The sequence below is a fragment of the Arthrobacter sp. FW306-1B-F12A genome, assembly GCF_058781865.1.
The window spans coordinates 1-95812 of the sequence record NZ_JBYSXD010000013.1 but is presented as its reverse complement, the minus strand read 5'-3'; the positions used below and the strand labels follow the sequence as shown (position 1 = coordinate 95812).

75 protein-coding genes and 1 tRNA gene are annotated in these 95812 nt (G+C 64.3%); 37 read left to right on the top strand and 39 right to left on the bottom strand.

Features of this window, described 5'->3' with window-relative positions:
• A partial coding sequence (locus tag AC3WJU_RS09080; RefSeq protein WP_492259700.1) for a TetR/AcrR family transcriptional regulator occupies positions 1-340 on the bottom strand: 340 nt, incomplete at its 3' end.
• A gap of 276 nt (positions 341-616) precedes the next feature.
• Here AC3WJU_RS09080 and AC3WJU_RS09075 point away from each other — a divergent pair.
• The 7 genes from AC3WJU_RS09075 to AC3WJU_RS09045 all read left to right on the top strand — a co-directional run bounded on the left by AC3WJU_RS09075 (position 617) and on the right by AC3WJU_RS09045 (position 10656).
• Positions 617-688: transfer RNA gene (locus AC3WJU_RS09075), tRNA-Gln, on the top strand.
• A gap of 154 nt (positions 689-842) precedes the next feature.
• Positions 843-2351: a bifunctional UDP-N-acetylglucosamine diphosphorylase/glucosamine-1-phosphate N-acetyltransferase GlmU gene (glmU, locus tag AC3WJU_RS09070; RefSeq protein ID WP_284989829.1), complete on the top strand. Its 1509-nt coding sequence runs from the start codon at positions 843-845 to the stop codon at positions 2349-2351.
• A complete protein-coding gene (locus AC3WJU_RS09065) occupies positions 2348-3328 on the top strand; it encodes a ribose-phosphate diphosphokinase (RefSeq protein ID WP_028266439.1) in 981 nt (326 codons plus the stop codon). The genes glmU and AC3WJU_RS09065 overlap by 4 nt, the downstream gene beginning before the upstream one ends.
• A 402-nt stretch (positions 3329-3730) precedes the next feature.
• Positions 3731-4303, top strand: a complete 573-nt coding sequence (locus AC3WJU_RS09060; protein ID WP_284752518.1) for a 50S ribosomal protein L25/general stress protein Ctc — start codon at positions 3731-3733, stop codon at positions 4301-4303.
• A gap of 121 nt (positions 4304-4424) precedes the next feature.
• Complete coding sequence (gene pth, locus AC3WJU_RS09055; protein WP_059387937.1) at positions 4425-5009, top strand: aminoacyl-tRNA hydrolase; 585 nt, start codon at positions 4425-4427, stop codon at positions 5007-5009.
• A gap of 189 nt (positions 5010-5198) precedes the next feature.
• Entirely contained in the window at positions 5199-7919 is a 2721-nt protein-coding gene (locus tag AC3WJU_RS09050) for a helix-turn-helix transcriptional regulator (protein WP_492259698.1), read from the top strand.
• A complete protein-coding gene (locus tag AC3WJU_RS09045) occupies positions 7897-10656 on the top strand; it encodes a LuxR C-terminal-related transcriptional regulator (protein ID WP_492259697.1) in 2760 nt (919 codons plus the stop codon). Before AC3WJU_RS09050 ends, AC3WJU_RS09045 begins: the two co-directional genes overlap by 23 nt.
• A gap of 169 nt (positions 10657-10825) precedes the next feature.
• Here AC3WJU_RS09045 and AC3WJU_RS09040 read toward each other — a convergent pair whose 3' ends face one another.
• Positions 10826-11065, bottom strand: coding sequence for a hypothetical protein (locus tag AC3WJU_RS09040; protein WP_172465510.1), 240 nt, complete (start codon positions 11063-11065; stop codon positions 10826-10828).
• A gap of 46 nt (positions 11066-11111) precedes the next feature.
• Between AC3WJU_RS09040 and AC3WJU_RS09035 the strand changes: the two genes are divergently transcribed.
• From AC3WJU_RS09035 to AC3WJU_RS09015, 5 genes are all read left to right on the top strand, one after another.
• Entirely contained in the window at positions 11112-13646 is a 2535-nt protein-coding gene (locus AC3WJU_RS09035) for a helix-turn-helix transcriptional regulator (RefSeq protein WP_284989826.1), read from the top strand.
• On the top strand, positions 13643-16324 hold the full coding sequence (locus AC3WJU_RS09030; RefSeq protein ID WP_492259696.1) for a helix-turn-helix transcriptional regulator: 2682 nt from the start codon (positions 13643-13645) through the stop codon (positions 16322-16324). Before AC3WJU_RS09035 ends, AC3WJU_RS09030 begins: the two co-directional genes overlap by 4 nt.
• A 494-nt stretch (positions 16325-16818) precedes the next feature.
• Positions 16819-18201 (top strand): nucleotide sugar dehydrogenase, encoded by a 1383-nt coding sequence (locus AC3WJU_RS09025; protein ID WP_492259695.1) that lies wholly within the window; start codon positions 16819-16821, stop codon positions 18199-18201.
• A 31-nt stretch (positions 18202-18232) separates the two neighbouring features.
• Positions 18233-19237 carry a dTDP-glucose 4,6-dehydratase gene (locus tag AC3WJU_RS09020; RefSeq protein ID WP_059387927.1) on the top strand — a complete coding sequence of 335 codons (1005 nt, stop codon included), beginning with the start codon at positions 18233-18235 and terminating at the stop codon, positions 19235-19237.
• A 121-nt stretch (positions 19238-19358) separates the two neighbouring features.
• On the top strand, positions 19359-20132 hold the full coding sequence (locus tag AC3WJU_RS09015) for a hypothetical protein (protein WP_492259694.1): 774 nt from the start codon (positions 19359-19361) through the stop codon (positions 20130-20132).
• 204 nt (positions 20133-20336) lie between these two features.
• Here the strand turns inward: AC3WJU_RS09015 and AC3WJU_RS09010 are convergent, their stop codons facing one another.
• Together AC3WJU_RS09010 and AC3WJU_RS09005 are read right to left on the bottom strand one after the other, a co-directional pair.
• Positions 20337-21500 (bottom strand): chitinase, encoded by a 1164-nt coding sequence (locus tag AC3WJU_RS09010; protein ID WP_492259693.1) that lies wholly within the window; start codon positions 21498-21500, stop codon positions 20337-20339.
• 488 nt (positions 21501-21988) lie between these two features.
• On the bottom strand, positions 21989-22303 hold the full coding sequence (locus tag AC3WJU_RS09005; RefSeq protein ID WP_307052687.1) for a hypothetical protein: 315 nt from the start codon (positions 22301-22303) through the stop codon (positions 21989-21991).
• Between AC3WJU_RS09005 and AC3WJU_RS09000 the strand changes: the two genes are divergently transcribed.
• Both AC3WJU_RS09000 and AC3WJU_RS08995 read left to right on the top strand, forming a co-directional pair.
• Positions 22251-23432 (top strand): polysaccharide deacetylase family protein, encoded by a 1182-nt coding sequence (locus tag AC3WJU_RS09000; protein WP_492259699.1) that lies wholly within the window; start codon positions 22251-22253, stop codon positions 23430-23432. The genes AC3WJU_RS09005 and AC3WJU_RS09000 overlap by 53 nt on opposite strands.
• Entirely contained in the window at positions 23429-24811 is a 1383-nt protein-coding gene (locus tag AC3WJU_RS08995; RefSeq protein ID WP_492259692.1) for a glycosyltransferase family 2 protein, read from the top strand. Before AC3WJU_RS09000 ends, AC3WJU_RS08995 begins: the two co-directional genes overlap by 4 nt.
• 125 nt (positions 24812-24936) lie before the next feature.
• Here AC3WJU_RS08995 and AC3WJU_RS08990 read toward each other — a convergent pair whose 3' ends face one another.
• Complete coding sequence (locus tag AC3WJU_RS08990) at positions 24937-25674, bottom strand: hypothetical protein (protein ID WP_284989820.1); 738 nt, start codon at positions 25672-25674, stop codon at positions 24937-24939.
• Between the two features lie 28 nt (positions 25675-25702).
• On the opposite strand from AC3WJU_RS08990, the gene AC3WJU_RS08985 reads away from it, so the two are divergent.
• The 5 genes from AC3WJU_RS08985 to AC3WJU_RS08965 all read left to right on the top strand — a co-directional run bounded on the left by AC3WJU_RS08985 (position 25703) and on the right by AC3WJU_RS08965 (position 31264).
• The gene (locus AC3WJU_RS08985; RefSeq protein ID WP_284989819.1) at positions 25703-25918 is read left to right on the top strand and encodes a hypothetical protein; all 216 of its coding nucleotides are present in this window, start codon (positions 25703-25705) and stop codon (positions 25916-25918) included.
• Positions 25919-26458: 540 nt separating this feature from the next.
• The gene (locus AC3WJU_RS08980) at positions 26459-29113 is read left to right on the top strand and encodes a LuxR C-terminal-related transcriptional regulator (protein ID WP_492259691.1); all 2655 of its coding nucleotides are present in this window, start codon (positions 26459-26461) and stop codon (positions 29111-29113) included.
• 101 nt (positions 29114-29214) lie between these two features.
• Complete coding sequence (locus AC3WJU_RS08975) at positions 29215-30549, top strand: aminotransferase class V-fold PLP-dependent enzyme (RefSeq protein WP_492259690.1); 1335 nt, start codon at positions 29215-29217, stop codon at positions 30547-30549.
• Complete coding sequence (gene sufU, locus AC3WJU_RS08970) at positions 30546-31058, top strand: Fe-S cluster assembly sulfur transfer protein SufU (RefSeq protein WP_059387921.1); 513 nt, start codon at positions 30546-30548, stop codon at positions 31056-31058. The genes AC3WJU_RS08975 and sufU overlap by 4 nt, the downstream gene beginning before the upstream one ends.
• A gap of 68 nt (positions 31059-31126) precedes the next feature.
• A complete protein-coding gene (locus AC3WJU_RS08965) occupies positions 31127-31264 on the top strand; it encodes a hypothetical protein (protein ID WP_492259689.1) in 138 nt (45 codons plus the stop codon).
• Positions 31265-31651: 387 nt separating this feature from the next.
• On the opposite strand, the gene nhaA is transcribed toward AC3WJU_RS08965, so the two are convergent.
• The 3 genes from nhaA to AC3WJU_RS08950 form a co-directional block, all read right to left on the bottom strand.
• Positions 31652-32959 carry a Na+/H+ antiporter NhaA gene (nhaA, locus tag AC3WJU_RS08960; RefSeq protein ID WP_492259688.1) on the bottom strand — a complete coding sequence of 436 codons (1308 nt, stop codon included), beginning with the start codon at positions 32957-32959 and terminating at the stop codon, positions 31652-31654.
• A 182-nt stretch (positions 32960-33141) separates the two neighbouring features.
• On the bottom strand, positions 33142-33363 hold the full coding sequence (locus AC3WJU_RS08955) for an SCO4848 family membrane protein (RefSeq protein WP_059387919.1): 222 nt from the start codon (positions 33361-33363) through the stop codon (positions 33142-33144).
• 1 nt (position 33364) lies between these two features.
• A complete protein-coding gene (locus tag AC3WJU_RS08950) occupies positions 33365-33862 on the bottom strand; it encodes a DUF2505 domain-containing protein (protein ID WP_306961243.1) in 498 nt (165 codons plus the stop codon).
• 144 nt (positions 33863-34006) lie between these two features.
• On the opposite strand from AC3WJU_RS08950, the gene mfd reads away from it, so the two are divergent.
• Positions 34007-37723 (top strand): transcription-repair coupling factor, encoded by a 3717-nt coding sequence (mfd, locus tag AC3WJU_RS08945; RefSeq protein ID WP_492259687.1) that lies wholly within the window; start codon positions 34007-34009, stop codon positions 37721-37723.
• A gap of 6 nt (positions 37724-37729) precedes the next feature.
• Complete coding sequence (locus AC3WJU_RS08940) at positions 37730-38533, top strand: metal-dependent hydrolase (protein ID WP_492259686.1); 804 nt, start codon at positions 37730-37732, stop codon at positions 38531-38533.
• A 9-nt stretch (positions 38534-38542) separates the two neighbouring features.
• On the opposite strand, the gene AC3WJU_RS08935 is transcribed toward AC3WJU_RS08940, so the two are convergent.
• The 8 genes from AC3WJU_RS08935 to AC3WJU_RS08900 form a co-directional block, all read right to left on the bottom strand.
• Positions 38543-40060 (bottom strand): OmpL47-type beta-barrel domain-containing protein, encoded by a 1518-nt coding sequence (locus tag AC3WJU_RS08935; protein ID WP_492259685.1) that lies wholly within the window; start codon positions 40058-40060, stop codon positions 38543-38545.
• Positions 40057-40566: a hypothetical protein gene (locus AC3WJU_RS08930; RefSeq protein WP_476910289.1), complete on the bottom strand. Its 510-nt coding sequence runs from the start codon at positions 40564-40566 to the stop codon at positions 40057-40059. Before AC3WJU_RS08930 ends, AC3WJU_RS08935 begins: the two co-directional genes overlap by 4 nt.
• A 16-nt stretch (positions 40567-40582) precedes the next feature.
• Positions 40583-41428 (bottom strand): COG1470 family protein, encoded by an 846-nt coding sequence (locus AC3WJU_RS08925; protein WP_492259684.1) that lies wholly within the window; start codon positions 41426-41428, stop codon positions 40583-40585.
• A 93-nt stretch (positions 41429-41521) separates the two neighbouring features.
• On the bottom strand, positions 41522-41977 hold the full coding sequence (locus tag AC3WJU_RS08920; protein WP_332601501.1) for a hypothetical protein: 456 nt from the start codon (positions 41975-41977) through the stop codon (positions 41522-41524).
• Between the two features lie 255 nt (positions 41978-42232).
• Entirely contained in the window at positions 42233-42457 is a 225-nt protein-coding gene (locus tag AC3WJU_RS08915) for a hypothetical protein (RefSeq protein ID WP_284989806.1), read from the bottom strand.
• Between the two features lie 53 nt (positions 42458-42510).
• Positions 42511-43215, bottom strand: coding sequence for a deoxyribose-phosphate aldolase (gene deoC, locus AC3WJU_RS08910; protein ID WP_492259683.1), 705 nt, complete (start codon positions 43213-43215; stop codon positions 42511-42513).
• Positions 43216-43309: 94 nt separating this feature from the next.
• On the bottom strand, positions 43310-44215 hold the full coding sequence (locus AC3WJU_RS08905; RefSeq protein ID WP_332601500.1) for an FAD-dependent oxidoreductase: 906 nt from the start codon (positions 44213-44215) through the stop codon (positions 43310-43312).
• Positions 44216-44355: 140 nt separating this feature from the next.
• Positions 44356-45366 carry a LacI family DNA-binding transcriptional regulator gene (locus AC3WJU_RS08900; RefSeq protein WP_332601499.1) on the bottom strand — a complete coding sequence of 337 codons (1011 nt, stop codon included), beginning with the start codon at positions 45364-45366 and terminating at the stop codon, positions 44356-44358.
• Positions 45367-45500: 134 nt separating this feature from the next.
• On the opposite strand from AC3WJU_RS08900, the gene AC3WJU_RS08895 reads away from it, so the two are divergent.
• Positions 45501-46958, top strand: coding sequence for a sugar porter family MFS transporter (locus AC3WJU_RS08895; RefSeq protein WP_492259682.1), 1458 nt, complete (start codon positions 45501-45503; stop codon positions 46956-46958).
• Here the strand turns inward: AC3WJU_RS08895 and AC3WJU_RS08890 are convergent.
• From AC3WJU_RS08890 to nirB, 3 genes are read right to left on the bottom strand one after another with little or no spacing between them, the layout of a single operon-like run.
• Complete coding sequence (locus AC3WJU_RS08890; RefSeq protein ID WP_306961261.1) at positions 46955-48115, bottom strand: uroporphyrinogen-III synthase; 1161 nt, start codon at positions 48113-48115, stop codon at positions 46955-46957. The genes AC3WJU_RS08895 and AC3WJU_RS08890 overlap by 4 nt on opposite strands.
• A gap of 10 nt (positions 48116-48125) precedes the next feature.
• Entirely contained in the window at positions 48126-49160 is a 1035-nt protein-coding gene (gene cobA / locus AC3WJU_RS08885) for a uroporphyrinogen-III C-methyltransferase (RefSeq protein WP_492259681.1), read from the bottom strand.
• Between the two features lie 12 nt (positions 49161-49172).
• Entirely contained in the window at positions 49173-51803 is a 2631-nt protein-coding gene (gene nirB / locus AC3WJU_RS08880; RefSeq protein WP_492259680.1) for a nitrite reductase large subunit NirB, read from the bottom strand.
• A 279-nt stretch (positions 51804-52082) separates the two neighbouring features.
• Between nirB and nirD the strand changes: the two genes are divergently transcribed.
• A complete protein-coding gene (gene nirD / locus AC3WJU_RS08875) occupies positions 52083-52454 on the top strand; it encodes a nitrite reductase small subunit NirD (RefSeq protein ID WP_284989798.1) in 372 nt (123 codons plus the stop codon).
• Between the two features lie 51 nt (positions 52455-52505).
• Here the strand turns inward: nirD and AC3WJU_RS08870 are convergent, their stop codons facing one another.
• The 6 genes from AC3WJU_RS08870 to AC3WJU_RS08845 all read right to left on the bottom strand — a co-directional run bounded on the left by AC3WJU_RS08870 (position 52506) and on the right by AC3WJU_RS08845 (position 60638).
• A complete protein-coding gene (locus tag AC3WJU_RS08870; protein WP_492259679.1) occupies positions 52506-54254 on the bottom strand; it encodes a phospho-sugar mutase in 1749 nt (582 codons plus the stop codon).
• Between the two features lie 152 nt (positions 54255-54406).
• Positions 54407-56062: a glycoside hydrolase family 32 protein gene (locus tag AC3WJU_RS08865; RefSeq protein WP_492259678.1), complete on the bottom strand. Its 1656-nt coding sequence runs from the start codon at positions 56060-56062 to the stop codon at positions 54407-54409.
• A gap of 105 nt (positions 56063-56167) precedes the next feature.
• Positions 56168-57772, bottom strand: coding sequence for a glycoside hydrolase family 68 protein (locus AC3WJU_RS08860; protein WP_059387908.1), 1605 nt, complete (start codon positions 57770-57772; stop codon positions 56168-56170).
• 505 nt (positions 57773-58277) lie between these two features.
• Positions 58278-59012 carry a YcnI family copper-binding membrane protein gene (locus tag AC3WJU_RS08855; RefSeq protein ID WP_441438000.1) on the bottom strand — a complete coding sequence of 245 codons (735 nt, stop codon included), beginning with the start codon at positions 59010-59012 and terminating at the stop codon, positions 58278-58280.
• 117 nt (positions 59013-59129) lie between these two features.
• Entirely contained in the window at positions 59130-59732 is a 603-nt protein-coding gene (locus AC3WJU_RS08850) for a hypothetical protein (RefSeq protein ID WP_492259677.1), read from the bottom strand.
• Positions 59733-59837: 105 nt separating this feature from the next.
• Entirely contained in the window at positions 59838-60638 is an 801-nt protein-coding gene (locus AC3WJU_RS08845) for a purine-nucleoside phosphorylase (protein WP_306961275.1), read from the bottom strand.
• Positions 60639-60783: 145 nt separating this feature from the next.
• Here AC3WJU_RS08845 and AC3WJU_RS08840 point away from each other — a divergent pair, with 145 nt between their 5' ends.
• Positions 60784-62199: an NAD(P)H-quinone dehydrogenase gene (locus tag AC3WJU_RS08840; protein ID WP_059387905.1), complete on the top strand. Its 1416-nt coding sequence runs from the start codon at positions 60784-60786 to the stop codon at positions 62197-62199.
• A 100-nt stretch (positions 62200-62299) separates the two neighbouring features.
• Here the strand turns inward: AC3WJU_RS08840 and AC3WJU_RS08835 are convergent, their stop codons facing one another.
• Positions 62300-62548 (bottom strand): type II toxin-antitoxin system RelE family toxin, encoded by a 249-nt coding sequence (locus AC3WJU_RS08835; RefSeq protein WP_492259676.1) that lies wholly within the window; start codon positions 62546-62548, stop codon positions 62300-62302.
• Between the two features lie 58 nt (positions 62549-62606).
• Between AC3WJU_RS08835 and AC3WJU_RS08830 the strand changes: the two genes are divergently transcribed.
• On the top strand, positions 62607-64433 hold the full coding sequence (locus tag AC3WJU_RS08830) for an HNH endonuclease signature motif containing protein (RefSeq protein ID WP_492259675.1): 1827 nt from the start codon (positions 62607-62609) through the stop codon (positions 64431-64433).
• A gap of 156 nt (positions 64434-64589) precedes the next feature.
• Positions 64590-65363 (top strand): tyrosine-protein phosphatase, encoded by a 774-nt coding sequence (locus AC3WJU_RS08825; RefSeq protein WP_492259674.1) that lies wholly within the window; start codon positions 64590-64592, stop codon positions 65361-65363.
• Here the strand turns inward: AC3WJU_RS08825 and AC3WJU_RS08820 are convergent.
• The 3 genes from AC3WJU_RS08820 to AC3WJU_RS08810 are packed head-to-tail and all read right to left on the bottom strand — an operon-like array spanning position 65329 to position 70524.
• The gene (locus AC3WJU_RS08820) at positions 65329-66891 is read right to left on the bottom strand and encodes an FAD-dependent oxidoreductase (protein ID WP_332601487.1); all 1563 of its coding nucleotides are present in this window, start codon (positions 66889-66891) and stop codon (positions 65329-65331) included. The two genes, AC3WJU_RS08825 and AC3WJU_RS08820, sit on opposite strands and share 35 nt — an antisense overlap.
• Entirely contained in the window at positions 66888-69116 is a 2229-nt protein-coding gene (locus AC3WJU_RS08815; RefSeq protein ID WP_332601486.1) for a molybdopterin oxidoreductase family protein, read from the bottom strand. The genes AC3WJU_RS08820 and AC3WJU_RS08815 overlap by 4 nt, the downstream gene beginning before the upstream one ends.
• A gap of 1 nt (position 69117) precedes the next feature.
• A complete protein-coding gene (locus tag AC3WJU_RS08810; RefSeq protein WP_370872196.1) occupies positions 69118-70524 on the bottom strand; it encodes an MFS transporter in 1407 nt (468 codons plus the stop codon).
• Between the two features lie 290 nt (positions 70525-70814).
• Between AC3WJU_RS08810 and AC3WJU_RS08805 the strand changes: the two genes are divergently transcribed.
• Positions 70815-72224 (top strand): MFS transporter, encoded by a 1410-nt coding sequence (locus tag AC3WJU_RS08805; RefSeq protein WP_441433497.1) that lies wholly within the window; start codon positions 70815-70817, stop codon positions 72222-72224.
• 189 nt (positions 72225-72413) lie between these two features.
• On the opposite strand, the gene AC3WJU_RS08800 is transcribed toward AC3WJU_RS08805, so the two are convergent.
• From AC3WJU_RS08800 to AC3WJU_RS08760, 9 genes are all read right to left on the bottom strand, one after another.
• Entirely contained in the window at positions 72414-74222 is a 1809-nt protein-coding gene (locus AC3WJU_RS08800) for an acetyl/propionyl/methylcrotonyl-CoA carboxylase subunit alpha (RefSeq protein ID WP_284989788.1), read from the bottom strand.
• Between the two features lie 149 nt (positions 74223-74371).
• Complete coding sequence (locus AC3WJU_RS08795; protein ID WP_059387898.1) at positions 74372-75046, bottom strand: Maf family protein; 675 nt, start codon at positions 75044-75046, stop codon at positions 74372-74374.
• Positions 75047-75216: 170 nt separating this feature from the next.
• Positions 75217-77739 carry an MMPL family transporter gene (locus AC3WJU_RS08790; RefSeq protein ID WP_492259673.1) on the bottom strand — a complete coding sequence of 841 codons (2523 nt, stop codon included), beginning with the start codon at positions 77737-77739 and terminating at the stop codon, positions 75217-75219.
• A gap of 26 nt (positions 77740-77765) precedes the next feature.
• Positions 77766-78452, bottom strand: coding sequence for a TetR/AcrR family transcriptional regulator (locus AC3WJU_RS08785; RefSeq protein WP_059390275.1), 687 nt, complete (start codon positions 78450-78452; stop codon positions 77766-77768).
• Between the two features lie 37 nt (positions 78453-78489).
• Positions 78490-78942 (bottom strand): YbjQ family protein, encoded by a 453-nt coding sequence (locus AC3WJU_RS08780; protein ID WP_306961289.1) that lies wholly within the window; start codon positions 78940-78942, stop codon positions 78490-78492.
• 101 nt (positions 78943-79043) lie between these two features.
• Positions 79044-80456 carry a dicarboxylate/amino acid:cation symporter gene (locus tag AC3WJU_RS08775; RefSeq protein WP_492259672.1) on the bottom strand — a complete coding sequence of 471 codons (1413 nt, stop codon included), beginning with the start codon at positions 80454-80456 and terminating at the stop codon, positions 79044-79046.
• Between the two features lie 231 nt (positions 80457-80687).
• Positions 80688-82373, bottom strand: a complete 1686-nt coding sequence (locus AC3WJU_RS08770) for a DUF885 domain-containing protein (protein WP_492259671.1) — start codon at positions 82371-82373, stop codon at positions 80688-80690.
• A gap of 142 nt (positions 82374-82515) precedes the next feature.
• Positions 82516-82767, bottom strand: coding sequence for an acyl-CoA carboxylase subunit epsilon (locus AC3WJU_RS08765; protein WP_059387894.1), 252 nt, complete (start codon positions 82765-82767; stop codon positions 82516-82518).
• The gene (locus AC3WJU_RS08760) at positions 82764-84347 is read right to left on the bottom strand and encodes an acyl-CoA carboxylase subunit beta (RefSeq protein ID WP_284989782.1); all 1584 of its coding nucleotides are present in this window, start codon (positions 84345-84347) and stop codon (positions 82764-82766) included. Before AC3WJU_RS08760 ends, AC3WJU_RS08765 begins: the two co-directional genes overlap by 4 nt.
• A gap of 211 nt (positions 84348-84558) precedes the next feature.
• On the opposite strand from AC3WJU_RS08760, the gene AC3WJU_RS08755 reads away from it, so the two are divergent.
• The 8 genes from AC3WJU_RS08755 (at position 84559) to AC3WJU_RS08720 (ending at position 92873) form a co-directional block, all read left to right on the top strand.
• The gene (locus AC3WJU_RS08755) at positions 84559-85458 is read left to right on the top strand and encodes an SDR family oxidoreductase (protein WP_284989781.1); all 900 of its coding nucleotides are present in this window, start codon (positions 84559-84561) and stop codon (positions 85456-85458) included.
• Positions 85459-85505: 47 nt separating this feature from the next.
• Positions 85506-86414, top strand: coding sequence for a biotin--[acetyl-CoA-carboxylase] ligase (locus AC3WJU_RS08750; protein ID WP_059387892.1), 909 nt, complete (start codon positions 85506-85508; stop codon positions 86412-86414).
• On the top strand, positions 86407-87042 hold the full coding sequence (locus AC3WJU_RS08745) for a PH domain-containing protein (protein WP_059387891.1): 636 nt from the start codon (positions 86407-86409) through the stop codon (positions 87040-87042). The genes AC3WJU_RS08750 and AC3WJU_RS08745 overlap by 8 nt, the downstream gene beginning before the upstream one ends.
• Positions 87032-88195 (top strand): adenylate/guanylate cyclase domain-containing protein, encoded by a 1164-nt coding sequence (locus AC3WJU_RS08740; protein WP_284989780.1) that lies wholly within the window; start codon positions 87032-87034, stop codon positions 88193-88195. The genes AC3WJU_RS08745 and AC3WJU_RS08740 overlap by 11 nt, the downstream gene beginning before the upstream one ends.
• Positions 88195-88989, top strand: coding sequence for a PP2C family protein-serine/threonine phosphatase (locus tag AC3WJU_RS08735; protein WP_492259670.1), 795 nt, complete (start codon positions 88195-88197; stop codon positions 88987-88989). The genes AC3WJU_RS08740 and AC3WJU_RS08735 overlap by 1 nt, the downstream gene beginning before the upstream one ends.
• Before the next feature lie 107 nt (positions 88990-89096).
• Positions 89097-89720 (top strand): hypothetical protein, encoded by a 624-nt coding sequence (locus AC3WJU_RS08730; protein ID WP_441433488.1) that lies wholly within the window; start codon positions 89097-89099, stop codon positions 89718-89720.
• 52 nt (positions 89721-89772) lie between these two features.
• Positions 89773-92049, top strand: coding sequence for an NAD-dependent DNA ligase LigA (ligA, locus tag AC3WJU_RS08725; protein ID WP_492259669.1), 2277 nt, complete (start codon positions 89773-89775; stop codon positions 92047-92049).
• Positions 92046-92873 carry an inositol monophosphatase family protein gene (locus AC3WJU_RS08720; protein ID WP_492259668.1) on the top strand — a complete coding sequence of 276 codons (828 nt, stop codon included), beginning with the start codon at positions 92046-92048 and terminating at the stop codon, positions 92871-92873. The genes ligA and AC3WJU_RS08720 overlap by 4 nt, the downstream gene beginning before the upstream one ends.
• Before the next feature lie 84 nt (positions 92874-92957).
• Here AC3WJU_RS08720 and AC3WJU_RS08715 read toward each other — a convergent pair whose 3' ends face one another.
• Complete coding sequence (locus AC3WJU_RS08715; protein ID WP_306961308.1) at positions 92958-94313, bottom strand: LLM class flavin-dependent oxidoreductase; 1356 nt, start codon at positions 94311-94313, stop codon at positions 92958-92960.
• Between the two features lie 475 nt (positions 94314-94788).
• On the opposite strand from AC3WJU_RS08715, the gene AC3WJU_RS08710 reads away from it, so the two are divergent.
• Positions 94789-95301: a GNAT family N-acetyltransferase gene (locus AC3WJU_RS08710; protein WP_492259667.1), complete on the top strand. Its 513-nt coding sequence runs from the start codon at positions 94789-94791 to the stop codon at positions 95299-95301.
• A 57-nt stretch (positions 95302-95358) separates the two neighbouring features.
• The gene (locus AC3WJU_RS08705; protein WP_492259666.1) at positions 95359-95739 is read left to right on the top strand and encodes a RidA family protein; all 381 of its coding nucleotides are present in this window, start codon (positions 95359-95361) and stop codon (positions 95737-95739) included.
• Positions 95740-95812: the final 73 nt, after the last annotated feature.

Here is a 95812-nt window from a genome sequence, read left to right as displayed (position 1 = left end):
GTGGGGGGGGGGGGGCGGGCGCGTCGCGCATGAGGATCCGGAAGCCGTCGCTCCGCTCCTCGATGTAGCCGAGCAAGGCAAGGGCCGCCTGTTCAACGAGGACGCGTGGTTTGGCTTCGGCGGCGAGGGACTCGTTGATGGCGTCGAGGAGGATCCGGAATTCGAACTCCACAACCTGGGTGTAGAGGCCTTCCTTCGAGCCGAAGTGCTCGTAAATCACCGGCTTGGACACGCCCGCGGCGGCTGCGATTTCGTCAATGGTCGTGGCGTCCAGGCCGCGGGCGGCAAAGAGGCCCCGGCCAATTTCGATGAGCTGGGAGCGGCGCTGGGAGCCTGTCATCCGGGCACGGACAACCTGGGCTGCGGGTGGGTGGTTGATCACCCTGGAACCCGTCGACTGCCGGGGAAGTCCTGTGCTGTTGCTCACGCATCCATCATGCCTTATGGCAAGCGTGAAGCGGCCTCTGGAGTGCCCGCCAATACCGCTGGAAAGGACTCGGGGTTGCGCCAAGTCGCGAACACCGCGATGGTCATGGCAAACTAGATTCTTGTGTGTGCGACCCGGTCAATCGGGAACCCCGCGGACCCTGCGTCCGCAAGGGCTAAGTGCGCACGGTCCGCTCTGGTGTAATGGCAGCACCCCGGCCTTTGGAGCCGTGGAGTATAGGTTCGAATCCTATGGGCGGAACTTGTCGGTGGTCTGCCGACGCCGCCTCTGAAGGCACCGTCTCTCCCGAAGCTGTCCACTGGCTGCACGGAAGGCTGTGAATCGGCAAGAGTAGGATAGAGCAGATGCCGCAGCCGGGTTCGCCCGGACGTAACCGAGCAAGGAGAGCGACTTCGTGAGCCCCGATACTACTGGCCCCGCCGCTGTAATTGTCCTAGCTGCCGGAGCCGGTACGCGGATGAAGTCACGGACTCCCAAAATCCTCCACGAAATCGGCGGACGCTCCATGGTGGCGCACGCCATCCTCGCAGCGCGCTCCATCGATCCCCGGCAGCTGGCCCTCGTGGTCCGCCATGAGCGGGACCTCGTCGCCGCGCACATTGAACTGATCGATCCCGACGCCGTCATCGTGGACCAGGACGATGTTCCGGGGACCGGGCGCGCGGTGGAAGTAGCCCTTGACGCCTTGGACGCGAAGGCAGAACTCACTGGCACGGTAGTGGTCACCTACGGTGATGTGCCTTTGCTGACCGGTTCCCTTCTGTCCGAGCTGGTCGCCACGCACGAATCCGAAGGCAACGCCGTGACGGTCCTGACCGCGGTGCTCGATGACGCCAATGGCTATGGCCGCATCCTTCGTGCCGAGGACGGCACCGTGCTGGGCATCCGCGAACACAAAGACGCGAGCGACGCCGAACGTTCCATCCGCGAAGTCAACTCCGGCATCTACGCTTTTGACGCAAAAGTGCTTCGCGAGCAGTTGCGCAAAGTGACCACCGAGAACATCCAGCAAGAAAAATACCTCACTGACGTTCTCGAATTGGCGCGCGACGCCGGAGGCCGGGTTTCCGCCGTCGTCACCGCCGACCGTTGGCAGGTCGAGGGCGCCAACGACCGTATCCAGCTCGCCGCGCTCGGCGCAGAGCACAACCGCCGCATCATCGAGGCGTGGATGCGTGCAGGCGTCACGGTCGTCGACCCGGCCACCACCTGGATCGATTCCACCGTCACACTGGACGAAGACGTCCGCCTCCTGCCCAACACGCAGCTCCACGGCACCACCACCGTGGCGCGCGACGCCGTCGTCGGCCCCGACACGACCCTCACCGACGTTTCGGTGGGCGAAGGCGCGAAGGTGACCCGCACCCACGGCTCAGGATCGACCATCGGTGCGGGAGCCAGCGTTGGTCCGTTCACCTACCTGCGTCCCGGCACTGTCCTTGGGGAGACCGGCAAGATCGGCGCCTTCTACGAAACCAAGAACGTGACGATCGGCCGCGGTTCCAAGCTGTCCCACCTCGGCTACGCCGGCGACGCCGAGATCGGCGAGGACACCAACATCGGCTGCGGCAACATCACGGCCAACTACGACGGCGAGAAGAAGCACCGCACGGTGATCGGCTCCGGTGTACGGACCGGTTCCAACACTGTCTTCGTGGCCCCCGTAACGATCGGCGACGGCGCATACAGCGGCGCCGGTGCCATCATCCGCAAGGACGTTCCCGCCGGAGCCCTCACCCTGAGTGTCGCTCCCCAGCGCAACGCGGAAGGCTGGGTCATCGCCAACCGGCAGGGCAGCAACTCGGCCCAACGGGCGCAGGCTGCGCAAGCCGCGCTTGGCTCCACTGCCACCCCCGATTCCTCAAGTACTCCGGCAACCACAGAAGAGGGCACACAGGCATGAGCGAAATTACCGCACACGGCGAGAAGAAACTAGTTCTCGCCGCCGGACGGGCGCACCCCGAGCTGGCGCAGGAAATCGCCAAGGAGTTGGAGACCGAACTCCTGCCTATCGACGCCTACGACTTCGCGAACGGCGAGATCTATGTGCGCTCAGCGGAGAGCGTCCGTGGCACCGATGCCTTCGTCATCCAGGCGCACCCGGCCCCGCTGAACAACTGGCTCATGGAGCAGTTGATCATGATCGATTCCCTGAAGCGCGCGTCCGCGAAGCGGATCACGGTTGTGTCGCCGTTCTACCCGTACGCCCGGCAGGACAAGAAGGGCCGCGGCCGCGAGCCGATCTCCGCCCGCTTGGTGGCAGACCTTTACAAGACCGCCGGCGCGGACCGCATCATGTCGGTGGACCTGCACACGTCCCAGATCCAGGGGTTCTTTGACGGCCCGGTGGACCACCTCATGGCCATTCCGCTGCTTGCCGACTACATCCGCACCAGGGTCGAAGCGGACAACATCACCGTTGTCTCGCCGGACACCGGCCGTGTCCGCGTTGCGGAACAGTGGGCCGAGCGCCTGGGCGGTGCGCCTTTGGCGTTCGTCCACAAGAGCCGCGACCTCACGGTGCCGAACCAGGCCGTCTCGAAGACCGTCGTCGGACAGATCGAAGGCCGCACCTGCGTCCTGATCGACGACATGATCGACACCGGTGGAACGATCTCCGGCGCCGTCCAGGTCCTCAAGAACGCCGGCGCCAAGGACGTCATCATCGCGTGCACCCACGCCGTCTTCTCCGAGCCGGCGGCACAGCGCCTGGCCGATTCCGGTGCCCGCGAGGTGGTCGTCACCAACACCTTGCCGATTCCGGCCGACAAGCGCTTCCCGCAGCTCACGGTCCTGTCGATCGCACCGTTGATTGCGCGCGCCATCCGCGAAGTGTTCGACGACGGTTCCGTCACCAGCCTCTTCGACGGCAACGCCTGATCCCCACCGGCTCCCAGCCTTCGCAAGCTCAGGCCGGGGCCCTCGCCGGCGTGGGCCCACTCATCGCTGGTCCAACCCAACTGGCTCGCATTAGTTGTCGTTATGAGCCCTCAAAACGACAACTAATGCGAGCCAGTTGGGCAGGGCGGGGCCGTTTTCCCTTTGGCGGGACGCGGCTGCTAAACTCTTGGGGATACCTTGGCGAGGGAGAGCACATCCGGGTTAAAACCGGATTGCGGGTCTCCGTTATCGACTGGGTCTGAATCTCCTTCAACGAAGGCGGACCGAGCCTGCTGCTCAGCGGCTGGCATTCCGCCGGGCGTGGAAGGTCACCACAGACCTCCGCCCTTGCTGATCGACTTGCCGGCAATTCGCCGGCGCCACAGTAATCAAGGAGTACACATGTCTGAGCAGAAGCTCGCAGCAGAACTGCGCACTGAATTCGGCAAGGGTTTCGCCCGCCGCGCCCGTGCAGCCGGCCAGATCCCCGCCGTCATCTACGGTCACGGCGCTGAGCCCATCCACATCAACCTCCCGGGCCGCGCCACCACCCTGGCCGTCCGCGTTTCCAACGCCCTGCTGGCCCTGGACGTCAACGGCGAAGAGCACCTTGCCCTCGTGAAGGACATCCAGCGCGACCCGATCAAGCAGATCATCGAGCACATCGACCTCCTGACCGTCCGCAAGGGCGAAAAGGTTACCGTTGACGTTGCCGTCCACGTTATCGGTGAAGCTGCCATTGGCGCTGTCGCCAACCAGGAAGCCACCACGGTTTCCCTCGAAGCCGAGGCTACGCACCTGCCGACCTTCGTCGAAATCAGCATTGAAGGCCGCAAGGCCGGCGAGCACGTCCACGCTTCGGACATCGTCCTCCCGAGCGGTTCGGAACTGCTCACCGATCCCGAGACCCTCATCATCAACATCTCGGAGGCCACTTCGGAGGCCGAAGAAGAGGCAGCTCCTGCCGCTGAGTAGTCGTTCGGTTTATTAGTCTTTCCGACTAATTGCGGCATTAGCCTTAGCGGGTGGCCGGGTCCCTGAGGGGTCCCGGCCACTTCTTTTTCATTCCACACTCTTGATTCCCTAGGATGACTCCATGACAGACACCTGGCTGATCGTAGGCCTTGGCAATCCCGGCGCTGAATACAGCCACAACCGCCACAACGTCGGCCAAATGGTCCTGGACGAACTGGCCTCGCGGATGGGCGGAAGCTTCAAAGCCCACAAGGCCCGGGCGCAAGTGGTCGAGGGCAGGCTGGGGATCGGCGGACCGCGCGTAGTGCTGGCGAAACCGATGAGCTACATGAACGTTTCCGGGGGACCCGTATCCGGCCTGGCCAGGTTCTTCGACATCGCCCCTGATCACGTTATTGCCGTCCACGACGAAATTGATATTCCCTTCAATACGGTCAAGCTGAAGATCGGCGGCGGAGAGGGCGGGCATAACGGCCTGCGGGATATTTCCAAGGCCTTGGCTACAAAGGACTACTTGCGGGTTCGCGTGGGGGTGGGCAGGCCGCCCGGAAGAATGGACACCGCGGATTATGTCCTCAGGGATTTTGGAGCTTCCGAGAAAAAGGAGCTGCCATTCCTCCTGGATGAAGCTGCGGATGCCGTCGAGGTATTGATGACTCAAGGTTTGCTTGCCGCCCAGCAGAAGTTCCACCCCGTCAAGGCCTAGCAGCGTGGGCCTACGTGCACTCATTTCGGTGGTTAACAAGTACCCTGATCGTTAGTCGGCTGGCTAATTGATTCACGCCGATCGCTATGATACTTTGCAAATCACTGCTGGGGGTGAAGAGGAAATACAAAAGCAAACGACCCGCTGAACGTCACGTCCGCCAGAGCTGCGAAGGTAGCGTGATCTAAATTGCGAGCAACACCGGAGTCTGAAGCAGAGCGACCCGCAACGGAGCGGCAAGCACTGGGCGCTGCAGAGCGTCGAAAATGGTCGTCCCTGGTCCGGCAGGATCTTCAGAACACGGTTATTGACGCGCTCGGCGACCCGTCTTTGTACGGAGTGGTGGTGGTTGGCGCGCCGGGCGTCGGCAAAGCGATTTTCGCCCGTTCGGTTGAGGCCCGGCTTACTCCAAAGACTCACGTCCTGCACCTCCACGGCTCCACGGACGTCAGCACTCCTTTTGGGGCGCTGGCCCACCTGGTGGCGAGGCTTCCCGTCGATGCCGCAGATTCCCCTGGCGCGATCATCCACGGCATATCGCATTTGATAAGTTCGGACGCCGCGGGGCGCGAAGTGCTCTTGGTCCTTTCGGAACTGCCCGCTTTGGACAGCATGAGCACGGCCCTTCTGGTGCACTTGTTAATCAGTGGGACAGCGAAAGTCCTCGTCACTGTCCGCCAAGCCACAGACATGCCAGAAGACCTGATCAGGCTGTTGAAAGACGGCCTCCTGGACGAAGTTGAACTTCAGGTTTTTTCACGGGCGGAAGTTGCTAAATTACTGAGCGGCGTCCTTGGAAAACGGGTGACCGCTACTGCTGCAAGCGCTTTGCACGCGTCCAGCGGTGGAAATCCCTTGGTGCTCCAGGCCATCGTCACCGAACAGCTCCGCTCAGGCAACCTGCACCTGGCCGGACAGGTTTGGGCGATGAAGGGCGAAATCCACCTTTCTTCCGCTGAAGTCCTGACCGACCTGGTCCGCTCGCGCCTGGCCCGGGAGACCCCCGCGGTCCAGGAAGCCCTGGAGCTGCTTGCCCTCATTCGAACGGCCCCGCTCGCCGTGCTCTTGGACGTCCTGGAACCTGAAGTGGTTGCCGAGATGGAGTGGTCCGGCTACCTGCGCGTCGAACCGTCAGGCGCCCGCCGGGTGGCGCTGCGAGACGAGTACATGGGTGAGGTTATTCGGGGCTGGATGGATCTGCCACGGCGGAATGAACTGCGGCGGCTCGCCGCCGGGGTGATCGGCAGCATCACCCGGGACCTTGATGCCGAGGCGCTCCTGGGCTTTGCCTCTTCGACACTGAACGTCCGCGAAACCCTTGAACCAGGAGTGGCACTGGCAGCTGCGACGGCAGCGAACAGGCAATTCGATCCCTGGTTCGCCTTGGAATGCGCCCGGCAGATCGGCCGCGAGGACAAGGAATGGGTGGCTGCCGCCCAGCAGCGCTGCGTTTCCCACGTTATTCTGGCCGAGCACGAGGCCGCGGTGGCCGCTTTGAAGGATGTGACGCCCGAGCAGCTTCGGCGCCTCCCGGCGTATGACTACGCGGACTATGTCCAGGAACTCTGCAGCGCGCTGCTGTGGGTTCCAGGTGGGCACCTCCAAATACCCGGCCTCATCGCCGAGGCCCGGGAGGATCTTTCCCGCCGATCGCAGGAAACCGGAGCGGATGCCACGGAAATCGAACGGGCAAGCGGGATGCTCAGGCTCGCGAGTTTCGAGCTCCACGTCCATCAGGGCGAGTATGCCGAAGTTGCCGAAGCCTTGGAGCAGGAGTACCGGGACGGCATCGATCTTCAACAAAGGCTGAGCTGCGGGAGCCTGCTGATCATGGCCTGGGCGGTGTTGGGCAGGGAAATGGAAGCGATCGAGCTGGCGCGCGAGCTGAGGCACAAGATACAGCGTGCAAAGGCGCGGCCGCGGTTGCACAACTGGTTGTCCGAAGGCTTGTTTGCCGCACTCCTGTGCAGCGGACAGTGGGAAGAACTAGCCCGGATGCTGACTGCGACCCTCGATCAGCAACCAAAGAACATCCACTATCTTGGCGGTGCCGCCGAACTGGCGCTGGGCGTTTCCTACACCTACGCAGGACGGGCTTCAGTCGCGATCGACACCCTGCTGGGCGCCCAGGCGCAGTTGGAAATCAGGCGCAACTACTACGGACCAGCACTGGCCTACTCCGCGCTCGCTTTTGCGTACGCCCAGGCCGGAGACGTGAAGGAATCCCGGACTTTTCTCGAATTGGCCGAAAAGGGACAAGGGGAAACGGCCTGGTTCCCCGCCTGGATGGCCGAATTCTGCGTCAAGATGGCCAGGCGTTGGCTGAAGGATCCCGGGGCGAAGCAAAGCCTCATCGAGTCGGCCAACCGGGATTTGGCGAAAGGACGGATCACCACGGCGTCCATCAGCCTCTTCGGCGCCACCGTCCACGGCACCGAGGAGGAACTGTTGCTCCTGGAGCAGGTTTCGTCCCGCCGCCAGGGCAAGATGGCCGCAGTCAACCGGATGGTGGCGGAGGGAACCCGCAAGAAGGACCCGAAGACGTTACTACTTGCAGCTTCGGTTGCCCAGGAACTGAAATTGGATGCGGTGGAGTCCCGCTGTGCCGTCCTGGCCTTGGACATCGCCCGGGAAGCCGGCGATTCAGCGTCCGCAAGGCTGGCCCAGCAACGGCTGGACCGCTTGGTCGGGACCGTGCCGGTACTTCCCCTGACACCTCACACTTTTGGACCCGAACTGACGGAAAGGGAGCGTCAGGTTGCAAAGATGGCCAGTCAAGGGTTGAGTAACAAAGAGGTAGCCAACCAGTTGCAAGTTTCCGTGCGCACAGTGGAAGGCCACCTTTACCAAATCTTCACGAAAATGGGAATCTCATCGAGGAGCGAGCTTGAAGGAACCGCGCAGTCATGACAACGCTGCGGCGGTTCATGCTCATGCCGGAGAACGCGCTACAAGGCCGCCCGAACCGTGGCTCGACTATGGGCATTTGCTCCCCGGAATTACGGCCGCCATCCGCGCGGATGATTGTTCGGCCGTCTTCATCGTGGGCGATTCCGGCCTCGGCGCGTCGTCCCTTCTGGCCCAGCTGGGCAGCGTTTTTGGCGGGGAAGTTGCGGTAGTCCCGATACACGGAAGTCCGTCACTGACCGCTGTCCCGTATGGGGTACTGGCTCCTTTCCTTGCCCATCTTTCACTCGCCGACATATCTTCCCGGGTTGCCGTGCTTCGCTCACTGTGGGATCACCTCGAGGGCATCCGCGTAGGTACAGGACCGGCTTTGCTGCTGGTCGATGACGCGCACTACCTGGACGATGCCACGTGCGCGATGCTGACCGAGCTTGTCCAGGCAGGATGGGCCAAAGTCGTGGCCGCATGCGTTCCACGGCCGGGAGTTCCAGCACCCCTCTTGCGCATGTGGCACGAGGGGACCGCCGAATGGTTCGACCTGGAGCCTTTGACCGCTGAGCAAGGCCACGAACTGTGCGAGGCATTGCTCGGGGGAATCGTCTTGAACAGCACGAGCCATGGTTTCTGGACGGAGGCGGGCGGCAACACCCTCCTCCTGAAGACCCTTGTCCGCGAAGCTGAGAGCTCGGGAACCCTCGTCCAACGGCACGGCGTTTGGCTCAAGACGGCCGCGACTCCGGTCCACACGGTAAAGCTGGAGGCCGTCGTCAAACTTCAGCTGATGCGCATTTCGGCCGCGGGCCGGGAAGCCTTGAACTTGATCGCATTGGCAGAACCGGTGGACGAGACGTTGATTAACGTTGTGGCCGGTGAAGCGGCCGTCCAGGAGCTGGTTGACCAGCATTTGATCAAGCCCGGAGGCAATGGGTTGCCAAATCTCCGGCTCGTCAATCCGGTCTACGGAGAGGTGCTGAGAAGCATCGTCCCGGCCGCGCAGAGCCTCCAACTGCATCGGCAGCTGATCTCCCGGATGGATGTGTTGGAGGATAACCCGGATTCCTTGTTGCGGATGGTGACATGGTCACTTGATTGCGGGGCGGACGTGCCCGATCGTCTTTTGATCCGGGCCGCGGTCCTTTCGGCGAGGCTACTGCAGAGCGAGACCGCATTGCGTATGGCGTCCGCGGTCCGGGACGTGCAATGGCAATCGATTGCTCAAGCCGTTTTGGCCCGCTCATACTTCAATCTCGGCCGCCGGGACGAGGCCGCGGCAGCCTTGGCCCAGGAAACTGTGGATGGCGACGCCGGACCCTCCCAGGTCGTATCCAGCAGCGTCCTTCGCGCGGCCACGCGTGCAGCCGTCGGGCAGTCGGCTTCCTTGATCCGGGCGGAGGCCGAGATCCTCCGCGAATGGGGCGAACAGCAGCCCGCCCTCGACGGCCAGCGGACGCCGGCCGCGCAAGCCGCGGTGACGCTCGCCGCCACCGTGATCGGGCTGCTCGCCGGCTCCGTCGATGGCGATTACAAGAGGATGGGCCCGGAACTGGAGCGGGTGCTCCTCCAGTCGGGAACCGTGGAAGGCTCCTTGGCCCCACTGTTCAGGGGCCTGGCACTCGCACTTAAGGCAGAAATGATGTGCGCCCTCGGCCGCGGGCGCCAGGCGAGGCTATTGGTTCTCGAAGCTGCCGCCTTGGCGCAGCCCCAGGAGAACGATGTCTTCTTCATCCCCGAGTTCATCTCCGCCCGCCTCGTCATCTGCGCGTTGGCCGTAGGTGACTGGGCCGACGCACAAAATCTCCTCGACAGGTACTACGAATCGTCGGGCGTCTCGATGGCGACCTATGGCGGCGCGGCATACGTGGTGGCCGGATACATTGCCATCAGGCAGGGAAAAACCGGCGACGCCCTGCCCTTGCTGACGGCGGGACTCGAAGCCTTGAGGGACAGCGATCCGCAGAATCTCTTCGGACTGTGTGCCGCCATGGCTTTCTATGCCGCAGCCGGCGCCGGGCTGCCTGAAGCCGAACGGTTCCGGGCGGACTTCAAAGCCTGGGGACAACACAGCACCCACCTTCTCGCGGCACAGGCAAACAGTTTTTTCGACGCCGGACTTGAACTCCTCAACGCCGACGGTTCGGGAGTGGAAGCGTTGCACCAAAACGCTGACGACGCGGCGAAGGAAAACGCGACGTACCTTGAACTTCATGCCCTTGAGCTTGCGCTCGCCCTGGGAGACACCAGCAGGTTGGACCGGTTTTGTGAAACCGCGGCTGCAACGGAGGGCGAGTGGGCACAAGCGCTCGCCGAGTACGGACGGGCACTCAAGTTCGGGGGAGCTGCCCGGTACCTGTCCGCAGGGGAGAAGCTACAGGCCGCCACTGCCTACCATCTGGCCGCGAAGGCATATGGATTGGCGTTGGCAGCACCGGATCGCGGCCAGACCAAGGAGCTCAGCGCCGTAGCGCGGGCGGGGCTGGCGCACTGCAACGAAGAACTCGGCCAGGGCAGCGAGGAAACGCAGAACGAGTCCGTGGTTCCGAAGCTGACCAAGAGGGAATGGGACATCGTCAATCTGGCGGTCCAGGGACTCAGCGACCGGCAGATTGCGGACACGCTGCTTATCTCGGTCCGGACGGTCGAAGGGCACCTGTACCGCTGCTATTCGAAATTGGGGATCACCGGCAGGGACGAACTTGCAGGAGCCGCGGCCGTCGCGCAGGGAGCGTCGAGTACAGGCTGAAGCCGGGAATGGCCGCGGGGGAGTAGTAGTGCACTCTCGATTCGAACGGACGCCACTGCCAGCGACGAGTACCCGCCACCCGGGGGAAAGGTACTCACACCCGCATACGAGTATCCGGCACCATGAAAGTCGAGTACTCACTACTGGTGTGGGCCTGACGGCCAGCTGGTTAATTGGGGGGTGTCACCACTCGATCACTGGGGGTCTCGCTCATGTTGACAGCAGGCAGTGCATCTACGGTCCATGCCGTTCGGTCCGGGAACGCGTCCCGGTACCAGGCGTTCGACGCATCTTCGGCGACGTCTTCGTCGGATGGAACCGGAGGCAAATCGGTAATTTCGACGGCCTGGCCGCCGATTGGACCCAGAGCCGCTGTTGAGGACATCGCCGTCGCGCTGGCAGCTTCCAAGGGTGGCGTCCTTGTTACTGGGCCGTCGGGGAGCGGCAAGAGCTACTTGACTACTCGCGCGGTGAACGAACTACGCGGGCGCTCATTCGTCGTCGTCATCCGCGGCAGCGCGGCGTTGGCGAGATCACCGTACGGCGCCCTCAATATCCTTCTGAGCGATCTTGACCCGGGATACCTGGCACATCCAGTCCTGGTGTTGTCGGCACTCACCAATTTGCTCCGTGAGCGCTCCGAGGGAAAGCCGGTGTACCTGGTCATAGAAAACGCGACCGAGCTTGATGAGTTGGCGGCCATGACAGTGGCCCAACTTGCGAGGAACGGCACAGCGCAACTTGTCCTCACCTGCACCGACCCGCAGCGGCTCTGCGGCGAGATCACGCGGCTGTGCGGGGATGGCTTCCTGCACCGGATCGACCTCAAGCCCCTGACTTTCCAGGAATCGCACGCCTGGCTCGAAGCCGGGCTCGGAGCACAGGTCTCCCCGTCCGGCGCCCATGCCCTGTGGACGGCCAGCGGGGGCAACCCGCACTACCTCAAGATGCTCGCAGCGGAGCTCGCCGAATCGGGTTCGCTCCTGAAAAGCGACGGCGTCTGGGTCCTGACGTCCCGGAGCGAACAGCATGGCAGGGCAATCACCGATCTGATCACCACGCGGCTTGGGCGAATGGGCGACGGTGAGCGCAAAGTCCTGGAGATCCTTTCACTGGCCAGGGCCGTGCCCCTGGAATCCCTGCTGGCACTCGCCTCGGCGGACGATGTGGACTCCCTTGAGAAAAGGGGCGTCCTCGTCGTCGACGACTCGTTGCCCAGGATGGCCCGGCTCCAAAGCCAGCTGGTCGGTGACGTGGTCCGGGCGAACGTACCCCCTGGCCGTAGCAACGAACTCCGGGGCCTGCTCCTTAAATCGATGGATCCGGCCCTTGGCCAACGCTCGATGTTGCTATCCATGGCCGCTTGGGCATTGGACTGCGGAGCCAAGCTGGGAAGGGAAGAAGCGCTTGAAGCTGCCGCGATGGCGAACCGGCAACTTGATGCGCGGCTGGCCCTGCGCTTGGTCCGGTCCATTCCGGGCCACTCCACGGTGCCCGGGGCAGTAGCCGAGGAAGCCCGCGCGATGATGACACTGGGTGACGTCGCTGCGGCCCGGGAGCTGCTGGGTCTTCACTTGGATGAACCCGGGGATGAAGCCACCCTGGCCGAATGGGTCCGGCTCAAGCTGGCCGAGGCCGCAGTCCTTCTGGCCCTTCCCGAAACCACGGCGCAAGCCTGCGAAACGCTGGCCCGCGTTAGGCAGCGGCTCGAAGCCGAAACCGGCGAAGGGCAGGACATCGCAACACTTCGGGAGGAACTTGTCCTTGCCGAATCGCAGGCAGCCAGCTATTCGGGTTCCTACGCTGAGATGGCGGCAAGACTGGAAGAAGTTCTTCAAGACTTTGAATCGCACGGCACCGAGTTCCGCCTCCTTGCCGGAAGCTGGCTGTGCGAGGCGTGGGCCCTGACGGGACGGCAATCCGAGGCGGCGGACATGGCGGAACAGCTGACGGCTGACTGCCATGATCCCGCTGTTTCGGTCGCGGCGGCCCGACGCGCCACATCGCGGCTACGGTTCGCCTTCGTACTTGCAGGACGGTGGGATAAAGAGGCGGAAATGGTCCAACCCGGCGACGACCTCTTGGTTTCCGTCGCCGAGGCACTGCCCACAGCGATCGATCTTCCCAAAGCGATCTTCCGGTGCCTCCAGGGACGGGGCCAGGACGGTTTGGACGCGCTCATTCCGGTCATAAGCCAATTGCGCGTCCAGGACAACGAAGGCATGTTGGATGTCGCCTGCACTGCGGCGGCCTACGCCTCGGCTTTGCAGGGCGAGCAGGAGCAGGCCCTGCGCTACCTGAAGGAAGCCTCCACCCAGCTGCGCCGGCCGACGTGGCGGAAGGAACGGACGAAGAGGTACCTCGCGGCGTTGGCCCGTGATCGGGTCGACGGCCCGGATGCCGCCGTCGAGGAGCTCCTCCGCTTGGCCGACGCCGACCGGGACGAGGGCGCCCCCGGTCACGAGATCTTTTGCCTCAGTTCAGCCGTTCGGCTTGGCGCGGTGGCAGCCGCTCCACGGCTGTTGGACTCGGCACTCCGCTGCCAGGGACGATTCGCGGAACTGTGCGTTGCGTACGCACGGGCGACGATGTCCGGAAGCGCAGAGCTTCTTCTTGAGGCTGCACGGTTGGCCGAAGACATGCAGAACGACAGGTTTGCCTTCGATATCGCGGAGACGGTGTTGCAGCTGGACCAGGTTCAGTTGGACAAGACGGCCCTCAGGAAGGCGCGGCAGCTCGCGGAGACGTGCCGGCAGCGCCTGCGCACCCCGCAAAGCGGAAACCAAGAGGGATTGAAGCTGACCGCTCGCGAGATGGAGATCGCCAAGCTGGCGGCGAACCGGGAGAGCAACAAGGGTATCGCCGCTAAGCTCCATGTTTCAGTTCGCACGGTGGAAGGGCATCTCTACCAGATCTTCGGCAAGCTGAAAATCGTTGAACGCTCTGAGCTGAGCTTCGCGCTTGGCAACGTCGAAGGTGGTGCGAAATGACTGAAGTGGTTGCGGCCGATGCGCTTGTCGGACGATTCAATGTGATGGCCGCCGTCGTCGACTGCCTTCTCGACGCCAATGGGCCCGGAGTCCTGCTTTTCGGTGACGCGGGCATCGGCAAGACGGCACTGATTAACGAAGTGGTCTATGAATTAGGGCAACGTGTCCGCCCCTTCAGGGTCTTTGCCGGTCCAACCCTGGCCTCGGTACCGTTCGCTGCCTTGGCGCCCCTTTTGACGGCCTTGACCCCGAGCCAGATCAACGAGCCATTGTCGGTCCTGAGGGCCGTGGTCGCGGCGTTGAACCCGGCAGGCCAGCCACATCCGGCACCGGCGGTCCTGATCGTGGAGGACGCACATCACATCGATGACAGCAGTGTGGCTGTCCTGGCCCAGTTGGCAGCCGCGGAAGCCGCCAAGGTCGTGTTCCTTTGCCGTCCGTATCCGGCGCCGCCCGCAGAGGTCTTCTCGATGTGGTCCGAGGGACTCGTGGACCGATTCGACTTGCAGCCGCTCAACGAGCAGGAAGTCAACCAACTTTGCGCCCAGGCCTTGGATGCGCCCGTCGTCCAGAGCACCAGCGCCGTCCTTTGCAAGTACTCGGGTGGAAACCCGATGTTCCTGCTGGAACTCATCGAACACGCCAAGTCGTTGGGCCAACTGGTCTGCCGCAACGACGCCTGGATGCTTTCGGGTGAGCTTCGGGGAACCAGCGTGCGTTTGATGGACCTTGTCCGGAACCAGATCCTGATGCTGGGCGCCGCGCAGCGCGACACCCTGGAGACGGTGGCCCTCGCCGAGCCTGTCCCGCTGAACGTCGTGCAACGGGCCGGCGACTCCAGCGCCGTGGACGAACTGCAGGAACTGCACTTCATCGAGATTGCGTCCGACCCCGAGCGGCATGTCCGGCTGGCCCAGCCGCTGGTTGGCGAAGTCATCCGCCAGCTGGTCCCGACCGCCCACAGCATGACCATCCGGCGGCGCATCGTGAACCTCATGGAGTCCAAGCCGCAGACCATGGACGGGCTGCTGCGCTACGTCTCCTGGGGATTGGAATCGGGCACCGAGGTTCCGGACTCCGACATCCTGGAGGCGGCCCAGCTGGCAAACCGGTTGTTCATCCCCAGCTACGTGGAGCGGGTTACCGGCGCGATCAAGGATCCGTCCCTGAGGCTTGCCGCCCAAGTAGAGGTGGCGCGGGCCAAATGGTACCGGGGCGACATCAGGGGATCGGTGTCCTCGCTTGCGGGGGTCGTGGATCGGACCAATGATCCGCGGACGGTCCGGCAGGCATCGATGTTGGCGGCCCAGCTCGCCGGGCGGCAAGGCGTCGGGCCGAACGCCATCAAACAGGCTGCGTACGAATGGGAGGCAGCCTTGGCCAGGCTTGCCGAATCCCGTCAGGGCATCGACCCCGATGAGCTGGAACGCGGGAAACTGGGAAGCAGGCTCCTTTCGCTGGAAGGCCTCCAAACCGAAGGCCACTACGTCGAGACAGAGCGGGAACTCCGCCAGATCTGGAAAGAAGCGGACGACGACGAGTCCCGCCTCGTGGCGGGCACCCTCCTCGCAGAGGCCATGGCGGTCACGGGACGGCCGGTGTCCGCCATCCAGATTCTGATGGAGATACAGGAAATGGTCGCCGCGAGCGGCGACTGGAGCCTCCAGTACGCAGGAATGGTGATGCGCCGATACATCCTGGCTTTGCAGCAGGCAGGCGAATTCGGCGTTCTTGAAACGTTCCTCAAGAACCATGTTTCCCAAGCACCGAACTCCCTGATCTATTCGGGCGGGATGCTCCACCTGGCTGCCGGAATGGTGGACCTGCGCCGGGGAGACCTGGGAGTGGCCCTGCCCCGGCTTCGCCAGGCTGTCAGCATGCTGCGCGTCTCCGACATGGGGAGCGACTTGCCCGACGCCGTTGCTGCCGCCGCCTACGCGGCGTCGATCCTGAAACGCCGGGAAACCGCGATGACGTACTCGAACGAATACGACACATTGGTCCGGGAAGGCGTGCATCCGTCGCTGCTGGCACAAGGTCATGCGGCAGTTGCGCGAGCCGAGCACACCGGAACGCAAACGGCGATCTCGAGACTCATGTCCCTTGCGGATTCCGCGGCCGCGGACGGGGCTATCGGCGCCGAGATCGACATCCTGATGTTGGTCCTGAGGCTGGGAGACCCCAGTGTGGCGCGTCGGCTGGTAGCGGTAGCCCAGGGCAGCGAAGGCCGCACTGCGGAGTTCGCCTTGAGCGTCGGGCTTGCCCTCGCGCACAAGGACGCGGATCGCCTCATTGAGCTGAGTGATTCGGCAGCCAAGGATGGACTGGAGCTTGCCGCCGCTGACTGCGCCAGCCACGCCCTACGGATCCTGGAAAGCAGGGGGGACAAGGCGCGCCAGCTCGAAGGACAGCGACTCCTCAAGCGTCGCACCGCCGCTCTCGACAAGGCCGGCCCTGCCGTTGAAGGGGCCTCCCCGGATCTCCAGAAGCTGACCCGGCGCGAACAGGAAATCGCGACGCTCGTGCAGTCGGGATCGAGCAACAAGGACATTGCGCTGAGCTTGGGCCTGTCATTGCGCACGGTTGAAGGCCACTTGTACCGAATGTTCGCCAAGCTTGGCATCAGCCACCGCGAAGACTTGATGAACGGTGCCCACGGCACGCAGGGACTGGGCTAGCCGCAGGCGCGACTGGGTTCACCACTGGGATCGGGTGACCGCTTCCCCGAAGCCGCGTTCCGCCGTCGTGCGCTTGAACAGACGGCACGCAAAGGGCGAAAGGCCTAAAAGCGAGTACTGAATCGAGTGGTTAAAAGCGCTCGGACGGGTAGTCAATCGCCGCGGGAGGGACCGCGCATCCAAAGACGGGTAGAGCCCACTCGCGCCCGCCTTGGGGGTTCGTTAATACGCTTTTCCTGATGGCAACCGCCACTCATTTGGGGATAAGTGGGTCTCGAGATGAAACGCAGGAAGAATTCTTTGCTACAGGAAAACCACCCGGTGATCCAGCGAGAAGTCAACTCCAATGCGACCGGTTTCCCGCATTCCGCGGGCACCCCCACAATCGAGCCGGCGGCGGGCGGTCATGTGCCCTCTGAGACCAGGGCACGTCCCGTTCCGCCGCCGGCTTTCTTTCACACTGGAGACAACAGGCACCGGGAGGTCGACTGACCATGGCACCGAACACGAAGGTAAAGACCCTCAAGGCAGAGCCCAACGGGAGCTCGCAGTCCTTGCACACGCAGGCACCAGCTTGGCCGGAGGGCGCGGGAACACGGACAACCACACAAGATCAGGCGTTTACTTTCGACGTGGCGATCGTGGGCATGGGCTATGTGGGCCTGCCCACGGCGCTCGCCATCAACGCTTCCGGTCGGCGTGTCCTCGGCCTTGACGTGTCCGACGCCCGCCTGGCCGTGATCCGGGAGCAACGGGCAGATCTTCTGGACTCCGACAGGGAGCGGCTCAGCAACGCGCTGCTGGACCCGACCTTCATGCTGAGCAGCGATTTGTCATTGCTTGCCCGCGCGGCGGCAGTGGTTGTGTGCGTTCCCACTCCCGTGGACGAGTACCTGGTTCCGGACCTCTCCATTCTCCGGGCGGCCTGTGCCTCGGTGGTCGATTTCGCCACCACTGGCCAGTTGCTGATGCTGACCTCCACAACGTACGTCGGATCCACGCGCGACCTCCTGGCTTTGCCCCTGGCTGCGCGGGGACTTATCCCGGGCCATGACGTCTTCGTGTCCTTTTCGCCCGAGCGCATCAACCCCGGCGTGGATTCGTTCTCCCACGAAGACGTCCCCCGGGTAGTCGGCGGCGTGACCCCGGCGTGCGGCGAAGTTGCCGAACGGCTCCTGAGCGCTAGCACCAAGTTGGTTCACGTCGTGCCGTCGGCGGATGTCGCCGAGATGACCAAGCTCGTGGAGAACACGTTCAGGGCCGTCAATATCGCCCTGGCTAACGAATTCGCCGATATCTGCCACGAACTCAACATGGAAGTCATGGACGTCATCGATGCCGCGTCCACCAAGCCGTATGGATTCATGGCCTTCACACCTGGTCCCGGAGTCGGCGGACACTGCATACCGTGCGACCCCCACTACTTGCTGTGGCAATTGCGCAAGGCCCGCTTGACTGCCCCGGTGATCGAGCAAGCGATGGCCGGGATTGCGGGCAGGCCGCACCAGGTGGTGGAGAAGGCCAGGCGTATCCTGTCGGACCGCAACCACGGTGTTTCCGGTGCACGCGTCATGGTCCTCGGGGTTGCGTACAAGCCCGACGTCGAAGATCTCCGGGAATCCCCGGCGTTGGAAATCATTGCCGCCTTGATCGCCGACGGAGCGGAAGTGGCATTCTCGGATCCTTGGTGCCAGACGGCTCCCGACGGCCATGGCGGGACCCTTCAATCCGAGCAATCGCCTGCTGACTGGGGTGCGGACCTGGTGATCCTGCACACGAGGCACAGCCAGATGGAACTTGACTGGCTGGCCGGAGCCCCGGCAGTCCTGGACACGACATACCGCTTACCCAAGGCCGGCAACGTAACCCGGCTCTAGATCCACCAGGTTTTCGACGGAAGCAGGAGTAATGAAAACAGCAATAACCGGCGGTGCCGGGTTCATAGGAAGCCATCTTGTTGAGTACTTGTTGGCGGCCGGGGACGAAGTCGCCGTGCTGGACAACTTGTCGACCGGACGCCTGGAGAATCTCAAAGGCGTCATCGGCCACAGGAACTTCCACTTCGTCGAGGGCACCATTCTCGACCGTGACGCAGTGGACAAGGTGGTGGCGGGTGCCGACAGGGTCTTCCACCTGGCCGCCGCGGTTGGCGTGAATTTGATCGTCGACCACCCGTTGGAGAGCCTCCGCACGAATATCCATGGCACCGAAGTGGTCCTGGACTCGGTCCTCGAATCAGGTGCCTCGCTGTTGCTGGCATCCACAAGCGAGATTTACGGGAAGAACACCTCGGACAGCCTCTCGGAAGAAGCGGACCGCATCCTGGGATCCGCGCTCAAGTCCCGGTGGACCTACGCAGCCGCCAAGGGTATTGACGAGGCATTTGCCCACGCGTACTGGCGCCAATTCGGGTTGCCGGTTGCCATCGTGCGGCTCTTCAACACGGTCGGTCCGCGGCAGACAGGCCGCTATGGAATGGTTGTTCCGCGGCTTGTGCGGCAGGCGCTCGTCGGTGAACCCCTGACGGTTTACGGAGACGGCCATCAAACCAGGTGCTTCTCCTACGTCGGCGACATCGTTCCGGCCATCGTCCGCATTTCCGAGGAACCGCTTGCCTACGGAAATGCGTACAACCTCGGCGGCAGCTACGAGATTTCCATCCTGACGTTGGCCGAGAGGATTGTCGAACTCCTTGGGAGCGGCAGCGCGATCACTCTGGTGCCTTATGAGCAGGCCTACTCAGAGGGCTACGAGGACATGCGCCGGCGGGTTCCGGACAACAGCAAGTCCTTCGGGCTTGTTGGCTTCGAGCCGAAGACCACCTTGGATGAGATCATCCTCAACGTCGCGGCCGACTACAAACCCGCAAAAGTCCTGGATCCGGCAGGTTGGAAGATTACCCTCGCGTCGTGAACGAAGGGACGGCATAGCCTACAGCGTAAGGACGGGCGGCTGGGTGAGTGGAGTACGCGCTGACCGGTCGCCCGTCCTTGTCCAAGGAAAGATCCGACGAACCCTTTTCCAGGAGCACGATGTGAATCGCCCAGCATCCGGATCCAAGCGTCACGGCCGGGGTGGAGCGGCTGTGCTTGCGGTCCTGACCCTGCTGACGGCAGCGTGCGGTGGACCGAGCCCGAGCCCGAGTCCGACGCAATCAGCCGGCCGGTATCCCTGGCACACGGGGATCGTATCCACCACCTTTTGGGTCGGCGAGATCTTTGATCCCAAGGCGGCAGACGGGAGCCAAGTGGTGTCGACCTACGACTCCCAGTGGATGCAGAGCTATGGAGGCTGTGACGGCGTCGTGACGAACGGCTGCAAGACCGAGGCGAGAACGCAGGCCAAAGGCTATGCACCGACCAGCATGACTCCAAAGGAGAACCCGTTCTACCTCGATCTTCCTTACGACGACGTCAACGATCCCACCGCCTTCGCGGAACGGGCCAGTGTCATCCCGTGGGCCAACGATCCGGGTTTCGCGGGCAATGCCCAGAACCGTTCCTTCAGTTACATGAAGAACCAATGGGTCAGGATCCGGATGGGCAACCGGGAATGCTACGGACAGATTGAAGATGCGGGTCCGGGCCAGTATCACGACAAGGACTACGTTTTCGGCTCCAATGACGCCCGTCCGGCCAACAAGAAGTTCAACGGTGCCGGAATGGACGTCTCGCCTGCGCTCAACGGGTGCCTTGGTTTCTCCGATCTTGATGGCGAGTCGGACAAAGTCGACTGGCAGTTCGTGCCACGGGACCAGGTTCCCGCGGGACCGTGGCTGAACATCGTCACGGTCAGCCAAGTGAAGTAGCACCGGCCGCCGGAGCCGTCCAGGCAATCCGGTAGAGACAGTCCCAAGAAAACCGGAGGTATCCATGCAGTGGCTTAAGAAGCTGTTTCGGCACGGTAACGGAAGGCACCTCGCGCGCCCGGCCGAAGCCAAGAACCAGAACAGGGCGGACCGTCCAGGCCAGGCATGATCCTCTGCCAATCGGCGGGATCGTTGATCGGCGGGTCAGGGCAGTTTGGCGTGGAATCCCGCGCTCAATACATCGGAGAAGCGTTGGGTTCCTTGTTCGATCCCGCTACACACATGGCTGGCCGGATCCTCGGGGGTGTCCTGGGTGCACGACGTGTCCCGGTTCAAGGACCACATGGACACCCGTTGAACCCCCTTGCTGATGGCGAATGAGTTCAATCCGCGGGCCGCGTCCAGGTCGAATATCTCGCCCGGGAGGTCGTTCCGGCCGATCATAGGGGTCAGGCCCATCTTTCCCCAGATCTGTTCGCTGTTGAGGGTGATTCCCGCACGCTGGTAGATGATGCTTAGCTGGTCGTTGGTGGACTGGGCCGCTGAGGTTCCGGCATCGAGCATGCTTTGCGATTCGCTCCGGCTTGAACCGTAGTTCATGGTCATGATGTTGACCCCGGAGAGTTCGACGCCGGCGGCGAGCATCTGGTCGACGGCGGAGGTTCCGGCGTCGGTCAGCCCTTGCGGGGTGACCGGGAGGGTAAGCCAAATTGAGAGGGCGTGCCCTTCCTTGATCCTCTCCTTCTGGAGGGCAGCGACGGCTGCGGCGCGGCGCTGCCAGGCCGCGCTGTCCGCCAGGTTGTCGCCCTCAACGTCAAAGTCGATTGTTCCGGGGTTGTAGCGTTCCAGGACCGCACGATAGGCCCTTTCCAGATCTGTTGCATTCGAGCAGGAGTTGGCGAGCTCACTGTTGACTGAGCCGCCGAAGGACACAGCGAAGGCGCCGCCGTTTGACCGAAGCTTGGCGATACGTTCTTCGAGCTTGAGCGAGGTCTTCGCGGCATCGAGGCTGTATGTGCTACCCCAACTCGGTGTGCAGGGCTGTCCAGCCATTGCCACCACGAACGCCAGCGTGACATTCTTGGTGCCCTCGCCCACGGGTGTCTCGAAAGCGTATTGAGGGACCACAGTCACGTCGACGTAGCCGGAAAACCACGGGGGCTCGAGGGAACCGTTTGCGTCCGTGGTAAAACGCCACACGAGGATGCCTCCCATCCCCACCGCCACAAGGATTGCGGCAATGCAGGCCCGGGCGAAAGCTGACAGCTGGCGGCGAGGTCCCTTGGCCGGGGACGACGAGCGACGGACGTCCCGCGCGCCGTCCGACTCAGCCGAAACGGACGCGCCGCTTCCCCGGTTCCTGGACACTCTCTTCCGCCATCCTTAAATTCCGACTGCCTGATTGCACCATTTGACCACGAACGGATCGGATTCGCCCCTGCCCGCGCCCCGACGTTTGAGCCCGGTGTTGCGCGCGCAGCGCACGAGTAGTGGCACCGTCCGGACGTCAAGGTTGAGTGTAAAGACGGGTAGAGCGTACTCGTGTCCGTCGTCGCCCTGGTTCTTACGCTGATGGTGTCAGTTGGTTGAGGGCAACGGGGGAAAGACAGGTCTCACAATGGAAATGGACGCTCTGGTCCGAGCGGCATTAGGACGCGGCGGATTAAACCGAGAAGGCGTTTGCCTGGAGTTCGAACCTGCTCTTGGGGGATCCGGCACGGTCCCTCCCATGGACCCTGCGCTAATTGACGGCGCTGCCGGACGGCAGCGCGCCCTCATCGAGAGGGCCCCTGAGCGGGGGCCGGTGGTGAATAAGCCTTTGAGACCGAGGCTTCCCCCAGTCGCCACCGGCCCCTTCAGGAACCACGGCAGTGCGGGTTGGCGATGAGTCCGCGGGGGAAGGGCATCGCATCCGGACCGATCCGCATGTCGAGGAAGCGGGCAGGTCTTTGGGCTGCCTCGTGGGTGTCGGTGCTGCTCCTGTTGACGGGCGCAACATCGCTGATCAACGGAAGCCAGGCTCCCTCCGGATCCGGATCCGGAACCACCAGCCCCACGCCGTCTGCCGCTCCGCTCTCATCCGTTAGCTTGACGTTTGATGCGGGCCGGTCAAGCCAGATGGAGGCGGCCCGGATCTTGAAGGACCATGGCCTCCGGGGCACGTTTTTCATCGATTCGGGCTTTGTTGGAGCGCCTGGCTACATGACAACGGACAATCTCCACACCCTGGCCGCGGACCAGAATGAAATCGGTGGCCATACGGTCACCCTTGCCGATGTGACGTCCGTAGAGCCTGACGAAGCATCGAGGCAGATCTGCAACGATCGCGTGAACCTTACGGACTGGGGCTTCAAGGTCACCTCCTTTGCCTATCCGTTTGCGGCTTCGACGCCGAAGTCGGAAGAGCAGGTCGCTGGATGTGGCTACAACAGCGCGCGTGGCCTCGGCGAGATAACCACTCCCATCGACTGCGCGGGCTGCGCTGCAGCGGAAACCGTCCGTCCGGCGGACCTGTTCCGGACGCGGGCAACATCCGAGGTCGGCAGCAAGTGGACGTTGGCCGACCTTCAGGCGACAGTAACGCAGGCCGAAAAGGCCGGGGGCTGGTTGCAATTGACCTTCTACGACGTCGACAACAGCGGCAGCCCCCGCTCCATCAGCCCCGCGTTGTTCGAACAGTTCGCCACTTGGCTGGCGGCCAGGACACAACAAGGGACCATGGCCGTGCGCACGGTACATGACGTGATCGGCGGCGTGGCGAAACCCGTGGTGAACGGTCCCATGGCGGCGCCGGCTGCACCAGGAACGAATGCCCTTCGGAATCCGGGGCTGGAAACGGCTGGAAAGTATGGCTTGCCGCAATGCTGGCAGGTGTCGTCCTATGGCAAGAATGCTGTGGTCCTGAGCACCTTGACCCCTGGACACTCCGGCGCTGTGGCCCGACGCCTGGACGTGAGCGAATACTCGTCCGGTGATGCCAAGCTGCTTCCCGTCCTCGATCTGGGAGCATGCGCTCCGAGCGTGAGTACCGGCCACAGCTATTCGCTCAGGGCGTGGTACCAGTCCAACGCGAAGACCCAATTCGAAGTGTATTACCGCAACAAGCTGGGCACGTGGACCTACTGGACGGCCAGTCCGTGGTTCGCGGCCAACACCAGTTACGAGCAGGCGATCTGGGATACGCCGCCCGTTCCGGCAGGAGCCGAGGCCATCAGCTTTGGACTGAACCTCTTCAGTGATGGCCAGCTTGCTACCGATGATTACGAAATGTACGACACAGTGGGAGCTCCGTCGCCGTGATAGTTCTGCTTTCGATCTTCTTGGTTCTGGGGGTCAGTACGATCTTTTGGTCGGTTGCCGGGCTGGTCCGCCTGGCGGGTGAGGAATCGTGGCGGGTCAAGGGGTTGTCTTCCCGGATCCGGGGGTGGATCGCGCTGCTGCGCGGCGGCACGGTACCGATCCCTCGGCGCCCGCGGGCCCGCCATCGTGCGAAGGGGGTGCGGCTCTACCCGGCGAATGTCGCGGTCCTCGTGGCCGCCCACAACGAGGCCCTGGTCATCAGGGAGACAATCCTCGCCGCGTCCGCTTTGGTACCTCGCCGCAACATCCACGTCGTTTCGGACATGTCCACTGATGACACCGCAGCTATTGCTCGGGCCGCGGGGGTGAAGGTCCTTGACCTTGAACCGAACCGTGGCAAGGCAGGCGCACTCGCGGCGGGCATCGCCCACTTCGACCTGTGCAAGCGGTTCAAGGTGGTCATGCTCCTGGACGCGGACACACGCCCGACGCCGGATTACCTCGAAACGGGGTTGCCGCTGTTTGACGATCCGACGGTGGTTGCCGTCGCGGGACGGGCCAAATCGATCATGAGCCCGGCACCTCCGACGGCGATCGGCCGATTCCTCGTGGCCTACCGGGAGCGCTTGTACATCGTGGTCCAATTGCTCCTCAAATACGGCCAAGCGGCGCAAGGGGCAAATGTCGTCTCCATCGTGCCCGGATTCGCCAGCATGTACAGAACCAGTGCACTCGCAAAAATAGAGGTCCTGGCGCCGGGACTGGTGATCGAAGACTTCAACATGACGTTTGAAATCCATGCGAAGAAACTGGGAAGGATCGCATTCCATCCCTCTGCGGCTGTTGCGTACACCCAGGATCCGGACAACCTGAAGGACTATATCAAGCAGGTGCGGCGGTGGATTCTTGGTTTCTGGCAAACCGTCAGGCGGCACGGCCTGCAATTCAGCAGATTTTGGTTTGTCCTGGGGCTGTACATTGTTGAACTCGTAGCCAGCTGCCTTTTCTTCGTCCTTCTGGTGCCGGCATTCCTGCTATCGTCCCTCGCTGCCGTCGAGGTGTGGATTTTCGGCAATCGCTCAGAGGTTTTTATCTTTCTGTCAGGCGTCCTGCGGCCCCAGGACGTTCTCATTGGGGTCTTCCTGCCGGACCTCTTCTTGACAGTCCTTGCCGCAGTTTCGATGCGCAACCCGCGCTTTTTGTTGATGGCGCCCTTCTTTCCGTTGATGCGGATATTGGACGCAGTGATTTGCCTCCAGGTCTTGCCCAAGGCGTACTCGGCGAGTTCGTCGGGAGTGTGGGTCAGCCCGGTTCGGAGGATCCAACGCCAACCTCAGGAAATCGCGACGCCGGGGCCGTCCGTGGTGCGGACCGGCTAGGGACAGCCCTGGAAAAGTGGCGGACACGCGGACGCCCATGCCAGGCAGCCATTGCGGCTGGGTGGCGTGGGCGTCCGACACTCCCGGAGTGGGTAATGTCCTGCTGACCCGTGGGTCCCGGGATATTAGTTGGTGACTCCCGAAGTGGTGACAACGTTGAGCCACGGACCGGCCGGCACGCTGGCACGGTCAACGAAACGCCACGATACGTGGTCATTGTCGCCGTTCAGCTCAGCGAAGCCCAGGCAGCCGTTCAATGCAGGGGAGACATCCATGCCTGCACCCTGGCTCGGGTCGCCGGAGAAGGACTTGTTGGCCGGACGGGCGTTGTTCGCGCCGAAGACGTAGGCCGAATCGTGGTAGAGCGAACCGCTCGAGGGCCCGGCGTCTTCAACTTGTCCGTAGCAAACGGCGCCATTGGGGCCGGTGATCTGGACCCATGCGTTCTTCATGTAGCTGTAGCTTGAGTCCGCACAGTGGTTGACGCCCGTTTTGGCGTTGTCCGCGGCGGCCCACGGAATAACATTGCAACGCTCGGCGAAAGCGACGCTGTCATTGACGTCGTCGTAAGGCAGGTCCAAGTAGAACGGGTTCTGCAAAGGCTTGGGCTGGTGCAGGGGGAAGTACCCATTGCTGGCTACGCGCTGTTCCGTGGCGCACTGGAAGCTCGTGCCGGTGCCGGAGCTGACTCCGTCGCAACCGCCGTAAGTGCTGCCGGGACAACCGCTCGCGCTGGACGGAGTGGTTCCCATGTTGACCCCCGTGTGCTGCAAGGCCCACTGGCCGTTGTAGGTGGAGCAGACCTGGGAGCCGTCCGAGAGGCTGGCATTGAAGATCTCGCCCACCCAGAAGGTGGTGCTCACGATGTTGGTGTGGAGGGGGTAGGTTCCCGTGACGGGCAGGGGCGCTGCCGTTGGTGCGGGTGCGCCGGCGGCTGTTGCGGCCGGAGCGGGGGCGGCGGCAGCGGGCGTGCTCGACGGCGCCGCGGCCGGAACATTGCTGGGTGTGGGCGTCGGCGTCGGTGCCGGCGTGGCGGTGCGCGTTTGCGCGGATGAAGGCGAAGGCGATGAGCTTGGCCGCGAATATGAACCGCGGTCGCCGGCCTGATAGGAGGATTTGTGTGATGACTGGACAGCTGAGATGGTGGCGAACCCACCAAAGGCAAGTACAGCCACGGCGATGAGTGCTGTGAACAGGTGTTTCATATTTTGGGTGACATATCTGTTGGGGACATAGACATACGAGACCTGGGCAATGGATAAGGCGAGCTGCAGCTGAACGTGCGGCAGCGTCGTACACGGCCAAACGGTGTGTCACGACAGAGTTGTTGCGGAAATCGGCTGCGCTTCAACTCCCCAGAAGTAGCCAGCCGGAACTTACTCTTGCGGCACCAGCTTACACAGTCAGATCACAGAGCGGTAACAGAGGATGCAAATCCGGCGGGAAAACCGGGGTGGAAACGGCGCCGTGGTGCGTCGCCCGGAGGCTCCGTGGAGCGGGGATGTTTCGTGCAAGTAGCCCCGGAAAACCAAGTAGTTACCACTCAATCCAGGGACTGAAACCCGAAGGTAACGTTTGGAAATGACACCGGTCCGTGCCACAGCCGTCAGGAACGTGTGTCCGGCGGCCCGAAGATGAGACAGGACCATGGACGATACCGAAGGGACCAACACCCCGCCCCCGATTATTCGGGCCGCGGAGCTCCAGGAGATTGTTATTGCCTTGTCCGGGCCGGAACCGGCCGGGATAGTCATCTCGGGACCGGGAGGCTCAGGAATGACCACCCTCTTGGACGCAGCGGCTTCAGTGCTGGGCGGTTCCTTCAGGGTGATCGCCCACAACGTCTCGGAGTCGTTCGCGGACATTCCGTTTGGAATCGCCATGGCACTTGTTCCGGACCTGCCGGCGAGGGCCAAAGTGTGGCCGGGTTCCATCGTGGCGGCTTGCCGCAAAGCGGTGCGTGGCGCAGCGACCTCCGGATCCGCCGCACTGCTGGTACTGGACAACATAGATTTCCTGGATGACATGTCTCTTTGGCTCCTGAGCCAACTGCTTGTTGAACCGGACATCCGCCTGATTGCCACCCACCGCTCGGACCGGCCCTTGAGAATGGAACTCATGGAATCCGTGGTGTCGCGGCAGCTGTCGGTGGTGACCCTGGACGATCTCACGCAGGAGCAGCTTCGCGAATTCCTTGATGATCGCCTCGGCGGGCGCGCAGCCCGCAGCCTGGTCCGGGACATCCATACCCTCACCGGTGGAAACCTGCAGACCGCGAAGTTGTTGGTGGACGAAGCCGCAGCGCGTGGCGAGATCGTGGAACAGGCCGATTCCTGGATGTTGTCCGGACCAATCCGCTTGGACGGTTCGCAAGCGCTCGAGCTGACCCGCCACCGGCTTGAGGGCTATTCCGTGCCACAGCGGCAGGTAGTGGACATTCTGGCGGTGGGGGAGCCGATACCGCTGGCCGTCCTTGAACAACTCGGCCCAAAGCGGGCGATCGACGCGCTGCGGTCCGACGGAACCATCCGGGTCCTGAAAGGCAGCCAGGAGACGGCAACGCTCAGCCATGCCATCGAAGCGAGGCTGGCCCGGCAGCACTTGGGACCTGAACGGATCCTCGAACTTCGGAGGAGCATCTACGCGACGTCCTCACCCGTTGGCGATGATTCGCTGTGGACGCTGTTCCGCCGCGTGGACCTAGAACAGGCAAGCGGTTTACCGGTGCCGGACGCCGATCTTTTGGCCGTGGCCATCGCCGCGAACGACATTCACGACAACCGGAGGGCCCGGCGGGCCGCGGAAGCGGTGCGGGCGCCGGAACTCGGACTGGTTGCCGGCGTGGAACTGGCGAGGGCGCTCTATCAGACGAGGGACTTTCCCGGGGCTGTGACGGTCTTGAAGGGTCTGGTGGCGAACACCCCCGACGTCCTGACGCTCGACTTCGCCCACGCTGTGTGGCTTCTGCTGCATGCGCTTCTGCCGACATCGCCGGGAGCCAATGTGCTGAAGGCGGTCCTCCAGGATGCCCGACGGCGGCTGGAGGCTGCCGCCGTCGGCATCCAGCCCGGCGAGCCAGCCCATCTTGGCGAGTCCGCCGTCCGGGACGAACTGGACGTCCTCCAGCTGTATCTGGACGCCCAAAACGGTAGCTGGCCTTCAGCCAACACCGAGCTGTTCCAAAGGCTTTGCCATAGCCAATTGGTCGATCCTGGATTGAGATCGGAGGGCCATCCACCCCCGCCCACCCAGGCCGGCGTGCTGTTGATGGCGCTCGTCTCCCAGGGGCTGGCTGTCAGCGGACGGTTCGCGGACGCCGTCGCACTTTCGACCCTGGCGCTCGAAGCGGTGGGGCGGCTGCCGCGCTGCCCCGTGGACTTCCACTCCACTGTGCTGACCATCCACGGGTCCAACCTGATCTGGCGCGGGCAATGGGGCGGGCCCGAAATGTTCTGCGCCGGAAGTTCCAGCTTCAGCAACCGGATGAGCTATTTCGGTGGCTCAGCGCATCTGTACAGGGCACTCGTACTTGCCAGGCAGGGGAGCCTGGAACTGGCATGTGAACAGTTCCGCCAGGCCAAGGCCCGGCTGGATGAAGCCGACCCTGACGGGCTCCTCCCGCCGGCGCTCGGCGGACTTGCCGCGGCTGCGTGGTTGCTGGGGGACGTCAACCAGGTCCGTCGCGCCCTGGCTGCCTACGATTCGCGGGCCAGCGGAGGGAACTACCTGGCCTCGCAGCTCGCCGAAAGCTATTCGTCCGCCGCCCGGTCAGTGCTGATTGGCGCTGAGCACTCGCACCGGAAGCTGCTCCAACTCGCCGGGTCTGCCGCCAAAAAGGGGCACCGGGCGCTTGAGATGTTGAATCTCGGCCTTGCGGCCCGTACCGGCACCCGGGGAGACCGGCAGCTGGGGGCCGGAGTGTCCGAGCTGGTGTGGAGTGTCGAGTCCGGCATGCCGTCGGGACAGGAAGCAGGACAGGAAATGGGAACTGGGCAAGTAGGCATCGGAGAACCTCAGCAAGCGTTGGACCAGGAGGAGGCTTTCGTTTTTGACGAACCCCACCCGGCCAGTCCGGAGGCCGGATCCTCGGTCCTTCCCGGCGTCGTCAAGCTTTCCCAGCGTGAACGCGAAGTGACTGCCCTGGTGGCCTCCGGTTTGAGCAGCGCGGAGGTGGCTGCCCGCCTGGGTATCGCCGTGAACACGGTCAACGCCCACCTGCAGCGGGTCTACGGCAAGCTCGGAGTGTCCCGCAGGCAGAAGCTTTCCGAACTGTGGGACGAGCTCGCGAAGCCGGAGGAGTAGGGCCAACGCTCCTATTGGTGGGACAATTACAAGGTGACGCCGCCAGTCCTGGCGGTCCGCCGCTGGCGATTGCCACGTAGTCCTGACAAGGAGCACCGGTTTTGACAATGGTTTCCACCCCCGCGTGGGGAGATGCCCAGGTTTCCGCACTCGATGACGATGAAGTCCGTCGCATCCGCAACGACTTCCCCGTTCTTGGGCAGGAAATCAACGGCAAACCGCTGGTCTACCTGGATTCGGGGGCCACCTCGCAGAATCCCCGGAGCGTGCTCGAGGCTGAGCAGGAATTCTATGAACAGCGGAACTCGGCCGTCCATCGCGGAGCGCACCACCTTGCGGTAGAGGCAACCGACGCCTTCGAAGACGCGCGTTCCACCGTGGCACGTTTTGTGGGTGTGGAGGACGACGAGCTGATCTGGACCGCCAACGCCACCGCCGGGCTGAACCTCCTGGCCTATTCGTTTTCGAACGCCAGCGTAGGCAGTGCGGGCGGGGAAGCCGGACGCTTCGCCCTCAAGCCGGGGGACGAAGTCCTTGTCACCGAAATGGAACACCACGCCAACCTGATTCCGTGGCAGGAGCTGTGCCGGCGGACCGGGGCAAGCCTCAAGTACATTCCCCTCGACGACGCCGGTGCGCTGCGTCTCGAGGAGGCAGCACGCCTCATCACCCCGCGCACCCGGATCCTGGCCTTCACCCACACGTCAAACGTCCTCGGCAATATCAACCCCGTTGGCGTGTTGGTCGGAATGGCGCGGGAAGTAGGCGCCTTGGTGGTCCTGGACGCATGCCAGTCCGCGCCGCACCTCCCCTTGGACTTCAAGGCGCTGGACGTGGATTTCGCCGTGTTCTCCGGCCACAAAATGCTGGGGCCCACGGGAATCGGTGCGGTCTATGGCCGCAGCGAACTGCTCAATGCCATGCCACCGTTCCTGACCGGCGGTTCCATGATCACCACAGTGACCATGGAGGAAGCCCAATACTTGCCTGCTCCCCAGCGTTTCGAGGCTGGAACCCAGCCTATTTCGCAGGCTGTGGCCCTCGCTGCCGCAGCAAACTACCTCAGCGAAACAGGAATGCAGCGGATCGCCCGTCGTGAGGCGGAGCTCGGCCAAAGGTTTGTCACCGGCCTCAGCGCCATCGACGGCGTGCGTGTGCTGGGCCCCGGGCCGGGAGAAGAACGGACCGGTCTTGCCGCGTTCGACGTCGCCGGAGTGCACGCGCACGACGTCGGGCAGTACCTCGACGAGCTGGGCATCGCCGTCCGGGTGGGCCATCATTGTGCCCAGCCCTTGCACCGCAGGCTGGGCCTGAGCGCCTCCACGCGGGCCAGCACCTACCTCTACACCACATCCGATGAAGTCGATCTGTTGGTGGATGCGGTTGCCCGGATCAGGCCGTACTTTGGGGTAGCGGCTCCTGGAGCCACATCATGAGCGGCCTGGACTCGCTCTACCAGCAGTTGATCCTGGAGCATTCCAAGGCGCGCAGCGGCGGAGACCTTGCCAAGCTTCCGGCCCCGGGAACCGGCACCCCCGGCACGGAACAGAGCTACACGGGCCAGAGCCACCAGCTCAATCCCATTTGCGGGGACGAAATCACCCTCCGGCTGAGTCTTGGCACCGCCGGTGACGGACAGGCCGTCACGGAAATCCATTGGGACGGCGACGGATGTGCCATTTCGATGGCGTCGGCGTCCATACTCAGTGAAATGGCACCGGGCATGTCCCCGGTGTCTCTTCGCCACACGATCGACCACTTCCGCGAATTGATGCGTTCGCGCGGCAAGCTGGAAGCGGATGAGGAACTTCTCCAAGACGCTGCCGCCCTGGCCGGCGTTGCCAAGTATCCTGCCCGGGTGAAGTGCGCCATGCTCGCGTGGGTTGCCGCGGAGGACGCGCTGCGCCAGGCCGAGGCGGGCCAAGGGTTGGCCCAGGCTCTCTAGTGCGGGTGGGCCGAGGTCGAGTACCCTCCACTCTATTTCGGCCCGTGGTCCGGACTTAGCCTCGAAGCATGATTACCTTGGAGAGCAGGCGCGAATGGCGCCAGAGCCAGCATAGGGTCCGCCGGGCGGAATTCGTGGTTGTGGGATTGTTGCTCGTCCTCGTCGCCGCGACAATTCTTGCCGCCGTCGCGGGATTCGTGCAGTAAGGCCGAATGGTTCACCGCAGCTGTGCTGCGGCCTTCACGGCTGACTATATAAAGGTTGGAAAACCGCACGAGGCAAAGAAAAGCTCGGACCCGAAAAACCGGTCCGAGCTTTTTTGTACCATTGGCCTAGTCATCGCATCATTTGGGTACCCGCTGCGATGAGCACCGAAATCGACATGAGACCGAGAATTACCCAAACAAAGATCAATGACCAGTTCTTCTCTTGGGCTTTCCTGTGGGCCCCATGCCACACTCGTTCCATACTATTCGCGTCCATAGCAGCAAGGTATTCCTGCAGATACCGCCCAAACAGCGTGCCGACCACCCCAATTGAAAAGGGCATTACTCGCATTAAAATGCGGGCTACTCGTATGCGGTCCCGGCACGTCAGGCGCGGGTAAAAACGTCAGGCACGCCGTCGCCGTCGTCGTCCCTTAGCTCCTCCCGCGCCACGTGGCGGTAGTGCCGGTTACGGGCTTTGAGTACGACGGCGGCAAGCACCGCCGCGGCGAGGGAACCGGCGAGGATGGCCACTTTCGCGTGGTCGTCGTGCGGAGAACCGCTACCGAAGCCCAGCTCGGCGATCAGGAGGGAGACGGTGAAACCGACGCCCGCCAGCATGGCCAGCCCTGCGACGTCGATCCATGCCAGGCCGTCATCCAGCCGTGCGCGGGTGGTCTTGGTGATGAGGAACGTGGTGCCGAGCACTCCAGCCGTCTTGCCGGCCACGAGGGCGAGGACGATGCCGACTGCCACGGGATCGCGCAGGGCCGCTCCCAGTCCTTCGGCCCCGCCCAAAGCCACGCCGGCGGAGAAGAAAGCGAAAACAGGCACCGCAAAGCCGGCGGAGAAGGGACGCAAGCGGTGTTCGAAGCTTTCGGCGAGCCCGGCGGCAGGTTCGCCGTTCTTGCCTGAGGCTACGACCGGCACCGCGAAACCAAGCAGGACCCCGGCCACGGTGGCGTGGATGCCCGAGGCATGGATGAAGGCCCACGTGGCTGCGGCCAAAGGGAGCAGCAGGTACCAGCTGCGGACGCGTTTCTGGACCAGGAACGTAAAGAGGGCCAAGGGCACCGCGGCGGCCAGCAGCATGAAGGGCTGTAGGCCGCCCGAGTAGAAGAAGGCGATGATGCCGATGGCAATCAAGTCGTCCACCACGGCCAGTGTCAGCAGGAAGGTCCGCAATGCCGCGGGCAAATGCGTGTTGATGACCGCCAGGACGGCCAACGCGAAAGCGATGTCAGTGGCAGTGGGGATGGCCCAGCCCTTGAGTGTTTCCGCGCCCGAGCCGAGGTTGATCACCACGTAGATGAGCGCGGGAAGAACCACGCCGCCCACCGCTGCCGCCACCGGAACGATCGCTTTTGCCGGCTTCCGCAGTTCCCCGGCCACGAATTCACGCTTGAGTTCCAGTCCGGCGATAAAGAAGAAAACGGCCAAGAGCCCGTCGGAGGCCCAGTGGCCCAGGCTCAATTCCAGGTGCCAGGGAGCGTAGCCGATCTTCACTTCGCGCAGCGCGAAGTAGCCGTTGGCAAGGGGCGAGTTTGCCCAGGCGAGTGCGGCCACAGTAGCGGCGAGCAAAAGCGCGCCACCAACGGTTTCAGTGCGGAGAATAGCCAGGATCCGTTGATATTCCGGGAAACTGGATCTGCTGAATACCCTTGAGGGGGCAGCGTCGTGGGGGCGGTTCGCCATGTGGCTCCTTGGGGAGTGCGGGGTCGACAAAACTATTGCCGACCAGACTTCCCGGCGCACCTGTGTTCTATTTTAGCGGAAGGGTCACCTACCCCGCCGAGGCCCCAACTAGCTCGCAGTTAATGTCGTTATGAGGCGTCATAACGACAACAAATGCGAGTCAGTTGGGGCCGGAAGGGGCGTTACGTGAGCAGCGCCGTGATCCCGATGACCGCCGTCGCGAGTCCGAGCACCATGGAGATCGCGACCAGCACGACGTGGACGGTGAGGAACTTCGTGGCCTTCCCGTTGGCGTCGCGGGCACGGGGGTCCGACATGACCCGGCGCAGGAACTGTGGCCACACGATGAGGGACCACGCACCCGCGACGATCAGCACGATCGACAGCCCGGCTGCCAACTGCACGCTAGTGGCTTTCGAGCCAGGCCTGGGCCTGCTGGGACTGGATGTTCAAGGCCTTGCCCACCATCGGTTCGGCTGCGTCGGCGATCTTGCCGCCGAGGAATGGAACCGACGACGTGACGGCACCTTCGAGCTCGACGCGGGTGTTGCCGCCGTCGGCCACCAGGCGCTGCACTGCGGTGACATCCAGCGGTGCGCCGGAAATCTTCAGGGAGATGTTGCTGGTCCGTGAGCCGTCGGCCGTCGGGGCGTCCCACTTCTCGGTCTGGGTGACGGTGAGTTTCTCGCCCACGAATTTGCGGGCGATCTCCGGGAGGCGCGTGGTGGGCAGGGTGCGGACCGTTGTGGTGGTGAAGGGTCCGGCGACGTCGCCGTCGATCTGGAATGATTCCAAAGTGCCGCCGACATACTCGCTCGTGTGGCGCAGGAAGTCTTCGTCGATGAAAGTGGCGGCTACGCGGTCGACGCCGTAGGGCAGGGTGGTGGATGCGTTCAGGGCCATGGGGGTCCTCCGTGAATATCTCGGTTGAAAGCTCTTGCGGCTCCCAAACATCCTACGGTGTGGGCGGGGTAGGCTAGGAACGCCCCGGGATTCGAGAGAATTTCGGGTTTTCGTGCTGCCTTCCCCACTCCAGGAGTGCCATCCATGAGCCCCAAAGGCCAACCGTCAGCGGTCAACTCAGGAATCAGCCCTGCCGGCACTGTCGCATCCCTTGATGGATTGCGTCGGGCCCTGGGTGAGGACCGGACCTTCGCCCGGGTCCGGCCCGAGGCCTCCCGGGCCTTCACCGAACGCAGTTCCGACTACCAGATCAGCGCCCCCGCAGGCTTGAGGGCCGCGCTGCTGGCCGAGATGGCCGATGGCCTCGCCTCCCAGAGTCTTGAAGACAGCGCCGTGGTGCTGGCCGTGACGGCAACGGGCCGCGAAGCCGAGGACCTCACCGAGGCCTTGGCTGCCTATCTCCCGGCGGACTCGGTGGCGGCCTTCCCCAGTTGGGAAACCCTGCCGCACGAACGGCTCTCCCCGCGCTCGGACACAGTGGGCCGCAGGCTCTCGGTCCTTCGCCGCCTTGCCCACCCGGAGAGCTCGACGGCGGGTCCCTTGCGGGTGGTCGTGGCGCCGGTTCGCGCCGTGGTCCAGCCGGTCGTGGCGGGCCTCGGAGAACTGGTCCCGGTGACGTTGAGGGTGGGGCAGGAAATGCCCTTCAGCGACGTGGTACGCCGCCTTGCCGACGCTGCCTATTCCCGCGTGGACATGGTGACCCACCGTGGTGAATTCGCCGTCAGGGGCGGTATTTTGGACGTCTTCCCACCCACCGAGGACCACCCGATCAGGGTGGAATTCTTCGGCGACGAAGTGGACCAGATGCGCTGGTTTGCGGTGGCAGACCAGCGTTCGCTCTCCGGTCCGGCCGTGCACCACCCCAGCGAATTGCACGCCCCGCCGTGCCGGGAAATCCTCATCACGCCGTCCGTCATGTCCCGGGCGGCAAGGCTCAAGGCCGAGATGCCGGCCGCCGCTGACATGTTGGAAAAGATCGCGGGCGGCATCGCCGTCGAGGGCATGGAGTCCTTGGCGCCGGTCCTCGTGGACGCCATGGTGCCTTTCGTGGACCAGCTGCCGGCCGGTTCCATCGGTGTGGTCATCGAACCGGAAAAGGTCCGGACCCGAGCGCATGACCTCGCGGCTACCAACGAGGAGTTCCTCGAGGCAGCCTGGTCCACGGCGTCCGACGGCGGGACGGCTCCCCTCGATCTCGACTCGGTACTGGGCTCCCAAGCCGCCTCGGCGTTGCATGCGGCCAGCTTCCAATCCTTGACGGACACCCGGAGCGCAGCACTAGCCCACGGGGTCTCCTGGTGGTCCATCACGTCCTTGGCGACCGACGAAGACCTGGTCCTCGACATCGACGTCCTGAACCTGCACGCCCGTGAACCGCGCGGCTACCAGGGAGACGTCGCGGAGATGCTCGAATTCATCGGTTCCCATGTGCGGGACCAGTGGCGCATCGTGGTGGCGACGGACGGGCCCGGTCCTGCCCAGCGTCTCGCCGAGTTGTTCCATGATGCTGATATCCCGTGTTCCCGCGTCGACTCCCTGGCCCACGAACCCCAGGCCGGCATCATCGAGGTGACCACTGCCGCTGTCGGACGCGGTTTTGTGCTGGACGGCCTCAAGCTGGGGCTGCTCACGGAAGCGGACCTCCTGGGCCGCTCGTCGGCCGGGTCCACGAAAGACATGCGGCGCATGCCCTCGAAGCGGCGCAACGCCGTCGACCCCCTCCAGCTGCACGCCGGTGACTTCGTGGTCCACGAACAGCACGGGATCGGGAAGTTCGTGGAGCTGATCCAGCGCAAGGTGGCTGGCTCGTCTGCCGGTTCTTCCGGGGGAGACGCCGGTCTTCGCGAGTACCTCGTGCTCGAATACGCGGCGTCCAAGCGCGGTGCCCCCGGCGACCGGCTTTTCGTGCCCACGGACCAGCTGGACCAGGTGACCCGCTATGTCGGCGGCGATACGCCCTCGTTGAACAAGATGGGCGGGGCGGACTGGGCGAGCACCAAGTCCAAGGCCCGGAAGGCCGTCAAGGAAATCGCGGGCGAGCTCATCAGGCTGTACTCCGCCCGCATGGCCTCGCGCGGACATGCCTTCGCGCCGGACACGCCGTGGCAACGGGAACTTGAGGAAGCCTTCCCGTATGTGGAGACGCCGGACCAGCTCACCACCATCAACGAGGTCAAAGCCGACATGGAACGCGAGATCCCCATGGATCGCCTGGTCTCGGGCGACGTTGGCTATGGGAAGACCGAGATCGCGGTCAGGGCCGCGTTCAAGGCGGTGCAGGACGGCAAGCAGGTCGCGGTACTGGTTCCCACCACGCTGCTCGCCCAGCAGCACTATGAGACATTCACCGAGCGGTTCTCCGGATTCCCTCTGCGCGTCAAGCCGCTGTCCCGCTTCCAAGGCGCGAAGGAAGCCAAGGAAACCATGGAGGGAGTCAGGAACGGCTCCGTGGACGTCGTCATTGGCACGCACCGCCTGCTGTCCAAGGACTTCGAGTTCAAGGACCTTGGCCTGGTGATCGTGGACGAGGAGCAGCGCTTCGGTGTGGAGCACAAGGAAGCGCTCAAGAAGATGCGCACCAACGTGGACGTCCTGGCCATGAGCGCCACTCCCATCCCGCGTACCTTGGAGATGTCCCTCACGGGCATCCGCGAAACGTCCACGCTGGCCACGCCACCGGAGGAGCGGCACCCCGTGCTGACGTACGTCGGGCCGTTCACCAACAAGCAGACCTCCGCGGCGATCCGGCGCGAACTCATGCGCGAAGGCCAGGTCTTCTTCGTCCACAACCGGGTGTCCTCGATTGAGCGCATCGCCGCCCAGATCCGGGAACTCGTCCCCGAAGCCCGCGTCGAAGTGGCGCATGGGCAGATGTCCGAGAGCCGCCTGGAAAAGATCATCGTGGATTTCTGGGAGAAGCGTTTTGACGTCCTGGTCTGCACCACCATCATCGAAACCGGCCTGGATATTTCCAATGCCAACACCCTGATTGTGGACGGCGCGGACAAGTACGGCCTCTCCCAGCTCCACCAGTTGCGTGGCCGCGTGGGCCGTGGCCGGGAACGCGCCTACGCCTACTTCCTGTACCCCTCCGAGAAGCCGCTGGGCGAGGTGGCGCTCGAACGGCTCAAGGCCGTCGCGGCCCACAACGAGCTTGGCGCGGGCATGCAGTTGGCCATGAAGGACCTCGAAATCCGCGGTGCCGGCAACCTGCTGGGCGGGGAACAGTCCGGGCACATCCAAGGGGTTGGCTTCGACCTGTACATCCGCCTGGTGGGCGAAGCCGTGGCCGAATACCGCGGCGAGGCCGAAGAGAAGGCCGCAGACATGAAGATCGAGCTGCCCGTCAACGCCCACTTGCCGCACGATTATGTGCCGGGTGAACGCCTGCGCCTTGAGGCCTACAGGAAACTGGCCGCAGCCATCACCAATGAGGCCATCGACGAGGTATTGGCCGAACTCGTCGACCGGTACGGAGAGCCGCCGCTGCCCGCGAAGAACCTGATCGCCGTCGCCCGCTTCAGGGTGGGTGCCCGCGAAGCCGGGCTGTCCGACGTCGCGCTCCAAGGCAACTTCATCCGTTTCTCGCCCGCCCAGTTGCCTGAATCCAAGGTCATGCGGCTCAACCGCATGTACCCGGGATCGCAGATCAAGCCGGCCCTCGACGCCGTGCTGCTCCCCAAGCCGAAGACGGCTAGGATCGGCGGCCGCGACCTGCAGGACGCCGAAATCCTGGAGTGGGCCAACACGGTAATCGAAGCTATCTTCGCGGCTTCGCCGGCCACCCAGACTGCGGGCTGAAGCTTGATGGGAGGACACCACGCCGCGTCCGGGGCCGCGGCGTGGATAGCTATCGCTTCAACCGGCCCGTACGCCTTGGGCTGGTACCCGCTGGACGCCACCGGAATCCTCATCGGAGCGATGACGACGGCGGGAACTGCCTTGGTGTGCGATTGGGACCACCGCTCAAGCACCATCGCCCACTCGCTGCCGCCGCTGTCCAACGTGATCGCCGTCGGGATCGAGAAGGCCAGCGGAGGGCACCGGCAGGGAACCCATTCGCTGCTGGGCGCTTCGGCTTTCGTGGTGCTCGCCGCCATGGCCGCCCAGTTCCAGCTGGACACTCCCGTAGGCCGTTTGTCCGTGGGTGCCGGACTGTTGTGCATGTTCATGATCAACCTGGCCGCAAAAGCACTGAAGCTGTTCCCGAACTCGGGGTGGATCTCCAATTGGATCTTCGCGCTCGCCATGGCCGGGCTGGTCACGTGGTTCGCTCCGCATCAGTGGAGCTGGCTGCCCTTGGCCATGCTCACCGGCGTCGTGGTCCACATTGCGGGCGACATGATCACCACCGGGGGAGTGCCGCTGTTGTGGCCCATCGTCATCAAACCGCCCAAGTTCTGGCGCAAGCTGCCCCTTGTCAGCGGGATTTGGCGGGCCAACGGCGCGTTCTCCATCCCCTTGCTTGGTAAAGCCGGTTCGCGGCGGGAATGGCTGGTCCTGATTCCCGTGAGCGGTTACGCCATGGTTGGGCTTGGCCTGGCGGCATGGGCGCTGCTCCGAAACCAGTGGCCGGCACTCCTGGCACTCATGATGGGGCTCGGTGGATGACGGCGGGTTTTAGAACTTCGATTTGCCGCCGGCGGTGATGGTTCCAACAAGGTTGCCTGCCGTGTCCGCTGCACCGGTTGCCGGGCTGTAAGCCGGGATAGTCGTTGAGAGGCCGGTTCCCGCGGTGCCCCCCGAACCACTCCCGCCGAGGGTGATGACCAGTGTCCCAGTGGACTGGCTCCAGGCCATAGTGGACGTCGTGAAGTCGAGGGACAACGTAGTGCTGGTGTTGTAGGCGGCGCCAAGGGCCACGCTCCCAAATGACGGTGCCGTGCAGCTCGTGCTGGTGAACGTCAGGACCTGGGTGGTGCTGATGCTGGCCGTGCCGTTGGCAGTCGGGCTGCCGGAGGTGAAGTCCCAGCCACTGCAAAGGGTATGCGGGTCCATGTCTGTCGAAAAGACGATGGTGAGGGTGTCGCCACTGCTTGCGCGTCCCGCACTGCCGCTACCGCCACCGTTGGCCATGGTGACCGAGCTGACAGCCGGGGCCGTAGTGTCGATCTTGACCGTTTGAGTTTGGGAATTGCTGGTGTTCCCCGCGATATCAGTGGCGGAGTAGAACACCGTATGAGTGCCGTCACCGCCGCTGACACTCACCGCGGCTGTGGCCGCGTTGACGGTGACCGGGGGAAGGGCGTCCACATGGTAGGTAATCGACGCGACGCCCGAACCGCCGGCGTCTGTCGCGCTGAGGTTAACCGTCACCGTGCTGGTCCTGTTGTAGCCCAAGGAGTTTGGCGTTGGCGAGATTGAGGCAACTCCCACCAGCGGGGCAGTGGTATCGATCTTGACCGTTTGGGTCTGCAGGGTGCTGGCGTTCCCGGCGACGTCAGTGGCGAAGTAGGACACCGAGTGGTTGCCGTCGCCGCTGACGCTTACGGCCGCCGTGGCGGCGTTGACCGTCACTGTGCTGCCGCCGTCGACCGCGTACTTGATGTTCGCAACGCCCGAACCGCCGGTATTGTCCACGGCGGCGAGGTTGACCGTGACCGTGCCCGTGCGGTTGAAGCCTGCCGTGTTCGGCGTCGGGGAAACCGAGGTCACGCTAATAGTGGGGGGCGTCGAATCAGTATTGACTGCAGAACTGCGTGCGCTTTCAGCGCCGGCCCACAAGGAGATGACAGGCGTGACTGTGTAGTACCAGGAGCCGCCTGGCACGCCTTGTTCAACGCAACTAAGGGTGGTCACCGTGCCCGCGCAGCCGCCTCCTGCGGCCACCGCGGTACCACCGCTCGCAGAGGTGTAGCGGGCGACGGTGTAACCCGTCACTGCATGTCCGGCCGGTGTGGAAACAGCCGCCCAGCTGACGGTGACATTCGTGCCGCTCAGGGACGCAGAGGGAGTGCCGCCTTGCGGCATGCTGTCGGCTTTTGCCGCCCCGAAGTTGCTGCTGCTCAGCGACTGCCAAAAGGCGTTGGCTGCCGGGCCGCCCCAGGAGATGAAGAGCACCGCAAGGAGCGTCCACGTCACGCGACTGCGGACCGCCCGATTGTTTCCGCGGCCTGCAGAGTGCTTGGGCTTGTTCATTTGCGGACCGCCATCGTCACTGGAAGGTGGAATACAGCGCCTTGGCAGCTGGATTGTGAAGCCGTCGACATCGACGCGGCTGCTGGGAGGGTGATCAGAATGGAGGAATTCGCCGGTATGGACACCGATGGCGTCAGAGGGGCGGCCGGGGCGTTGAAGGTCACGCCCGTGGTGCTGCATAGCGGGTGCGATGAATCCGCAGTGGCGGTCCCGTTGGAGGTGAAGCTGTAGACCTGTACGGCGAAGCCATTTGGATTGCTCGCGCGCACGATCACGTCGGCGCTTCCGCCAGGAACCAAGGTAGTCGAAGGTGAGTCGCCGGCGACCAAGGCGTCCACGGTGACGGTCTGCATGGTGCCGTTGGCTGCCGAGCCGCTCCCGATGCCAATGGTGTTCCAGTAGGCGTAGGCCGTTCCAACGCCAAGGACCAGGCTCAGTAGCGCGGCTGTCACGCCTGCCTTCGCTGCGAGCAGGGGGCCCGACTTCATCCAGCGGTTCGCTTTCATGTCAGTTACCCGCATTTCAGTTACCCTGTCCCGTTCCGGAGTAGGAAAGCTGCAGCGTGGCACCCTTGCAACCGTCCTGGTTGAGCGAGCTATTCAGCATCTTTATTTGCGGCCACTGAGCTGCCGGAATTCCGCTCCCGGAAAGCGAGGAATTGCCTGGTGGGGCAGATATCGGATAAGTGCCGCTGAATTGAACCACTGTGTAGTCCGAAGGATTGCACGGCCGGTTGTTAGCCACGGCCTGGGCGGTCCGGGTGATTCCCGTGACGGAAACGGTCAGGCCAGTGACATTCAGGCTGGAATTGCCCGGGTTCGTCAATTGAAGATTAATCGGCACCGCACTGCCCGGCGCCAAAAGCCCGGTGGGGCCGCCTGAGATGGTGAACGTTTGGTGTTGCCCGGTAGTCACCGTCAAGGAAGCGACGACGACGGCGGACTGTACCGTCCCGCTGGTGCCGTTGAGGCTCAGGGAGTACATGCCAAGAGGTGTGGCGGAAGTCGTGGAGACGTCGAGGTTCGAGGACGCCGATCCCGGCCCGACGGCGACGACTGCGGGCGAAAACGATGCTGTGGCGCCTGCTGGCAGCCCCGAGATTGTCAGTGCGACGTTGCCGACGAACCCGCCTGAGGGCTGGACCACGACGTTGTAGCTCGCCGTTGTCCCCTGGGTGACGGATCTGCTGCTTGGGGCAAGCTGCAGGGTGATGGCTTTTGGCGTGTTCTGGTTGCCGTTGCCATTACTACTGGCGGCGAGCACGACGCCCGACGTGAGGGTCACCAAAAGGAGGCCTGCCAGAAGCACTTTGGCTCCCGCTCGGACGATGCGAAGCGGCGAGTGGAATAACTCCGGAATGCTCGGCACCTGGGCCTCCTCTAGATCTGTTTTCGTGGGTTTTTCTCAAGCGAACGCACAGCGACAACTGGTGGGCCCGTGATGGACCCACCAGTTGAATTACTAGAGACTTCCGACCGTGACGGTAACCGTGGCGCTTTTGCAGGAGTCTTGGCTCGCGGCGTCGTTGAGGAAGGTCAGTGTTCCGCTGCCGACGGACGTGCCGGTTGAGTTGTGTGCCACGGGCGAAGTCGAGGTCACCGCCGTGACCGTGAACCAGGTAGCGAGGCAATGCGTGGGGTCGCTGGTGGATACCGTTGCTGTGAGGGCTCCCACCACTGTGTCAGTGTTGCTCGCATTGTCGGCCGTGTAGGCGACAGACGTCGAGTTACCGGGGGCAAGTCCCGGGGCGAAGTTTGCGTGCAGCGTCACCGTTCCGCCGCCGGCCGAGTTAGCCGCTCCGCCAGATCCGCTACCGGTGGTGCTCCAGTAGGCATAAGCCGCTCCGCCGCTCGCTGCCACGAGGGCGAGTGTTGCTGCTGCCGCGTAGACTTTTCCCTTTTTGCTGAATTTGCGCATGAGTGAGACTCCTTTGTGAATTGGTATTCCCCAGAACAGGCGACAGCGGCAATGAATTCGAAATTTCCAACCCTTGCTTCGATTGCCCATTCAATCGATGACCACATGCTGGCACGGGCCGTGTTTAACAAACAACGAGTGGTGTTACCCGTTTTTCCAGCCCCATGCGAGTGGTACTACTTGGTTTCCAGGAGCCGCACTTAAACAACTGTGGCCCCGGACTAATGTCCGGGGCCACAGTTGTGCGGTGAGGTCTTAGCTTTCGCCCGCCGAGTTGGAGCGGCCGAGAATGGTCTGGGGGATCCAGAAGGCGAGGCCAAAGAGGACCAGGCAGACGGCCATCGGCCAGGTGTTCTCCAGGGTCAGGAAAGTCAAGGAGTAGATGGCGCCGAGGAACAAGACCATGCTGAATACAAAGAGCAGAATGCTCTGGCCCATGGGGTTCTCTTTTTCGATGGGCTGGCTGGCGTTCTGGGACATGCTTTCCTCCTCGGCCCCGAGGGGCTCAAAAACTATGGCGGCTGCCGGGAAACTCAGTACGCGGATGAACCTTGTTCACCTTTGACGATGGCAATTCCGGAGCTCGCACCGATACGTGTTGCACCAGCAGCAATCATAGCCTGTGCATCGGCGAGGGAACGTACTCCACCCGAGGCCTTGACGCCGAGATCCGGGCCTACCGTCTTGCGCATGAGCGCTACATCTTCCACTGTGGCGCCACCACCGTTGAAACCGGTCGAGGTCTTCACGAAGTCCGCCCCGGCCTCCACCGACGCCTCGCAAGCCAGGACCTTCTGCTCATCAGTCAGCAGGGCAGTCTCGATGATGACCTTGAGGATGGCTCCACCCGCGTGGACCGCCTCCGCCACTGTCGTGATGTCATCCACCAATGCGCCTTTGTCCCCGGCGCGGGCCGCGGCGATGTTGATCACCATGTCGATTTCATCGGCGCCATCCAATACGGCACCGCGTGCTTCGAAAGCCTTGACGTCGCTGGGGGTGGCGCCCAGCGGAAAGCCGACAACCGAGCAGGTGAGGACTCCGGAACCCTTGAGCGCCTTCGTGACGGTCTTGACCCAAATCGGGTTGACGCACACCGACTTGAACTTGTACTCAGCCGCCTCGGCACAGACTTGGCGCACCTCGGCCTCGCTGGCCTCTGGCTTGAGGAGAGTGTGGTCGATGTATGAAGCGATGCTTGCACTGTTGTCCAGTACGCTCGAGGCTTCCTTGCTCATGGAGGTCCTTCCGTGGCGGGCCCGGTGTGCCGCAAGGGTCGCGGCTCATCAAATGACCATCTTGCCACACTGCCCGGCTGCCGTGGAGGCTCCCTTAGGCGGCTGCGGAGCGCGCGGAACCCGGGGACTGGGTGGCACTGGAAGTGCGGAGCCTGGCGTCTTCCTCAAGCCGGGCGGCGCAGTGAGCCGCTGCGGCATTCGAGGACAAAACAAGCCCAAGGCGCATGCCGTCCCGGGAGGCGGCGTCCCCGATCGCCCAGATGCCCGGCACTGAAGTGGCGAAGTCGCGCGCCACCTTGATGCCGCCGTCGGGAGCTGTTTGCAGGCCGGCACTTTCAGCGAGCTCGTTGCGGGGGAGCCGTTCCTCGGCGAGCACCACAAGGTCGCCGTTCATGCTGCTACCGTCCTCGAAAACGATTCCGGTAGCCGGCAGGACCGAACCGGCGACGGAAGGCATGACCGCAGCCGGACGCAAGGTGGTACGGATGGGCCGGACTCCGCGGGCACGCAGCACCGCTTCGGCCTGGCCGGCCGCCGGACCGGTACCAACCAGAATCCCCAAAGGACGACGTCCCAGGACCCTGGTGATGTCCTTGACCGCGGTGCCGATCGGTTCGGCGTCGTCGATGGTGGAGTAGTTGAGGCTGCGTGCTGCGCCCTGCACCGGCGGGTACATGGGGGCGGAACCGGTGGCAATGACCAGCTGATCGTAGGTGAACTCGAGGCCTTCGGTGGTGGTCACCGTACGGGCCTGGACATCGATGAAGCTCGCGGCCTGGCCGAAACGCACGGAGACCTGGGGGAGGGCGGCCAGCTCCAGGAGCGCATCGGGGCACTCGTCGCGGTTGCTCAGCACGGTGATGTTGCCGGGGAACACGGTGGTTCCCGGCTGTCGCGAAGTAGTGCTGTTGCCTGTCAGCCGACGGACCAGGGCCTGGGCTGCGGGCCCGGCTCCGGCGATGACGAGGTGGACGGAGCCTGCGGACGGTGTGATGGACATGATGGTCCCTTCGCTGAACTGAGCTGTGGTTGATGTGCCTATGCCCAGCGTAGGCGGGGGGTTTTTCGGTGGTGTTTCCCTGTTGTTGCCATTTGGCGGTGGCCCGTTCCCTGATGGTTACCCGCCGGTAATGAGCTGGGTCACATGGGGGCGGGCGCCGTTGAGTTGCGGACCACCAACTCGGGAATGAGGCGCTCGTCCGCGATGGGAGCCTGAGCATGATTGAGCCGGTCCATGGCCACGGCTCCGGCGACACTTCCCAGTTCCATCGCGTGGAGGTCGACGGACGTCAGCTCGATGCCGTGGAGCCGGCTGGTCCGTGAATTGTCATAGCCGACCAGCGACAGGTCCCCGGGAATGGCCAGGCCCCTGGCGTAGGCGGCTTCGCGTGCCGCCAGCGCGAACTGGTCGTTGTGGGCGAAGATGGCGGTCGGGCGGTCCGCTGAGTCAAGGATTTCACTTGCGGCACGCATTCCGCCATCTTGCGTGAAGTCATGGGCCGGTACGGTCCGGGGAGCCAGGCCGGCGCCGCGCATTGCCTTCTCATAGCTTCTCCGGCGGACCGTATGGCCGTCATAATCGGGTCCGGCCAGATGGGCGATCCGGGTGTGTCCAAGGCTGAGGAGGTGTTCGGTGGCGGCGCGGGCGCCGGCGGCGTCGTCGGAATACACGCTGTCGACGCCGGGTACTGGCCGCGCGACGCTGACGATCGGGACTATCCGGGCCAGTTCCCGCACCCGTTCGTCCGGCTCCAGCAGCGTTGCGGCGATGATGATCCCCACCCGTGCCTCGATCAGCGAGTCCACGGCTCCCGCGTCTACGCCGTCAATAGACTGGGAGACGCTTAGGATGAGTCGGTTGTGGGCCTGGGGGAGCGACATCCTCACGCCGCTGAGGATGTCGGCATAGACCTCGTTGTGGATGTCCATCAAATAGAGCCCGACGGCGGAGCGATGCTTGCGTGCCAGGTCGGCAGCGGCTGCGTTGGGCCGGTAACCGAGACGTTTTGCCGCCTCGAAGATGGCCTGCTTCGTCTCGTCGCTGACGCCTGGAGCACCACGGAAGGCGAAAGACACGAGCGTGCGGGAGACGCCGACTTCACGAGCAACATCGCTCTGTGTTGCGGGACGGAGCTGCCGGTCAAGACCCATGCCCTCATCTTCCCACGGCGGAGAAAGTCTCAATTAAGTCATTTGTTAGATTGACCTTACATTTAAGTCTTTCGCGCGTTAGTCTGTAATTCAGAGCGGGTGTATGACCCGCATCACAAGACAAAGGAGTCCTGATGTCTGCTACGCAAAGCCACAGGGGAGTCTGCAGCGCGGTCGCGCTTCCTCCCCTGAGCAACGGCCCGCATCGTAAGCGCCTTGGCCTGGTCGCCCTGATTGCCACCTTCGGGGGACTGCTGTTCGGTTATGACACGGGTGTCATCAACGGCGCCCTGAGGCCAATGACGGCCGAACTCGGCCTCACCCCGTTCACCGAGGGCATCGTCGCCAGCTCGCTCGTCTTCGCCGCGGCGATCGGCGCGCTCTCGGGCGGGCGCATCTCCGACGGGTGGGGGCGCCGCAAGACGATCATTCTGCTCGCGGTACTGTTCTTCGCCGGCACCTTGGTGTGCGTGTTCACCCCGAGTGTCGGCGTGCTCGTCGTCGGCCGCGTCCTGCTCGGTCTCGCCGTGGGCGGCGCCTCGGCGGTGGTCCCCGTGTTCCTGGCGGAGATGGCCCCGTTCGAGATCCGTGGTTCCCTGGCGGGCCGCAACGAGCTCATGATCGTCGTCGGTCAGCTGGCGGCTTTCGTCGTCAACGCCATCATCGGCATCGTGTGGGGTGACGTTCCCGGCGTCTGGCGCATCATGCTTGCGGTCTGCGCGTTGCCGGCTATCGCGCTGTTCTTCGGCATGCTCCGCGTGCCCGAGTCGCCGCGCTGGCTGGTGGAGAAGGGCCGGCACGATGAGGCCCTCGCCGTGCTTCGGTCCGTCCGTTCCGAGGACCGTGCGCTCGCGGAGCTCGGCGAGGTGGAGAACGTCGCCAAGGAGGAGCGGGAGAGCCAGCAGATCGGCTGGCGTGCGGTCTTCAGCAACAAGAACCTGTTCCGCATCCTGCTTGTGGGAATCGGCTTGGGCGTCGCCCAACAGCTGACCGGCATCAACTCGATCATGTATTACGGCCAGACGGTGCTCGTCGAGTCGGGCTTCAACGAGAGCGGCGCGCTCATCGCGAACATCGCGCCCGGAGTGATCGCCGTGATCGGCGGCGTCATCGCCTTGACCCTGATGGACCGGATCGACCGTCGCAAGACCTTCATTCTGGGCCTCGCGCTGACCACCAGCTGCCACCTGCTCATCGGGTTCGCCTCCATGATGTTGCCCGTCGGCAACCCGATCCGCCCGTACGTGATCCTCTTCCTGGTGGTTGCCTTCGTGGGGTCCATGCAGACGTTCCTGAACGTCGCGGTGTGGGTCTACCTGTCGGAGGTCTTCCCGCTGCACATGCGCGGCTTCGGCACCGGCGTCTCGATCTTCTTCCTCTGGGTCGTCAACGGATTCCTTTCGCTGTTCTTCCCGTCGCTGGTCGCGGGGCTCGGGATCACGGGCACTTTCTTCCTTTTCGCCGTCGTCGGGGCGCTTGCCCTGGTCTTCGTCGTCAAGCAAGTTCCGGAAACCCGTGGCCGGACCTTGGAAGCGCTGGAGGAAGACGTCACCACCGGTGCCATCTACCTCGTCCACAGGAACCAGGGCTAGACGCGCAACCGGTAACCCCGCTTGACGACGGTTTCCACGAGCTTTCCGTCCGGCAGCGAGGACCGCAAGCGGCTCACCGTCATGTCCAGGGCGTGGACCGAGCCACGCAATTCCAGAAGGTCGGAAAGGGCCTCTCGGGACAGCACCGCGCCCCCGGCTCCCAAAAGCGCGCGCAGCAGGAGCAGCGGAGCCGGGGCCAGTTCCACCACGGAACCATCGATCCTCAAACAGCGGCCGCGCAGCTCGATGTGCCCTGCGGGAGTGTCGAGCCGGCGGACATGGTTCAGGGCCAGATGTTCGGTGACGAGCCGGATGAGCGCACCCATGCGGTAGCGGTCCGGGATGAGGGGGCTGAGCCCGGCGTCGACCAACGGCTGTGCGGTGACAGGCCCGACGGCGGCGACGGTCACCTGGGTCTTGAGTGCCTCGATCAGCTGACGGTACAGGCCCATCTCGTGGGCCGTGCTCCACATGGCGTCTACCGCGGGCGCGCTCGTAAAGGTGAGCACATCCAAGTCCCCGGAGCAGGCGGCTTCGATGAGGCGCGGAAGCTTGTCTTCGCCGTCGGGCTTTACCCAGCGGTACGGGGTGACAGTGAGGACCGTCGCGCCGGACATGCGGAGGCGCTCCAACTGGCGGACGTCGGTGTAGCCGTGCAATTGCACGGCGACGGTCTTCCCGCGGACTCCTTCCTGAAGGAGCATATCCACCAGTGTGGCGGTGGTTTCGTCACTGCTGATCCCGACGTCGGCAAGGCCTGCCGCGCGGACTGCACCCCGGGCTTTTGGCCCGCGCACGAACATTCGGCAGGCCCCCAGCACGTCGAGAAGTTGCTCGCCGATGCCGAAGGAGTCCGCGGCTTCGCACCAGCGCCGCATGCCGTAGGCGGTGGTGGCGATGCAGATATCGGGCTTGGCCGCGATGATCGTTTTCGTGTCCTCGATGAGGGTGATGTCTTCCTGGACCGGCGCGATCTTCAAAGCCGGAGCGTGCAGCACGGAAGCGCCGCGCCGCTCGAGCGCCTCGATCAGGTCACGTGAACGCCGGTGTGAAGTCACTCCGATCCGGAAACCGTCCAGCGGCGCATCGTCGTTTGGTCCAGGGGTGGCCAGCGGCGAGCCTGCATCGATGGAATCAAGGGCATTCAGCGTAGTCATGTGTGTTCTTTCAGGCTTCAAGGAGGGAAGCCGCGAGGAGGTCAAGGTCTGCGGTGGCTTCGGTGTGATCGCGGTTGGCTTCGGCCACGCGGACCACCTCGCCGATGACCAGGACGGCCGGGTTGGTGCAGCCTGCGGCCGCGGTTTCGATGGTGCCGAGTTCGGCGATGGTGGTGCGCTGCCCGGGGCGGTAGCCGCGTTCGACGACGGCCATGGGCATCGCGGGATCCATCCCGGCCCGCCGGAGCCCGGCAGCGAGTTGGGGGAGGGTGCCGATGCCCATGAGGACCACGATGGTCCCGCCGAGTCCGGCCAGGTGCGTGTGTTCCTTCTCGGTCAGCGGTGCATGGCCGGAAACCACGGTGAACATGTGGCTGACCTCGCGGTGAGTGACGGGAATGCCCGCGGCCGCCGGGACCGAGATGGCGCTCGTGACGCCCGAGATGACGCGGACCGGGACCCCAGCCTGCACGCAGGCGCTGACTTCTTCGCCGCCACGGCCGAATACATAAGGGTCGCCGCCTTTGAGCCGGACTACGTTCTTGCCGGTCAACGCGGCGTCCACCATGAGCGTTTCGATGTCGCATTGGGCGACCTTGTGGTGCCCTGGGCGCTTGCCGACATCCACCAGTTCCGCGGACGTCAGTCGCGCCAGTTCCGCGTAGGGGGCAAGCCGGTCGTAGAAGACGACGTCGGCGTCACGCAGCGCGTTGACCGCGCCTATGGTCAGCAACTCGAGGGTGCCGGGACCGCCGCCGACCAGGGTGACGTGCCCGGACTCGCCAGCAGCCGGTTCGCTGGCGACGGGGATCCCCGCTTCCCGGCAGCGTGCGAGCAAGGGCTCCCAGCCGGGCTGGCCGTCGTCGACGGCCGCGACCAGGAAGGGGCGTTCGGGCAGCGGGCCGTCAGAGTCGGCGCCGTCGGGAGTGCTGAGCCGATGGACGACGGCGCCCGCGGCTTCGAAGCGCCGTACGGCTTGCCGCGCGGCGTGGGCCGAGCCTGTGACCAGAACGTCGCGGCCTGTGAGGTCGATGGTGAGCTGCATGGTTTGTGCTCCTTAGTCCTGGCCGCGAACGGGGATCGTGCTGGCGATGAGGACGCCGCCCTTTTCCTCGTGGGTGGCGGGGCGGATTTGGCCGCGTTCGGGGACGAAGGCGATGGCCTCGTCCTTCTGGTCGGGTGCGTTCACGAAGGAACGGAAGCGGCGCAGGCGCTCGGGGTCCTTGAGGGTCTCTGCCCATTCGTCCTGGTAGGTGTCGATGTGCCGGGACATGGCGGCTTCGAGGTCGTCCGCGATGCCAAGGGAGTCGTGGATGATGACGTCTTCGATGTGTTTGAGGCCGCCGTCGAGCTCTTCCTGCCAGCGGGCAGTGCGCTGGAGGCGGTCGGCGGTGCGGATGTAATACATGAGGTAGCGGTCGATGTATTTGATCAGGGTGTCGTCGTCCAGGTCCTGGGCGAGGAGCTGGGCGTGGGCGGGCAGGAAGCCGCCGTTGCCGCCGACGTAAAGGTTCCAGCCCTTGTCGGTGGCGATGACGCCGACGTCCTTGCCGCGGGCTTCGGCGCATTCGCGGGCGCAGCCGGAGACGCCCATTTTGAGTTTGTGCGGACTGCGCAGGCCGCGGTAGCGCAGTTCCAGGTTGATGGCCATGGCGACGGAGTCCTGGACACCGAAGCGGCACCACGTAGATCCGACGCAGGATTTCACGGTGCGCAGGCTCTTGCCGTACGCCTGGCCGGACTCGAAGCCGGCGTCGACGAGTTCCTTCCAGATCTCCGGGAGCTGCTCAAGGCGGGCCCCGAACATGTCGATCCGCTGCCCGCCGGTGATCTTCGTGTAGAGGCCGTACTTCTCGGCAACGCGGGCAATGACACCCAGGCCCTTCGGCGTGATTTCGCCGCCGGCGATGCGGGGGACCACGGAGTAGGTGCCGTCCTTTTGCATGTTTGCCAAGGCGCGGTCGTTGGTGTCCTGCAGGGTACCGCGCCCGGCACCGAGCACGTATTCACTGTTCTGTGAGGCGAGAATCGACGCGATCGTCGGCTTGCAGATGTCGCAGCCCGCGCCGGTGCCGTATTTGGCCAGGATGTCCTCGAAGGAGGTCAGCTCCAGCACGCGGATGGCGTCGAAGAGTTCCTGGCGGGAGAGGCTGAAGTGCTCGCACAGGGCCTTGGAGACTTCGATGCCGGACTTCTTCAGTTCCCCTTCGAGGAGTTTCTTGAGCATCGGGACGCAGGAGCCGCACTGGGTGCCGGCCCGCGAACATGTCTTTAGTTCGCCGAGTTCCTGGACGGGGGCGTTGCCCTCGCAGGAACCGCAGCCGTTGATCGCATCGCGGACGCTGCCTGCGGCCACGTTGTTGCAGGAGCAGAGGATCGCGTCGTCCGGCAGTTCGGTCTCGGGGGCGTCCCCGCCGCCGGCCGCGGTGAGGTAGGCGCCGGGTTCGGCGGGCAGTTCCCGGCCCAGCAGGGGGCGCAGGCTCATGTACGGGGTGGCGTCGCCGACGAAGATCCCGCCGAGGAGGGTCTTGGCATCGTCGGTAGTGACGATCTTCTGGTAGACGCCGCGTGCGGGGTCGGCGTACACGATCTCCAGGGAGTGCTCGGTTGTGGCGAACGCATCGCCGAAGCTGGCCACGTCCACACCGGAGAGCTTGAGCTTGGTCGCGGTGTCGAAACCCGGGAACGTCGCTTGGCCGCCGTGCAGCCGGTCGGCCACGATCTCAGCCATGGTGTTCGCCGGAGCCACGAGCCCCAGGCACATGCCATCGAAGTTCGCGACTTCGCCGATGGCCCAAATGCCGGGGACCGGGGTGGCGCAATGGTCGTTGATGACCACGCCGCCTTTCTTGCCGAGTTCGAACAGCTGTTCAGCGGTGGGGCCGTCCGCGTCGCCTTCCGTTCCGCGGAACAGTTCATCGCGGGGGCGGATGCCGATGGACGCGATAACCATGTCGGCGGGGATGACGCGGCCGTCCTTCATGAGGACGCCGGTGACCTGGCCGTCGTCGGACAATACTTCGGCGGGGTAGGTTCCCGTCAGGACTTCGAGTCCCTTGGCGGTGACCAGCCGGCCCAGTGCCTGGCCTGCGCCTTCGTCCAGTTGGGCGTTCATCAGCCAGCGCGAACCGTTGATGACGGTGGCCTGCGCGCCCAACTCCATGGTGCCCGCCGCTGCTTCCAAGCCGAGGAGGCCGCCGCCGATGGTCACGGTCCGGACGGTCCGGCCAAGCTTCTCCGTGAGTTCGGCGATGGCCTTGTTGATGGCCCAGACGTCGTCGAGGGTGCGGTAGACATGGGCGAGCTCACCGCCAGGGAAGGGGAGCTGTGCCGCGTCCGAGCCGGTGGCCACCACCAGGTGGTCGTAGTCGTAAGTGTTGCCGGCCGCGGTTTCCACGGATTTGGCTTCGGGGTTGATCTTGACCACCCGCTCGCCAGTGCGCAGGGAGATGGATTCGTGCTCCCACATGGACATGTCGCCCAAGGTGAGGTCATAGTCCACATCGGTCAGCGCCTTGCTCAGGGTGACCCGGTCATACGGAACGTGCGCTTCCTCGGTCAGGACCGTGACGTGCCAGCCCTCGAGACCGCGGGTATGCATGGCATCGGCAAAACGGTGGGCCGCAGGGCCTCCGCCGGCGACAACAATACGGCGCTGGTTTTCTGGGGTGGAAGTGTGTCCGGTCACTGGTGGCCTTTCGCATACGCCGCAGAACGTGCTCCGCAACTTGTCACTTCAGACTACGGACGGGCAGTTTCTCCTCAGTTTCCCTTTTGTTTCGTGATCTTAACTTCTGGGTCACGATTGGATGTCGGGACCCGTGAGGTCTCTTTTACGCACCCGACACATTGACTGCATTCGAGTGAAACACTCCCCGCCTACCTTGAAGATATGGCCGCTCGGCGGCCACCGCCTGAAGGAAAGGACAGCATTTGTCCGGCTGCAGGCATAGCGAGAGGGGTTGGCATGACCGTCATTCTGGAACGGGAAGAACAACTGACGAGCGCGCCGACCGAGTCCGGCTGGCACCGTGTATGCCCGTTGGACGAGCTGGAACCGGCTTGGGGCGAGGCGGCGTTGATCGACGGCGTGCAGGTGGCGCTATTCCGCCTCGATGCCGACAATGTCTACGCAGTCGCCCAGCAGGACCCTGCAACCCTGGCCAATGTCATGGCCCGGGGGATCACCGGCTCCCGGGGATCACGCCCCACTATCGCCTCGCCGTTGCACAAGGAGGTCTACGACCTGCAGACCGGTGAGTGCTATTCCAACCCCGGGCTCCGGCTTCCGGCATTCAAGACCCGCATGGTTGACGGCTTCATCGAAGTCGAACTGTAGCCCGGAGCCCCCAGCCGCGCACCGCCGTCGTCCGTCGTGGAGCCGAAGCGCTCAGAGCCCGAGCGCCTCGCGGACATCGGCAAGAATGTGGTCCAAAGTGGTCCGCGCGGCGTGCCGGGTTTCGGCGAGTTCCGCCGCCGAACCGACCGACTTGATGACCTCCAGGTAGCACTTGAGCTTTGGCTCGGTGCCACTGGGCCGGATGATGACGCGGCTTAGGTCCTTGGTCAGGTAGAGGAGGCCGTCCGTCGGCGGCAGTTGCTCGCTTCCCTGGGCCAAATCCACAAAGGTCTCGATGGCGGAACCGCCAAAGGACTCCGGCGGATCGGCCCGGAGCCGGTTCATCATGGCGTCCAGCAAACCAAGGTCCGCCACCCGGATGCTGAGCTGGTCGCTCGCATGCAATCCATGCACCAGGTAGATCTCATCCAAGGTGTCGAAGATCGTCTTTCCTTCGGCGTTGGCCGCCGCCGCCAGTTCGGCGATGAGCAAGGAGGCGGAAATGCCGTCCTTGTCCCTGACGAGTTCGGGTGCAACGCAGTAGCCCAGGGCTTCCTCGTAGCCGTACACAAGTCCCGGCACCCGGGAAATCCACTTGAATCCCGTGAGCGTTTCCTCGTGGGCGAAGCCGGCCGCCGCCGCGATGCGGGAAAGCAGCCGGGACGAGACGATTGAGTTGGCGAAAACGCCCCGTGTTGAATCGCCTTGCCGCACATCCGCGGCGTGCCGGGCCACCACATGTGCCCCAAGTAAGGCGCCCACTTCGTCGCCCCGCAACATCCGCCAAGCACCCGTATCCGGGTCCTGTGCCGCTACGGCCGCGCGGTCGGCGTCGGGGTCGTTCGCCAGCACGATATCGGCACCCAAACGCGCCGCTGCCGCCAAAGCCAGGTCCAGTGCGCCGGGCTCTTCCGGGTTCGGAAAACTGACGGTGGGGAAGTCCGGATCCGGTTCTGCTTGCTCTTCCACGAGTGAGACGTCGGTGAAGCCTGCCGCATTCAGCACAGACACCGCAGTCTCACCACCCACGCCATGCATGGGGGTCAAAACGATCTTCAGTTGACGGGCCGGGAAATTCTCGACGTCGGCGAGGCCGGCCATCGCGGCCTCATACTCCCCGGTGATGGAAGCGGGCAGTTCAGTCCAGCCGGACTCGGCCAGTTGGATGGAATCCAAAGGGCCCACGGCTTCGATGCTTGCCGCGATCTGCGAATCGTAGGGTGCCACGATCTGGGACCCGCGGCCGCTTTCCTCCACGGCCCGGCCGCCCAAGTACACCTTGTAACCGTTGTCCTGCGGCGGGTTATGGCTCGCTGTGACCATGACACCGCCGTCGCAATCAAGCGAACGGACCGCGTAAGCCAACAACGGGGTGGGAAGCGCCGAAGGCATCAGGAAGGTCTCGATTCCCGCGGCCGTGAAGATGGCTGCGGACTCCCGTGCGAAGACGTCCGAGTTGTGCCTAGCGTCATAGCCGACGACGGCGCGCGGCCGCGTTCCCGGGGCAGCCGCCTCAACGGCGTCCTTGAGGAAGGCCGCCAAACCTGCCGCTGCCCGGCGCACCACTACGCGGTTCATCCTGTTGGGACCAGGACCGAGGGCGGCACGGAGCCCAGCGGTACCGAACTGCAGCGTTCCGCTGAAGCTGTCTTCAAGCTGTTGACGGGCCGCGGCGACGCCATTGGAGGCGAGTCCGGCCAGCTCGGACAGCGCTGCCGCAGTGACCGGGTCCGGGTCCTGGGCAGCCCACTCGCCGGCGTCGGATATCAGCTTTTCAAATTCGGCATCGCTCGATGTCATAGGGATAAAGCTATCGTCAAAGGGAATGAATGCCGAGGTCACCGGCTATGTCAGCCGTCACAGTCCGGCCCACGCCACCCAACTGACTCGCATTAGTTGTCGTTATGAGGCGTCTAAACGACAACTAATGCGAGTCAGTTGGGCCCCTGGCGTCAGGGTCGCTGCCGCGTGGTGGTGAGGACGAAGCTCGCCGGGCCGCCTGCACTGAACGCTGCCGCACCCGTGTTCCCCCATTGCGGGAAGAAGATGTCCGAGATGACTACCGAGCCGTCTTGTGTGAAGACCTCCACCGACGAGGAATCCAAGAGGATGCGGAGACGGACCTTGCCGTCCTTCAGGGGCACGGAGGCTTGGTGGTAGGGGCTGAATTTCGGCGAGAAGTTGGAGGTCCCGGCTGCAGAGCGGTCCACTTTGAGGGTCTGGCTTGCGCGGTTGTACGAGATCCGGAGGCCTGCCTTCCCGTCCGCCGAAGCCCGCAGTACCAATCCGGCCTCGGAGGCGCCCGCAACGTCCATTTCGGCGTCGATCAGCTGGGTTCGGGTTCCGAAATCGCCGCCGAGGGGTTCCGTTGAATCGGTGACGGTGAGGTTTTTGCCATGTACTTCACTGGTCTTGGTGTCCGTGAGCGCATCCGCGGCAGCCTGGGCGATGCTCGAATGGAGCTCGAAACGGCTTCCTGTGGCTGCGAGGGTGAGCTGCCGGGGGATGGCCATTGACCCGCGCCATGGCGTGCTCGGGACGGATTGCGCATAGTCCCAGTTCCCCATCCAGCCGAGAAGCACCGGCTTTCCACCAGGAGCCCCGGTGATGGTGTTGGCCGCATAGAAGTCCGCACCATGGTCAAGCCATTGCGATTCCGTCAGCGGGTCGCCCGGCTTTGCCGCGTTTTCCGCCGTGAACCGTGTGCCGTCGAAATTGCCCACGAAGTACTGCATGCCGGAGCCTCCTGCGATGCCTCCCGGGTTGATGCTCAGGATCATGACCCACTTCTTCAGGCCGTTGCCGCCGTCGACGTCCATCTGGAGCAGCTCGGGAACTTCCCAGAGCCCGCCCTGGGCGCCCACTCCCGAGAAGTCGCTGAGGAAGTCCCAGTGCAGCAGGTCGGTGGATTTGAAGAGTTTCACCACCTGGGCGTCAGCTACCACCGTGGTCATGACCCAGTATTTGCCGGGCTCGTACCAGGTAATCTTCGGATCCCGGAAGTTGTTCGACGCCGGATTCAGGCTGAGCACCGGATTGCCCTTGTACTTGGTCCAGGACGTTCCATGGTCCAGGCTGTAGGCCACGGACTGGGCCTGGCTGCCCTTGGGCAGCGCCCCGCCGTCGCCGTACGAGCTGGTGTAGAGGGCTACCAGCGGCGGGTTTCCAGCGGTGCCCAGGCCGGAGGCGTTCTTGGTGTCCGGAACGATGGCGCCGGAAAAGATTTCCTCACTGGCGGAGCCTTCCATGGCTACCGGTTTCTGGGTCCAGTGCACCAGATCCGTGCTGGTGGAATGGCCCCACGACATGTCTCCCCAGAAGTTGCCGTGCGGATTGTGCTGGTAGAACGCGTGATAGGTGCCGTTTTCGTAGACAAGCCCGTTGGGATCGTTGATCCAGTTTTGCGACGCCGTGAGGTGAGCGGCAGGCCGCCAAGGGTCCGATTCGGATGGTGCGGGGGCAGCGGTTCCGACGGCGGTGCCGCCGGCGGATGGCGACGCGTCCGGCATCGGGGTGCAGGAACTCGCGAACATTGCGATGACGGCGGCGACGACGGCGAGTGCCGCCTTGCGAGCGGGCTGGAACGGGCGTTGGGGAGAGTGGAGCATGGGACTTCCTGGGTTGTGGAGCAGGGCGCCCGGGGTGAACCGGGCGCCCCATGTTGCCGGGCAGGCAGCAAATCCCCTGCCTGCCCGGCTGTTTTTGCCTGTGGCCTACTTGTAGAGGCCTTCCCCGCCGACGCGGACGTTGGTGGGGAGGTAGCCGAACGGGCCGAGGCCGTTCTTGCCGAAGCTGCGGTCAACCTGCGTGACGCCACCGGCGAAGTTGATCTTTACCGTAGGGGAGAGGGACCCTCCACGGACTCCGTCAACGTTGTCGATGAAGGACTGCACCAGGCCGCCCGGCTGCACATAGTGCGAGTAGGCCTGGAACTGACGGCCGTTCTGCTGTGCCGACTGGGTGCCGCTCGGGTTGTTCGCCGGCAGGTTCAAGTCGGTCGGCGAGCCGAGCGCGAGGCCCGAGTTGTTCACCGGCTGGAAGTCCGAACGGACACCGTTGCCAACAAAGCCGTAGACGCCGTCGGGACCACGCATGCCATCGGCGTAGGTGAACTGGTGGCTGATCGTGAACAGGTAGTACTTGTTCTTGCCGTTTTCATTCTGGATGAAGATCTGAGGGCGCTCGGTCTGGTCGTTGACGCAGTTGGCGGACAGGATCGGCGGCAGGAAGTGCCACTGGGTCAGGTCCTTGTTGTCTGCGACGGCCAGGCCCACGCTCGCGGTCTGGAACCAGGAACCGGTGGTGGTGTTGACCGTGTTGGTGTTTTCGGCGTGGGGATCGCCTGCCTGGTAACCGAGATCAGCATCGGTGCACTTGTAGGAGCCGCGGTTTCCGGCGGTGTTGCCCTCAAAGACCATGAAGGTCTGGCCCGGGTGGGCCGGGTCTTCGAACGTGTACGGGTCACGGAAGGCGAAGCCGGCGTTCTGGGCCTTGGTCTGGTACAGCTTTCCGTCCGGTTCGAGCAGCTTGGTGTGCTGGAAGCCGTCGAAGGTCACGCCGTTCTGGTCGGCGTGGATGTTGCCGAGGGCCTTGGCAATGACTGCGTCGGGAGCGATCCCGCCTCCGCCCGCGTTGCGCTCTGCACGGTCGTAGAACGTGGTGGCCGTGTAGAACACGTTGACGTGGTCACCCTGCATGAGGCGCGTGGAACCGGACCATTCGGTGTTGCCGATGGAGGTGTTGTCCAGGAACAGGTGTCCGCCGTAGTTCCACTTGTCCTTCGCGGGGTCTGCGTTGGTCTTGCGGAAGAAGTAGCCGATGCGGGCGTTCCAGTGGCGCTGGTCGAAGCCGTAACCCGCGTGGCGATCGGCGACGAGGGAGAAGATGACATCCCAGCCCTTGTAGCTGATCTGGTTGGCGTTCTGGTCGGTCAGGGACCACGTGTCCCAGACCCACACGTCGTCGTTCATGGCCGGGAAGTCCTTCGGGATCTCCGGCATGGTGACGTTGGGGCTCATGGAGTTCTGGCCGGCGGTCACGTTCGGGTTGCTCTGGGCCATGATCTGCTTGGCATCCGCCCGCGTCCACTTGGACGTGAAGTTTGCGGCGGGATCAAAGGCTTGTTGCGTGTGGACCGTCGGAAGCGGGAATCCCGGCGTGGGAGCCGGCATCGTGGTGGCCGGCTTGTCGGCAGGCAGGTTTGCCTGGGCTGCCGGGGATGCCATGAGCACCGTCGCGGCCACACTGGCGGCGGCCGCAAAAGCGGCTACAGACCGCAGGCGTCGGCGTGGCCTGTTGGGGGTTGAGTGAGATTTCATGCTTGCTCTTCTCGCGGAGGTTGGACTACGTGGAATTGGCGCAAGGCCTGGTCCGCACTCCGGCGTTCCCGTAACACCAATGGCGTCGTCGGGAACGCCATCGTGTCGGGTGGACGGGGGATTCTTAGGAAGCCCCCATCCTTCGGTCCGGCACGTCGACTTGCCGGGACCGTTCAAAGCTTGACGTGCGCATGATGCGGTTGCAAGCCGTGTTTCGAGTGCCGTTCCGGGCTCTGGAGCACATGTCAGACATATGTGCGCAAGCGTTTACATTTTTACACCGCGCGCGTGCCATGGAAAGCGCGGCGGGTCAAATGTTTCTGAATAAATCTGATTTATTTGAAAAGTTCACATGCCATTAACGCGGGGGCGAATTGACTTGACAGGAGTCGGAAAATTGCCGTGGGGACGGCTGTCGTTGGTGGGATTCGTGGTCCGGCTGGAGCGGGATACAAAACTGCCCGCGCCGGGGTCCGGCGCGGGCAGTTCGCTCGTTCGAGGGTGGCTATTTGGCCTTCGTGGAGCGGGTTCGCACCAAGGCGGTGACGCCCGCGGCCAGGCCGATGAGGCCGACCGCGAGTCCGAACCAGCCAGCCGTGGATCCTGCGTCGCTGGATGTCGTCGATGCCGCGGCCGACGGCGCCGGGGTCACGGACGGGGAGGACGTGGGAGCCGCCGATGCGGCTGCGTCGCTCGCGGTGGTGACGAACGAGGGAGCCGGGTGCTCCGGTTCAGGCTGCCCCTCAACGGTCTTCTCGTCCCACTTCACCACCGTGCCGTCGGTGTAGCTCTGCGTGGCTGGCAGCGTCACGGTGGTGCCGGCGTCGGGGAGTACACCCACCGAGATCGAGAACGCCTGGTATTCGTTCTGCCCGATCTGGTGTGCGGCGTCCGCGGTCCAGACGACCGAACTGACCGCCTTGGTCACCGTTGCCCCTCCGACCGTGACGGGTTTTGGCAGGGTGGTGGTGACGAGCTCGGCCGTCCAGCCCTCGACCGGCTTCACGGACACAGAGTTGAAGGGCGTATCTGTGGGGAGTGAGACTTCGAGCTTGTTGGTCTTGGCCGTCGGGGACTCGTTGGGAACGTTGAAGGTCAGGTGGGTGTAGCCGCCTGCTGCGGGGTCGTCGGGATTGACGTTGACGTGTGCGGACGCTGCGGAGACGCCGAAGGCGAGCAGCCCGGCGGCCATCGTCGCGGCGCAGGCGGTTTTGAGGGTACGGCGGGAGGAGGTCTTCATGGCAATGATGCCCTTTCACAAAAGAAAAGCGGTTTGGGGACCGGGGCGGACGGAGGTCCGGACCGGTGAAGGCAGCGAGGTGCCGCCTGTCCCTGGCTATATGTGAAAGGGAGAGTCTCAGGCGGCGGGCACCGGGGCTGGCGGGCCGCGCAGGGAAGGAAGCCGAAGGCCGGGAAGGCTGCGTGGATGCACAACCGGGGTCGGGCACGGAGCAGAGGTTCGGAGTGGCTGAATCGCTGTTGGAGCAGGCAGTTGGACCAGCGGCCGCAGCCACGCTGCCAGTGCCCACAGTGCTTGTTCGCCGCGCGCGAGGACCAGGGCCGTGCCCAGGGTTGCGACTGAGTGCGCCCCGAGCATGTGCCAGTCGCTGGCGGCAGCGTGGGCTGAGGCGATGGCGCTTACGGTTTCCGGGGTTGACGCCAAGGGAACATGTCCTGCATGCCCGGACTGCAACGATGCCGCGGTGGACGTTCCGGACAGGGCGCAGAATGCCCAGTGAAGGCAGAGCTGTCCGGCTCCCAGCAGCCCTGCGACGACGGGAAGCGAAAGCCGGGCGCGCGTCAGGATGGCGACAGGGAGGATTGTCAGGGCAGAGAGCGCCGCCAAAATCGCCGGTGCCGGAAGGTTTCCGCCGCCGGCAAGGTGCCCACCCGCGGCCAATCCAAGAATGATCGAGCCGACCAGGCTGGTCCGCAAGAACCGGAAAGGCGCGGATGTCATGATCGGCGGTCCTTCCGGTTCGAGCGCTTGGGGCGGAGAATCACTCAAATTCTACTGCGCTACGAACTCCGGAATGGCCGGGAGCCTGGGCTCCCGGCTATTCGATCAAAGCTTGGCGATGATGTCCGCCAGGAGGCGCGAAATGCGTGCGCCCGCCGTCTGTCCTGCCTCGATGACTTCCTGGTGGCTCAGCGGTACCGGGCTGATGCCGGCGGCCAGGTTGGTCACGAGGGAGATGCCGAAGACCTCCATACCTGCGTGCCGGGCGGCGATGGCTTCCAGAGCGGTGGACATGCCCACCAAGTCCGCGCCGATTCGCTTGGCGTATTGGACCTCGGCCGGAGTTTCGTAGTGCGGGCCGGTGAACTGGGCGTAGACGCCTTCGTCGAGCGTCGGATCCACTTCGCGGGCCAGTCCGCGGATGCGCGAGGAGTACAGGTCCGTGAGGTCCACGAACGTGGCGCCTTCAAGGGGAGAAGCCGCCGTCAGGTTGATGTGGTCGCTGATCAGCACGGGTGTGCCGGGGGTCCAGGCTTCGTTCAGGCCACCGCAGCCGTTGGTCACCACCAGGGTCTGGCATCCGGCCGCCGCGGCTGTGCGTACGCCGTGGACTACAGCGCGGACGCCTTTGCCTTCGTAGTAGTGGGTACGCGCGCCGAGAACGAGGGCCCGCTTGCCTTCCTTGGTCAGGACCGAGCGGATGGTGCCCACATGCCCCTCAACGGCAGGAGCGTGGAAGCCGGGAACTTCCGACGCCGTGAGGGTCGCCGTCGTTTCGCCTATGAGGTCCGCAGCGGCGCCCCAGCCTGAGCCGAGCACGAGTGCGACGTCGTGGGTTTCGACGCCGGTCTCCGCCGCGATGTAGTCGGCCGCAGCTTTGGCGGCCTCGAAGGGGTCTGTATTCATCAGCTCTGTGTTACTCACTGGTACAAACTACAGTGCTGCGCGCGTTGTTGAACAGGGCGCAGTTGGGCAGGTAAGCGGCCTCTACAGGCGTTCTCAGGTGGGGCTTAGTGGCAGGTCCGCCCGCATTAAGTGAGAATGGAACATTGTGACCATGCATCCTGACTTCAGCTCACCACGAATCGCGATCCTGGGCGGAGGTCCAGGCGGATATGAAGCGGCCATGGTCGCGGCGCACTTGGGAGCGAGGGTAACCCTCATCGAGCGCGCCGGACTCGGCGGCTCAGCCGTCCTCACCGACGTCGTACCCTCCAAAACCCTGATCGCGACGGCGGATCTCATGACCCGCGTCGGCGAGGCGGGGGAGCTGGGAGTCAAGTTCGCCGTCGACGGCAGCGATGTGGCGCCGGGCATGCGCGCGGACCTGGGCCACATCAACGACCGTGTCCTGCACCTCGCGCGGGAGCAGTCGGACGACATCCGGGTGGGCCTTGAGCACCTTGGCGTGGAGATCCTGATGGGCTCCGGAAAACTCCTGGACAACCACACCATCGAGGTCATTACCTCGGAGGGTGTCAAGACAATTACCGCCGATGCCATTCTTCTCGCCGTCGGCGCCCACCCCCGCGAACTGCCCACGGCAAAGCCCGACGGTGAGCGCATCCTGAACTGGGCACAGATCTACAACCTCGAGGAACTTCCGGAAGACCTGATTGTCGTCGGTTCCGGCGTCACCGGCGCCGAATTCGCTTCGGCCTACAACGGCCTTGGCTCGAACGTCACCCTGATTTCGAGCCGCGACCAGGTCCTGCCCGGCTCGGACACGGACGCGGCCCAGGTCCTTGAAGGTGTCTTCAAGCGCCGCGGCGTACGCGTCTTGTCCCGCTCACGCGCGGAGGCCGTTGAAAGGACCGACGGCGGTGTTAAGGTGACGCTTGGCGACGGCACCACCGTCTCGGGCAGCCACTGCCTCGTCTGTGTTGGCTCCATCCCCAACACGGCCGGAATCGGACTCGAAGAGGCGGGCGTGGCTGTCACTGAGTCCGGCCACATCAAGGTCGACGGCGTCTCCCGCACCACCGCGCCGAACATCTATGCCGCCGGTGATTGCACCGGAATCCTGGCCCTCGCCTCGGTCGCTGCCATGCAGGGCCGCATCGCTGTTGCGCACTTCCTGGGCGACGCCGTCATGCCGATCAAGCTCCACCAAGTGGCTTCCAACATCTTCACTTCACCCGAAATCGCCTCTGTGGGCGTCTCCGAGGCCGACCTCGAATCGGGCAAGTACCAGGGTGATGTGGTCATGCTGTCCCTGCTGAGCAATGCCCGCGCCAAGATGCGCAACACCAAGGACGGCTTCGTGAAGATCATTGCGCGCAAGGGCTCGGGCACCGTGATCGGTGGCGTCGTCATCGGTCCGAACGCCTCCGAGCTCATCTATCCGATCGCCGTTGCCGTGAAGCAGAAACTGCACGTCGACGACCTCGCAAGCACCTTCACGGTGTACCCATCGCTGACCGGTTCCATCTCGGAAGCGGCGCGGCGGCTGCACGTGCATATGTAGGGCTTGGCTCTCGACTCGCATTCGATCCTGCGACACAGAAAATGCCCCACGACGCGCGAATTCGCGTGTCGTGGGGCATTTTCCGTCGCGTGAAACCAGATCAAGCACTTTGGACGACGATGACGAGTCGGCCGTCGTCGATCCGGTAGAGCACCCGATAATCTCCCGTTCGGACGCGCCACTCGACCCGCCCTGCCAGCTTCTTGGCGCCGGGCGGGCGCGGAGTCTCGGCCAGTAACTCGATGGCTGCTTGGGCTCGGCGGCGGCCCTCGGGAGGGAGCTTGCGCAGTTGCCGAAGGGCCGCTGGCAGGACCGTGATGTTGTAGCTCACGTCAGGCCGAGATCGCATGTGCGTTCCAGATCAGTGGGTCGGCTATTTTGTCAGAGCCTCCTGAGATGCTTTGGGTATGGAAGCGATCGGACACCTCACTACCCGCCAGGCCGCTGCGCCCGGCGGCGGGTTCGTCGTGTTCCATAAGGTGCGCGAGCCGCGGATGGTGACGGCGGCTGCTCAAGCGGCGGGTCAAATGCCGGGGCCGCGTCGGCTCGCTCTGCTGGATCCGCCCGAGGATCGCGACAGCCGTCACGACGGCGGTCGCGGTGGTCCGCAGGGTGTTCTTGAGGGCGCACTCGCGGCGTTGCGCTCGCTGGCACGGACGGCTGTGGACGACGTCGGGACGCTGGGGTTGCAGGACTCCGCCGCGTTTGCCTCAGGCGTGGAGGAACTCTCCCGCACCCTGGACTACTTGCAGCTCGTCGCCGCGGGGCAGTTGCACCGGGTCCGGCAGCAGGAGCCGGCCGGCGGGACCGGCTGGACGACCGGCTGCGGAGCCGACGCCGGGGAGGGCGGTTCCAGCGATGGTCCCCGCAGCGCCGAACCTGAAGCTCGAGCAGCCGGGGCCAGGGTCGACGTCGACGGCGGCGGGCTCGCTGCCGGTGACGCCCGGGCCGCGGTCAGGGAGTTCCGGAACACGGGCGAGCACCTGCGCTCGCTGCTGCGGATCGGCTCGGCGGAGGCCCGTCGCCGCCTTGCCCTGGCGGAGGATCTGCTGCCGGGCCGCTCACTTACAGGTCAAAGGATCCAGCCGCGATATGGGGAAGTGGCCGCGGCCCTGGCCTGCGGGAGCATCGCGGCCCGGCCGGCGACCACCATTACGATGGCCCTGGACCGGGTCCGGCCACGGTGCAGCGCGGAGACAGCCGCGGACATGGAACACGCGCTGACCATGACGGCGGCCGAGAACGACGCCGATTTCCTGGCCAGGATCGCCCGCCGCTGGACCGACGCGATCGACCAGGACGGGGCCGAGCCCAGCGAAGAAGCCCTGCGCCACCTCCAGGGCGCTTTCCTACGTAAACCCAAACACGGTCTGCAGCATCTGGAAATCTTCGCCACCCAGGACCAGTACGAGCACCTGCTCACCGTCATGAACACCGCCACCAATCCCCGGACCCGCACGTCCGCGGAGCCCGGACCCGGGGACCATGCGGTGGACGCGGGCGGCGGAGACGGCGGAGACGACGGGCCGGCAAACGCTCCGACGGACGGCCGGGCGGATGCTCTGCCGGGTGGTTCAGGTGATGATGCCGCGTGCCTGGACCGCCGCACGAGGGCGCAAAAACTCCTGGACGGGTTGCTGGGCGCCTGCAAGATTGCCCTCGCCACGGGTGCACTGCCTGCGGCCGGAGGCCAACGCCCCCAGATCATGGCCACCATCGATCACCGGGAGCTCCTGGCAGCGCTGAAAGACGCGGAGCAGCTCACGTTCCTCGGGCAATCTGGACAAGCCGGGCGCTCCGGCGGGTCGCAACGCGGCACGGGGAGCTTTACGTTCACAGGCCCGGTCCCGGCGGCCACGCTGCGGAAGATCGCCTGCGACGCCGACATCATTCCCGTCGTCCTCGGCGGCGAGGGGCAGGTGTTGGACATCGGCCGGTCCTCCAGGATCTTCCCGGCGCACATCCGTAAGGCCATTACCACCCGGGACAAAGGCTGCGCGTTCCCTTCGTGCACGATGCCGGCCCCGTGGTGCGAAGCCCACCACATCGAGTACTGGTCGCGGGGTGGACCAAGCAGTGTCGACAATGGTGTCTTGCTGTGCAGCCACCACCACCATCTGATCCACAACGAAGAATGGCACATCCAAGTCCAAACAGGCGTGCCCTGGTTCATCCCGCCACCCCACGTCGACCCACGCCAACAACCACGCAAGAACCGCTACTTCCATGTGTGATCGCGCGTGTCGGTGTTACCTGCCTTGAGAGTGTGATGTGCCGGGGCCGATCGACCAGATGGCGACCACGCGCCCGCGAGGTGACCTAGCTGCAATGATGCGCGCGTGGGTGATTATCCAGAAGGGCGACTTGCACGCTCTGGTTTACTAGGGCACATGGGGGATCCGACAGAAAACAAAGATCGCAAACTCAGAGTTGACGGCCTGGTCAACGGACGTGACCTCGGTGGTCTACGGCGTGCAGACGGGACACTTTCTCCGCGAGGCGTGTTGTTCCGGAGCGAGAACGTCGATTGGATCACCGGGAACGGATGGCAACAGATCCATGATGCCGGGATCCGAACCGTGGTGGACCTTCGTCAGCAAGGCGAACGGGACACGGATACCAAGGAACGGCCCAGTTGGCTCACCACAATCCACGTTGATCTTGACGGCCTGGAAAACAAGGAATTCTGGGCCGACTACTGGGACAGCGGTCTGGTGGGCACAGCGATGTATTTCCAGCCGCACCTCGCCGCCATGCCCGAACGGGCCGGCGCCGCTATATCCGCCGTGATCAACGCGCCGGCAGGAGGGGTCCTCTTCCATTGCATGGGCGGCAGGGACCGGACTGGCCTGCTCGCCATGGCTCTGCTTCACGCAATCGGCACAGACCCCGAAGGCATCGTCGATGACTATCTGGAAACCGTCAGGCTAGGCGATGCGCGGGCGGCCAGAGGCGAGCGAAACAACGTCGAACCTAGGCTTGAGGAACTATGCCGGCAACACGGCACAACAACTGAAGGCGCCTTCCGGGATGCCTTGGAAAAATCCGATCTCCACACCTTCCTCGACGCCGCGAAGCTCACCGACAGGGACCGGGAGGCCCTGTTCACGTGGCGCGGCGCGGCAACCCCTACGCCGCAACGCCCTGGAAATGCTTCTCGATAATCCCCTTGATGTCCCCATGGCACCCTCCGCACCCCGTCCCCGCGCGGGTCGCCTTGGAAACTTCCGGCACGGACGAGCAGCCATCCAACACGGCTTCCTCGATGCTCGCGCCGCTGACGCCTGCGCAGCGACACACTGTGCGCTGCGGATCATCATTCGAAGCGGAAGAGCCGAGCTGGTCCGGCCCGTCCAGGCGTAGGAGGAGTGAACGGTCTGCTGGCAACTCGGAGCCGCGTTCGAACAGCATCACGAGCTCCGCGGCCGTGCGCGGCATGCCTACGGTGACGAGTCCTTCGAGCGCGCCGCCCCGCGTCGTCATTTTGACGTAGCGGCCGTGTTCGGGATCGGCCCACTGGGCGACCTGGCGCCGGGGCGTTCCCTCCGAGACACCCACGGACAACAGCTCGTCATCCCACGGCTCAGCGCTGTTGTCGCCAGCGACCGCCAGGTTGATGCCTCGCGCCTTCAACACCACGACGCCGGGCTTCTCCTGCGGCAGCGGTGCCAAGGTGTCGGCAGCGTCCTGGCCGCCTTCGGCAAGAAGGATCAGGTACTCGGCAAGCCACTCGGCCTGCCGCCAACCCGGTCCCACCAGCCCGGAGGGGCCAAGTGCTGTGCGGCATTCGGCGCACTCGGCATCGGCGCAGCGGACTTCGGCGCAGTCCCCGATGGCGAACATGTGCGGCTCGTGATAGGTCCGCAAATGGTGATCCACCAGGATGCCGGTGGCCGCGGGCAGCCCGCAGCCTTCGGCCAGTTCGATCCGGGGGCGCACGCCGCAGGAAAGGACAAGAAGGTCGCCTTCGATCCGCGACCCGTCGTTGAGCACGAGGGCGGAAAACATGCCGTCGGGGCCATTGTGCTCCACCGCCGTGGAACGGGCGTTGCCCACCATGGTGATCCCGCTGTTGCGCAAGCTCGCCGCGAGAACGGCTCCACCGCCGCGGTCGATGTTGCGGCCCAGCGGGAAGGAACCGTTGTGCACCACCGTGGCCAGGGCACCTTCTTCGGCTGCGGCCAACGCCGTTTCAAGGCCGAGTACACCGCCACCGAGCACGATCACGCGCTTGCCGGCAGTCACGGCGTCGCGCAATTGAGCGGCGTCGCGGAGGTCCCGGAGGGCGGTCACCCCTGGAGGGAGGACAGGGTGTGAAGGGTCGGGGTTGATTCCCGTGAGGTTCGGAATGACGGGTCGCGAACCCGTGGCGAACACCAAACGGTCGTAGCCAGGCGTGGTCCCGTCCGAAAGGACAAGCTGCTGGCGTGCGCGGTCGATGCGTTTGACGGTGACACCCAGCCGGACTTCGACGCCGTCCGCCGCCAAATCGGCAGCGTCCGCCATCGCGAGGGCTGCCGCGGTAGTACGACCCACGCCGAGTTCTGCCACCATGACACGGTTGTAGGCCGCTTCGCTTTCCTGCCCGACGACGAGCAGCTGGACAAGGCCGCCGCGCACGGCGGGCAACAGCTCGTCCACCAGCCGGGCTGCGACCGGTCCGAATCCGACCACCACAATTCGCTCGCTCACGATGCCTCCTTGACCTGCGTTGACAAGCCGGCGCCCGCTGGAACAGCCAACTGGCCAGCCAACGCCGATTCGATATTTGGTAGTGCTGCCTTCCGGACCCAGACCGTGCTGGTCTTGAACTCCGGCATGCCCGAGATGGGATCCGTAACCGCTTCAGTGAGCAGGTTGGCGCTGCCGAGTCCAGGGAAATGGAAGGGCAGGAAGACGGTGTCCGTCCGGATGCTGTTGCTGAGCTCCACCCTGCACAGGACCTCTCCGCGTTCGTTGGAGACCCGGACAAAGTCGCCGTCGGTGATGTCCCTGACGGCCGCCGTCGCGGGGTGGATCTGCAAGAGCGCCTCCGGCTGCGCGGCGGCGAGTTCGGCCACGCGGCGGGTCTGGGCGCCCGATTGGTAATGTTCCAGCAACCGCCCGGTGACAAGCGTCAGCGGGTCAGGATCAGAGCCGACGACGGCGGATCGCCGGGACCGCGTCCGCGGTGCCACCGGGACCATCACCGCGCGTCCGCTGGCGTGCGCGAAACCGTCGAGGAAGAGTCGCGGCGTTCCCGAACTACCGGTGGGATAAGGCCAGTAGGCAGCCTCTCCTCGATCCAGCATGGCGTAGTCGATTCCGGAGTAGTCGGCCAGGCCGCCCGCCGAGGCGAGCCGGAGCTCCTCGAAGACGGTCTCGGGATCGTCGCTGAACGTGGACGGAGCGTCGAGCGATTCGGCGAGCCGGGCCATGAGCCACAATTCGCTGCGGACGCCGGGGGGAGGGGTGAGCGCCTTACGACGGCGGAGCACGCGGCCCTCGAGGTTGGTCAGGGTACCTTCTTCCTCGGCCCACTGGGTGACCGGGAGGACCAGGTCGGCTTCCAGCGCCGTCTCGGACATGAAGAAGTCGCAGACAACCAGGAAGTCCAGGCTCCGCAGGCCCTCGATCACCGCGCCGGCGTCAGGGGCTGACACCGCCACGTTGGCGCCGTGCACGAAGAGGCAACGGACGCCGTCGGGCTGTCCCAAAGACTTCAACAGCTCCACGGCGGGAAGACCGGGGCCGGGGATGAGTGATTCGTCGACGCCCCACACCTTGGCGACGTGGGCGCGGGCGGCGGGATCGGTGATCTTGCGGTAGCCGGGGAGCTGGTCGGCCTTTTGGCCGTGCTCGCGGCCGCCCTGGCCGTTTCCCTGGCCGGTCAGTGTGCCGTAGCCGCTGCGGGAGGATCCCGGCAGGCCGAGGAGGAGGCTGAGGTTGATCGCGGCGGTGGCGGTGTCCGTGCCGTCGACGTGCTGTTCGACGCCGCGGCCGGTGAGGATGTAGCTGCCGCCGCGCCGGGCGCCGTCGGCGAGGCGGCGGGCGGTTTCCCGGATGAGTGTGGCGGGCACGCCGGTGATTGACTGGACGCGCTCCGGCCAGAAAGCGGAGAGGCTACGAACTATCGCCGGGTACCCGGTGGTGCGATCCTCGAGGTATTCGGCGTCGGCGAGGCCTTCGTGGACCACCACGTGGGAGATACCCAACAGCAGGGCCAGGTCTGTTCCGGGGGTCGGCTGCAAGTGGATGCCGCCGCCGTCGCCGGTGAATGCGGCCGTCGCGGAACGGCGGGGATCGGCCACGATCAACCCGCCGGAATCGCGCGCGCCCTGCAGGTGCTGGACGAATGGTGGCATGGTCTCGGCGACGTTGGAGCCGAGAAGGAAAATGACGTTTGCCGAATCGAGGTCTTCCACGGGGAACGGGAGGCCGCGGTCCACACCGAACGCGCGGTTTCCGGCCGCCGCGGCGGAGGACATGCAGAAACGTCCGTTGTAGTCGATGCGCGAGGTTCCCAGCGCCAAGCGGGCGAACTTGCCCAACTGGTAGGCCTTCTCATTGGTGAGTCCGCCGCCGCCGAACACTCCGACGGCGTCGGGCCCGTACTGCTCGCGGGTCTGCTTGACGGCGCCGGTGACCAGCATGAGTGCCTGGTCCCACGTGACTGGCCGGTGGACGCCGTCGGACCCTTTGAGCATGGGTTCCGTGACGCGTCCGGTGTGGTTCAACAACGACGCCGATGTCCAGCCCTTGCGGCACAGCCCGCCCCGGTTGGTGGGGAAGTCGCGGCCGGACACGTCCAGGAGCGGAAGTGCCTTTGCCGCGGGAGCGGGGTCTGACCCCGGCTGCGCCGAGGGCGCCGCCGGGGTCAGGGTCATGGCGCACTGCAGCGCACAATACGGGCAGTGGGTGTTGGCGCCATTGGGCATATTAGATGTGTCCCATCGCGGTACGGTTGGCCTTCCGGAGGTAGCAGACCCAGCAAACGATGAGCATCAGCACGTAGGCGCCGACGAAGCCATAGAACGCGGGGGTGTAGGAGCCGGAAGCGCTGGATGCATTGAGTACCTGGGGGATGACGAATCCGCCGTAGGCGCCGATCGCCGAGATCAGGCCGAGCGAGGAAGACGCAAGGCGTGCCGTGCTGGCGGCGCTCGCACCGGAGCGCGCTGCGCGGCTGGAGGTGGCGAAGATGACCGGAATCATGCGGTACGTCGCGCCGTTTCCGAAGCCGCTCGCCGTGAAGAGGAACAGGAACAGGACCAGGAAGAGCCAGAAGTTCTTGAGCGGAAGGGTCCAGATCATGGTCAAGGTGATGACGGCCATCGCTGCGAACGCCGTGACGGTCATGCGGGCTCCGCCCATGCGGTCAGCCATGCGTCCACCGTAGGGGCGGGCGAGGGAACCGACCAGCGGGCCAAGGAAGGCGAGCGAGAGGACAACCGCGCCGAGGTGCATGGAGGAGAAGGCCGGGAAGTAGTCCTTGATGAGCTTGGGGAAGACTCCGGAGAAGCCGATGAACGAGCCGAAGGTACCGATGTACAGGAAGGCCATGATCCACAGGTGCGGTTCCTTGAGCGCGGCGATGGAGCCTGCGACGTCACCCTTGGCGCTGGTGAGGTTGTTCATGTACTTCCAGGCGCCGAACGCGGCGACGAGGATGAGCGGAATCCAGATGAGGCCGGCCATGGGGAGGTTGACCGTACCGGCGGCCAGGAGGGTGACGGCGATCGGAACGATGAGCTGCGCGACGGCGGCACCAAGGTTTCCGCCCGCGGCGTTCAGGCCCAGTGCCCAGCCCTTTTCACGGGCGGGGTAGAAGAAGGTGATGTTTGCCATCGAGCTGGCGAAGTTGCCGCCGCCGAAGCCTGCAAGGCCCGCAACCAGCAGCATGACGCCGAAGGGGGTGCCGGGGTTTGAGACACAGAGGGCGAGGCCCGCCGTCGGGATCAGCAGCAGGAGGGCCGAGACGATGGTCCAGTTTCGGCCGCCGAATCTCGGGACCATGAAGGTGTACGGGATGCGCAGTGTGGCACCGACCAGGCTGGGGATCGAGATGAGCCAGAAGATCTGGTTGGTGTCGAACTTGAAGCCTGCTGCCGGGAGCTGGACGACGACGATCGACCAGAGCTGCCAGACGACGAAGCCGAGGAACTCGGCGAAGATGGACCAGTACAGGTTGCGCTTGGCGATGGAACGGCCAACGGCGTCCCACTGCTCCTTGTTCTCTGCATCCCAGTTGGCAATCCAGCGGCCAGGGCGGTGTTCAAGCTCGGGGACGAGGGCGGTGGGCGCCTGCTCGTTGGTGAGGATTTCGGTGCTTCGGTCAACTGTCACGGAGTGCCTCCTTTGTGGGGACGTTGTCCTTACACGTTAGGTACGGCGCGTTTCGCGGACCGTCGCGGTTTGTAAACGTGCTGTGACATTCACCTATCGGAGGGGGTCACCACTGCGTGAGGCGATGGTGAGGTTGTTGTGGCGCGGACCACAGAGTGAGACTTTTCCGGGCGTCCGCATCTTGGACTTGATTGTCCATTTGGTGGATACCGGGAACTATTATTGAACTCTCAATAATCTGCCGGCAGGCTCAGCGACGCCGGGCCGGCGTGAACGAAAGCATCCACTACATGTCTTCCATCGCTGAATCCAAGGAAAGCGAGTCAGTCAAGCCGGTCAACTCGCGGGGCCGGGTGATCTTCGCCAGCCTCATCGGAACGTCCATCGAGTTCTACGATTTCTACGTTTACGCCACGGCAGCTGTGCTCGTCTTCCCTAAACTCTTCTTCCCGACGGCGGACGAGACCACCCAGCTGTTGAGCTCCTTCGCGGTGTTCGGTGTCGCCTTCGTCGCCCGACCGCTCGGCTCCATAGTTTTCGGCCACTTCGGTGACAAATTCGGTCGCAAGGGAACCCTGGTTGCGTCCCTCCTGACCATGGGTATTGCCACGTTCCTGATCGGTTGCCTCCCCACGGCACAGGTCCCGGGCTGGACCTTCCTGGCTCCCACATTGCTGGTTGTGCTGCGGTTCGCCCAAGGCCTGGCCCTCGGGGGAGAGTGGAGCGGCGCCGCGCTGCTCGCAACGGAGAACGCGCCGGCCAATAAACGCGCCATCTATGGAACATTCCCGCAGATGGGTGCGCCGATCGGCTTCATCCTGGCCAACATCATCTTCCTGGTCTTCAGCTACACCTTGACTCCCGAGGCCTTCGCCGCCTGGGGCTGGCGCGTGCCGTTCCTGCTCAGCGCCGTCATGGTGATCCTTGGCCTCTACGTGCGCCTCAAGCTCATTGAAACTCCCGCATTCACCAAGGTGCTGGAGTCCAACGAAGTGGCCAAGCTGCCCATCGGACGCGTGTTCAAGAAGAGTTGGCGCCCGCTGATCCTCGGTACCTTCATCATGCTTGCGACGTACGTGCTGTTCTACCTCATGACCACGTTCACCCTGACCTACGGCACCAAACCAACCCTGGTGGGCGCCCAAGCCGCTGCGGTGAAGGCCGGAAAGCCCATGACCGACGCGGCTGCCGCGGCGTTCGTACCAGGCCTGGGTTTCAGCCGGAACGACTTCCTCTGGATGCTGATTGCCGGCGTCGTCTTCTTCGGCATTTTCACCCTGGTGGCCGGTCCGCTGGCCGAAAAGTATGGCCGCCGCAAGATGCTCCTGGCCGTGACCGCGGGAATCCTGGTATTCGGCTTGCTCTTCGTGCCGTTGTTCAGTGGCGGCTTTGTTGGCACCATGGCGTTGCTGATCATCGGCTTCTCGCTGATGGGCCTTACCTTCGGCCCCATGGGTGCGCTGCTTCCGGAACTGTTCCCGACCAACGTCCGATACACCGGATCCGCCGTCAGTTACAACATGTCCAGCATCCTCGGCGCGGCTGTGGCTCCGTTCATCGCGGTCTGGCTCTGGGAGTCGGCCAAGGGCAGCACGGTCCTGGTGGGTGTCTACCTCAGCGCCATGGCGGTACTGACGCTCGTGGCCCTGTTCCTGTCCAAGGAAACCAGGGACACGGATTACGAAAACAACGTAGCTTGAGCTTGAATTAACAGGCTCGGGTTAAATGACTCCGGCCCCGCACCCATGGTGCGGGGCCGGAGCTCTTTAATTGGGCCCACGCTGCCCGGGTTCCCTGGCCGAGCGAAGCGAGGCTAGGGAGCCAGTGGGTGGGCCCACGCTGCCCGGGTTCCCTGGCCGAGCGAAGCGAGGCTAGGGGGGCAGTGGGGACTAGTCTTCGATTGTCGCGATGACGGCGCCCGCGGAGACGGTCTCGCCTGCCTTTGCCACCAAGCCATGAATGGTGCCGGCTTTGTGGGCGGTGAGGGGCTGTTCCATCTTCATGGCTTCGAGGACCACGATCAGATCGCCTTCTGCAACCACGTCGCCGGCGGCTACTGCCACCTTGACGATGGTGCCCTGCATCGGCGAGGTGAGGGCGTTGCCGCCCGCGACTGCGGCTGTGGCGCCCGCAGAGCGGGAACGCTTCTTGACCTTGGCGCCCTTGGTGCCCGCGTTGGCGACAGAGGAAACCGAGCCGAGAGTCGCCGGAAGGACAACTTCCAGCCGCTTGCCGCCAACCTCGACGACGACGCGCTGGCGCTCACCGGCGTCGGCGGCTTCTGTTCCGGTTCCGGTAGGCGTCCACGCGGGGACGTTGTTGACGAACTCGGTCTCGATCCAGCGGGTGTGCACCTTGAACGGGCCTTCGGCCGGAGCGAACGCGGGATCGGTCACCACTGCGAGGTCGAAAGGAATGACGGTGGGGATGCCTTCAACCACCATTTCCTCAAGGGCGCGGCGGGAACGCTGGAGGGCCTGTTCGCGGGTAGCGCCGGTGACAATCAGCTTCGACAGCATGGAATCGAAGTTCCCGCTGATGACGTCGCCCTGCTCGACGCCGGAGTCGATGCGGATGCCCGGACCCGTCGGGTTCTTCAGGGTGCTGATGGTTCCCGGTGCGGGCATGAAGTTGCGGCCCGGGTCTTCGCCGGTGATGCGGAATTCGAAGGAGTGGCCGCGGACCTCGGGATCGCCATAGCCGAGTTTCTCGCCACGGGCGATGCGGAACTGCTCGCGGACCAGGTCGAGGCCTGTGACTTCCTCCGAAACGCAGTGCTCCACCTGAAGACGCGTGTTGACTTCGAGGAACGAGATGATGCCGTCCTGGCCCACCAGGAATTCGCACGTTCCAGCGCCGAGGTAGCCTGCCTCTTTCAGGATGGCCTTGGAGGACTCGTAGAGGCGCTCGTTCTGCTCCGGGCTCAGGAACGGCGCGGGGGCCTCTTCCACAAGCTTCTGGTTGCGGCGCTGGAGGGAGCAGTCGCGAGTGGACACCACAACGACGTTTCCGTAGGCGTCAGCGAGGCACTGGGTCTCGACGTGGCGGGGGGAATCCAGGAAGCGCTCGATGAAGCACTCTCCGCGGCCGAAGGCGGCAATGGCTTCACGTACTGCGGACTCGAAAAGCTCGGGGATTTCCTCGATGGTGCGGGCCACCTTGATGCCGCGTCCGCCGCCGCCGTAGGCGGCTTTGATGGCGATCGGGAGCCCGAACTCCTTGGCGAAGGCCAGGATCTCGTCAGCGGACTCGACCGGGTCGGCCGTACCGGGAACCAAGGGGGCGCCGACCTTTTCGGCGATGTGGCGGGCCTGCACCTTGTCGCCCAATGCGGAGATGGCGTCCGGGGACGGGCCGATCCAGGTGATGCCGGCGTCGATGACCTTGGCGGCAAACTCGGCGTTCTCTGCGAGGAAGCCATAGCCCGGGTGGATGGCGTCCGCACCCGACTGCTTGGCGACGTCGATCAACTTGTCCATCACGAGGTACGACTCGGCAGCGGTGTTGCCGCCCAGTGCGTAGGCCTCATCTGCCAGCCTGACGTGCAGGGCGTCGCGATCGGGGTCTGCGTAGACGGCCACGGATGCGATGCCTTCGTCCCGGGCTGCGCGGATGATGCGGACCGCGATTTCGCCTCGGTTGGCGATCAAGACCTTGGTGAGAGGGCTGGAAATGGGCTGCGCCGGATTAGCTGACAAGTTGACTCCTTCTGTCCTTCAGGGAGCCTAGCGTGATTTTGAGGGTTCCGCCCATATTGATGGGGGATTCCGTGTGTGAGACGGCCTGTCTTTGTAGGGTTGCTACAAAGGCCGGAAATTGGCCGCCGCGCTGGCGACCTGGACCGCCGCTATTCGCTGCCCGCTTCGGAGCCGTTGTGGGTCCAGAGTTCGGTGATCCCGACGTTCGCTTGTCCGAGCAGATCGCGAAGGGTCGAGATGGAGAGCCCGACGACGGCGTGCGGGTCGCCGTCGACCTTGCGGATGAAGGCCCCGCCCAAGCCGTCGATCGTGAAGGAACCGGCGCAGTGCAGGGGCTCGCCGGTTGCGATGTAGGCGTCGATGTCCTTCTCGCTCATCTCCGCAAAGTGGACCTCTGCGCTGGACACCGCACCGACCGTTGCTCCGGTGCCGACGGCCGTCTCGCCGTCGTTCATGTCCGCTGCGGTTTCGCGGCAGTCCACGAGCCAGTGCCCGGTGTGGAGGACGCCCTTGGAGCCGCTCATGCGCAGCATTCGTTCCTTGGCAATGTCTACTGTGTACGGCTTACCGTGCGATTCGCCGTCGAACTCGAACACGGAATCGCAGCCGATCACCAGGGCCCCCTCGGCGTCGGGCAGGGAAGCGACAGCCTCGGCCTTGGCGCGGGCAAGGAGGAGGGCGGTGTCATGCGCATCGGTGACGCCGTACCGGGCTTGCACGGCGTCCTCGTCCACGTCCGAGACGAGTACCTCGTGGTGGATGCCGGCCTCCGTGAGGAGCTTGGTGCGGGCGGGGGACTGGGAAGCCAGGATCAATCGGGTCACGGCTCAAGCGTAGTACGCGCCGCCTTCCTCCGACGCTCGCTCACTTATATGGGTGTTTGGCCGGACGCTCGCTCACCTGGGTGAGCGGGCGTTTGGGTAAAGGGCCTTAAAGGTGAGCGGGCGTCGGTTCTGGACACAGAACCGACGCCCGCTGATAGGCAACCAGGCGCTTAATGGACCAGCTCCTTGGCCCCGCCCGCCGCCGTCGTGCGCTGCAGCTTGGCGCCCTCGACGTCGACGTCGGGCAGGACCCGGGACAGCCACCGCGGCAGCCACCAGGCTTTCTCGCCCAACAGGTACATCACGGCCGGAACAATGGTCATCCGCACCACGAACGCATCCACGAGCACGCCGAACGCCATCGCGAAACCGAGAGGCCGGACCATGGTCAGGTGGCTGAAGATGAAGCCGGCGAACACGCTGACCATGATGATGGCGGCGGCCGTGACCACAGCTGCGGCATGGCTGAAGCCGCTTCGGACTGCTTGTTTCGCGTTCTCGCCATGCATGAACGATTCGCGCATGCCCGATGTGATGAACACCTGGTAGTCCATGGCCAGACCGAACAGCACACCAATGAGGATGATCGGCAGGAAGCTCAGCACGGCTCCGGGATTGGGCACGTCGAACACGGTGCCCAGCCAGCCCCACTGATATACGGCCACCACGGCGCCGAACGCTGCCGCGAGCGAGAGCAGGAAACCGCCGGTGGCGAGCAGCGGGACGACGATCGAGCGGAACACCAGGAGCAGGAGGACCAGCGAGAGCCCGACGACGATCGCCAAGTACGGCGGCAAGGCGGCACCGAGCTTCGCGGAGACGTCGATGTTGCCGGCCGTCTGCCCCGTCAATCCGATGGTGGCGCCTGTGGCCCGCTGGATTTCGGAACCCTTGCCCCGCAGTTCCGAGACCACCTGGACGGTGCTGGCGCTCGCGGGCCCGTCCTTGGGGATGACCTGGAAAACGGCCGTGCGGTGATCCTGGCTGAGGGCTACCGGAACGGCCGCCACGACGTTGTCGACACTGCGCAGCTTGTCCGCGACGTCGAACTGCTTCGTCTTGGCCTGATCGTCGCTGAGCCCGTCCGGGAAGGTGCCGACAACCACGATGGGACCGGTCATTCCCTCGCCGAAGCTGGTCCGGGTGAGGTCGTACGCCTTGAACGCTTGCGAATCGACCGGCTCCGAACCGCCGTCGGGCAAAGCGAGGCGCAGCTGGGAGGCCGGGAGGGCCAGCACCCCGAGCAGCACGACGCCGGCAAGCAGCGAGACCACCGGATGCCGGGTCACAAGCCCGCCCCAACCACGGCTGCTTCGCTGCTGGTCCGCCGCGCGGTCCGCCGAGGCGTGGTCAGGCTCGGCGTTGTGGCGCTCTGCCTTGGCCCAGGCCCGCTTAGAGATCAGTTTGCGGCCCACCAGCGAGAGGACTGCCGGAGTCAGAGTGAGGGAGACGACGACGGCGACTGCCACCGTCGCGGCGGCCGACAGGCCCATGACCGCAAGGAATGGCAGCCCGGGAACCACCAGTGCCGCAAGCGCGATGACGACAGTGAGGCCGGCGAAAAGGACGGCGTTGCCTGAAGTGCCGGTGGCGAGGGCCACTGATTCCTCGGCGTCCATCCCCGAAAGCAATTGCCCGCGGTGGCGGTTGACGATGAAGAGCGAGTAGTCGATCCCGACGGCGAGTCCCAGCATGAGCGCGAGCATCGGGGAGATGGAACTCATGTCAATGACGCCGGTGAGGGCAAAGGTACCGCCGACGCCCACCGCCACGCCGATGATCGCCATCAGCAGGGGAAGGCCGGCGGCGACGAGCGTTCCCAGCATCACAATCAGGGCAATGGCCGCGACGGCGATACCGATGATTTCGGAGACACCGAACAATTGGGAGACGTCCTCGGTGATTTCCTTGCTGGCCAAGGCTGTGACGCCTGCCGAGGAGACCCCATGGACAATGTCCTGGACTTGCTGCCGGACGGCGGGGGTCAGGCCATTGATCGAGGTCTTGAACTGGACCTGTGCGATCGCCGCTTTACCGTCCGTGGAGACAAAGCGCATCCCTTGGGAAGCGGTCACTTGGCGTTTGGCCAGGGCGAGGGTGGCGGCGCCGTCGGCGGCTTGCTTCTGGCCGGCATCGAGCTTCTGGCGTCCGGCCAGGAGTTCGGCCTGTTGAGGGGCAAGTTGGGCCTGGATCTGCGCCGCGGGCATACCGACGGCGGTCATTTGCTGCTCGGCGGCCTTGAGTTGGGCATCGCCTGCGTCGAGCGTGGCCCGCGCCTTGTCCAGCTCAGCTTGCCCGGCGGCAGCTTTCTGTTCCCCGGCAGCAAGATCGGACGGTGCCTTGTCCAGGGCGGCTTGGGTCGTGAACGGGTTGACCGTTGACTGCACATCGGGCAGTTTTTCCAGCTGGGCGAGGGCCGACGCAATGGCGTCCTTGCCGGCTTGGTTGAATCCGGCGTCGCCGGCTTCGAAGACGATCCCTGCGGAACCGCCCGAGGAGGCAGGAAGGTCCTTCTTGAGTTTGTCCAGCATCTGCTGGGTCTCAGTGCCGGGGATCTGGAAATTGTTGGACATGGTGCCGTGGAAGGCAGCGGCAGAGCCGCCGACGGCCACGAGCACTGCCAGCCAGAGGGAGATCACCAGCCAGCGGTGACGGTAGGAGAACTTGCCAAGGCGGTAGAGCAGGAGTGCCATATCGGAACCGATCTGTCGGTGTGTGGTTATGCCGAGTGTTGGGAGTCTGCCGCGGGCTGAGGGCTGTGCGCCGACGGGGTTTGAGGGGCGGGTGCCGTGAAGCCTGAACCGAGCAGGCCAATAGCGTCGATCAAGTGCTGCCGCAAGCTCGCGAGGGATTCAGCGGATAGATCCGGGCCGTGTTGTTCGAACCAGACGCTCATGGCTGCCTTGCCGCAGGAAATGATGGACCCTGCCAGGGCCCGCAGATAGAGCTCGTTGACATCCGGGCCGAGGCGACGACGGGCAGCGTCGATGATCTGAGTGGTGCAGTGGTCCCAGGCTTCCAGTTCGGAACGCACCAAGGCACGGTTGTCGTGGGTGAGGCTGAAGAGTTCGGCCATGGGTGAAACCGTCATAGGGTCAGCCAGCGCCGTGAGGGCGGCCCGGGCGGAATCGAGGATGGGTTCGTCCGAAGGGCGCAATCGGAACTGTTCCAAGGCATGGTCCAGGAAGCCTTCGGTCACGGACGCCAAGGCTGCTTCGAGGCTGGGGAAGTAGTTGAAGAAGGTGCGCCGGGATACGCCGGCTTCTTCCGCGATGTCTTCCACGGTGAAATTGCCGGCCCCCTTGCTGCGCAACACGGCGAGGGCCGCGTCGGCGATCGCTTGGCGGGTGGCCAGTTTGTTCTGTTCGCGGCGCGACGGGAGGGCGATAGTGTCGGAAGGCGTCACATAGTTACACTAAGTGCAACTTTGCACTCAGGGCAAGTTAAATCTCCGGTGGGGTCTCGTGTTCCTGGGGCGCGGCCGACGTCGCGGTCTGCGTGGATTGCTGGGTGGGCTGTTGGGCTGCCGCGCTGGTGAGGTAGATCGACTGGCCTGTGGCGCCTGGCTCGCCTTCGGCCAGGGGAATGGCGAAAACGGCAGTCCCGTAGGCGCACACTTCGGTCCAGTTGCCGCCCATCTCGGACGTGTCGAAGCGCATGGCGACGATTGCGTTGGCACCGCGCTGCTGTGCCTCGTTGACCATGCGGGCCATGACTTCCTGGCGGCTCTCATAGAGCGCCTTGGTCATTTCGGGCAGCTCGCCGCCGCCGAGGGAACGGAAGCCGGCCATTACCTGGGCGCCGATATCCCGTGAGCGGACGGTGAGGCCCATGACTTCGCCGAAGACGGCGTCGATCTTGTGGCCCGGAATCTTGTTTGAGGTGACTATGAGCATGGACAGAGCCTATCCAGAATCCACCCCCGTTAAAAGGACAAATCCCCGGGGCATTTTGAACTGGCCCCCCGGGGATTTGTCCGCGCGACGATGTGCCGTCGCTAGGCCTTGGCGCCAGCGAGCTCGCGGGTCTCCTCGGATGCCTCCGGGGACTCACCCTCGGCCGCGAATGCCGTTCCCTTGCGGGGCGCGTTGTAGAGCGATTCGTCCAGGATTCCCTGCCGCTTGGCGACGATGGCCGGAACCAGCGCCTGTCCTGCCACGTTGACGGCCGTGCGGCCCATGTCCAGGATGGGGTCGATCGCCAGGAGGAGTCCGACGCCGGCGAGCGGCAGTCCCAGCGTGGAAAGTGTCAGCGTGAGCATGACGACGGCGCCCGTGGTGCCTGCAGTTGCCGCGGAACCAAGGACGGAAACCACCACGATCAGCAAGTACTGGCTGAAGTCCAGGTTGATGCCGAAGAACTGGGCAACGAAGATCGCGGCGACGGCCGGGTAGATGGCGGCGCAACCGTCCATCTTGGTGGTGGCGCCGAGTGGCACGGCGAAGGACGCGTAACCCTGGGGGACGCCCAGGTTGCGTTCGGTGACGCGCTGCGTGAGCGGCAGCGTGCCGATCGAGGAACGCGAGACGAATGCCAACTGCACGGCGGGCCACACGCCCGAGAAGTACTGCTTGACGGACAGTCCATGGGTCTTGACCAAGATGGGGTAGACGACGAACAGCACCAGGGCGAGGCCCGCGTAGATGGCCACCGTGAACTTGCCGAGCGAACCGATGGTATCCCACCCGTAGACGGCCACTGCGTTGCCGATCAGGCCGATGGTGCCCAGCGGGGCAATGCGGATGATCCACCAGAGGACCTTCTGGATGACGGCCAGGGCGGAAGCGTTGAGGTTCAGGAATGGTTCGGCCTGCTTGCCCACCTTGAGGGCTGCGACGCCGACGGCGATGGCGATCACCAGGATCTGCAGCACATTGAAGGTGATCGACGTGCTGGCGACGCCGTCCGTGACGGTGGTGCTCGCTCCCAGCCCCAGGAAGTTCTTGGGGAAAAGACCTGTCAGGAACGCCCACCAGTCGCCGGTCTTTCCGGCGTACTCGGCCTTCTTGGTGATGCCGGTGCCGGAGCCAGGCTGCAAGAGCACTCCAAGTCCGATGCCGATCGTCACGGCGATGAGTGACGTGATGGCGAACCAGAGCAGGGTGTTCCATGCCAATTTCGCGGCATTGGACACTTGGCGCAGGTTCGCGATGGAGCTCACCACGGCGGTGAAGATCAAGGGCACGACGGCGGTCTGCAGCAGCGAGACGTAGCTCGAGCCGATGGTCTGCAGCGTGGCGCCGAGCCCGTTGGGAGCTTTCGTGGTGCTGCCGGTGGCTCTGGCCAGGAGGCCGAGGGCCAGGCCGATCACGAGGGCCGCGATGATCTGGACGCCGAAGGACGTTGCCCACTTGGGAAGCCGGGACGAAGTCTTTCCGGCGGAAGTCAAAGTGTTGGATGAATTGCTCACCGGAACAAACTGGGCCCCGAAAAATACCACCGCGACCCGACGTTGAGAAATGTTACGGTCTCACATTCGACCCACTCCCAAAAAAGGCCCGCGAATTCGCCGCCAATTTACCCATTTATGAAGTTATTCCCGGACAGAATGTGGGGAATGTCTCGTACGTCTCAGCCCATCTGACTCGCATTTGTTGTCGTTATGAGCCTCCAAAACGACAACAAATGCGAGTCAGTTGGGTCACCCGAGCAGCGCCCGGCGAAGCGTATCCAGGCCGACAGAGCCGATGTTCAGGGCATCCGTGTGGAAGGACTTCAAGTCGAATCCGTCGCGGCGTTCGAGTTCAGCCCGGATTTCTTCCCACAGCCGTTGCCCCACCTTGTACGACGGAGCCTGCCCCGGCCATCCGAGGTAGCGTGTGAATTCGAACTGGAGCTGGCCCGCGCTGATGGGGAGGTTGGCCTTGAGGAATTCGAAGCCCTTGTCCGATGTCCAGGTGCCGCTGCCCCAGCGTTCCGGAACTTCCAGCTCGAGGTGGACGCCGATATCGAACACCACGCGGGCCGCGCGCATGCGCTGCATGTCCAGCATGCCCATGTGGTCGCCCGGGTCCTTGAGGTAGCCGAGCTCGAGCATGAGCTTTTCTGCATAGAGTGCCCAGCCTTCGCCGTGCCCGGACACCCAGCAGACGTTCCGCCGCCAGTTGTTGAGGAACTCGCGGCGGTAGACGGCGGTGGCCACCTGGAGGTGGTGGCCGGGGACGCCTTCGTGGAACACTGTGGTGGTTTCGGCCCAGGTGGTGAAGGTATCTTCGCCGGCGGGGACGGACCACCACATGCGGCCTGGCCGGGAGAAGTCGTCCGAAGGGCCCGTGTAGTAGATGCCGCCTTCGTCCGTGGGGGCGATGCGGCATTCGAGCGTCTTCATGATGTCCGGGATGTCGAAGTGGACGTCGGCCAATTCGGATACTGCCCGGTCGGAGAGTTCCTGCATCCAGGCTTTGAGGGCGTCGGTGCCCTTGATTTGCCGTGCGGGATCGTTGTCGAGGATGGCTTTGGCTTCCTCGATGGACGCGCCGGGCTTGATTTGCTCGGCCACCTGTTCCTGTTCGGCAATGAGCCGCTCGAGTTCCTGCACGCCCCAGGCGTATGTTTCCTCGAGGTCCACGGTTGCGCCAAGGAACAAGCGTGAGGCCAGTGCGTAGCGTTCGCGGCCCACGGCGTCCTTTTCGGGAGCAAAGGGCAGAAGTTCCGCTTCGAGGAAGGCGGCAAGACGCAAGTAAGCGGAGCGCGCGACGGCGGCACCGGCGTCGAGCTTTTCCTGCAGTTCCGCCGGCAGCGGCTGGCCGTCGATGGTGGCTTCGGAGGCGAGCTTGGCGAAGAAGCCGTCTTCGGCCGCGTATTTGCTGGTCTGTTCGATGACGATCTTGACTTGGCGGACCGCGGAGACCTTCCCTGCCTCCTTGGCCGAACGAAGGGAAACCACGTACCCGTCGATCGCTTCAGCAATGTTGGCCGCGCGGCCGGCGATGTGCTCCCAGTGTTCGGCCGTGTCGGTGGGCATAAGGTCGAAGATCGCACGGATGGTTTGGGCCGGAGACTCGATGTTGTTCAGGTCCGCGGCGTCCCAGCCGGACTCGTGGATCTCAAGGGCCAGGCCGAGCCGTTCCCGCATCGCGTCCAGCGTGACGACGTCGGAGGCGTCCGTGGGTTCGAGGGTGGCGAGCTCGTCGAGGGTGTCCCGTGCTGCCTTGGCGAAGGCCGCGGCGCCTGAGGGCGAGAAATCCTGGTATTCGGTTTCGTGTCCCGGCAGGCCGAGGGTGGTGGCGAGGCTCGGGTTGAGGGCAAGGAGGGTGTCCGTGTAGGCGTCGGCGACTGCATCGATGGCAGTCTGGAGGCGTGCCGGAGCTGTGTTAGAGGTAGTCACCCCAAGAGCCTAACCGCGTCCAGGCGCCTTATGAAAGGGTTGTTGCAGAAGATCCAGCCGCCAACCCAACTTGCTCGCATTTAATGTCGTTCTGGGCCTTCAAAACGGCATTAAATGCGAGTCGGTTGGGTGACCACAAAACTCAGCCCCGGCTGCGCTTCCAGGCGCCTGGACCCGGTGTGGGATCCATGCGCAGTTGCTGCCGGCGCAGCCAGTGCCGCGTGCTCGGTTTTGGAGCTTCGGCTTCCTCGGACGCTCCAAGGGAGGCGACGACGGCGGCAAGCGCCGCGAGCTCTTCCGGCGTCGGGTCTCCCTTGACCACCGAAAGCAAGGGCTCGGCGGGCACCGCGTCCGTGGAACCGGGCCCGGAGCCTGGGTTCTGTTCGACGCTCACAGGGGGATGTTTCCGTGCTTCTTGGTGGGCAGGCTGGCCCGCTTGTCGCGGAGGGCGCGGAGGCCCTTGATGATCTGCAGGCGGGTCTCCGACGGCGCGATGACGGCGTCGACGTAGCCGAGCTCGGCCGCCTGGTAGGGGTTGAGGAGTTCTTCCTCGTACTGGCGGATGATCTCGGCGCGCTTGGCTTCGACGTCGCCACCGGCCTCGGCGACCGCGGCAAGATCGCGGCGGTACAGGATGTTGACGGCACCTTGGGCGCCCATGACGCCGATTTGCGCCGTGGGCCAGGCCAGGTTGAGGTCCGCGCCGAGCTTCTTGGAACCCATGACGATGTACGCTCCGCCGTAGGCCTTGCGCGTGATGACCGTCAGCTTGGGCACGGTGGCTTCGGCGTAGGCGTAAAGCAGCTTGGCTCCGCGGCGGATGATGCCTTGGAATTCCTGGTCCTTGCCGGGCAGGAAGCCGGGGACGTCCACCAAGGTGATGATGGGGACGTTGAAGGCGTCGCAGTGGCGGACAAAGCGGGCGGCCTTTTCCGAAGCCGAGATGTCCAGCGTGCCCGCGAACTGCATGGGCTGGTTGGCCACGATCCCGACCGTGTGGCCTTCAACCCGGCCGTAGCCGATGATCACGTTGGGGGCGTAGAGCGACTGCATTTCGAGGAAATGGGCGTCATCCACGATCTGCTCGATGACCTTGCGCATGTCGTACGGCTGGTTGGCCGAGTCCGGGATGAGCGTGTCGAGGGCGAGGTCGTCGTCGTCGAGCTCCAGTTCCTGCTCGTGCTCCAGGACGGGCGCCTCGGACAGGTTGTTGGACGGCAGGAAGTCCAGGAGTTCGCGGACGAACTCGATCGCGTCGGCTTCGTCATTGGCGAGGTATGTTGCAGTACCGGTGGTGGCGTTGTGCTGGCGTGCGCCGCCAAGGGTTTCCATGTCCACGTCTTCGCCGGTGACGGTCTTGATGACGTCGGGGCCGGTGATGAACATGTGGGAGGTCTTGTCCACCATCACGATGTAGTCGGTGAGGGCGGGGGAGTAGGCCGCCCCGCCGGCGCACGGGCCCATGATGAGGGAAATCTGCGGGACGACGCCGGAAGAATGGACGTTGTTGCGGAAGATGTCAGCGAACATCGCCAGCGAGGCGACGCCTTCCTGGATACGCGCGCCGCCGCCGTCGTTGATGCCCACCATCGGGCAACCGTTGCGGAGGGCGAATTCCTGGACCTTGACGATCTTCTCGCCGTTGACTTGGCTCAGGGAGCCACCGTAGACGCTGAATTCCTGGCTGTAGATGGCTACGAGGCGGCCGTCGACGGTGCCGTAGCCTGAGACCACGCCGTCGCCGAGGGGCTTCTTCTTTTCCATGCCGAACGCGGTGGAGCGGTGGACGGCCAAAGCATCGAACTCTATGAAGGAGTCTTCGTCGAGGAGCATGTCGATGCGTTCGCGGGCGGTGTTCTTGCCGCGGGCATGTTGCTTCTCGATGGCTTCGGGGCCGGACGGTTGTTCTGCACGGGCCTGGCGGTCGCGGAAGTCGGCAATCTTTCCCGCTGTCGTTGTCAGATCGTGGCTCATCAAATGTCTCCGGCTCTGTAGCTGATTTACGCTGGCACTGCTTTGTTAGGCATGCGCTCTTAAGTAGCATCCGTACAAAGTGCGGGCCCTGTTGGCTAGTCTAATGACGCAAAAGCCACAGACCGCTGTAGAAACCCTACAATTTTCCGACTTCAAGTCGAGCATCGAGTGATGTTACTCGCCAGTAACATAGTTGGGCTACAGTGTCCTCATGACCTCAAGCAACGATGCTTCTGCAAGCCCTGCCCTTCCCTACCAGGCACGTGGATCACTGAAGGGCCGCACCATTCTGATGTCCGGCGGCAGCCGCGGCATCGGCCTGGCAATCGCTACCCGTGCGGCACGTGACGGCGCCAACATCGTCATCATGGCCAAGACCGGGGAGCCACACCCCAAGCTTGAAGGAACGGTCTTCACGGCCGCCGAACAACTGGAAGCGGCGGGCGGCCAAGCGCTGCCGCTGGTGGGTGATGTCCGCAACGACGGCGACGTTGCCGCGGCGGTTGCCGCCGCCGTCGAACACTTTGGCGGAATCGACGTCGTGGTCAACAACGCCTCGGCGATAGACCTCTCCCGCACTGACGCAATTGACATGAAACGCTATGACCTCATGCAGGACATCAACGTCCGAGGCACCTTCCTGCTGTCCAAGCTCGCGCTTCCGGCCCTGCGGACATCGAACAACGCCCACATCCTGACGCTCTCGCCGCCGCTGAACCTTGACCCGAAGTGGGCAGGCATGCATCTGGCCTACACCATGGCCAAGTACGGCATGAGCCTCACCACGCTGGGCCTGGCCGAAGAACTCAAGAACGACGGCGTGTCGGTCAACTCGCTGTGGCCCTGCACGCTGATCGACACTGCCGCCATTCGGAATATGCCCGGCGGGGCACAGATCGTCCAAGCGGCCAGGGGCCCGGAAATCATGGCCGATGCGGCCCACGCTGTCCTGACCGGGGCGAACCTGTCCGCAGACTCAGGCGCTTCAGCAAGCAATACAGGCAACTTCTATACGGACGAACAGGTGTTGAGGGCTACCGGAGTATCCGACTTCAGGCCCTACAGTCTGGGTGCCCCGGAGGAGAAGCTGGTACCGGATATCTTCCTCTAAGCGGACAACTTCTTCCCGGACCGGCCTGGCTGGATAGGATTCTGTCTATGGACGTCGAACAGCCTGCCAGCAGCGAACCACGTGCCCCGCGCTTGGGCCTGGACCGCGATGCCCTGCTTCACCCCGACTTCCTCGCGGCCGCCGGTATTTCGCAATTGAAGATCGTGGAGACCACAGGCTCCACGAACGCCGATCTGCTGCGCGCCGTGACCATTGAGCCTAAGGAATGGGCAGACCTCGCGGTCCTTACCGCCGAGCACCAGACGGCGGCCCGGGGCCGGCTCGACCGTCACTGGGAGTCTCCCGAACGTTCGGCGATTTCCGTTTCGATCGTCCTGCGTCCCGTGAATTCCCAAGGCCTCCCCGTTCCCACCCAGAGCTATTCCTGGCTGTCCCTCCTGGGCGCGCTGGCCTTGCGCGAGACCCTCCTCGAAACCGCCGGCCTGCCCGCCGAGATCAAGTGGCCCAACGATGTCCTGGTCCGAGGCAAGAAGATCGCCGGGATCCTGGCCCAGATGGGACCGATGGGGGATGGATCCGTTCCGGCCGTGATCCTGGGCACCGGCCTCAACGTGACGCTCAGCGAAGATGAGTTGCCTGTCCCGACAGCGACGTCCCTTGTGCTCGAGGGTGCCACGACCACGGACCGCACCGTGCTTCTGCGGAACTACCTGTCACGCTTCGCGGCGCTCTACCGCAGTTTCTGCAATGCCGACGGCGACCCCACGGCGGGATTGGCCGGCGGATCTTCCCTGCACAAACGGGTGGAAGCTGTCATGGTCACCTTGGGACGCGAAGTCAAGGCGCATTTGCCCGGCGACCACGAATTGGTGGGGCATGCGTCCAGGCTGGATGAATATGGTTCCCTTTTGGTGGTGGACCATGGTGGCCGCGAGCACGTTGTGACCGCCGGCGACGTCGTCCATCTGAGGGCTACCGAAAGCGGTTATGCGTAAAGAGCTCCTGCGCGGGGAGCAAGTCATCGTGATTACGCGGCAGCAGCCCAGGGCGCTTTTCGGTCCCGTCCTGGCGTTCATCTTGGTCCCCGCCGCGGCGGCCTTCGCCTGTGCATGGATAGTCAAGGGCGGACCCGGTAAGTTGCTTCCGGTCATCACGAGTGATTGGACCCAATGGTTGGTGGCCGCATGCCTGGCCATCGTGGCGATCGTGCTGCTTGGCTACAGCCTTCCGCGATTCATCCGCTGGCGCGGCGTACGGTACATCCTGACAAGCGGCCGGATAGTTGCCCGTTTCGGAATGCTTCGCCGGGGAGACTGGCAGGTCCCGCTGGCCGCGGTGCGCAGCGTGGGGATCAAACAATCGCTGCTCCAACGGATATTGCGCTCCGGGAATATATCCTTGGATACCGGGCACCCCGGCGAGGCCGTTCTCGCGGATGTTCCGGAGGTCGGCAAGTTTCGAAGTTTCATCCTGGATGCCATGGCCGAGCTTCCGACAAATGTCGGGTTCGGCCCGGGCGCCGTACCAGAGCATGGCGACTTTGACGGTTTTGTTGGACCAGTTGACTACTCTGGTGCCGCGTTGCCCTGGGATGTGAGAGAAGGTGGAAGAGATGAGCGTTGACGAGCAGGAGCCTGAGTACATGGACCACGAGCCCGACGCCGTGCCCGAACCTTCCGTGGACCAAGCACCTACGGGGGTCCTCCCCGTGGTGTCCCCGCCGACCGGTGCATTGTCAGCAGAACGGCTTGCCATCAAAGCGCTGGAAACGCGGCTCTTGGGCGGCGAACGCAAACTCCGGCGGCGCGAAGTGGCGGCCGGAGCAGGCGTCTCGCTGTTGTCAGCCCGCAAGCTGTGGCGGGCGCTGGGATTCCCGAATTTCGGTGACCAGGATGTAGCGTTCACCGAGCGCGACCTCGCGGCGCTTTCCACCATCCTCGACCTGGTCCGCGCCGGAAAGCTCACCGAGGAAGCTGCCATCTCCGTGACGCGCGCCATCGGTCAGATGACCGACCGCATGGTGGTGTGGCAAGTCGAGGCGCTGATTGAAGACATGGTGGTGCAGCAAGGCATCCCCGATGCCGTTGCCCGCAAGCAGCTGGTCAATGAACTGCCCAACCTTGTGGACGCCATGGAAGAGATCCTGCTGTACTCATGGCGACGCCAGATGAACGCCGGTGTGCAGCGCCTGGCCGTCCGTGCAGAGGCAGGTTTGCAGGCGAGCGAAGCAGGCCGCGAAGGAGATGAAGACGACGCTCCTTTGCCTTTGGCGCGCGCCGTAGGTTTTGCCGACCTCGTCTCCTACACGAGCCTGTCCCGCCGCATGAACGAGAAAACCCTGGCCCAGTTGGTCCAGCGCTTCGAGAACAAGTGCGCGGAGATCATCTCCATCGGCGGCGGACGCCTGGTCAAGACCGTCGGCGACGAAGTCCTCTACATCGCCGAGACGCCGGCCGCTGGTGCCGAGATCTCCTTGGCGCTCGCCCAAGCCTTCACGGAAGACGAAATCCTCCCGGAAGCCCGCGTGGCCATGGTCTGGGGACGGATCCTTTCCCGTCTCGGCGATATTTACGGCCCCACCGTCAACCTGGCGGCCCGCCTCACGGCCTTGGCTGAACCCGGCACGGTCCTCGTGGACGAGATGACGGCGGCAGCGCTGGGCCAGGACGAACGCTTCGTCCTGGTTCCGCAGACGGCCGAAAACGTTCGTGGTTTCGGGGAAATCCTTCCCGTCCGGCTTGCCCGCGGACTTGGCAAGGGACTGGTCCTCGACTGATGAATTCACCGTCCGCAGCAACCGCCCCTGAGCCGGGATTCACGTTGAGCTATGGCTTCGGGACGGACCGTGGACTCAGCCGGGAACTCAACGAAGACTCGCTCATCGCAAAGGATCCGGTCTTCGCGGTGGCTGACGGCATGGGCGGGCATGAGGCAGGCGAGATTGCCAGCGCGTTGTGCGTGCGTACCCTCGGCAGCATGCCGCAATTGGCGCCGGGAGTCCGCTCGGCAACTGCCATTGCCCTGCAAAGGTGCATCCTGGCTGCCGACTCCCAGATCCGGAATGCCACGGGTGGCCGCGCTGGAACAACGCTCACCGGCGTCGTCGTCGCCGAGCATATGGGCGTCCCGTATTGGCTGGTCATGAACATCGGCGATTCACGGACGTATCGGGTGAACGGGGGCGAATTCAGGCAGATCAGCGTGGACCATTCGGAAGTCCAGGAACTCGTGGAGGCCGGAAGCATCACGCGGGAAGAAGCCACGGTGCATCCGCGCCGCAATGTGGTGACCCGCGCCCTCGGCACAGGGGGCGAAAACGAAGCGGACTTCTGGTTGCTGCCCATCCAGGACGGGGATCGGATGCTGATCTGCTCGGACGGACTCACCGGGGAGCTGGGCGACGAGCACATGTTCCGGATCTTGAGCACGGTTGAGAAGCCCCAGGACGCGGTGGATGCCCTCATCCACGAGGCGTTGCTGAGTGGCGGGCGGGACAATGTGACCGCGATTGTGGTTGATGCCAGGATCGAGTTGAACGACGCCGCAAGGACCGGCACCGGCTCTTCCTGATGGCCTTTGCAGGGAACGGGATTTGCGACATGCCCGGACTATGTAGGAAGATTCCGGTCAATACCACCCCAACTCCGGGCGGCCCGTGCCGTCCTGCAGAGGTAAACATGACCCAACGCTCCTCAGCGCGCTCTGGCGGCGCGACCCGTGCCGCCGTGCGACGCCCGTTCTCCGTTGCCTTCGCGGGCATTGCCATGGCCGTGGTGATGTGCGCCTTCCCGTTGCTTTCGGCCCATGCCGAGACCACTCTGGCTCCTCAGAATAGCCAATCGACCACTGCCCCGACCCCGGCCCCGGACCCGGCACCAACCGAGCCCACGCCAACCCAGCCGATAATCGTGGACCCGGCGCCCTCCAAGCCACCCGTCGTCGTGCCGGTGGCCCCGGCACCAGCCCCGGTGGCGCCCGCGCCCGCCGCGCCCGAACCGGCCCCCATGACTCAGGTGACCGTGGAACCGGAACCCAGCGTGGCGCCGTCGGAGGCTTCTGTCGCCTCCAGCCCGGCGACCCCGTCGAACAGCCCGACGGCGAGCGCCTCGCCGTCGGCATCGTCCAATTGGAATACCCCCATCCAGGACGGGCTCAAGGCCACGCAAGCTGCCTCGGTGAGCGGCACCAAAGGACCGGGCTCGGACATGTTCGCCGTGATCGCGATCATGGGCGGCGTGCTTTTGGTGGCGGCCGGAGGCATTGCCTTCGCCTTGTGGAGCCGCCACCGCTTTACGCACTGATACCCGCTTGTGATTCCTGCTTCCCGTCCGGGGGCCGTATTTTGTCGCGGCTTTGCGGCAAGATAGGTACGTGAGCACAGCAGAGAGCGAAACCGCAGTTCCAACGGAAGCCGTACGGGAAGAGTACGAAAACCTCGCAGACCTCGTCCGCAAGTACCGCTACGCGTACTACCAGGAAGATGCGCCGACGGTTTCGGATGCCGAGTTCGACTCCCTGTACCGCCGCCTCGAGGAGCTCGAGGCCCTGCATCCCGAGCTCGTGTCCAACGATTCGCCCACACAGGAAGTAGGCGGCGAGGTGTCGGCTGCTTTCGCCGCCGTCGAGCACCTCCAGAGGATGTACAGCCTGGAGGACGTCTTCTCGCTCGACGAGTTGGAAGCGTGGGTCCGCAAGGCCGAGGCTTCGGTCGAAAAGCTGGGCACGGCGGCTTCCCGCATTGCGTGGCTGACGGAGCTGAAGATCGACGGCCTGGCAGTGAACCTGCTGTACCGCGACGGCAAGCTGGCCCGTGCCGCCACGCGCGGAGACGGCACCACGGGCGAGGACATCACCCACAACGTGCTCACCATCAAGGAGATCCCGCGCCAGCTCAGCGGCAGCGGATATCCGTCCGAGGTGGAAATCCGGGGCGAAGTCTTCATTCCGTCCAAGGCATTCGCCGAATTCAACGAAGCGCTGATCGAGGCCGGCAAGGCGCCGTTGGCCAACCCCCGCAACGCCGCGGCCGGCTCCCTGCGCCAGAAAGACCCCGCGGAAACCGCCAAGCGTCCGTTGCGGATGTTCGTCCACGGCATCGGGGCACGCGAAGGCCTCGACTCCACGAGCCAGTCGGAAACGTACAAGCTGCTGGAGGAATGGGGCTTGCCGGTCAGCCCCTACCTGAAGGTCCTGGACTCCTTCGAGGAGGTCCTCGACTTCATCAAGCACTTCGGCGAACACCGGCACGACCTCCTGCACGAGATCGACGGCATCGTGGTCAAAATCGACGACTTCGCCACGCAGCGTGCCCTCGGTTACACCTCGCGCGTGCCGCGATGGGCCGTTGCCTACAAATACCCGCCGGAGGAAGTCCACACCAAGCTGCTGGACATCCAAGTCAACGTCGGCCGCACCGGCCGCGTCACTCCCTACGGGGTAATGGAACCGGTCAAAGTGGCCGGATCCACTGTGGAGATGGCCACCCTGCACAACCAGGACGTGGTCAAGGCCAAGGGCGTCATGATCGGCGACATCGTGATTCTCCGGAAGGCCGGAGACGTCATTCCTGAGATCGTCGGGCCGGTATTGGCGCTGCGCGATCAGCAGGATCCTCCTGTGCGCGAGTTCGTGATGCCCACGGAATGCCCCTCCTGCCACACGCCCCTTGCTCCGGCGAAGGAGGGCGACGTCGATATCCGCTGCCCCAACGCGAAGTCGTGCCCCTCCCAGCTGCGCGAGCGTGTCTTCCACGTCGCGAGCAGGGGAGCCTTCGACATCGAGGCTCTCGGGTGGGAGGCAGCCATCGCACTCACCCAGCCTGCGGAACCGGAAACTCCGCCCCTGCGCAGCGAGGCGGCCTTGTTCAGCCTCACGCCGGAGGACCTCGCCGACGTCCGCATCCACCGCGAGAAGCGCTCCAAAGGCGTGGGCACGGGAACGTTCGAATTGGTGCCCTACTTCTATTCCAAGGCCACCGCCAAGACCCCCTCCAAACCCACCGCCACCACCGAGAAACTGTTCAAGGAACTTGAGAAAGCCAAGACGCAACCTCTCTGGCGCGTCCTGGTTGCCCTTTCCATCCGGCACGTCGGCCCCACTGCGTCCCGTGCCCTGGCCACGGCCCTCGGGAGCATGGACGCCATCCGGGCCGCCTCCGAGGAGGAACTGGCCAACGTTGACGGGGTGGGACCGACCATCGCCGCGGCACTCAAGGAATGGTTCGCCGTTGACTGGCACCAGGAAATCGTGGATAGCTGGGCAGCTGCCGGGGTGCGCATGGTTGACGAGCGCGACGCCGGCATCCAGCGGAACCTGGAAGGCCTCACCATTGTGGTGACAGGCTCCTTGCCCACCCTGAGCCGGGACGAAGCCAAGGAAGCCATCATCATCAGGGGCGGCAAAGCGGCGGGCTCGGTTTCCAAGAACACCAGTTACGTCGTGGCCGGCGAGAACGCAGGCTCCAAGCTGGACAAGGCTGAGCAACTCGGCATCCGGGTACTGGACGAGGACGGCTTCAAGGCATTGCTCGACGGCGTCCTGGAACCCGCCGGCGGCACGGCTCCGGATGATGAAGACGCAGCCGTTGCCCTGGCGGGCGCTGCGGCGGCGGAAGTGGACGCTGCCGAATGACGGCCGATGTCTTGGAGCTTCTCGCTGTTGCCCGCGCGGCGGCGGCGGCAGGAGCGGAGGTGCTCGCCGCCCGGCCAGCCGGCCCCGGCTCGGCGCGGAACCTCGGCGTCGTGAACAAGGGTGACGCCGGCGACTGGGTGACGGCCTTCGACGTCGCGGCGGAGAACGCTGTGCGGGGCGCAATTACGGCAGCACGCCCGTACGACACCATCACGGGCGAGGAGCACGGCACCACCCGGCCCGAGCAGCCCAGCGGCTACCGATGGTCCATCGATCCTTTGGACGGCACCACCAACTTCATCCGGAACATCGTCTACTACGCCACGTCCGTGGCCGTTGCGGATGCCGACGGCGTCTGGCTGGCCGGCGTCGTCAACGCCCCCGCGCTGGGACGCATCTACTCGGCGGCACGCGGCCATGGGGCGTGGCTTGAAGAGAACGGGCAGCGCACCCAGCTGAGCGGACCGCTCCTGGGCCGGACGGGACTGATTGTGGCCTCCGGGTTCAGCTACGATCCCGCCACGAGGGCTGAGCAGTTCGCCGGTCTCGGGAACCTCATGGAAGGCTTCGCCGATCTCCGGCGGCTCGGCTCCGCCGCATTGGATCTCTGCCTCGTGGCGGATGGAACGCACGACGCCTTCGGAGAACGCGGGCTCAACGAACACGACTACGCGGCTGGTGCGTTGATCGCTGAGGAGGCCGGATGCTGGGTCCGCCGCCCACGGCTGGCCAGCCCCCTGGATGGCGGCCCCACGGATGCGGATCGTTTGGAAGCGTGGACCTGCGCGGGAACCCTCGAGCTCTCGGGCAAGTTCCCGCTCTAAGGCCCTTCACCTTGGCCCCGACGACGCGGGATGACCGCCGTCGTCGGGGCTTTGTGGCTGGCTGCGCGTCTGGACCCTTCGTCGTTAGGCCCCGGCCGCGGCGAGCGACCCAAGCTCCGAGAAGCGGTTCGCCGGGCGGTCCAGGCCGTAGTGGTCCCGCAGCGTGCTGCCCGTGTATTCGGTGCGGAACAGCCCCCGGTGGCGCAGCACCGGCACCACGCGGTCAACAAAGGTTTCGAGACCCGACGGTAGAACGGCCGGCATGATGTTGAAGCCGTCGGCCGCGCCGTTTTCGAACCATAGTTGGATCGCGTCGGCCACTTGCTCCGGCGTTCCCGCGAAAGTCAGGTGGCCGCGGCCTCCTCCCAGCCTGCCGATCAGTTGGCGTACCGTGAGTTTCTCGCGGCGGGCAAGCTCCACAATGAGGGTGTAGCGGCTCTTTGCGCCTTCGATCGAGTCCTCGTCCGGAAGATCGGCGGGAAGTTGGCGGTCCAGGGGCAGGTCCTCTGGGTTCACGCGGAGCGTCTTGGCCAGCTCGGCCCTCGCGTATTCGGGCCGGATCAGCTCATCCAGTTCGCGTTCCAGGCGCAGCGCTTCGGCATGCGTGGAGGCGATCACCGGGACAATACCCGGCAGGATCTTGATGCTCTCGGCCGCCCGGCCAAGCGCGACCGTCCGGGCCTTGAGGTCTCCGTAGAACGCCTGGGCATCTTCCAGGGTTTGCTGGGCCGTGAACACGGCCTCGGCGTACCTGGCGGCCAGGCCCTTGCCGTTCTCGGAGGAACCGGCCTGGACAATCAAGGGATGGCCTTGGGGGGAGCGCGGCACGTTGAGCGGTCCGCGGACCCGGAAATGCTTGCCCACGTGGTTGATGGGCCGGACCTTGGTTGAGTCTGCCCAGACGCCAGCTTCCTTGTCGGCAATGACCGCGTCGTCCTCCCAGCTGTCCCAGAGCTTGGCGGCCACCTCCAGGAACTCGGCCGCTCGTTCATAGCGGGCGGCATGGGCGGGCTGATCGTCGATGCCGAAGTTCCGGGCGGCTTCCGGTCCGGCTGTGGTGACCACATTCCAGCCGGCCCGTCCGCCGCTGACGAAGTCCACCGAGGCGAAGCGCCTAGCCAGGTTGAAGGGATCGTTATACGTGGTGGACGCCGTGGCGATGAGGCCGATTTTCTCGGTGGCAGCCGCAATCGCTGTGAGCAGCACCGTCGGTTCCAGCTTGCCCGCGGGACGGCGTCCGACGTCGCCGAAGATCACGGGGGAGTCTGCGAAGAAGATGGAGTCGAACGTGCCGCGCTCTGCGATCCGTGCGAGGTTTTGGTAGTGCCGGATGTCGGTGCTGGCGCGCGGGTTGCTTTCCGGCAGCCGCCACGAAGCCTCGTGGTGTCCGGTGCTCATGAGGAATGCGTTGAGGTGGAGTGTGCGTTGCTGGGGGCTCATCTGTGTTCCTTTCGTTGTCTCCTGGCCGCCAATCAACCACGAGACAACCGCCCCGCGCCAGCATCGCGAAACCTTCCCGCAACAGCAGGAAACCGGGCTTCACAGCCGGAAACCGGACTCAATCTGGCGCCACGCGAAGCAATGTTTGAGCGGCCTCCGACGCTCGCTCACTTATGTGGGGTTTCTCGCCGACGCTCGCTCACATATATCTGAGCGGGCGTTGGGGGATTGGGGTGGATATCTGAGCGAGCGTCCGAGGCTGGCTGGACGACGCAAAGCCGCCCACCGCCGTCGTACTTTAAGACGCTCGCTCACTTAAGTGGGGTTTCCCGCCGACGCTCGCTCACTTGTATCTGAGCGGGCGGTGGGTGGAACGGCCTTGTATCTGAGCGGGCGTTAGGCCCCGGGTGATAGTTCGGTCACGGAAACACCGCTTTGGCACCCCGGGCACCTCGGGCGCGACTACCATGGATCAGTGCATTCGCAGATTACCGTCCGTCCCGCCCTGCCCGAAGACTACGACGCCGTAGCCCGTATCACGATGTCGTCTTACGTGACCGCTGGCTACTATGGCAGCCCGGACCACCCATACCTGGAGAAGCTGCGCGACGTGGCCGGCCGCGCCCGGTACGCCGACGTTTTCGTCGCCGAACGCGACGGCCAGGTTATCGGATCCGTCACGTCGGCGAAGGCCGGAGGCGACTTCTCGGACATCGGCCTTCCGGACGAACTCGAAATGCGTACGTTGGTGGTTGATCCGGAGGTTCAGCGCTCCGGCGCGGGACGGGCACTGGTCCAGGCCGTCGTCGACCAAGCCCGCTCCATGGAAGGCATCAACGCCGTCTCCCTCACCACGGGCGCAACGTGGGAAAGCGCCAACGCCCTCTACGCCAAAACCGGATTCGAGCGCGAACCGGAGCGGGATTGGTTCGTACCCGGGACCGACATAAAACTGTTCGTTTATCGGCAGGATGTGCGCCAGCAATAAAGTTTCCTCGTAAACCCCGGTCATCGGGCCGGGTGCGGAAACTGAGAAAGGCGCGGCATGCGCAAGACATTCGGCACGGGCTCGGTCTGGGAACAGGCACTTGGATACTCCCGAGCGGTCCAAGTGGACAACACGCTCTTCATTTCGGCCACGGCGGCGTCGGGACCTGATGGCATCGTCGGTGACGACTTCTACTCGCAGACCAAATACGTCCTCGAAAAGCTGGGTGCAGTCCTGGCCGACGCCGGGTTCGACTACGAGGACGTCGTGCAGTCCAAGCTCTATCTGACCGACATCACCAAATGGGAAGACGCCGGCCGCGCGCACGGCGAGGTGTTCGGCGAGATCCGGCCCACCCTTTCCCTGGTCCACGTCTTGCCGTTCCTCGACCCGGAGATGCTGGTCGAAATCGAGCTGGTAGCCCAGAAGAGCGCCTGAACAGCCCAACTGACTAGCAGTAAGTGTCGTTTTGACGTCTCATAACGACACTTACTGCGAGTCAGTTGGGTGG

Coding starts and splice junctions, on each gene's coding strand:
- AC3WJU_RS09060 (WP_284752518.1), top strand. CDS start 3,731: ATGTCTGAGCAGAAGCTCGCAGCAGAACTGCGCACTGAATTCGGCAAG.
- mfd (WP_492259687.1), top strand. CDS start 34,007: ATGAGCCCCAAAGGCCAACCGTCAGCGGTCAACTCAGGAATCAGCCCT.
- AC3WJU_RS09005 (WP_307052687.1), bottom strand. CDS start 22,303: ATGAAAAACGTGCCCCGGAGGCCATGGTCCTTCAAGATCCGGGCCGCC.
- AC3WJU_RS08750 (WP_059387892.1), top strand. CDS start 85,506: ATGGACGTCGAACAGCCTGCCAGCAGCGAACCACGTGCCCCGCGCTTG.
- AC3WJU_RS08930 (WP_476910289.1), bottom strand. CDS start 40,566: ATGAAAGCGAACCGCTGGATGAAGTCGGGCCCCCTGCTCGCAGCGAAG.
- deoC (WP_492259683.1), bottom strand. CDS start 43,215: ATGAGCAAGGAAGCCTCGAGCGTACTGGACAACAGTGCAAGCATCGCT.
- AC3WJU_RS08940 (WP_492259686.1), top strand. CDS start 37,730: ATGGGAGGACACCACGCCGCGTCCGGGGCCGCGGCGTGGATAGCTATC.
- pth (WP_059387937.1), top strand. CDS start 4,425: ATGACAGACACCTGGCTGATCGTAGGCCTTGGCAATCCCGGCGCTGAA.
- AC3WJU_RS08730 (WP_441433488.1), top strand. CDS start 89,097: ATGACCCAACGCTCCTCAGCGCGCTCTGGCGGCGCGACCCGTGCCGCC.
- AC3WJU_RS08950 (WP_306961243.1), bottom strand. CDS start 33,862: ATGGCCCTGAACGCATCCACCACCCTGCCCTACGGCGTCGACCGCGTA.
- AC3WJU_RS08895 (WP_492259682.1), top strand. CDS start 45,501: ATGTCTGCTACGCAAAGCCACAGGGGAGTCTGCAGCGCGGTCGCGCTT.
- AC3WJU_RS08705 (WP_492259666.1), top strand. CDS start 95,359: ATGCGCAAGACATTCGGCACGGGCTCGGTCTGGGAACAGGCACTTGGA.
- AC3WJU_RS08965 (WP_492259689.1), top strand. CDS start 31,127: ATGATTACCTTGGAGAGCAGGCGCGAATGGCGCCAGAGCCAGCATAGG.
- AC3WJU_RS09065 (WP_028266439.1), top strand. CDS start 2,348: ATGAGCGAAATTACCGCACACGGCGAGAAGAAACTAGTTCTCGCCGCC.
- AC3WJU_RS08870 (WP_492259679.1), bottom strand. CDS start 54,254: ATGACATCGAGCGATGCCGAATTTGAAAAGCTGATATCCGACGCCGGC.
- AC3WJU_RS08825 (WP_492259674.1), top strand. CDS start 64,590: ATGGGGGATCCGACAGAAAACAAAGATCGCAAACTCAGAGTTGACGGC.
- AC3WJU_RS08745 (WP_059387891.1), top strand. CDS start 86,407: ATGCGTAAAGAGCTCCTGCGCGGGGAGCAAGTCATCGTGATTACGCGG.
- AC3WJU_RS08835 (WP_492259676.1), bottom strand. CDS start 62,548: ATGCGATCTCGGCCTGACGTGAGCTACAACATCACGGTCCTGCCAGCG.
- AC3WJU_RS08715 (WP_306961308.1), bottom strand. CDS start 94,313: ATGAGCCCCCAGCAACGCACACTCCACCTCAACGCATTCCTCATGAGC.
- AC3WJU_RS08720 (WP_492259668.1), top strand. CDS start 92,046: ATGACGGCCGATGTCTTGGAGCTTCTCGCTGTTGCCCGCGCGGCGGCG.
- AC3WJU_RS08830 (WP_492259675.1), top strand. CDS start 62,607: ATGGAAGCGATCGGACACCTCACTACCCGCCAGGCCGCTGCGCCCGGC.
- nirD (WP_284989798.1), top strand. CDS start 52,083: ATGACCGTCATTCTGGAACGGGAAGAACAACTGACGAGCGCGCCGACC.
- AC3WJU_RS08980 (WP_492259691.1), top strand. CDS start 26,459: ATGGACGATACCGAAGGGACCAACACCCCGCCCCCGATTATTCGGGCC.
- AC3WJU_RS08900 (WP_332601499.1), bottom strand. CDS start 45,366: ATGGGTCTTGACCGGCAGCTCCGTCCCGCAACACAGAGCGATGTTGCT.
- AC3WJU_RS08890 (WP_306961261.1), bottom strand. CDS start 48,115: ATGACTACGCTGAATGCCCTTGATTCCATCGATGCAGGCTCGCCGCTG.
- nhaA (WP_492259688.1), bottom strand. CDS start 32,959: ATGGCGAACCGCCCCCACGACGCTGCCCCCTCAAGGGTATTCAGCAGA.
- AC3WJU_RS08735 (WP_492259670.1), top strand. CDS start 88,195: ATGAATTCACCGTCCGCAGCAACCGCCCCTGAGCCGGGATTCACGTTG.
- AC3WJU_RS09025 (WP_492259695.1), top strand. CDS start 16,819: ATGGCACCGAACACGAAGGTAAAGACCCTCAAGGCAGAGCCCAACGGG.
- AC3WJU_RS08740 (WP_284989780.1), top strand. CDS start 87,032: ATGAGCGTTGACGAGCAGGAGCCTGAGTACATGGACCACGAGCCCGAC.
- AC3WJU_RS09020 (WP_059387927.1), top strand. CDS start 18,233: ATGAAAACAGCAATAACCGGCGGTGCCGGGTTCATAGGAAGCCATCTT.
- AC3WJU_RS08755 (WP_284989781.1), top strand. CDS start 84,559: ATGACCTCAAGCAACGATGCTTCTGCAAGCCCTGCCCTTCCCTACCAG.
- AC3WJU_RS08845 (WP_306961275.1), bottom strand. CDS start 60,638: ATGAATACAGACCCCTTCGAGGCCGCCAAAGCTGCGGCCGACTACATC.
- AC3WJU_RS08780 (WP_306961289.1), bottom strand. CDS start 78,942: ATGCTCATAGTCACCTCAAACAAGATTCCGGGCCACAAGATCGACGCC.
- AC3WJU_RS08815 (WP_332601486.1), bottom strand. CDS start 69,116: ATGCCCAATGGCGCCAACACCCACTGCCCGTATTGTGCGCTGCAGTGC.
- AC3WJU_RS08935 (WP_492259685.1), bottom strand. CDS start 40,060: ATGAACAAGCCCAAGCACTCTGCAGGCCGCGGAAACAATCGGGCGGTC.
- AC3WJU_RS08805 (WP_441433497.1), top strand. CDS start 70,815: ATGTCTTCCATCGCTGAATCCAAGGAAAGCGAGTCAGTCAAGCCGGTC.
- AC3WJU_RS09030 (WP_492259696.1), top strand. CDS start 13,643: ATGACTGAAGTGGTTGCGGCCGATGCGCTTGTCGGACGATTCAATGTG.
- AC3WJU_RS09000 (WP_492259699.1), top strand. CDS start 22,251: ATGGAGGCGGCCCGGATCTTGAAGGACCATGGCCTCCGGGGCACGTTT.
- AC3WJU_RS08855 (WP_441438000.1), bottom strand. CDS start 59,012: ATGAAGACCTCCTCCCGCCGTACCCTCAAAACCGCCTGCGCCGCGACG.
- AC3WJU_RS08915 (WP_284989806.1), bottom strand. CDS start 42,457: ATGTCCCAGAACGCCAGCCAGCCCATCGAAAAAGAGAACCCCATGGGC.
- sufU (WP_059387921.1), top strand. CDS start 30,546: ATGAGCGGCCTGGACTCGCTCTACCAGCAGTTGATCCTGGAGCATTCC.
- AC3WJU_RS08865 (WP_492259678.1), bottom strand. CDS start 56,062: ATGCTCCACTCTCCCCAACGCCCGTTCCAGCCCGCTCGCAAGGCGGCA.
- AC3WJU_RS08790 (WP_492259673.1), bottom strand. CDS start 77,739: ATGGCACTCCTGCTCTACCGCCTTGGCAAGTTCTCCTACCGTCACCGC.
- AC3WJU_RS08920 (WP_332601501.1), bottom strand. CDS start 41,977: ATGCGCAAATTCAGCAAAAAGGGAAAAGTCTACGCGGCAGCAGCAACA.
- AC3WJU_RS08905 (WP_332601500.1), bottom strand. CDS start 44,215: ATGTCCATCACACCGTCCGCAGGCTCCGTCCACCTCGTCATCGCCGGA.
- AC3WJU_RS08860 (WP_059387908.1), bottom strand. CDS start 57,772: ATGAAATCTCACTCAACCCCCAACAGGCCACGCCGACGCCTGCGGTCT.
- cobA (WP_492259681.1), bottom strand. CDS start 49,160: ATGCAGCTCACCATCGACCTCACAGGCCGCGACGTTCTGGTCACAGGC.
- AC3WJU_RS08760 (WP_284989782.1), bottom strand. CDS start 84,347: ATGAGCCACGATCTGACAACGACAGCGGGAAAGATTGCCGACTTCCGC.
- AC3WJU_RS08850 (WP_492259677.1), bottom strand. CDS start 59,732: ATGACATCCGCGCCTTTCCGGTTCTTGCGGACCAGCCTGGTCGGCTCG.